Annotated in this window: 107 protein-coding genes, 1 tRNA gene and 1 pseudogene (1 of these 109 only partly in view); 48 read left to right on the top strand and 61 right to left on the bottom strand. The window is 70.9% G+C overall.

Annotated features, from left to right (window positions below; translation table 11 throughout):
* Positions 1-1,615: 1,615 nt before the first annotated feature.
* Positions 1,616-1,885, bottom strand: a complete 270-nt coding sequence (locus tag ACFYZ8_RS34575; RefSeq protein WP_389050771.1) for a hypothetical protein — start codon at positions 1,883-1,885, stop codon at positions 1,616-1,618.
* A gap of 127 nt (positions 1,886-2,012) precedes the next feature.
* Here ACFYZ8_RS34575 and ACFYZ8_RS34570 point away from each other — a divergent pair, with 127 nt between their 5' ends.
* Entirely contained in the window at positions 2,013-3,320 is a 1,308-nt protein-coding gene (locus tag ACFYZ8_RS34570) for a hypothetical protein (RefSeq protein WP_389050769.1), read from the top strand.
* 1,180 nt (positions 3,321-4,500) lie between these two features.
* On the opposite strand, the gene ACFYZ8_RS34565 is transcribed toward ACFYZ8_RS34570, so the two are convergent.
* From ACFYZ8_RS34565 to ACFYZ8_RS34555, 3 genes are all read right to left on the bottom strand, one after another.
* Positions 4,501-5,265 carry a hypothetical protein gene (locus tag ACFYZ8_RS34565; RefSeq protein WP_389050767.1) on the bottom strand — a complete coding sequence of 255 codons (765 nt, stop codon included), beginning with the start codon at positions 5,263-5,265 and terminating at the stop codon, positions 4,501-4,503.
* 154 nt (positions 5,266-5,419) lie between these two features.
* Positions 5,420-6,388, bottom strand: a complete 969-nt coding sequence (locus ACFYZ8_RS34560) for a transcriptional regulator (protein WP_389050765.1) — start codon at positions 6,386-6,388, stop codon at positions 5,420-5,422.
* 219 nt (positions 6,389-6,607) lie between these two features.
* Positions 6,608-7,954, bottom strand: a complete 1,347-nt coding sequence (locus tag ACFYZ8_RS34555; RefSeq protein ID WP_389050763.1) for a hypothetical protein — start codon at positions 7,952-7,954, stop codon at positions 6,608-6,610.
* A 546-nt stretch (positions 7,955-8,500) separates the two neighbouring features.
* On the opposite strand from ACFYZ8_RS34555, the gene ACFYZ8_RS34550 reads away from it, so the two are divergent.
* The 3 genes from ACFYZ8_RS34550 to ACFYZ8_RS34540 all read left to right on the top strand — a co-directional run bounded on the left by ACFYZ8_RS34550 (position 8,501) and on the right by ACFYZ8_RS34540 (position 12,082).
* Positions 8,501-9,379, top strand: a complete 879-nt coding sequence (locus tag ACFYZ8_RS34550; RefSeq protein ID WP_389050761.1) for a hypothetical protein — start codon at positions 8,501-8,503, stop codon at positions 9,377-9,379.
* 380 nt (positions 9,380-9,759) lie between these two features.
* Positions 9,760-11,298 (top strand): AAA family ATPase, encoded by a 1,539-nt coding sequence (locus ACFYZ8_RS34545; RefSeq protein ID WP_389050759.1) that lies wholly within the window; start codon positions 9,760-9,762, stop codon positions 11,296-11,298.
* A 70-nt stretch (positions 11,299-11,368) separates the two neighbouring features.
* Complete coding sequence (locus tag ACFYZ8_RS34540) at positions 11,369-12,082, top strand: hypothetical protein (RefSeq protein WP_389050757.1); 714 nt, start codon at positions 11,369-11,371, stop codon at positions 12,080-12,082.
* A 229-nt stretch (positions 12,083-12,311) separates the two neighbouring features.
* Here the strand turns inward: ACFYZ8_RS34540 and ACFYZ8_RS34535 are convergent, their stop codons facing one another.
* Together ACFYZ8_RS34535 and ACFYZ8_RS34530 are read right to left on the bottom strand one after the other, a co-directional pair.
* The gene (locus tag ACFYZ8_RS34535; RefSeq protein WP_389050754.1) at positions 12,312-16,097 is read right to left on the bottom strand and encodes a hypothetical protein; all 3,786 of its coding nucleotides are present in this window, start codon (positions 16,095-16,097) and stop codon (positions 12,312-12,314) included.
* A gap of 273 nt (positions 16,098-16,370) precedes the next feature.
* Positions 16,371-17,183: a competence protein CoiA family protein gene (locus tag ACFYZ8_RS34530; RefSeq protein ID WP_389050753.1), complete on the bottom strand. Its 813-nt coding sequence runs from the start codon at positions 17,181-17,183 to the stop codon at positions 16,371-16,373.
* A gap of 408 nt (positions 17,184-17,591) precedes the next feature.
* Between ACFYZ8_RS34530 and ACFYZ8_RS34525 the strand changes: the two genes are divergently transcribed.
* The 3 genes from ACFYZ8_RS34525 (at position 17,592) to ACFYZ8_RS34515 (ending at position 19,332) form a co-directional block, all read left to right on the top strand.
* Positions 17,592-17,668, top strand: a tRNA-Met gene (locus tag ACFYZ8_RS34525).
* Between the two features lie 504 nt (positions 17,669-18,172).
* Entirely contained in the window at positions 18,173-18,421 is a 249-nt protein-coding gene (locus ACFYZ8_RS34520; protein ID WP_389050750.1) for a hypothetical protein, read from the top strand.
* Positions 18,418-19,332: a hypothetical protein gene (locus ACFYZ8_RS34515; protein WP_389050749.1), complete on the top strand. Its 915-nt coding sequence runs from the start codon at positions 18,418-18,420 to the stop codon at positions 19,330-19,332. Before ACFYZ8_RS34520 ends, ACFYZ8_RS34515 begins: the two co-directional genes overlap by 4 nt.
* A gap of 191 nt (positions 19,333-19,523) precedes the next feature.
* Here ACFYZ8_RS34515 and ACFYZ8_RS34510 read toward each other — a convergent pair whose 3' ends face one another.
* From ACFYZ8_RS34510 to ACFYZ8_RS34495, 4 genes are all read right to left on the bottom strand, one after another.
* Positions 19,524-20,306, bottom strand: coding sequence for a hypothetical protein (locus ACFYZ8_RS34510; protein ID WP_389050747.1), 783 nt, complete (start codon positions 20,304-20,306; stop codon positions 19,524-19,526).
* A gap of 660 nt (positions 20,307-20,966) precedes the next feature.
* On the bottom strand, positions 20,967-21,380 hold the full coding sequence (locus ACFYZ8_RS34505; RefSeq protein ID WP_389050744.1) for a hypothetical protein: 414 nt from the start codon (positions 21,378-21,380) through the stop codon (positions 20,967-20,969).
* Positions 21,377-23,332 (bottom strand): hypothetical protein, encoded by a 1,956-nt coding sequence (locus ACFYZ8_RS34500; RefSeq protein WP_389050742.1) that lies wholly within the window; start codon positions 23,330-23,332, stop codon positions 21,377-21,379. Before ACFYZ8_RS34500 ends, ACFYZ8_RS34505 begins: the two co-directional genes overlap by 4 nt.
* Before the next feature lie 498 nt (positions 23,333-23,830).
* Positions 23,831-24,040, bottom strand: coding sequence for a helix-turn-helix domain-containing protein (locus tag ACFYZ8_RS34495; RefSeq protein WP_389050741.1), 210 nt, complete (start codon positions 24,038-24,040; stop codon positions 23,831-23,833).
* A 687-nt stretch (positions 24,041-24,727) separates the two neighbouring features.
* Between ACFYZ8_RS34495 and ACFYZ8_RS34490 the strand changes: the two genes are divergently transcribed.
* The 3 genes from ACFYZ8_RS34490 to ACFYZ8_RS34480 all read left to right on the top strand — a co-directional run bounded on the left by ACFYZ8_RS34490 (position 24,728) and on the right by ACFYZ8_RS34480 (position 28,437).
* Positions 24,728-25,099, top strand: coding sequence for a hypothetical protein (locus ACFYZ8_RS34490; protein WP_389050739.1), 372 nt, complete (start codon positions 24,728-24,730; stop codon positions 25,097-25,099).
* A gap of 620 nt (positions 25,100-25,719) precedes the next feature.
* Positions 25,720-26,334 carry a hypothetical protein gene (locus ACFYZ8_RS34485; RefSeq protein ID WP_389050737.1) on the top strand — a complete coding sequence of 205 codons (615 nt, stop codon included), beginning with the start codon at positions 25,720-25,722 and terminating at the stop codon, positions 26,332-26,334.
* Between the two features lie 306 nt (positions 26,335-26,640).
* Positions 26,641-28,437, top strand: coding sequence for a hypothetical protein (locus ACFYZ8_RS34480; RefSeq protein WP_389050735.1), 1,797 nt, complete (start codon positions 26,641-26,643; stop codon positions 28,435-28,437).
* Positions 28,438-28,561: 124 nt separating this feature from the next.
* Here ACFYZ8_RS34480 and ACFYZ8_RS34475 read toward each other — a convergent pair whose 3' ends face one another.
* Positions 28,562-29,920: a helix-turn-helix domain-containing protein gene (locus ACFYZ8_RS34475; protein ID WP_389050732.1), complete on the bottom strand. Its 1,359-nt coding sequence runs from the start codon at positions 29,918-29,920 to the stop codon at positions 28,562-28,564.
* Between the two features lie 241 nt (positions 29,921-30,161).
* Between ACFYZ8_RS34475 and ACFYZ8_RS34470 the strand changes: the two genes are divergently transcribed.
* Genes ACFYZ8_RS34470 through ACFYZ8_RS34455 form a run of 4 tightly spaced genes read left to right on the top strand, consistent with a single transcriptional unit; the run spans position 30,162 to position 34,318 of the window.
* Positions 30,162-30,881: a hypothetical protein gene (locus ACFYZ8_RS34470; RefSeq protein WP_389050730.1), complete on the top strand. Its 720-nt coding sequence runs from the start codon at positions 30,162-30,164 to the stop codon at positions 30,879-30,881.
* 5 nt (positions 30,882-30,886) lie between these two features.
* Positions 30,887-32,200 (top strand): UDP-N-acetylglucosamine 1-carboxyvinyltransferase, encoded by a 1,314-nt coding sequence (locus ACFYZ8_RS34465; protein WP_389050729.1) that lies wholly within the window; start codon positions 30,887-30,889, stop codon positions 32,198-32,200.
* Positions 32,200-33,237 (top strand): serine hydrolase domain-containing protein, encoded by a 1,038-nt coding sequence (locus ACFYZ8_RS34460; protein ID WP_389050726.1) that lies wholly within the window; start codon positions 32,200-32,202, stop codon positions 33,235-33,237. Before ACFYZ8_RS34465 ends, ACFYZ8_RS34460 begins: the two co-directional genes overlap by 1 nt.
* 16 nt (positions 33,238-33,253) lie before the next feature.
* Positions 33,254-34,318 (top strand): UDP-N-acetylmuramate dehydrogenase, encoded by a 1,065-nt coding sequence (locus ACFYZ8_RS34455; RefSeq protein WP_389050723.1) that lies wholly within the window; start codon positions 33,254-33,256, stop codon positions 34,316-34,318.
* A 113-nt stretch (positions 34,319-34,431) separates the two neighbouring features.
* Here the strand turns inward: ACFYZ8_RS34455 and ACFYZ8_RS34450 are convergent, their stop codons facing one another.
* Positions 34,432-34,971: a hypothetical protein gene (locus ACFYZ8_RS34450; RefSeq protein ID WP_389050721.1), complete on the bottom strand. Its 540-nt coding sequence runs from the start codon at positions 34,969-34,971 to the stop codon at positions 34,432-34,434.
* Between the two features lie 209 nt (positions 34,972-35,180).
* The gene (locus ACFYZ8_RS34445) at positions 35,181-35,534 is read right to left on the bottom strand and encodes an SH3 domain-containing protein (protein ID WP_389050719.1); all 354 of its coding nucleotides are present in this window, start codon (positions 35,532-35,534) and stop codon (positions 35,181-35,183) included.
* Positions 35,535-35,963: 429 nt separating this feature from the next.
* Here ACFYZ8_RS34445 and ACFYZ8_RS34440 point away from each other — a divergent pair, with 429 nt between their 5' ends.
* Entirely contained in the window at positions 35,964-36,644 is a 681-nt protein-coding gene (locus tag ACFYZ8_RS34440; RefSeq protein WP_389050717.1) for a hypothetical protein, read from the top strand.
* Between the two features lie 59 nt (positions 36,645-36,703).
* Here the strand turns inward: ACFYZ8_RS34440 and ACFYZ8_RS34435 are convergent, their stop codons facing one another.
* Positions 36,704-36,880, bottom strand: coding sequence for a hypothetical protein (locus ACFYZ8_RS34435; RefSeq protein WP_389050715.1), 177 nt, complete (start codon positions 36,878-36,880; stop codon positions 36,704-36,706).
* 68 nt (positions 36,881-36,948) lie between these two features.
* On the bottom strand, positions 36,949-37,653 hold the full coding sequence (locus ACFYZ8_RS34430; RefSeq protein WP_389050712.1) for a DNA methylase: 705 nt from the start codon (positions 37,651-37,653) through the stop codon (positions 36,949-36,951).
* Positions 37,654-38,301: 648 nt separating this feature from the next.
* On the opposite strand from ACFYZ8_RS34430, the gene ACFYZ8_RS34425 reads away from it, so the two are divergent.
* Together ACFYZ8_RS34425 and ACFYZ8_RS34420 are read left to right on the top strand one after the other, a co-directional pair.
* Positions 38,302-38,601, top strand: coding sequence for a hypothetical protein (locus ACFYZ8_RS34425; protein ID WP_389050710.1), 300 nt, complete (start codon positions 38,302-38,304; stop codon positions 38,599-38,601).
* Between the two features lie 125 nt (positions 38,602-38,726).
* On the top strand, positions 38,727-38,978 hold the full coding sequence (locus ACFYZ8_RS34420) for a hypothetical protein (RefSeq protein WP_389050708.1): 252 nt from the start codon (positions 38,727-38,729) through the stop codon (positions 38,976-38,978).
* Positions 38,979-39,126: 148 nt separating this feature from the next.
* On the opposite strand, the gene ACFYZ8_RS34415 is transcribed toward ACFYZ8_RS34420, so the two are convergent.
* The 5 genes from ACFYZ8_RS34415 to ACFYZ8_RS34395 all read right to left on the bottom strand — a co-directional run bounded on the left by ACFYZ8_RS34415 (position 39,127) and on the right by ACFYZ8_RS34395 (position 43,003).
* Positions 39,127-39,675, bottom strand: a complete 549-nt coding sequence (locus tag ACFYZ8_RS34415; protein ID WP_389050706.1) for a hypothetical protein — start codon at positions 39,673-39,675, stop codon at positions 39,127-39,129.
* Between the two features lie 389 nt (positions 39,676-40,064).
* On the bottom strand, positions 40,065-40,832 hold the full coding sequence (locus ACFYZ8_RS34410) for a hypothetical protein (protein WP_389050704.1): 768 nt from the start codon (positions 40,830-40,832) through the stop codon (positions 40,065-40,067).
* Positions 40,833-41,140: 308 nt separating this feature from the next.
* Positions 41,141-41,800: a hypothetical protein gene (locus ACFYZ8_RS34405; RefSeq protein WP_389050703.1), complete on the bottom strand. Its 660-nt coding sequence runs from the start codon at positions 41,798-41,800 to the stop codon at positions 41,141-41,143.
* A gap of 166 nt (positions 41,801-41,966) precedes the next feature.
* A complete protein-coding gene (locus tag ACFYZ8_RS34400) occupies positions 41,967-42,641 on the bottom strand; it encodes a nucleotidyl transferase AbiEii/AbiGii toxin family protein (protein WP_389050700.1) in 675 nt (224 codons plus the stop codon).
* Entirely contained in the window at positions 42,638-43,003 is a 366-nt protein-coding gene (locus tag ACFYZ8_RS34395) for a hypothetical protein (protein ID WP_389050699.1), read from the bottom strand. The genes ACFYZ8_RS34400 and ACFYZ8_RS34395 overlap by 4 nt, the downstream gene beginning before the upstream one ends.
* 385 nt (positions 43,004-43,388) lie before the next feature.
* Between ACFYZ8_RS34395 and ACFYZ8_RS34390 the strand changes: the two genes are divergently transcribed.
* Positions 43,389-44,444, top strand: a complete 1,056-nt coding sequence (locus tag ACFYZ8_RS34390; protein ID WP_389050697.1) for a Ku protein — start codon at positions 43,389-43,391, stop codon at positions 44,442-44,444.
* A gap of 28 nt (positions 44,445-44,472) precedes the next feature.
* On the opposite strand, the gene ACFYZ8_RS34385 is transcribed toward ACFYZ8_RS34390, so the two are convergent.
* From ACFYZ8_RS34385 to ACFYZ8_RS34370, 4 genes are all read right to left on the bottom strand, one after another.
* Positions 44,473-45,663: a HEPN/Toprim-associated domain-containing protein gene (locus tag ACFYZ8_RS34385; RefSeq protein WP_389050694.1), complete on the bottom strand. Its 1,191-nt coding sequence runs from the start codon at positions 45,661-45,663 to the stop codon at positions 44,473-44,475.
* A 115-nt stretch (positions 45,664-45,778) separates the two neighbouring features.
* The gene (locus tag ACFYZ8_RS34380) at positions 45,779-46,513 is read right to left on the bottom strand and encodes a hypothetical protein (protein WP_389050692.1); all 735 of its coding nucleotides are present in this window, start codon (positions 46,511-46,513) and stop codon (positions 45,779-45,781) included.
* A 124-nt stretch (positions 46,514-46,637) separates the two neighbouring features.
* Complete coding sequence (locus tag ACFYZ8_RS34375; RefSeq protein ID WP_389050690.1) at positions 46,638-47,300, bottom strand: HAD-IA family hydrolase; 663 nt, start codon at positions 47,298-47,300, stop codon at positions 46,638-46,640.
* Positions 47,297-48,457: an MFS transporter gene (locus ACFYZ8_RS34370; protein ID WP_389050687.1), complete on the bottom strand. Its 1,161-nt coding sequence runs from the start codon at positions 48,455-48,457 to the stop codon at positions 47,297-47,299. Before ACFYZ8_RS34370 ends, ACFYZ8_RS34375 begins: the two co-directional genes overlap by 4 nt.
* An 889-nt stretch (positions 48,458-49,346) precedes the next feature.
* Here ACFYZ8_RS34370 and ACFYZ8_RS34365 point away from each other — a divergent pair.
* Positions 49,347-50,189 (top strand): endonuclease/exonuclease/phosphatase family protein, encoded by an 843-nt coding sequence (locus ACFYZ8_RS34365; protein ID WP_389050686.1) that lies wholly within the window; start codon positions 49,347-49,349, stop codon positions 50,187-50,189.
* An 88-nt stretch (positions 50,190-50,277) separates the two neighbouring features.
* On the opposite strand, the gene ACFYZ8_RS34360 is transcribed toward ACFYZ8_RS34365, so the two are convergent.
* Both ACFYZ8_RS34360 and ACFYZ8_RS34355 read right to left on the bottom strand, forming a co-directional pair.
* The gene (locus ACFYZ8_RS34360) at positions 50,278-50,793 is read right to left on the bottom strand and encodes a hypothetical protein (protein WP_389050683.1); all 516 of its coding nucleotides are present in this window, start codon (positions 50,791-50,793) and stop codon (positions 50,278-50,280) included.
* Between the two features lie 322 nt (positions 50,794-51,115).
* A complete protein-coding gene (locus tag ACFYZ8_RS34355) occupies positions 51,116-51,604 on the bottom strand; it encodes a hypothetical protein (protein ID WP_389050682.1) in 489 nt (162 codons plus the stop codon).
* A gap of 591 nt (positions 51,605-52,195) precedes the next feature.
* Here ACFYZ8_RS34355 and ACFYZ8_RS34350 point away from each other — a divergent pair.
* From ACFYZ8_RS34350 to ACFYZ8_RS34285, 14 genes are all read left to right on the top strand, one after another.
* A complete protein-coding gene (locus ACFYZ8_RS34350) occupies positions 52,196-53,191 on the top strand; it encodes a DUF932 domain-containing protein (protein ID WP_389050679.1) in 996 nt (331 codons plus the stop codon).
* Between the two features lie 134 nt (positions 53,192-53,325).
* Positions 53,326-53,877 (top strand): hypothetical protein, encoded by a 552-nt coding sequence (locus ACFYZ8_RS34345; protein WP_389050678.1) that lies wholly within the window; start codon positions 53,326-53,328, stop codon positions 53,875-53,877.
* A gap of 77 nt (positions 53,878-53,954) precedes the next feature.
* Complete coding sequence (locus ACFYZ8_RS34340; RefSeq protein WP_389050675.1) at positions 53,955-54,590, top strand: bifunctional DNA primase/polymerase; 636 nt, start codon at positions 53,955-53,957, stop codon at positions 54,588-54,590.
* Positions 54,591-54,858: 268 nt separating this feature from the next.
* Positions 54,859-55,479 (top strand): hypothetical protein, encoded by a 621-nt coding sequence (locus ACFYZ8_RS34335; RefSeq protein ID WP_389050673.1) that lies wholly within the window; start codon positions 54,859-54,861, stop codon positions 55,477-55,479.
* 53 nt (positions 55,480-55,532) lie between these two features.
* Entirely contained in the window at positions 55,533-56,108 is a 576-nt protein-coding gene (locus ACFYZ8_RS34330; protein WP_389050670.1) for a hypothetical protein, read from the top strand.
* 51 nt (positions 56,109-56,159) lie between these two features.
* Positions 56,160-56,492 (top strand): hypothetical protein, encoded by a 333-nt coding sequence (locus tag ACFYZ8_RS34325; protein WP_389050668.1) that lies wholly within the window; start codon positions 56,160-56,162, stop codon positions 56,490-56,492.
* A 734-nt stretch (positions 56,493-57,226) separates the two neighbouring features.
* Positions 57,227-57,586, top strand: a complete 360-nt coding sequence (locus tag ACFYZ8_RS34320) for an SH3 domain-containing protein (protein ID WP_389050666.1) — start codon at positions 57,227-57,229, stop codon at positions 57,584-57,586.
* A 222-nt stretch (positions 57,587-57,808) separates the two neighbouring features.
* On the top strand, positions 57,809-58,837 hold the full coding sequence (locus tag ACFYZ8_RS34315) for a hypothetical protein (RefSeq protein WP_389050663.1): 1,029 nt from the start codon (positions 57,809-57,811) through the stop codon (positions 58,835-58,837).
* 173 nt (positions 58,838-59,010) lie between these two features.
* On the top strand, positions 59,011-59,325 hold the full coding sequence (locus ACFYZ8_RS34310; RefSeq protein WP_389050661.1) for a hypothetical protein: 315 nt from the start codon (positions 59,011-59,013) through the stop codon (positions 59,323-59,325).
* A gap of 554 nt (positions 59,326-59,879) precedes the next feature.
* Entirely contained in the window at positions 59,880-60,101 is a 222-nt protein-coding gene (locus ACFYZ8_RS34305) for a hypothetical protein (protein WP_389050660.1), read from the top strand.
* A gap of 60 nt (positions 60,102-60,161) precedes the next feature.
* Positions 60,162-60,719, top strand: a complete 558-nt coding sequence (locus tag ACFYZ8_RS34300) for a hypothetical protein (protein ID WP_389050657.1) — start codon at positions 60,162-60,164, stop codon at positions 60,717-60,719.
* Positions 60,720-60,895: 176 nt separating this feature from the next.
* Positions 60,896-61,204 carry a hypothetical protein gene (locus ACFYZ8_RS34295; protein WP_389050656.1) on the top strand — a complete coding sequence of 103 codons (309 nt, stop codon included), beginning with the start codon at positions 60,896-60,898 and terminating at the stop codon, positions 61,202-61,204.
* 18 nt (positions 61,205-61,222) lie between these two features.
* Positions 61,223-62,503, top strand: a complete 1,281-nt coding sequence (locus ACFYZ8_RS34290) for a hypothetical protein (protein ID WP_389050653.1) — start codon at positions 61,223-61,225, stop codon at positions 62,501-62,503.
* A gap of 58 nt (positions 62,504-62,561) precedes the next feature.
* On the top strand, positions 62,562-63,431 hold the full coding sequence (locus ACFYZ8_RS34285) for a hypothetical protein (protein ID WP_389050651.1): 870 nt from the start codon (positions 62,562-62,564) through the stop codon (positions 63,429-63,431).
* 9 nt (positions 63,432-63,440) lie between these two features.
* Here the strand turns inward: ACFYZ8_RS34285 and ACFYZ8_RS34280 are convergent, their stop codons facing one another.
* Complete coding sequence (locus tag ACFYZ8_RS34280) at positions 63,441-63,701, bottom strand: hypothetical protein (protein WP_389050649.1); 261 nt, start codon at positions 63,699-63,701, stop codon at positions 63,441-63,443.
* 246 nt (positions 63,702-63,947) lie between these two features.
* Between ACFYZ8_RS34280 and ACFYZ8_RS34275 the strand changes: the two genes are divergently transcribed.
* The 3 genes from ACFYZ8_RS34275 to ACFYZ8_RS34265 all read left to right on the top strand — a co-directional run bounded on the left by ACFYZ8_RS34275 (position 63,948) and on the right by ACFYZ8_RS34265 (position 65,839).
* A complete protein-coding gene (locus ACFYZ8_RS34275; protein ID WP_389050647.1) occupies positions 63,948-64,640 on the top strand; it encodes a hypothetical protein in 693 nt (230 codons plus the stop codon).
* 55 nt (positions 64,641-64,695) lie between these two features.
* Entirely contained in the window at positions 64,696-65,238 is a 543-nt protein-coding gene (locus ACFYZ8_RS34270; RefSeq protein ID WP_389050645.1) for a hypothetical protein, read from the top strand.
* Between the two features lie 238 nt (positions 65,239-65,476).
* The gene (locus ACFYZ8_RS34265; RefSeq protein ID WP_389050643.1) at positions 65,477-65,839 is read left to right on the top strand and encodes a hypothetical protein; all 363 of its coding nucleotides are present in this window, start codon (positions 65,477-65,479) and stop codon (positions 65,837-65,839) included.
* Positions 65,840-65,859: 20 nt separating this feature from the next.
* Here the strand turns inward: ACFYZ8_RS34265 and ACFYZ8_RS34260 are convergent, their stop codons facing one another.
* From ACFYZ8_RS34260 to ACFYZ8_RS34250, 3 genes are all read right to left on the bottom strand, one after another.
* Complete coding sequence (locus tag ACFYZ8_RS34260) at positions 65,860-66,150, bottom strand: hypothetical protein (protein ID WP_389050640.1); 291 nt, start codon at positions 66,148-66,150, stop codon at positions 65,860-65,862.
* A 111-nt stretch (positions 66,151-66,261) separates the two neighbouring features.
* The gene (locus ACFYZ8_RS34255; RefSeq protein WP_389050638.1) at positions 66,262-67,158 is read right to left on the bottom strand and encodes a hypothetical protein; all 897 of its coding nucleotides are present in this window, start codon (positions 67,156-67,158) and stop codon (positions 66,262-66,264) included.
* 187 nt (positions 67,159-67,345) lie between these two features.
* Positions 67,346-67,579: a hypothetical protein gene (locus tag ACFYZ8_RS34250; RefSeq protein WP_389050635.1), complete on the bottom strand. Its 234-nt coding sequence runs from the start codon at positions 67,577-67,579 to the stop codon at positions 67,346-67,348.
* A 165-nt stretch (positions 67,580-67,744) separates the two neighbouring features.
* On the opposite strand from ACFYZ8_RS34250, the gene ACFYZ8_RS34245 reads away from it, so the two are divergent.
* The 3 genes from ACFYZ8_RS34245 to ACFYZ8_RS34235 are packed head-to-tail and all read left to right on the top strand — an operon-like array spanning position 67,745 to position 73,095.
* A complete protein-coding gene (locus tag ACFYZ8_RS34245) occupies positions 67,745-68,428 on the top strand; it encodes a hypothetical protein (protein WP_389050633.1) in 684 nt (227 codons plus the stop codon).
* Between the two features lie 7 nt (positions 68,429-68,435).
* Positions 68,436-69,959 (top strand): DNA polymerase Y family protein, encoded by a 1,524-nt coding sequence (locus ACFYZ8_RS34240; protein WP_389050631.1) that lies wholly within the window; start codon positions 68,436-68,438, stop codon positions 69,957-69,959.
* Positions 69,952-73,095: an error-prone DNA polymerase gene (locus ACFYZ8_RS34235; protein WP_389050629.1), complete on the top strand. Its 3,144-nt coding sequence runs from the start codon at positions 69,952-69,954 to the stop codon at positions 73,093-73,095. The genes ACFYZ8_RS34240 and ACFYZ8_RS34235 overlap by 8 nt, the downstream gene beginning before the upstream one ends.
* Positions 73,096-73,630: 535 nt before the next feature.
* Here ACFYZ8_RS34235 and ACFYZ8_RS34230 read toward each other — a convergent pair.
* The 3 genes from ACFYZ8_RS34230 to ACFYZ8_RS34220 form a co-directional block, all read right to left on the bottom strand.
* Complete coding sequence (locus ACFYZ8_RS34230) at positions 73,631-73,951, bottom strand: hypothetical protein (RefSeq protein WP_389050627.1); 321 nt, start codon at positions 73,949-73,951, stop codon at positions 73,631-73,633.
* Between the two features lie 14 nt (positions 73,952-73,965).
* Positions 73,966-74,736, bottom strand: coding sequence for a nuclease-related domain-containing protein (locus tag ACFYZ8_RS34225; RefSeq protein ID WP_389050625.1), 771 nt, complete (start codon positions 74,734-74,736; stop codon positions 73,966-73,968).
* 212 nt (positions 74,737-74,948) lie between these two features.
* Positions 74,949-75,407 carry a hypothetical protein gene (locus ACFYZ8_RS34220; protein ID WP_389050623.1) on the bottom strand — a complete coding sequence of 153 codons (459 nt, stop codon included), beginning with the start codon at positions 75,405-75,407 and terminating at the stop codon, positions 74,949-74,951.
* A 478-nt stretch (positions 75,408-75,885) separates the two neighbouring features.
* Between ACFYZ8_RS34220 and ACFYZ8_RS34215 the strand changes: the two genes are divergently transcribed.
* On the top strand, positions 75,886-76,272 hold the full coding sequence (locus tag ACFYZ8_RS34215; RefSeq protein ID WP_389050622.1) for a hypothetical protein: 387 nt from the start codon (positions 75,886-75,888) through the stop codon (positions 76,270-76,272).
* A 70-nt stretch (positions 76,273-76,342) separates the two neighbouring features.
* On the opposite strand, the gene ACFYZ8_RS34210 is transcribed toward ACFYZ8_RS34215, so the two are convergent.
* Positions 76,343-76,777, bottom strand: coding sequence for a hypothetical protein (locus tag ACFYZ8_RS34210; protein WP_389050620.1), 435 nt, complete (start codon positions 76,775-76,777; stop codon positions 76,343-76,345).
* Between the two features lie 27 nt (positions 76,778-76,804).
* Positions 76,805-77,017 (bottom strand): helix-turn-helix domain-containing protein, encoded by a 213-nt coding sequence (locus ACFYZ8_RS34205; protein WP_389050617.1) that lies wholly within the window; start codon positions 77,015-77,017, stop codon positions 76,805-76,807.
* Between the two features lie 111 nt (positions 77,018-77,128).
* Here ACFYZ8_RS34205 and ACFYZ8_RS34200 point away from each other — a divergent pair, with 111 nt between their 5' ends.
* The 3 genes from ACFYZ8_RS34200 to ACFYZ8_RS34190 all read left to right on the top strand — a co-directional run bounded on the left by ACFYZ8_RS34200 (position 77,129) and on the right by ACFYZ8_RS34190 (position 78,581).
* Entirely contained in the window at positions 77,129-77,557 is a 429-nt protein-coding gene (locus ACFYZ8_RS34200; RefSeq protein ID WP_389050615.1) for a DsbA family protein, read from the top strand.
* 178 nt (positions 77,558-77,735) lie between these two features.
* Entirely contained in the window at positions 77,736-78,284 is a 549-nt protein-coding gene (locus ACFYZ8_RS34195; RefSeq protein WP_389050613.1) for a peptide deformylase, read from the top strand.
* Positions 78,285-78,302: 18 nt separating this feature from the next.
* The gene (locus tag ACFYZ8_RS34190) at positions 78,303-78,581 is read left to right on the top strand and encodes a DUF6087 family protein (protein ID WP_389050610.1); all 279 of its coding nucleotides are present in this window, start codon (positions 78,303-78,305) and stop codon (positions 78,579-78,581) included.
* A gap of 81 nt (positions 78,582-78,662) precedes the next feature.
* On the opposite strand, the gene ACFYZ8_RS34185 is transcribed toward ACFYZ8_RS34190, so the two are convergent.
* From ACFYZ8_RS34185 to ACFYZ8_RS34130, 12 genes and pseudogenes are all read right to left on the bottom strand, one after another.
* Positions 78,663-79,436: a glycosyltransferase family 2 protein gene (locus ACFYZ8_RS34185; protein WP_389050609.1), complete on the bottom strand. Its 774-nt coding sequence runs from the start codon at positions 79,434-79,436 to the stop codon at positions 78,663-78,665.
* Between the two features lie 132 nt (positions 79,437-79,568).
* Entirely contained in the window at positions 79,569-80,270 is a 702-nt protein-coding gene (locus ACFYZ8_RS34180; RefSeq protein ID WP_389050606.1) for a hypothetical protein, read from the bottom strand.
* 125 nt (positions 80,271-80,395) lie between these two features.
* Positions 80,396-82,630: a Mucin-19 gene (locus ACFYZ8_RS34175; protein ID WP_389050605.1), complete on the bottom strand. Its 2,235-nt coding sequence runs from the start codon at positions 82,628-82,630 to the stop codon at positions 80,396-80,398.
* A complete protein-coding gene (locus ACFYZ8_RS34170) occupies positions 82,630-83,181 on the bottom strand; it encodes a hypothetical protein (RefSeq protein WP_389050603.1) in 552 nt (183 codons plus the stop codon). Before ACFYZ8_RS34170 ends, ACFYZ8_RS34175 begins: the two co-directional genes overlap by 1 nt.
* A gap of 177 nt (positions 83,182-83,358) precedes the next feature.
* Positions 83,359-83,637: a WhiB family transcriptional regulator gene (locus ACFYZ8_RS34165; RefSeq protein ID WP_389050602.1), complete on the bottom strand. Its 279-nt coding sequence runs from the start codon at positions 83,635-83,637 to the stop codon at positions 83,359-83,361.
* Positions 83,637-83,873 (bottom strand): hypothetical protein, encoded by a 237-nt coding sequence (locus tag ACFYZ8_RS34160; protein ID WP_389050781.1) that lies wholly within the window; start codon positions 83,871-83,873, stop codon positions 83,637-83,639. The genes ACFYZ8_RS34165 and ACFYZ8_RS34160 overlap by 1 nt, the downstream gene beginning before the upstream one ends.
* A gap of 11 nt (positions 83,874-83,884) precedes the next feature.
* Positions 83,885-84,010 (bottom strand): hypothetical protein, encoded by a 126-nt coding sequence (locus ACFYZ8_RS34155; protein ID WP_389050779.1) that lies wholly within the window; start codon positions 84,008-84,010, stop codon positions 83,885-83,887.
* 209 nt (positions 84,011-84,219) lie between these two features.
* Positions 84,220-84,624, bottom strand: a pseudogene (locus ACFYZ8_RS34150) (DciA family protein); the annotation flags it as partial.
* Positions 84,621-86,009: an ArsR family transcriptional regulator gene (locus tag ACFYZ8_RS34145; RefSeq protein ID WP_389050599.1), complete on the bottom strand. Its 1,389-nt coding sequence runs from the start codon at positions 86,007-86,009 to the stop codon at positions 84,621-84,623. The pseudogene ACFYZ8_RS34150 and the gene ACFYZ8_RS34145, both read right to left, overlap by 4 nt.
* Positions 86,010-86,125: 116 nt before the next feature.
* Positions 86,126-86,500 carry a hypothetical protein gene (locus ACFYZ8_RS34140; protein WP_389050596.1) on the bottom strand — a complete coding sequence of 125 codons (375 nt, stop codon included), beginning with the start codon at positions 86,498-86,500 and terminating at the stop codon, positions 86,126-86,128.
* Positions 86,497-86,868 carry a hypothetical protein gene (locus tag ACFYZ8_RS34135; protein WP_389050594.1) on the bottom strand — a complete coding sequence of 124 codons (372 nt, stop codon included), beginning with the start codon at positions 86,866-86,868 and terminating at the stop codon, positions 86,497-86,499. Before ACFYZ8_RS34135 ends, ACFYZ8_RS34140 begins: the two co-directional genes overlap by 4 nt.
* Positions 86,869-86,999: 131 nt before the next feature.
* Positions 87,000-87,386 (bottom strand): hypothetical protein, encoded by a 387-nt coding sequence (locus tag ACFYZ8_RS34130; protein ID WP_389050591.1) that lies wholly within the window; start codon positions 87,384-87,386, stop codon positions 87,000-87,002.
* A 478-nt stretch (positions 87,387-87,864) separates the two neighbouring features.
* On the opposite strand from ACFYZ8_RS34130, the gene ACFYZ8_RS34125 reads away from it, so the two are divergent.
* The gene (locus ACFYZ8_RS34125; protein ID WP_389050589.1) at positions 87,865-88,638 is read left to right on the top strand and encodes a helix-turn-helix transcriptional regulator; all 774 of its coding nucleotides are present in this window, start codon (positions 87,865-87,867) and stop codon (positions 88,636-88,638) included.
* A gap of 62 nt (positions 88,639-88,700) precedes the next feature.
* Here ACFYZ8_RS34125 and ACFYZ8_RS34120 read toward each other — a convergent pair whose 3' ends face one another.
* The 4 genes from ACFYZ8_RS34120 to ACFYZ8_RS34105 all read right to left on the bottom strand — a co-directional run bounded on the left by ACFYZ8_RS34120 (position 88,701) and on the right by ACFYZ8_RS34105 (position 93,031).
* Positions 88,701-89,648, bottom strand: a complete 948-nt coding sequence (locus ACFYZ8_RS34120) for a phytoene/squalene synthase family protein (RefSeq protein WP_389050586.1) — start codon at positions 89,646-89,648, stop codon at positions 88,701-88,703.
* 38 nt (positions 89,649-89,686) lie between these two features.
* The gene (locus ACFYZ8_RS34115; RefSeq protein ID WP_389050583.1) at positions 89,687-90,961 is read right to left on the bottom strand and encodes a hypothetical protein; all 1,275 of its coding nucleotides are present in this window, start codon (positions 90,959-90,961) and stop codon (positions 89,687-89,689) included.
* A 119-nt stretch (positions 90,962-91,080) separates the two neighbouring features.
* Entirely contained in the window at positions 91,081-92,436 is a 1,356-nt protein-coding gene (locus ACFYZ8_RS34110) for an MAB_1171c family putative transporter (RefSeq protein ID WP_389050581.1), read from the bottom strand.
* Positions 92,429-93,031: an ImmA/IrrE family metallo-endopeptidase gene (locus ACFYZ8_RS34105; RefSeq protein ID WP_389050579.1), complete on the bottom strand. Its 603-nt coding sequence runs from the start codon at positions 93,029-93,031 to the stop codon at positions 92,429-92,431. The genes ACFYZ8_RS34110 and ACFYZ8_RS34105 overlap by 8 nt, the downstream gene beginning before the upstream one ends.
* 1,069 nt (positions 93,032-94,100) lie before the next feature.
* Here ACFYZ8_RS34105 and ACFYZ8_RS34100 point away from each other — a divergent pair.
* From ACFYZ8_RS34100 to ACFYZ8_RS34085, 4 genes are all read left to right on the top strand, one after another.
* Positions 94,101-94,589, top strand: coding sequence for a hypothetical protein (locus tag ACFYZ8_RS34100; RefSeq protein ID WP_389050576.1), 489 nt, complete (start codon positions 94,101-94,103; stop codon positions 94,587-94,589).
* 172 nt (positions 94,590-94,761) lie between these two features.
* On the top strand, positions 94,762-95,190 hold the full coding sequence (locus tag ACFYZ8_RS34095; protein ID WP_389050574.1) for a hypothetical protein: 429 nt from the start codon (positions 94,762-94,764) through the stop codon (positions 95,188-95,190).
* Between the two features lie 15 nt (positions 95,191-95,205).
* Positions 95,206-96,423 carry an MAB_1171c family putative transporter gene (locus ACFYZ8_RS34090; protein WP_389050572.1) on the top strand — a complete coding sequence of 406 codons (1,218 nt, stop codon included), beginning with the start codon at positions 95,206-95,208 and terminating at the stop codon, positions 96,421-96,423.
* A 149-nt stretch (positions 96,424-96,572) separates the two neighbouring features.
* A complete protein-coding gene (locus ACFYZ8_RS34085; RefSeq protein WP_389050571.1) occupies positions 96,573-97,994 on the top strand; it encodes an amidase family protein in 1,422 nt (473 codons plus the stop codon).
* Positions 97,995-98,100: 106 nt separating this feature from the next.
* On the opposite strand, the gene ACFYZ8_RS34080 is transcribed toward ACFYZ8_RS34085, so the two are convergent.
* The 10 genes from ACFYZ8_RS34080 to ACFYZ8_RS34035 form a co-directional block, all read right to left on the bottom strand.
* Complete coding sequence (locus ACFYZ8_RS34080) at positions 98,101-98,529, bottom strand: hypothetical protein (protein WP_389050569.1); 429 nt, start codon at positions 98,527-98,529, stop codon at positions 98,101-98,103.
* Positions 98,530-98,636: 107 nt separating this feature from the next.
* A complete protein-coding gene (locus ACFYZ8_RS34075) occupies positions 98,637-99,299 on the bottom strand; it encodes an AAA family ATPase (protein ID WP_389050566.1) in 663 nt (220 codons plus the stop codon).
* A gap of 221 nt (positions 99,300-99,520) precedes the next feature.
* On the bottom strand, positions 99,521-99,829 hold the full coding sequence (locus ACFYZ8_RS34070; protein ID WP_389050565.1) for a hypothetical protein: 309 nt from the start codon (positions 99,827-99,829) through the stop codon (positions 99,521-99,523).
* A 47-nt stretch (positions 99,830-99,876) separates the two neighbouring features.
* Positions 99,877-100,419, bottom strand: a complete 543-nt coding sequence (locus tag ACFYZ8_RS34065; protein ID WP_389050562.1) for a hypothetical protein — start codon at positions 100,417-100,419, stop codon at positions 99,877-99,879.
* Positions 100,416-100,964 (bottom strand): hypothetical protein, encoded by a 549-nt coding sequence (locus ACFYZ8_RS34060; protein WP_389050560.1) that lies wholly within the window; start codon positions 100,962-100,964, stop codon positions 100,416-100,418. The genes ACFYZ8_RS34065 and ACFYZ8_RS34060 overlap by 4 nt, the downstream gene beginning before the upstream one ends.
* Positions 100,961-101,431 (bottom strand): hypothetical protein, encoded by a 471-nt coding sequence (locus ACFYZ8_RS34055; protein WP_389050558.1) that lies wholly within the window; start codon positions 101,429-101,431, stop codon positions 100,961-100,963. Before ACFYZ8_RS34055 ends, ACFYZ8_RS34060 begins: the two co-directional genes overlap by 4 nt.
* Before the next feature lie 106 nt (positions 101,432-101,537).
* A complete protein-coding gene (locus ACFYZ8_RS34050; protein WP_389050556.1) occupies positions 101,538-102,452 on the bottom strand; it encodes a hypothetical protein in 915 nt (304 codons plus the stop codon).
* A 188-nt stretch (positions 102,453-102,640) separates the two neighbouring features.
* Positions 102,641-102,835 (bottom strand): hypothetical protein, encoded by a 195-nt coding sequence (locus ACFYZ8_RS34045; RefSeq protein ID WP_389050554.1) that lies wholly within the window; start codon positions 102,833-102,835, stop codon positions 102,641-102,643.
* Between the two features lie 468 nt (positions 102,836-103,303).
* Positions 103,304-103,540, bottom strand: coding sequence for a hypothetical protein (locus ACFYZ8_RS34040; RefSeq protein ID WP_389050551.1), 237 nt, complete (start codon positions 103,538-103,540; stop codon positions 103,304-103,306).
* A 268-nt stretch (positions 103,541-103,808) separates the two neighbouring features.
* Positions 103,809-104,747, bottom strand: partial view of a hypothetical protein gene (locus tag ACFYZ8_RS34035; RefSeq protein ID WP_389050549.1) — the 3' portion only. Its footprint extends 192 nt past the window's final position; 939 of the gene's 1,131 nt are visible here — the last part of the coding sequence; its start codon lies off the right edge, out of view; it ends in the stop codon at positions 103,809-103,811.

Here is a 104,747-nt window from a genome sequence, read left to right as displayed (position 1 = left end):
GGGCGGAAGCGCTAAAGCGCTTTATATTGGGCCTTTCGGCCCAATAAATGCCCCCTGGAATTCCCCGTTGGGGAATTCTTGGGTGGTTTATGTCGGCCCCCGTTGGGGGCCTTGGTTTGGGCGTGGAATTTCCCGTTGGGAAATTCTGGGTTGTTTTTGGTTTGGTTTTCTGCTCGGTTTTTGTGTGGGTTGTTTTTGGGTTTTTGGTTGGGCCCCTGTCGGGGCCCTTTGTTTTGGGTTTTGTGTTAGGTGGCAACTCCCCGCCGGTGGCGGGGAGTTGTGGGGTGTCGTCTGGTTCAGGTGGTTTGTGGGTGGGGTGGGCCCTGTCGGGCCTGGGTGGTGGTGGGGTGATGGGGGGTGAGGTGTGGGGGTGTCAGGTTGGTTGGTGGGTGGGGGTGTTGGGGCCCTGTCGGGCCTGGTGGGGTGGGGCGTGGCGGTGGGGTGTTGAGGATTGCAATATTCGGATGTTCGGCTGGGTGGGGGTGTTCCTGGCCGTTGGCCAGGGGGTGGGTGGGGGTGGGGGCCGGTGCTTGGGGTGACGGTCTGTTGCGTGGCCTTCTTCTCCTCTCCCCCGCTCTGTCGGGTCTCTGGGGGGCGCCTTACGGCGCGTCAGGGGGTGTGGTGGAGGTACTGGGTGAGGTGCTCGGCTTGTTCGCGTGGGGATGACCGCGGTGGGTGTCGTGGGGCTGGGTCGGGTTCGGTGTCTGTGGGGAGCTGGGGCAGGCCGGTGGCGAAGTAGTCGGCGCTCTTGCTGTTGCCGGCCTTGGTGCGGCTGAACAGCAGCTCGGGGGCGGCCCCGTTGCCAGGGGCTGCTGGTGTGCAGGGGGACCAGGATGCTTCTCCCGTACAGCGGGGCGGCGCCTCGGATCCTGGGGCGCTCGTCGACGGGGCGGATGAGGCCGCGTGCAGACGTGGAGGCCGTTGCCCTGGGCGTGGGCGAAGACCAGCTCTGCGCCGTCGGTGACGGGCACGACCAGGTGGTGACGTGCCGGGGGCGTCAGGGTCTCCTCGGCGGGCAGCAGGGCGGGGCGCGGCCCGGGGTTTCGGGCGCGCTGGGGTCAGCCTGTGTCGGGGCGGGCTGTGTATCCCCGCGCTGCGGGGCCCTGAAGGGGGGAGGCCGACGGTGTCTTGGTTCCGGAAGCGTGGCGAGGCCCGGCGGCCGTGCGCAGCTGGCACCGGATGCGAAGAACATGTCGCTGCGCCGGGCTGGTGCGTGCTCGGGTCCGGCGGCAGACCGGGCCGGCAGGAAATAGGCGGCGCGCGTGGTATGGGCTGTGCGGCCGGGTCTGATTCGCTGCCGGGTGGTGTCGCTGGGCCGGGGTGGTGAGGGTTTCCTGGGTGCGCCGAATAGGCGGTCTCTTTCAGTTCGTCTTTTCGGCTGGACGGGTCGCTTCTTTTCGTCTCTTCTCGGCTTGAGTGAGGGCTGGAAAGCGGGTCCGGTCGGCGGGCGAGGGAGAATTGTTTGAATGTGGTCTGTCTGCCTTTTCTAAGGGGCTTCTTTTGGTTCCTGGGGGCGGGCGCGGATGTCGGTGTTTTTCGTTCTTGGGCGGTCCCTGGGGGCGGGTGGCGGGGCTGGTTGTTTTCTGTCGGATGCGCCCGCTGGGCGCATTTCTCTTTATGGGCGGTCGGGATACCAGGGGGCGAGGCGCAGCAGGAGGGTCAGGGTGCGGCGGGCGGCGGTGCGGTGGGCCGGGCGCGGGGCGTAGGCGGCGCCGAGGGCGAGGACGGCGGTGAGGGCCAGGAGCAGCAGCAGGGCGGCGCCGGCGTAGGCCAGGGCCGTGCGGCCGGCCGCGGTGGGGGCGAGGAGGAGCACGGTGGCCGCCGCCGTGGTGGTGGTGCGGACGGGCCGGGGGTTGGGGGTGCGGGGACGTCGGCGGGCGGGCATGCGCGAGCGGCTCCTTTTCGGGGCGTGGGTGGTGTCCGGGCCCCGTTGGGGCCCTGGTGTTTGCCCAGTTCAGCGGACGTGTGGCGAGCGGTTTCCGGGTACCTCGCGGGGTTCTAAAGTCGTGCGGGTGGCACGAGGAGAGCCCAGTGGGGCGGATCAGGAGCTGATCGAGCGTCTGGCGGCGCTCGGCCTGGCGGTGTCGGCGGCGCAGCTGGAGCGGTGGCGTGGGGCGGGGCTGCTGCCGGCCCATGCACGGGCGTGGCTGGGGCGCGGGCGCGGCTCGGTGTCCGTGCTCGGCGAGGACACCGTCGCCGTCGCCGCCGTGCTCGCCCGGCACGCGCGGCCGGGGCGGGACCTGCGCTGGACGGTGATCGCCTGGTACGCCGAGGCCGGACAGCCGGCGCTGCCCGGGCAGCTGGCGGTGCCGGAGCCGCCGTGGCCGGCCGTGCACGAGGCGCTGGTGTGGGCGATGAGCCGCTCGGCGGCGCAGCGCCTGGTCAAGGCCGCCCGGGCCGCGGCCGGCGGCGGGGACGAGGCGGAGGAGGCCTTCTACGCCCAGGCCGGGCGGGTGGTGGGACGGGGCCCGGGCGGGCCGCCGGATGCGGAGGAGATGCGGCGGGTGCTCGAGGACCCCGGCGCCGAGCTGGAGCGCGGTGAGGATCGCCGCCGGCGGCGCGGGGCGGTGAGCCTGGCCGCGGCCGCCGGTATGGGCGCCGGCGAAGTCGGCGGCACCGTCCTCGTCGACGCGCTCGCCGCCCTCATGCCCCACCTGGACTGGGGACCGGTCGCCGCCGCGGCGCGGCAGGCGGAGGAAGAGGGCACGCTGCAGGGCTGGATCCCGGCCGGCTCGGTGGACCCGCTCGCCCGCCTGTCGGCGGCCGGCGAACAGGAGATGGCCGCCGCACGCCGTACGGCGCAGCTGCTCGCCGGCATCGGCGGCCTGTACCTGATGCACGGCCTCGGCATGCCCGACAACCCCGCCCTCACCCGCCTGCGGGCCCACATCGAGGCCTCCGGGTTCGCGCTGGTCATGGCTCAGATGGTGCCCATGATGATCAACCCGTCCGGCATCCCGCACGTCCTCGCTATGTGCCTGGCGCTCGAAATGGCCGCCCTCGCCGCCTGGTTCGAGACGCTGCTCGCCGACCAGGCCGCCACGGGGCGTGGGTTGCTGCGGCTGCCCGGCGACGAACAGGGCGGAGCCGAGGCGTACATGCGGGCCTGGATCGACCACATCCACCAGCTCGGCGCACGCGCGCGGTCCGGCGCCGACGCCCACCAGGAGGAGACGGTGGCGGACGGGGCCGGCGACGGTGGCGCGGCCGGCGGACGGTCCGGAGCAGCAGGGGCCGCCGCCGCTCCACAGGGCGCCGGCCGCATGCCGGAGCAGGACCAGCAGCCGGACGCGGAAGGGATCGCTGATGACCGGCGATGAGCGGGGGCCCGGCTCCGTGGTCGCGCACGCACCGCCGGCGACGCAGCCTGCCGGCAGCGGACGGCGCGGGTACGCGGACACCCAGCCGTGGGACCGGCACCCCGGCTGCTGACCGCTCCTTCGTCCCCGTCTCCCCCTGCAGGAGGACGCCGCCGGCCCGGAGTCGGCCACGCCGTACGACGGGCCCGGCGCGGAAAGCCGGCCGCCCGGCTGCTCAGCCGGGCCAGAACCTGGGAGCCGAAGGGCGCGACGCCATCACTCCTGGAAGACAGGCCGCTCCATCACCAGCGCTGAGCACACACACGCACACCAGCAGGGCATGTCCGGGTCACCCGGGTGAACCGACCGTGCCTTGCTCACTGGGCCCTCGCAGCTGATGCACTGCGTGGCGCAGCCGCACATCGTGCAGTCGGCGCACTTCATCCGACCGCACTGTCCGCACACGGTGTCCCGCGGCGGCGGCACGGGAAAACACTCACGGCACTCGTGGCTGCCGCAGACTCCACAGGTTGGCATCACCACCCCAGACTCAGTCCTCGGCCCGAGCGCACGATGCGGTGACACACGTACGTTCGCCCGGAAGGGGCTCGACGCCCCCCGGCGCTGCCTCCCCTCCCCTCCCCTCCCCGGCCCGGTCCTCGCACTCCGCCGCGCCCCACCACTGAATCCCTAAAAAAACGGGCAGGCAATCCGCTTGGGAATTCCGAAGGGATGGGCTCGAATAATCGTGATGGGGGAAATTCCCTGTGTCGTATTTCGGTGGTCGCTGCTGTGTTGGTGTCGGCTGAATGTGTGCGACCTGTGAGCGCAGGGGCGTGCGGAGCGGATCATGGCGAGATCTGAGCGCTGGAGCGCGTACGCCCGGGCGCGGCGGCTCACCGGGCACCACCCCGTCGACGGGGACCGGCGGCGGATTCGGCGGAGCGGGCGCCCGGGACGCCGGCGGCCCGTCATGTCACGGCTCACTGCTCGGCGTTGAGCATTGCAATATTCAGCAGCCCGGCTGCGGGAAGGGCGTCAGCGCGACCGTGTCCCTTGGACGGTGTCCCCGCAACTCCCCATGTCTGTTGGGGTGTTCGTTCCTGGGCGGGCTGCCGGTGGCCCGCCCGGCACCCTCGCCCGGCGGGAAGCACCAGCGGGCGGACCGCTCCACCGGTTGAGTGATCATCGAGGTCCGCCGTTACGGCTGCGTGTGCCAGTTGTGGGCCGACCGGAGGGCGGCGCGCAGCCGGCGGCCGTCGGCCGTGTCCGGGATCTTGAGGCGGCAGGGATCCATGGCCGTGAGGCGGGCCAGGGCCGTCTCCTGCCCCTGGGGGCCGTCGCGGTGCGCGGTCTGCAGCCGGTACAGGGCCTTGTAGAGGGACTGGGACAGTCCCTCGGCGTTCCCGGCCACGAAGGGCGCCATGGCCTTGGTCAACTCGGCCACCGGGTCCGGGACATGCGATGCCGGGCGGGAGGCGGAGCGGCGCCGGTAGGCCTTCTGCCGGCACGGCGGCCCGCAGTACGAGGAATCCGCACGCCCAGCCGTAACGGGCGTGCCGCACGCGCCGCACGGCCGGCCCGATCCCTTGCCGCCGTTACGGATCCGCGTGAGAGATGTCCGGCACGCCCTCGAACACGTCACCCCCGCCAGCAGCTTCTCCGCCCGCCGCACCACCAGCAGCCCGCAGGCCACGCACGGCGTCGGCGCCATCACCTCGCCCCGGCCGATCAGGTCCACCCACCGCACCCGCGCTGTCCGCCGTGCGGCATCCGGGCGCGACAGCCCGGTGACCGGGTCAGGGCCGCCCTCGCCGTAACAGCGCGCGCAGACCAGTAGCCGGCCGCCGACCCAGCGCCGGCCCCGGCGCACCGCGCCGGAGACGAGGTATGCCGGGCCGCCGGACGCACCGGGCAGATCGGCGGCGCATACGGCACAGGTGCGAGGACCCTCACGAACAGCCATAACGGGCACAACGACCCGCACGCGCAGCCGTAACGGCGCGCGGCCTCCGGGGCGCCGGTGCCCAGCTCCTGCACGGCGGACAACCGGCACGCGCAGCCGTCACAGCCCTGTGCCGCCGGGCCCGCGTACGACGGGGATGCCTTATGCAACTCCCCTACTGGCCCGGTGTGTTCGCCCCCGTGCGGCGGGCGTAGGCGGCCAGGCCCGCAAGATCCGGCCGGTGCTCGGCGATCCGGGCGGTCAGCGCGCGTACCGAGGGGCGGCGGGCCTCGGCGGGCGCGGCGAGCTCGACCAGGCGCAGCTGGGCGAACGCGCCGGCCATGTCGCCGGCGTCGATCAGGGTGCGGGCGGTGTCGGTGGCGGCGCGGGCGCGGCGCTCGGCGGTCGGCAGCTGCGTGGCCTCAAGGCGGCGGGCGTGGGCGAGGGCGGTGTCGACGTGGCCGAGGTGGCGGTGGATCCCGATCCGGTACAGGGCGCACTGGCCGGCCGACAGCTGGGGCGGCCGGCTGTCGGCGTGCGGGTGACGGGCGAGCCGCAGGGCCGTGTCCTCGGCCTCGTCCGCGAACTCCTCGGCCAGCGCGGGCCGGTGGGCCTGGGCGGCGGTGTAGGCGGCGGTGAGCGCCACCATGCCGGCCGCGTCCAGGGCGGCCGGCGTGGGCCGCCGGAAGGCCGTCAGGTGGTCGTGCGCCTCCTGCAGAAGATCCAGGGCCTGGCGGGTGCGGCCGGTGCGGCGCAGCGGGGTCGCGGCCGCGCGGGCGGCCGCGGCGAGCACCACGGCGTTCCCGCAGCGGCGGGCCGCGGCGCCGGCCAGGCCCGCGTAGGCGCCGGCGGCCGCGGTGCGGCCCTGCTTGACGGCCAGCTGGGAGGCCAGCGTCCACACCCCGGCGGCCCGGGCGGCGTCGGCCGGGCCCTGCCGGACCTCGTGCCCGGCGGCGTCCAAGAGCAGCGGCAGCAGCCGGCCGAGCCGGTCGTAGGCGCCGGCCGCGAACAGCGCGCGGGCCGCGGCGAGATCGGTGTTGGAGACCGCCGCCGGGCCCTCGGCGGCCGCCCACACGGGCGTCGGACGTACGACGACCGCGGCGCCCAGGACCGCCCCCGCGCCGAGCACGCTGCGCCGCTGCATCCCGCCCCGCCTTCCCCCTCGCGCCCGGCCGGATGCCGGGACACCGTCACGACGGTACGGCCGGCCCCACGGGCGCGACAGGGCGCACACCGCCCGCCGCGTACGCCCCCGGCGGGCAGCCGCAAGACCCGCGGCGGACGAGGGCAGGGCGAGGAGAGCGCGGGCACCAGGACGGCGCCGGGCGGCGATCGGACGGGCCCGAGACGGCGCTGAAGGCCGTCAGCTGCGGCGTTTCCTGCGACGCCCGAGCCATCCCGAAAGCCCCTTGCCCCAGCGGCTGGTTGGGGGTGGTGGCGGGGACGTCGGCAGCGGCGGGTGGGCCGGCCGGGGCGGGATGGCCGGCTGCTCGGCCGGTGAGCCGGCAGACAGCACGTCGTCGGGCGCGGGCGGCGGCGTTCGCGGCGCAGCGGTGGAGGGTGCGAGCGGCGCGCGGGGTTGCGGTCCGCGCTGCGCAACGTCGGGAGCTTCGGCCGGCAGCGCGGGCCGAGGCGGTGCGGGCGCGACCGGCGGTGCGGGCGGCACGGGGGGTGGTGGTGTGGTGCGACGCGTGGGCGCGGCGGGACGCTGGCCGGCCCTCGTGGGACGGGACGCCCGCTGGGAAGGGCCTCGCGCGTGCCGTTCGGTGGCGCGCTGGCGCGCGGTCACGGCGGGCGGGCTGACCGGCTGGGTCGCCGACCCGGTGTCCTCGTCGGTGTGCCAGTACGCGATCTGCCACGCCTCCTCGGCGAACAGGCGCAGCTGGGGCACGCGGCCGTCGGGGAAGGTGCCCCAGGCGCCGACGGCCAGGACGTGGGTGCCGACCGTGAGCGGCTCGATCAGGGTGGGGTGCATGGAGCGCAGCACCACCTCGAACTCCTGGCCGTCCAGGTCGGTGTGGTCGGCGAGGAACACGAACGGCCGGCCCTTGCGGTCCTGGTGAACGCGCTGGACCGTTCCGTAGACGGCGACGGGATGGGAAGGGGCGCGCCCGGGGCCGTCCGGGTCCAGGCGCCGTACCAGTTCCCCGTAAGCGGCGGCGGCCGGCCCGTAGCAGAACCGTCCCCACGGGATCGTGCCCTTGTGGCCGTGGGGCTGCACCTTGAACCGCTTCACGACCGTGTCGTCGAAGGCGTTCAGCTGCAGGAACTGGGCGATTTTCGCGGCGCAGTTCAGCAGCGGCGGCAGCAGCGGCGCCACCGTGTCGATGCTCTGGGCGGTCACCGCGTGCGGCGGCAGGTGCGGGTTCGCCTGCTGCGGTGGCGGCGCCAGGTCCTCCACGTCACCCGGGAGGGTCAGCTTCAGCACGCCGTCCTCGACGTGCGCCAGGTCCTTGGCTCCCCGGGCGATCGAGGCGATGAACTCGACCGGGTTGAACGGACAGGCCTCTTCGTGGCTCGTCCTGGGGTTGAGGGCGAAGTGCGCGCGGTAGCTGGCCCCGTTGCGCTTCACGTAGGTGCCCTTGCCGTGCACACCCGCGTTGCACTTCGAGCAGATCAGCGGCTGCTTGTCCGTGTACCAGGCCGGCTTGTCGCCGATCTGCGCGGCGAAGACCTCCCGCCCGCTGTCCTTGATCCGCGCTCGGAACACGCCTCCCCCTATCGCCTGCCGTGACCTACCAGAAGATCACAGACGAAAAGGGCCGGCACAGGGCCGTACTGGCCGGTCCCTCGACAAAAGGCCGGCCGTTGGCCGGCTGGGGCCCGCCCCTGTCGGGGCGTCGACGGGAGCGCAGGACGGGCCCCTGACGGGGCCCGCGGGTGTCGGGTGCGGGGCCGGGGCCGTTGGCCCCGGCGGGGTATGGCGGGGCGGGTGTCGTATGGTCCGGAACAGCCATACGGCAGCTGCGGCCGGGGGACGGCTCGCCCGAGACCAGCCGAGCCATCCGGGTCCTGATGTCCTGGTGGAGCCACCCGGACACCTGCGCTGCTCCCCCTGGGGTGTCCGAGGCCCCCGCTACGATGACGGTGCACCACAGGGCAACCGCGCCGCGCCCGGTCCACCACCACCTCGACGCCCACACCGCCGACGGGGACCGCAGACGTCTGTGACTCGCGCGAACGGTTTCGTCATGCCCTCCTCCTGGACGGCCGGCGCGTGTGGGGCAGCAGGCCGGAATGAGGACGTGAGACGCCCATGACCAACCGCCGCGACCGGGAACACGACCGCGCCGTGAAGGCGTACAAGCGGGCGCACCCCGGCATCACCCTGGACCAGGCCCGCGCCGCTGTCGCCGCCCGCTCCGGCCGGCAGCCCGGTCTCCCGGCCCGGATCCCTGCCGCTCCGCTGCCCCGCCCCGCCGAACGGCTGGAGGGCTACATCCAGCGCGTCGCCGCGGCGGTGGGTGTCCAGCGGCACCGGGCCATGGAACTCCTCGGCCTTCAGCCCGGCGCCTCCGCCACCGAGCGTCTCGACCACCTCGCCGCCGGCCCGCTGCCCGACCACACTGTCCGGGCCCTTGCCGCGGCCACCGGCATGACCGCCGACCAGGCCCGCGCCCTGACCGCCCCGCTCCCCGCGCGCCCCGACCTGGAGGCCGTACGGCGCATCACCGAGCACAACTTCGCCGCCGGACACTACCGCCGCCCCGGCATGGGCAAGACCTCGACCCGTGGACTGTCGGCGGCCGTGGCGCTCGCCCTGGCCCAGCAGGCGGGCATGATCGCCCCGGACGCGCAGCCCGCCTCGGACCGGCCCGGCCGGACCCCGGACCTGGAGGACCTCGCGCGGCGGCTCCTGGACGAGCAGCACATCCGGCCCGGAGGCACGGGCAAAACCCGCACGGACGCCGGTGACCTCGCCCGGCTCCTCGCCGCAACGAGCGGGCAACGGCCCCTCCTGTTCGACCTGCCCGGCAACGAGCCGCACCCGGCCCCCTACACACCGGTCTTCGTCGATCTGGACTGGCCGGCCAATGCCACCAGGCCACCCATCGCCCCCGAGGTCCTCGACGAGGTCACCCAGGCCCTCGGGATCGGGCAGAACACCGGCACGCACGCGCCGCCGCGCGAGTAACGGCCCGCGCGGCCCCGACGGGAGCAGCACGGGCGACCGGGCCGTATCAGGCCCGCACAACCCCGCCCAGACCGGAGCACGGCGAGGGCCGGGCCCCGGACGGCGGCAGTCCCAGGACAACCCGCCGACGACCACGCCCACCCGAAGGCCTCCACCCGCACCCGACACCGCTGGGACCGCGCCCGCAATCGGTATCCCGGCTCTGTCCGGTCCGGCGCGCTGATAGCGTGGCAGCCGGGCCGGACAAGGGTCCCGGACGATCCTCCGCCACCCGGCACGGCGGGGGGGAATCGCCAAAGCGGGCACCGGTCCGTGTGATGGGGATTTCCGCATGTCTTCACCCTTCGACACTGGCCGGGCAGTGTGCGAAAGGTGCCCTGATGGCAGCTCCCCTCGGAACCGGGCGCGCCCGGACGCGCGCTCGGCTGACCGGTGAAACCCACGCCCAGGCCAGGCTGGACCTTGCCGGCCCCGACGGCGTCCCGGATGCCGGACACCCGGAGCAGGCCGCGCTCGAGGCCGCGATCCTCACCGAACTCCATGACGCCTTCGACCGCGGCCACCACCCTCTCGACGGTGCCGTGTACGGCATGACCCGGGTCCGGCCCTCGCACGCCTCCCTGGTCCTGCACCTGACCGACGGCCTGTGGGAAGGGGTGCTCGATCTGCTGCTCCCCGAGCCCGACGCTGGCTCCGACGTCGAGGATCTGTCCGTCTCTGGGATCCCGGGACTGCGGTGCCGCAACCTGCCCAAGAACCGGGTCGTCCTCTACCGGCCGGACAGTGCCGCCAGCGTCCTGCTGCAGCTGCCCGCCGACGACGCCGCCGAGGCACGGCAGTGGGTCACCGCGCTGGACCGGGACGGCAACCCGATGCGCTCCTCGACGACGTGGACGTCCGCCGAGCGCGAGCAGCTGGCGGCGTACGAGGCGGGGCTGGGGGACGTGACGGCGCGCAGCCGGGTGCTGCGCCGCCTGCTCGCCTTCCGCGATCTGCCGGCGGTCTCCCTTATCGGCGACGACGGTGACGTTCCCTCCCTGGAAGATTTCCGGCAGTTCCTCGCCGCCAGCGGCGCCGCGGTGCGGCCGGCAGCCGCCCGTACCGGGCCGGTGCGGTCCCTGAAGCGGCCGGTGGACCGGGCGCTGGTGCTGGCCGTGGTCGGGGGCCACGCCGCGAACGGGCGGGGGCGCGGCGGAGTGGGGCGTACCCGCACGGCCGTCGGGCTCGCGCGGGCGCTCGCCGCCCGGGGCCTTCAAGTCCTGGTGGTCGACGCCGACCCTGCGGGCCCTGTGCGGCGGGCGTTCACCGGCGGCCTTCCGGACGGAGTCCGGGTGGAGAGCGCGGTGACCGGCGGGGCGCCGGACACGGAACTGGTGCGCCAACTGGCCCGTGAGCCGCTGCACGACGTCGTCCTCCTCGACTCCGGCCCCTTGGAGCAGAGGATCATCGCCGAGGCGGCCGACCACTGGATCGGCGTCGCGAGCGTGTGGCACCGCCCCGACCCGTGGCAGATCCTGGCCGACGAGATCACCGGCGCGAACGGCCAACGGCTTCCCGCAGGTTGGGACGCAAGGTGGCTGGCGGTGATGCGCGCGAACCGCTGGAAGGTGCGCTGGCGGCTGGCCCCGGGCGACTTCGAGGGCATGTTCGCGCCGTTCCCGGCCGCAGGATGCGCGGGGATCGTCGTGCTCGGCGCACGGGAGCAGCCAGGCGCCCGCGCGCAGGACTACCTCGACGGGCTGCACACCATGCTCCCGGTACTGGCCCCGGCCGTCCCGTACATCGCCGGCGAGGAGGACCTCCGGGAACAGCAGCCCGCCCGTACGGCGTTCGAGCGGATCGCCGAAACCCTCTGGGGCAGCCGTACACCCGGCACCGCTCCCGGTGGCCAGGGCGTCCGTCCCGGTGCTGCACGGTGAGGCGGCATCTGCCGGCGAGGCGTTCACCGGACCGTGCGGACACACCGCCGCCGGCCGCTGCGGCGGGGGGATGTCTCATGACCTGGGCGAGGCGATGAGCCGCCCGCCGCGTGCCCGGGACTTCGCCGGGCAACTGGTTCGCATGGGCCTGTTCCTGCTGCTGGGCACGTCGGCGTGGGCCGTGATCGTGCTGTGGCTGGTCCTGGGCGCTGTGGAGCGGACGGACGGGACGGCAGCGGTGCTGTCCGTGGTCATGGCCGTCGCCGGCGCGGTGCTGTTCCCGCTGCTGTGGCGGCTGTTCTCGCGTCAGAGGCCGCTTGCCGCCGCCTGCCAGGCGCTCCGCGACGCCGCCCGGGTGATCCCGGCGGGAAGCGGCGGTGTCTGGGAGGACGCCGTAGCGGACACCGCGGTGCTCGGTCTCGTGCGGCCGGACGGCACCGTCTCGTTCTCGCTCGCACAGAATGAGGACCTGCAGGTCATGGACCGCGCCACCGCGGGCGGGATGCTCCACCTGATCTCGACCGAGATCCAGATCCTGGGCCGGGCGCCCGTTGCCTGGCGGCTCGTGCACGCCGACCCCACCGCCGCCGGCCCGCATCCTGGCCCCACCGCCGCCGGCCCGCATCCTGGGCCGCCGGTCACGCGGTCCCTGACGGGTATGGCCAAGCTCGTGCTCATGCAGCACCGGACCGGAGTGATGACCCCGTCGCCCGACGAGCTGACGATGCTGATCCGCCGCGTCAGCGCGACCCAACCGATGATCATCCCCGGCCGCCCGGCGTAGGCGGACCACGCAGCCACGCCTGTACGGAGGTCGCCGTCAGCCCTCGGGCCCGCCCCCGTCCGGGTGTACGCGGCGAGTTCGGAACGATTCCGCCCTGCGCCGGCTGTGTCCCGTGCCCGCTGCAGACGTCACCAGACAACCACCCAAGCCACCACCACATGAACTCGGGTACGGGGCCCCAGGGCTTCCGACCGCCTGGGCTATCTGGAGTTCTGGCGCGCCGCATAGCTCAAGGGAGTCGGGTCTGTCGGGCGGCGTCGACGTCGCCGGCGTTGACCAGTGACGTCCTCAACTCCTCGCGCCCGGCCGGGCGTTCGGCCTGGGGCAGGGCGGTTGCGGCGTCCAGCAGGGTGCGGGCGTGGCGTCGCACGGCCGCCTCCCGCCATGTCCCGGGCGCCGAGGTGACCAGCAGCGCAGCCAGGAGCAGGGCGTCGGCACGGCCGGGGTGGGCGGCGGCCCGTTCGGTGACGAGATCGGCGTCGGTCAGGGCCGGGGAGTGCTCGGCGCTCGCCCGCATCAGCTCCAGCCACACCGTCTCCTGGACGGCCGCGTCCGCGAAGGCGCCCGCACCGGCGAGCGCACCCGCCGGCAGGCCGGCCGCGAGCGCGGCCCGCCACAGGTCCACCGCCGCACCCACCCGCGCCTGCCCGGCCGGCGGGAGGGGGACGTCGGCGCCGGTGTGCGGGGTGCGGGCGGCGATCGCCTCCAGCAGGCGGGAGACCGCGAGTGCGCCGTCATCGGTGCCGTCCGCCAACTCGGCCCACCACGTGGCGGGTTCGCCCAGCAGGGCGGGATCGTCCAGGAGGGCGTGCGCGAGCTGCTCGGCGGCGCCGGGCATGCCGGCGCGCAGCGCGGTGAGGAGCTCGGCACGGTCCAGGGCGGCGAGCAGCTGCCCGTCGGGGCCGCCCCAGCGCAGCCAGGAGGCGGCCGGCGACGGCCGGCCGGGCACGAGACCGTACAGGGCGGTGCGGTGGGCGGCGGCGAACGCGGGCGCGTGGCGGTGCAGGGCCGGCAGGTGCACCCCGATCGCGGTGGCCACCGCTTCCTGGCCGGGGTGCGCGGCCAGTGCGCCGACGACCGTGTCGAGGACCTCCGCGGGCATCTCGCCCGTGGTGCGGGCCCGGCGTGTGGCGTACTCCAGCAGGCAGCCCAGCGCCCGCACTTCCGGATCCGATCCCACCAGCGCCGGCGCCGTCCCCTCCCCCGCGGGCTGCGCAGCAGCGGCGCCCGGGCCGGCGGCCGGAGTCGGGGTGGCGGCAAAGGTGCCGTCCTGGGGCTCCCCGGGGCGGGCGGTGTCCCCGGCGGGGCGGGTGAGCGCGGCGGCCAGCGTCCGCAGGTACGCCGTGGCGTCCTTCTCCTGCTCCCCGTCGAGGGCACCGGCGCGCCAGGCGGCGGTGAGCAGGTCGAACAGGGCCTGGTCGGCGAAGGACACTGCGGCGGGCCGGCGCCGCACGCCATCGAAGCCGACGGCGGTAGTCGGCTCGCCGAAGCCGCGGCGCACCTCGAGCGTCGCGGCGACGGCCGCCGGCAGCGCACCGTCCGGGAAGGCTCCGGGGCGGTCGGCGTGGGCGGCGGCCGCGGCGAGGTAGAACGCGGCGAGCTCCGGCCGGCCCAGGGCGGCCAGGACGGCGGGCACGTCACTCGTCCAGGCGGCCGGGTCGGCGGCGACGAGGCGGTGCAGCACCATCGCGTACCCGTCGTCGCCAGCGTCCGGGGCCGCGGCCAGCGCGGTGGCGGCCGCCACCGGCCCCTGGCCGGCCGCGAGTTCCGTCAGGTCCTCGGCGTCCAGCATCGTGGTCGCCTTGACCGGCTCCAGCACGGGCGCGGTGCGGGGGTTGGACGGGCCGGCGGGCTCAAGGCGGTGCAGCGCCGCAAGCAGCGGTGCCCAGCCCTCAAGGACCGTGGAGGGCAGGACCGGCGACCAGTCCCGCACCCGCAGCCAGGTCGCGAGCGGCTCGGCGAGGCCGTCGGCCTGGTCGGCGCGGGCGGGCAGGACCTCCTCGATGAGGGCAGCGGGCGGCGGGGTGCCCAGAGCGGCGCGGACGTCGGCCTGAAGCTGCGCTGTGTGCTCGGGCGGGCAGGCGGCGAGGACCAGCTCGACGAGGCGGGCCGGCTCCGGATCGGGATCGGCCGTCAGGGCCTGTGGGACGAGCGCGATCGCCTCCTGCCACCACTCGGGCCCGTCCGGGGCATCGGCGGCCGGCGGGCGGTGGGCGAGGTGCGCGGCCATCAGGCGGGTGTGGAGGCGGGCATCGAGGCCGGCCAGCCGCCGGAAGCGGCGGGTGCGCTGGGCCAGGCCCACTCCGGCGTCCGCATCCGCCGCGGCCACGTCCAGCACGGCGCGCGCCAGCCGCGGCCCGCCGAACGGCGCGATGTCACCGACGTGCACCTGGTCCAGGTCGGCGTGGAAGACAACCGGCCGGGCCTGCTCGGCGGTCAACTCGACGTCGTAGGCGAGCAGTTTGGCCAGGACCGCCCGGACGGCGCCGACGTTGCGGTGCGCGGGGCCGCGGCGGCCGGTGGGATAGGCAGTGCACGCCAGCTCCCGCACCAGCATGGCGACATCGTGGTCGGGCAGGCGGGACGCGACCTGAAGCGCTGCCAGCTCACGCATCCCCTCCTCGGCCGCCACCCAGTCCGCGCCCGCCGCCGCGCCCGCGACCTCCTCGTCGCCGTCGTCGAGGAGGCCTGCGGCCCTCATCCGGGCCCTCACCCGCGCGGCGACCTCACCGAGCGCCAGGTGGCCGGTGTGCTCGTCCTCGACCGCGCCGGTCAGCAGTCCCTCCACCACACCGATCCACTGCCCCGTCCGCTCGGCGCGCGGCACCGCGCGGGCCCACCTCGCGGCCAGGCGCAGCGTCGCCCCCGCCTCGGGCCCGTCCCCGTCCCGGACACCGGGAGCGGCCAGCGCGGCCTGGAGCTGGGCGGCGTCGACGGCGTCCCAGCGGCGTACGGCAAGGCCCAGCAGCCCGTCCAGGGCCAACCGGCCTGCCGCGGCGACCTGTTGCGCACGCGTGGGCTCTGCGGCGCCATCGCCGGGCGGTGCGGCCAGCCACGCCCGGACGGCGTCCGGGTCCGCCTGAGCGACCTGGTCGAGGAACGGAGCGGCCGGCCACCGTCCGCCCGCCGCCCCGTCCGGCATCAGCAGGTGCGGCGCGTGCTCCTGCAGAACCGCGAGCCACACCGTGGCCGGGCCGGAGCGGAAAAAGTAGTCGGTGGCGCGCGGGTCCGCCCAGCCGGCGAGCTCCTTCGCCTCGGCGGCGCCGGGGTGTTCGAGGGCGACCAGCTCGAGGACGCGGGCCGCGCGGTCCGCAAGCGGCACCAGCAACTCGCGGGCGGCGGCGAGGATGTCCGCGTACAGGACGGCGGCCTCACCGGCATGGGCCGCGCGGCCGTGCAGGATCCCGGAGGCCACCCCGTAGACGGTTCCCCACACATCGAGTGCCGCATCCTGCGCCGCGCCGAGCTCCACCCCCATCTGCCGCTCGACGATCCCCCGCGCCCGCGCCTGGTGGTAGCGGCCCGGCTTCACCAGCTCGTCGCGCAGCACGTCCGCGGCCGCCGCCACCCGCGCCCACGCACTCGCCTCGACGGACGGGCCATCGGCGGTGGTGCCGGCCGAACCGGCGCCGACGGCCGGCCCGTCGGACGGGGAGGCCTCGTCAGCAGGGGGTGCGGCGTCGACCGAAACAGCCGGCCCGTCCGGCATCAAGGCCCCGGCGGTGGGGGACGTGACGGCGTCGACCGCGGCCAGCAGGCCTTGTGCTGCGGGCTTCAGGCCCACCGTGACCGGGGCGCCGGGCAGGCCCAGCAGCGCGTCCGCCGCGGAGCGCACACACGCCGCGGCGACCTCCGCCGGCCGCGCGAAGCCGCTGCCGGCCAGGACCCGGTGGGCATCCCGCAGCAGCCCCAACGCCCGTACGCCCGCCTCCCCCTGAGCTGTCAGGGCGTCCGCGAGGACGTCGTCGACCTCGGGCAGCACGCTCGCGCCGGCCGGCGCCACCTCATCGCTCACCGAAGCACCGTAGCCCCGCCGGCCACCGTCCCCGCACCGCTGTCGCGGAACCGCGATAGCCACCTGGGCGGGGCGGACGAAGAGCAGCTCGTCGACAAGAGCGGGCCGGCCGTTGGCCGACGGCGGGCGCGCCCCCTGTCGGGGGCCGCGCGGGGGGGGTGGGGCCGGTCCCTTTCGGGACGCGGGACGTCCGGCCCGGGCCGGGCAGTTTGACGCCCGGCCGCGGCGTCCGGCCGGCACGTCCTCGGTTCTGGCCGCGCGGCGGGGCCGCGTTCATGCGGGTGCGGGCGGCGTGGTCTGGGCCGATGCGGCGTACTCGGCGGCCGCCTCGACGTCCTCGGGGGCGGCCCAGCCGTCGTAGCGGGTGCCCAGGGCGGTGGTGGCCGTTCGGGGGACGAGGCGGCCGTCAAGGACGTCGGCGACGAACTCGGTCAGGCCCCGTTCCTCGCGGTGGTCCCAGCCTGCGTGGACGGGGCTGTGCCAGAACGGGCTCGGGTCGCACACCTCCGCGCAGGCCACGGCGCTGAAGCGGCTCACCAGCGGGTGCAGCCGGCTCCACGGTCCGTCCGGCGCCGCAGGCCGGTACAGGCGGGCGGCGGGCACATGATGGAGCCAGCGCGCATCCCGGTACGTGAACCAGACCACGCCGACCGTGTCGTCCTGGTAGCGGCGGGTGCGCGCGAGGACGTCATCGACGGGCGCGGAGGAGACCTGCGCCTCCAGCGCGGTGCGTGCGCCTCCCGCCGCGGTGACCAGGACGTCGGCCCGCCAGCCCCCGTGTGCGGCGCCGGCCTCCAGCTCCGCCTGGTGGCCGGCCTGGCGCGCGGCAGCGGCCAAGGCCCGCTTGAGGCTGCGGTGTTCTTCCGTCTCGCCGGCGCCGGCGCAGTTTGGGGAGCGGCGGTCGTGCGCGAAGAACCGGCCGCCGCGCCCGGACACCTTCGCGTGCATCGGCCCCCCGCACCAGGTACAGGCCAGCACCGGGCGCGGCCGCACCCGGTACACCGCCTCCCACACCAGGCCGCAGCCCAGACCCTCAACCGTCGCATCCAGCGTCCCGTGCCCGTCCCAGCGCGCGGTCAGTGGCATCGACTCGCCCCCCCCTTTGCCTGTCGGCCTGCCAGCATCCCCCAGCCTGCCCGCCCAACAGCAGCCCCGTCGACGCACGTTGGTCCCCAAGCCGGGCCGGCGTAGCGGCAGCGAGCAGCATGTCGACCAGACGGGGCCGGCCGTTGGCCGGCGCGGGGCGTGCCCCCTGTCGGGGGCCGCGTCAGGGGTGGGGGCCGGGTCCCCTTCCGGGACCCGGGTCGGTCGTGTGCGGGGCCGGGGCCGTTGGCCCCGGGCGGGCGCGGACGGTGGCCGCCGGTGGTGGATGTCTGTGGTGGGGAAGCGTCGCAGGCAGACCGAGGACCGGGGATCCGTATGGCGAAGGCCGGGCGGGCGCCTGCGGCAAATCCCCGCCCGTCCCGGGCCCATGGCGTAGGGTGGGCGCACCGACGCGGGGTGGAGCAGCTCGGTAGCTCGCTGGGCTCATAACCCAGAGGTCGCAGGTTCAAATCCTGTCCCCGCTACCACCATCCGGCCCCCTCCGATACCAGCGGAGGGGGCCGGAGCCGTTCACGAGCAGCATCACCGGTCCGTACGCCATCGCCGCCGGCCCCGAGCGCAGGGGCCCGGTGTCACCGGCCGGCGAGCAGGCCCCGCAGCACCCCGGCCCCGTACGACAGCCGCGGCACGAGCGGGCGCAGCAGCCGGACGACGCGCCCACGGCGTACGAAAGGGTGCCTGCTCAGGCCTCAGCCCCGCATGCGCTCGGCCCACCCCTCGGGCGGCACGAACACGGTGGACGGCGCCGGCCTGCTGTCCACCGCCGCTGCAGGCGAGGTGGACGGCTCTTTGTCCGCTTCTCGGCCGCGGCCTGCGACGCGCGTGCGGGAGGCGACCGACGTACCTTCCCAGGCCGCCGGCGACCGGCTCGCGTCCCGGGCACCGGCGCTGCCACCATCGTCGTCACCGCGCCGGACGGCAACTCCCCGGCCCGGCCCCAGCACCCGCACACCCGCCCTGGAGGCACCGCCATGCCCACCGTCCCGCCGGAGGAGCCCGCTCTGCCCGAGACCGCCCCGGCGCCCGCCTCGGGCACCGGGCGCCTGGGCGCGGGTGAGGCGGCCGTCGTCGTCACCGCGATCACCGCGGTGACGGTGCTCGCCGTCCTGGAGCGGCCCATCCCCGCCGTCCTGACCGCGATCGCCTCGGCCGCCGCCTGGCTGCTGCTCCCCCACCGCGCGCGCCAGCTGCTCGCCGCGCTCATCGGCGCCGGCCGATGAGCGCTTCGCCTGCCGGCACGGTCGAGCTGGCGCTCCTGCGGGGCTGGCTGCGCGGCATCAAGGGAGCGTTCACCTACGACACCCTCGTCCGCCGCGCGGGCGAGCACGGACAGCACGTCTGCGAGCGCACGCTGCGCCGGGCCGTACGCCAGACCCTGGACGGCCGGCTCCCCTCCCTTCGCGTGGTCGTGGCCTTCGCGCACGGCGCCGTCCACGCCCAGGCCCACGCCGCCAGCGCGAGCCGCGGCGCCGACCCGCTCGAGGTGCAACGGGCCGAACAGACGGGCCGGGCCCTGTGGGAAGCCGCCGCCAGCGCCGTTCGCCGGCGAACGCAGCCCCGCCCGCGTCGCGTTACCTGGGTGCCGGGCCACATCACCACCCAGGCCGGGCTGACCCGGGCCATGCAGCGGTTGCGGGAGGAAGCCGGCAACCCGTCCCTGCGCGAGCTGGCGGCGGCGCCGCAGACCGCCGGCCGCCTCTCCGCCAGTGCGCTCCACCTGGCCCTGACCGGCAAGCGGCTGCCCAGCGAGCGGCTGCTGACCGCGTTCACGGCCGCCTGCCACGCGAGCGAGGCCGCCCTGCAGGCGCTGCTCTCGGCCCGCCGGCGGATCACCAACCCGCCGCAGGAGGACGACTTCACGGGCGTCGGCTACCCCTGCGAGATCATCGACCTGGTCGAGGAGACCGAGGAGCCCGCGCGGCCCTGGCTCGCTCCCGAACCGGAACTCGACTGGTACGACCAGCAGCTGCGGGACGAGGAGCAGGCCGCCACCGACAGCATGATCGCGTGGATCGACAGCCTCACCGCCGAGGAGATCGAGGACCTGCAGCGCCAGGCCGAGGCCGGCGACGGGCGGGATCTGCGCGCCGAACTCACCGCGCTCATCAGCCGCGCCGAGGCCGCGCGGTAGAGCGGCCAGGGCTCTCGCCCGGCGCATCGGCACGGGCGCCGGCGCGGACACGCCGCCGCACGAGTAGCGCGGCGGCCCTGTAAGCCCGCCGCGGCACCAGGGCGCAGCGCCTGCACGACCGGCGGCGGGTCGGGGCGCAGCGGCCGGACCCGCCGCGCGGCGTACGGGTGCCTGGGCGGCCCGGGGGCGGTTCAGGCGGCCGCGGCGACCTGGTCCGCGGCGGGCACCGCGTGCTGGGCCGCCACCTGCTCCAACACCTCGTAGAGCGCGCGGGCCCGCCGGCTGCGCGGGGAGCCGAAATCCTCCCGCCGGGCGGTCAGCAGCAGGAGCCACTGCGCGCCGGTCATCCGCATCCGGCCGGCCGCCCGTACCGCGGACAGCAGGCGTCGGCTCTCGCGCTTGTTCAACACCCCTTGCACGGGCGTCACCAGCTGGTGCGCGGGCACCCGCAGACGCTGGCGCAGATGCAGCGGCACCTCGTTCCACGACGCATCCTCCGCGCCGGGCAACAGCCGCCCTTCAGCGGCTCCGGACTCGGCCCGCACCGGCGGCACAGGGCCGGCCGCCGCGGGGACCGGCCGCCCGGAGCGGGTCCGGCCGGCCGACGCCGCGGACTCGTGGTCCACCGGCCCGGATCCGGCCTCGGCGGGGAGCTGCTCGCCGGCCGGGGCAACGGCGGCGCAGCTACCGGCACGGGTGTGGGCGGCCAGGTTGGCCGGCGTCCCCGCGTACGCGCACCCCGCACAGCGCACCCAGCCCGCCTCGTCCACGGCCCTTTGCACCACCGAACGCTGCGGGCCGAACCCCAGCGACACCAGCCGCTGGGGCAGCTTCATCCCCTCCAGCGCGCGCAGCGCCGCGGCCGCCGTGATGTCGTGCCCCCGCACAAACCACCGCCCGATCTCCGCCTCCTCCCCGCACCCGCAGAAGCAGCCCCCCGTCGGCACCAGCCGAACGTCCCTCGTGTCCGTCACGCCCCCGGACGCTACTGACTCCCAAAGCCCCAGACAGACCGACCCACGCCCGCGACAGCAACCGACCGCACGCAACCACCCATTGGCCCTACACCACCCCCTCGCCCCCGCTGCAGGAAGCGCCCCCATGGCAGATCAGCGCGCACGAACAGCACGCTGCACCAGCACGCTGAGACAGCTTGACCAGTGGATTCGCTGTCCGGGCCTGCTACAGCCGCACGCAGCAGACCACACCAGCCACACCAAACCAGCGCCCCGGCGCCGGGCCGGTACGGCGACGATCTCCCGGGCCAGGCGCCAGTCCCGGCCACCACCGCGGGTGCGATGCAGTCCCGGCCACCACTCGACGTCGGCGGCCGAACGGCAGCAGCCAGGCCGCGGCCGGGGCTACCCGCGAGGCGGCAGTGAGCAGCAGAAGCGACACCTCAGCCCGGGGCCGGCCGTTGGCCGGTACGGGCCCGCCGGGCAGCCGCACCGCCGGTGCGGACCCGGGGCCGATGGCCCCTGGTGCAGGGCCGGCACGGCAGCCGGCGGTCAGACGACCGCCGGCTGAACCGTCAAGGATCCTTCGGCGGTGTCGATCGTGGCCCGAGTGCCGAGCGGGATGGTCGGAGGGTGCAGACCGTGCCCGGCGGGGAGGCGGCGGGGTCGGACTGGAACTCAGGCGCGCCGACGCGGGATGCGCTCTTGGTGCACGAGGGGGATGCCAAGGCGGGCGGCCACGGTTCTCTCCAGGCCGGAGACGACGTGGTCGGGGGTGGCGCTGCTCAGCGGGATCACCCAGTACTCGGCCCACTCCTCCTTCTTCGACCTGGTGCGGCTGACGTGCTGGTGGAGCCTGGTCGCGGCGGCTCCTCGGGTCAGCATCCGGGTCGGAGCGGTCCTTCCGCAGTAGCAGGCGAGACCCTCCCGGTTGACCACGACGTAAATGGCCTTGTCTTCGTACCCGGAGATCTCGCCGATGGGGACCGGCTCGGGCCGTTCATCGAGGAGCCACTGGCCGGCGAGCTGGACGAGCATGGCGTACCGGGTGTCGGTGATGGGGACGACGCCGGTCCAGACGGTGTCGGTCATCCGAGCGGCTCTTCCTCGGACATGCGGATGAGGGCCCTGTCCATGAGACGGATCTGCTTGACGGAGGCTTCGACGGTCTCCCACGAGAGCTGGTCGGTGGTGCCGTTCTTCTTGCGCAGCTTGATCAGGTCGTCGAGGCGGTTGGCGGCCACGGTGAGGGACGCCTGGAAGTCCGTGAGGGCCCTCTCCTCGCGAGCGGTGCTGGAGAGCCCGCTCGTCCCGCCCTCGGGGTTGAACCCGTGGAGGGCGGCGAGACGCAGGTGGGCGTTGAAATCGCTGCCCTTCCACTCGTCGTGCTCGACCAGACATCCGTCGGCCCACCAGCGCGGGCGCAGACCGCTCCGGATCCGCTTGATCGCGTCGGCGAGGACCTGCGGTCCTTCCTCCCTTTCGAGGACGGCCTTGACGACCGCGCCGACGCCAGCACGCATGACCGTGTGATTGACGATCTGCTCGGCGGAACCGCCGGGGGCGAGGAGATTCCCGCTGGTGACGAGGGTGACCATAGCGAGCACGCCGAGGAGCAGCTTGGCGGGGATGTCGCGGTTGTCGGCACGCTGGAGAAGGTCGTCCACGGCTTGGTCGTTGTCGACGTTCTCGACGGCCCACTCGTGGTCGACGAGGTCCTTCCACAGGCAGCCGCTCTCCAGCGCGGTGCGCACGGGCCTGATGCCCTCTCCGAGGGAGGTGGAGTACGAGCGCAGGCCCAGCTCGGTGACCAGGCCGCTGCGGCCGGCGAGCTGGAGGCTGCGCTTGTCGAGCTTGGCGGCCGCGATCCCGTTCAGCCTGGGCTCCTTGCGGGTGAGCTGCTGCGCGATGAGCGCGAACCGAAGGTCTCGGAGGGCACTGAGGCCGAGGGTTTTCATGGGGTCGGTGATGTCGACGCGGCCGAGGAGGACGTCCTTGACGGCCTGGGCGTTGTCGCCGAGCTCGCCGGCGTCGAACAGCGCGGTGACGGTCTCCTCGGCGGTGATGCCGTTCTTCGAGGCGTCCGCGAACTCCTTCACCCCGATGTTCATGCGCATCAGCAGCGAGCGGACCGCGGCGGGGAAGCGCTGCATGCCCATGCTCGGGTCGTCGTCGGTGTAGCCGATGACGACCTCCACAGGGACGGTCATGGCGTTGAGGAGCGCGGCGGCCTGGTCGCGCTTGGCGCGGGCGGCCTTGCTCGTGCCGGTGGCGGCCTTGATGTCGCGGTATGCCTTCTTGATGACCTCCCGGACGAAGTTGCGCCGGTCGGTGAGGGGGAGGCTCATGAGGTACGACGGGAGCAGCGAGGGGCGCTCCTTGTCCTTGGCCGGGCCGATCAGGCCGGTCGGGGCCGGGACGTGGGCGGTGCAGGACCCCCAGCGGCTGTTGCCGTCGACAAGGCCCAGGTCCCCGGCGGGGTGGCGCCCGGGGCTGAGGAAGACGACGGGGACGGCCGTCAGTGGGCGCTCCACGATGCGCCGGCCCACTTCCTGCCTGTTCTGGTCCCTCACCTTCTTGGACGCCCGGTCGACAGAGTCGAGGAGGGCGTCCATGGGGTCGGTGTAGATGAGGGCGGCGTCGGTCTCGTGCGCGGTGGGCATGGACAGGACCTGCTGGCGGGCCACGGTGTTCGGGTCGGCCGCGTAGTGGACCTCGTCGAGGAGCCGGTCGTTCTCGACCGCGGGGGACAGCATCAGGGTGTACGCGCGGTAGTTGATGACGGTCAGCCAGCCGGTCTCGACGCGGCGGAGCTCCGGGCGGAGATCGGTGAGAAGGTCCGGCTCAACCGCGCTGTACGCGATCCGGTGAATGGCGTCGTCGGTGAGCTGAACGCCGGGCCGGTCCTTTTCGAGGGCCTTGATCGCCTTGGCGGTCTGGCTGACCGGTACGACGCGGTGCTCGAACGGCGTGGAGCGGTCGCCGGAGCGGATGTCGATGACCTGGATGTCGGGGAGGTCGTCGGCGGTTTCGATGGTGCTCACATGGCCTCAATCGGATGGGCCGGCGCGAGGCGGGCTCGCGGCCGGTGATCGGCGTACGCGAGCAGAGCACCATCGGAGCGCAACGCACCCGTGTCCGCCCCGATGAGGACCGCGGTCCGTCGCTGGGCTGACCCGGCGTCGCTTCGGTGGCCTGGAGGCGGAATCCGGGTACCCGCCCCGTGGGGTGCGGGCGGCGTACTCGGGTCTTGCCGACGGAGACCGCGGTCTCCACCGGCTGCGCAGCAGGCCGCCATCGGCGGCGGCGATGGGCAGGAACGTACACCCGTCCAGGCTTGCAACGCAGGGGAATCGGCGAACTGCCCGACCTGCCCTGCTGCAACCTGTCTGTCCTCGCCTGACGGCCAGTCGCGGCGCTCCCACTCCGTTCGCCAAGTTCGCCGCGTTCACCGAGACGAGCGACGCACGGCTCGCGGCCGCTGCGGTGTGGGCGAGGGTGTACCCAGGGGGACGCCACCCGTCGGCGTCAGGCGCCGGGCGTCAGGGCGCTTGCCGGTCCTGGCTGTTCGGGCCGCCGCGGGTGCGCAGGGTGGTGCCGGCCTCGGTGAGCAGACGGTGAACGAAGCCGTAGGACCTGCCGCAGCCCTGCGCGAGGGTCCGGATCGATGCTCCCCTGTCGTACGCCTTCTTCAGATCGGCGCCCAGCTTGCTCCTCGCAGCTCCCTTGATATGGGCGCGGTATCCCAGCATGTCGGCTTCCTGTCTCTCTCCGGGCCCGTGGACGGCTGGTGCCCGGCGGCGTGTGCCGGGCGGCTCACGTCCAGGCCGCGCCGACGTCCCCGGCGTTGAACAACGCCCACCTCAACACCCCCAGCACAGCGGGACGTTCGCACGACGGTAGCGCGGCCGCAGCGTCCAGCAGAGCATGCCGGCGGCGCGGCGGCGCCAGCAGCAGTTGGAGCAGGCCGCCCGCACCCGGCAGGCCCGCCAGGGCGCGCTGCTAGGTGGCGCGTGCTCTCCTTCACTGCGCCACCCCACGAGACCGCCCCTGTCCCGTCCCCGACTGGCGGATCAGACAGGGCTCCCGCCCAGTACCGCGAGTGGCGCCGCGCCCACTGGACCGCAACACCCGCGTCCACCTCCTCGGCGAGCACGGCCGGCCCTCCGGCCCGGTCCACGGGCCCGATGCCATCTAGGACGTGACGTTCGCCCGCCGCCGCACCCGTGTGCGCGGGACCTGGGTCAACGAACACCTCCCCCACGCCCCGGCCAAGGACCGGTGTACGCGGTGGACGAACGGCGGACCCGCACCACACCAGGCAGCTGACCACGCACCGCATCACGAGCGCCGTTGTAGGTGTCGACCTCATCGCTGAACTGGACGACCCCCAGGCGCGGCGTATCGTCGACGCGTGTACTGGGTGCTAGGAACCGGGTATGCCCGCCACCCAGCCCCCTTCTCGAGCGCAGCTGCCTCATGCCGATCGTGATCTTCAGGAGTGGTACCTGGGTCGGCTTAGCTACCTGGCGGGGCGGTTGAATCCGTATGTCGAAGGCGAGCCTCAGTCGTCGCGGCGTCTGCGCGCCCTCATGGCAATGGAAGTCTTCTCCCTTCCAGCAGCGCTCCGGATCGGCTTGAAGGCTGCAGAGGCAGACCTCCGCGACGAGCGTGTTCCCCAGCATCTGGGTGGTCAGATGCAGGATCTGCGTGAGGCTGTCGCGGAAACCAGGCTGGTGCCGCTCTTGGTGAAGGGGTTGGGAGTCTCGTACATCTTGGGCGAAGAACACCAGCGCGCACTGCTGGGTTGAGCACCACCACGACGACGCGCAGCATCGCAGGCAGGAGGGTTTCCTCCAGCGCGGACGAGACGTGCAGGAGATCTGAGACCGGGAGATCGCCTGCCCCGACGGCCACGCCACCGCCTACCAGATCACAACCCACCAGCCCGGCCCTCCCCCACGCCGTCCGGCACCCGCATCCCACAAACACCACCCCACCCACCGCCAACGCCGCCTGACCAACACAACAACAAGCAGCCGCACACGGCTCCGGGGCACCGACACAGCAGATAGCGGGCCCTGGCGGGGCGCGGCACCCGACACCCCCGCACAGCAGGCCCGGCCGTTCGCCAGCTGGGCCCCGCCCCCCGCCAGGGCCCCGCAGGGCCGGGGCCGATGGCCCCGCAAGGGCGTGAGCGAGGCGAGTGTCGTACAGCGGCGCGGGTGGTCACATGGGGCGGCGGAGGCAGGGCCTGCGGGCAGCACCGCGACGCAGCCCGACGCCGGACGTCACCCGGCCGACCACTCACCTGATCGACGGACGCATCACGGAACGTAGGGGGCAACCGCTAGTGACATGGCCTCGTTGAACGCGGGGTGGATGGGTGTCGCACCTGCGCGTTCCCCAGCGATGGAAGGGTTGGAGCGGGATGGCTCAGCTGATGACGGAAGCCGAGCGTGCGGCCCAGCGCCGTATCGTCGGAGTCGTGCGCACCTCGGGCGTGCTGACCAGCGGCGGGCTGGCACTGTGGCGCGAGTACAACGCCGGAGAGTGGAAGGCGTCCGCCGCGGAGCTGTCACAGGACCTGGACACCTTGACCGTGCCGCACGAGATCGTGATCGCCTTCCGGCCGCCCCGGGCACGCGAGCTGCGCCGCCGCAAGGGCCAGGAGGTCCGTGTCGCGTTCGCCGAGCTGGGCAAGCTGGTGCGCTGGATGCCCTCACTTCAGCGGTCGATCGACGAGCTCCCGGCCGAGACGCCCGGCTTCACCTTCCCCTACTGCGAACCGCGACCGACCGGAATGGCGATGCTGGTGCTGGCCTCCTTCGCGGCCGAGTGGCCCGCCTGGACAGCCAAGCAGGCCGAAGCGATAGGGCTACTGTGTGCCGAATGCCGCTTCGATCTCCGCACATCAGGCGCCGAACGGCGCCTCGCCTACAACATCCCCACCCGGCCGGACCGTCAGCGCCTCGTGTGCGGAGATTGCTGCGGCAACGGGCTGCCGGAGCTGGAGCGGCTGGCTGCAGCCGGACCGAAGCCGTGACCGCTCACGAGAAGATCAACTAGAGGGCCAGGGGGCCGAGCCAGCCCGGTGTTCGTTCGGTGCGCCCGTCAGGGGCTGAAACTCCATCCATGCCGTGGACCCTCCGGCTTCGGACACCGCTGGCCGATCCTCCTGCAGCCCCGCGCCGAGAGAGTAAGCCCACCGAGCAGGGCCCCGGTCAGCGCGTCAAGTCGAGTCTGTCGACTTCGTCGATCACGCCCCGCTCAGACCGGGTGCGCCGTACGGTCATTTCCACGGATGGCGACCGACTGGTGACGCCGGGTCAAGCACAGGAGAGGTCCGAGGATGGTCAATGCCCGTACGTACCCGCTGTGGCGAGATCTTGCGAAGAGCGAGGACCTTCCCAAGGAGGCCCTCAAGACGGTGATCGAGACCCTATGCGCACCGGCGAAGACTCCGGACGGCTTCGACCCCCAGGCCGACCGGTGGCGGGAGGAAGCCCTCAAGGCCGCACTGCCCGCGCTGCTGACCCGGACGTCTGCCAAGGGCCTGCGGAACCGCCTCTTGGTGCATGCCGACGAGAAGATACTGACCACTCTGGCGGTCGAGGGCACGGTAACCACCAAGGACCTGCCCGCCATCCTGCGAACCCACCGCGTGTGGGCCGGACTGATCGCCGGCTTGGCACGGCACCCCGGACAGGTCGAAGCAGCGATCGCGCTCCTGCCTCGCCTCCCAAGTCACGAAGTGGAGCGGGTCGTGCGGGACTGGGATCCCGACCACTACGCCCGCGACGAAGATGCAGCGCCGGTCCCGCCCGTGCCGCAGGCATTGTTCGACGCCGTTCTGGAAGCCTGCCTCACCCCGCTCGCCGCGTACCTGCTCCATCCGGAACCCGACGAGGGCTGGGAGGCCGTGTCCGCGTTCTCGAAGGACTGGTCGCTTGAGCTGGGGAGCAACAGCGCCTGGGCAATGCTGGCTAGGTGTCCCGAGCGGTGGGCGGAACTCGTCGCACATCCCACGTTCGGGACGGCGGTCCAGCACCTGCTGCTGGATCAGGCCGAGGTCCGCGCTCTGGAAGACGCCCGTATCCACGCCGCCGCCTCGAACCCGCCCGGTGAAGAACTCCCCGCTGAAGACCTGGGCTGCGCCCTCAGCGAGGACCTGCTGCTGGCCTGCCTTCCGGCTCTGTGTCTTCCGGAGCTGGCCGAGTTGCCCAACCCGCGAGTGACGGCACGCAGGACCCTGCACCACATCGCCAACCGCGTCCGCAACAACCCGCGCCTGGCCGACCTCGCCGCAGAGCACGTACGCGCGGCCGCCGACTCCCTCGTGATCCGTGGCCAGCTGCTCGGCCCCCTCGAGAAGCAGGACAACGACCATGAATCCGACGGCAGCCTCCTGCGCCTCGCCGAGGACCTGGCCCTCCTCAGCGCCAACCCCGACCACCTCGCTGGCGCCTGCGCTCAGCTCGCCTCCATGGACCAGCCGGCCGTCGTCTCCCCCTCGCCGAGCCAGACCCTGATCCGCGTCATCGACGGCGTCGACCCCCACCACGACCGTCCAGCCCGGCTCCTGGAGCGCCACTCGGAGCACCGTCGGGCCCAGGCCTTGGCCGCCCTCGCCGCCAACCCGCACACCCCGCGCGCCGCCATCACCGACGCCCTACACCTGCTGCACCCCGCCGAGCTGGCCTGGATCACCGAGAAGGTCGAAGGCCCCGACTGGTTCCTTCATACCGCAACCGCGGTCTCGGCCGCCGAGGACGAAGACGACGGTGTGCTGCGGCTGCTCAGCGACGACGAACTCGCCCAGCACCCCGATCCGGCGGCCGTCCTGCAGTCCTGGCTTGATTCCCCCGCAGTCAACGAAATCTCCTCCCGCTCCGAGGTCTACCGGGCCGTCGTCAGGTCCCGCCACCACACCTTGGAGCACCTGCGCCAGATCCCAGCCGACGAGATCCTCTCCCGCCACGAACCCGAGGTCGCACTGAACATCCTGCTGGACCATTGCGGGCGCAGCACCGAGCGGTGGGCGGCGCTCGCCGCCGCCACGAACTTCGGCTACGACCAAGAAAAGATCACCTTCGGAGAGCTCCTCGACTCCCTGGACGGCGCGACCGCGCAAGCGCGGACATCCTGACGTGGCTGCTTCGCGCGTCACACAATCCGCTCCAATTGCTGGAGGACCCTGGTGGCGTGGCTGCACGCGGGCCTGCTCTCACCGTCCTGGACGCCGACTTCGTGATTCTGAAGCGAGCCGGTCGTCAGACGATGACTCCGCTGCGTGAGGCGAGGCCGCGCAGTTCCGTCGTCGTGGGGCCGGAGACCATCAGCCTGGAGATGAGGGCCTTTGTCGCCGGGCGGGCGTGTGTCTCCTGCGGAGCGCAGTGCTCGGCCGCAAGCAGGGTGCGGATGCAGTCGCTGCGTCGGCCGAGCTGGTCGTAGGTGACGGCGACATCGCTCAGGGCACGGGAGCGGCGCTCGACGCTGGGCAGCGCTTTGAGGGAAACAGAGCGGGCGGCGGCGAGCGCTGCCAGAGGGTCCCCGGCGTAGTTCTCGGCGGAGATGCGGTGAAGCTGCACCGTGAGCGGGCTGAAGCCCCCGCCGTGGTCGCGCAACAAGGTGGCGCCGCCCAGCTCCTTGGCGATGCCCGCCGCCTCGTTCGTCAGTTCCCGCATCCCGTCCCTGTCGCCCCGCCGCGCCACGGTGTAGGCGGCAGATTGGATGAGTAGTCCACGCTCGGCGGCACCGGCCTGTCCGGCATCGCGCAGGTCTGGATGGTCGGCAGCGGACAACGCGATGGACAGGGCCTGATCGTGCCATCCCGCCTTTCTCGCGAGGACGGCAAGTTGGCGGGCGGACTCGGCGACTGTGAGGACGTCGCCGCCAGCGTCGGCCAGCTGGCGGGCACGGTCGGCGGCCATCCAGCCGAGCTGCTGCTCGTCCATTTTGACGAGCATCCGAGTGGCCAGCAGATAACTCTTGGCCAGAAGCTGGTAGTTCTCGGCCGCACCGCCTTCGGCGGTCAGCGCGTGCCCGCTACGGATAATCCGTGGCAGCCGCACGGCGAGGGACGCGTAGCGGCAGGCGTCGAAGTCGGCGAGCGCCCGGCCGAAGTCCACATCGAGCGTCACGGCCGACGACGGATCGGGCGCGCTGCCGAGGCCGAGCATCGCATCCCGGATGCGGGTGACGAGCAACTCGCCGATCAGAGCCTCATCCGCCGTGGCAGTCCCGTTCCCGAGAAGCGGGGAGCCAACAACTGCGGCGGCAGTGGCCGCCAGGCCCGTTAGCAACTTCCTGCGGCGCACCGGATCTTCACCGTCCTCCCATCCGGAGCTACCCACCCTAGTGGCGGGTATCCGTGGGAAGCCTGCGATTGGTCCGATCGGCTGACCGTGCCGTACCTGGGGGCGTTGTGCGGGTGGGGCGAGTCCGAACGCCTGGTGGGGCAGCTGGAGTGCATCGGCGAAGCGCCGCAGCACGTCGACGTCCTTGAGCGGTGCAAGGCCTCGCTCGTAGCGGGAGACTTGGGCACCGGAGTACCCGGTCAACTTGCCCAATGCCTCAAGGGTGAGCCCCTTCGCCTGCCGGGTCTGGCGCACCAGTTCCCCGGGTGTCACGCCAACCCCACACGCCGGTTAATCCCTGATAACCGCATCAGAACCCCGTTCCTGCCTGTAGCCGAGGCTGCGCCGCCTCCAACGTAGTCCTAGGACTGAGTCCCGGACAGGTCGTTTGCATGGGATGCAAACGGCTTTGCGAGACAGGACAGCGCCCCTGTCGGCCGCGATCCGATCGCGGCGACCTTCGACGGCAGGCCCTGAAACCCTGGGCCACGACAATCTGTCTCGGAGGCTCCTCATGCACTCTGCTCTGTCCACGGCGTCGGCCGTCGACGCCCGCCTCGCGCCCTCCTACTACATCCAGTCCGACGACCTCGGCCTATACGTCGCAGGGTTGTTGGCCAAGTGCCGCAGCGTCTTCGAGATCAAGACCGCCATGGCTGCAGACCTTGCTGAAGGTGCTGAAGACCTGCAAGACCAGGGCACCGGGATCGTCGAGGACGGCGCTCTGCTCCAGGGCAAGGTCTTCGTTCAGGCCGGAGCGCGGATCGAGGCCGGCGCCCAGGTAGTCGGGCCGGTGCTCATCTGTAGCGGCGCTGTCGTGTCGGCCGGCGCGCTGGTCCGCGATCACAGCGTGATCGGCCCCGGCTGCCGCATCGGCTTCGGCGCGGAGGTCACACGCAGTCTGCTCGCCGGGCATGTCTTCATGAAGCACCCGTGCTTCGTCGGCGACTCGGTGATCGGGCGCCGTGTCAACATCGGCTCGTTCTGCTCCACCACCGGCCTGCGGTGCGACCGCGGGCCGGTCGCCGAGCCGGCGATCGAGCTGATCACCGTCAACCTCGATGGGCAGCGGCTTCCCACCGGGCAGACGAAGTTCGGAGCCGTCATCGGCGACGAGGTCGCCCTGCCCGCCGGAACCGTCCTTTCGCCGGGCACGCTGATCGGCCCCGGCACGGTCATCTACCCGCGCGACCACATCGGCGGCTTCCTGCCCGCCGGAGCCCGTGTGCGGTGATCGCAGTGACCACCACCTCGCTGAGCAACGCCGCCATGGACACCACCGTCGTGCACGTCACCGGCGGACGCCCGCTCGTCGGCAGGGTCCCGGTGCAGGGCAGCAAGAACATCGCGCTGCATCTTTACGCCGCCGCCTTCCTCGCTGATGCCCCGGTCGTCCTGACCGGGACGCCGGCCATCCTCGACACCCAGGTCTGCGCACAGATCCTGCGGCATGCCGGCGCGACCGTCGACGTCGGCGCTGGACGGATGTCCGTAGCCCCGCCGAATGCCGCGCGCCTCCTCATCCACCCCGGACTCGGCCGGAAGGTGCGGACGACCACAGTGCTGGCCGCCGCGGTGCTGGCCCGCACCGGGCAGGTCTCATTCCCTTACCCCGGCGGTGACGCGTTCTGCCCCCGCCTGATCGACCGGCACCTTGCCGCGATGCAGGCCGCCGGCGCCGACGTCATCGCGAGCGACACCGGCCTGCGCGCCGTGTGCGGGCCGCGCGGCGTTACGGCGTTCACCGTGGACGTGAACACCCCGTACGGGCCGAGCCTGGGAGCCACGGTGACGGCGATGCTGCTGGCCGCCCGCGCAAGGGGCACCAGTCTGATCACCCATCCGTCGATCGAGCCGGAGGTTACCGAGACCGCTCGGTTCCTCGCTGACCGCGGGGTCCTCATCCACACCGACGACGAGGGCCTGCACGTGACCGGGAGCGACTGGATCGCTGGCGGTGAATTCGCGGTGGCCGGGGACCGGATCGAGGCAGCCACCATGATCATGGCCGCCGCCGCGACCGGCGGCGACATCCACCTCGACAACATCACCCCCGCCGAACTTCCCGACGGCCTCGCCAGCGCCTTTGCTTCAGCGGGAATCAGCCTGACCGACGCCCGCAACGGAGGCGTACGCGCCCAGTGTCACGGAACGCTGACAGCAGTCGAGACCGCCACCGGGCCGCACCCGGGCCTTCCCACCGACACCGCGCCGCAGCTGGCCGCCATGCTCACCCAGGCCCACGGCACCTCGCTGATCGCCGAACGCGTCTACCCCCGCCGAGACACGCACGTCGAGGGCCTGCGCGCCTTCGGGGCCGACATCGCGGCCACCGACGCGATGACCCGCATCCGCGGGCTCGTCCGGCTTCACGGCGCCAGGGTGGAAGGGGCGGACATTCGTGCGGCGAGCGCTCTCATGATCGCCGCCCTCGCAACCGAGGGCGCCTCTACGATCCGGGGGATGTATCACCTCCGGCGCGGCTACGGACACCTGCTGGACAACCTCGCCACGCTGGGAGCCGACATCACCACGATTCCCGGAGGCTCTTGATGCCCGTACCGTTCACGGTGGAAGACGCCGCCCGCCTAAAGGAGACCTTCGAAGCCGTCGTTGCCGACGGCGCCACTCCGGGCGGTGTCCTCGCCTACGGAACCACCGGGGCCTCCCCGCAGTACATCAGCGTGGGTGTGGTCGCACCGGAGTGCGGCGACCAGCCGGCCGCCCGCTACACGTTGTACGACATCGCCTCGCTGACGAAGGTGGTCGCCACCTGGCCCCTGGTCGGTGAGGCCCTCAGTAACGGCCTGCTCGACCTGGACGCGCCCATCCGAGACTTCCTGCCAGCGATGACGGGCGAAATGCCTAGCGGGGAGGCGACCGTACGCCAGCTCCTCGCCCATACCTCGGGCCTTCGTGCCTCCACCCGCCTCGACCACTACCGCGGTGCCGATCTCCCACTTCACGAACTCCTGTGCCGTGAGCCGCTGGACGACACCCCCGGCACCCACAAGTACATCAACCGCGGCTACATCCTCCTCGGACTAGCGCTCGCCCACGTCAACGATCTCCCGCTCGACGACCTGGCCAGCATCCTGTGGGAAAGGCTCGGCATGACCGAGACGACGTATGGTCCCCTGGTCCGCTCCCACCGGGTTGCGCCGACCGAGCAGCGCATCCCAGGAGCACCGCGGATCTGGGGCGCCGCTCACGACGACAATGCCGCCCTGCTCGGCGGGGTCGCCGGACACGCCGGAGTGTTTTCCAGTCCCGTCAATCTCGCCGTGTACGCCGAACGGCTCCTGACCGCCTATACGGACGGCAGCGATGCCGCTCTGGGCGAGTGGCTGCAGGCCAGCCTCATCCCGCAAGCGGGGATCGAGCCCGGCCTCGACCGCGGGCTGTCTTGGATCCTCGCCTCAGGCGGACGCGTCGCATACCACCACGGTTTCACAGGCACCAGCCTCTACCTCGCCCCGGACACCGGCCGCTATCTCGTGATCTGCACCAACGCCGTCTACCACGGCAACGCCCGTACCCGGATCGCCCCGCTGCGGTCCCTCGCGCTCAAGACGATCTCCGCCATCTGACCAACGGAGGCCCACCATGGGTGAGTTACTGGCCGACCACACCACGCTTCGCCTCGGCGGCCCCGCCGACCAGTTCCTCACCCACACCAGCCCTGCCGACTGGCCCGACCTCGCCCAGGACGTGCGGCGGAGCGGGGTGGCGCCGTACGTCCTGGGCGGTGGCAGCAACACCTTGGCCGACGACCTAGGCTTCCCTGGTCCGGTCATCCGCATGGCAACTCGCGGCGTCGCCGTGCGCCTCCTGGGAGACGGCTTCGTTGAAGTCGTCTCCCAGGCGGGAGAGCCTCTCGCCTCACTCGTCGCGTTCACCGTCGCCGAGGGCTTGTCCGGCATCGAATACCTCGGCGGCATCCCGGGCACCGTCGGTGCTGCCTTCGTCCAGAACACAGGCGCCTACGGCCAAGAGATCTCCGGCACCGTCACCCGCCTAACCGCCTACGACTGGCGCCTCGACCAGGCCACCGCCCTCCGCCCAGCGGACTGCCACTTCGGCTATCGAACCAGCGTTTTCAAGACCCGGCCCGGGCGGTGGACGATCCTCGAGATCGCCCTACGGCTCGCCCGCAGCCACCAGGCCGCGCCGGTCACCTACCAGCACCTCGCCGACTCCATGTCCGTGCCCATGGACGCCCGGCCACCGCTCGCCGAGGCGGCCGAGGGCGTCCTCCACGACCGCCGTCGCCGCGGTCTGTTGCTGCCCGGGAGCGGCCCAGACACCCGCCAAGCGGGCTCTGTTTTCCTCAACCCGACTGTCACCCCCGCGCAGGCAACGGTCGTCCGAGCCGCCGGCGGCCCGATACACCAAGACCCGACCGGGCAGCTGCGTGCCAGTGCCGGATGGCTCGTGGAACAGGCCGGGTACCGCCCTGGCACCCAGGTTGCGCCCGGCATCTTCTGCTCCGAAGGTCGGGCCCTCACCCTTGCCGCCCGCGACGGCGCGACCTCGGCCTCCTTCACAACCGCGCTGCGGCGACTCGCGTCGCAGGTTCTCGCGACCACGAGCATCCAGCTCACCCAGGAACCAGTCCGGCCACACCTCGTCCCTGTTTCCGGACGTGTAGGCCCCACCCGCGCCTTCTGACGAAGACGGTGCCCTCTTGGGCAACGAGGTGGACATCGCCTGTGGGTTAAGGACACGGGGTCGGGATCCCACAGGCGCGGTGGGGAAGCAGCGGTGCGAGACGCGGACGGCGTCTACACAGTCGGGGACGCGGTGAAGAGGATCGGGGCTCGGTAGCCCTTTCCGTCGCCCGACCAGTCCAGCTGTATGTAGCCGTCGGCGAGGTAACTGGCCGCTGTGGCCTTGTACTTGAGCGTTCCCGTCTTGTACGAGCCGTTGCCGGCAGCGCTGCTGTTTTCGAGTGCGTGTTCCAGGCCGTTGTAGTTGGCGGCCTGGACGACCTTGTCCGGGCCGCGCTGACTCTTCTTGGTCTGGAGGTGGAAGCGAGCGTTGTTGAAGGTGAAGTGGTTGTTCGTGTTGGACGAGTAGGGGCCGTCCCAGTAGACGGTGGCTGTGGTGTAGATGTAGCCGCCGGACCGCTGGGCGCACAGCTTGACGGTGAACTGCCAGTTGTCAGAGTCAGGGCCGGAGTACGACGGGTCGTCGAATGACTTGCTGGTGCTGGTTGTGCAGTGGTAGCTGGCCGCGGAGGCTGTCCCAGCGGTGGCGAGCGTGGTGCCGGTGACAGCGGCGGCGGCGAGCAAGGTGACAGCAAAGCGCTTGAGCGCGGGCATGGTGGATTCCTCCAGGAAGTGAGGGGGTCGGCGGGCCGTTCGCGGCCGGGCCGTTGATGGGGGTGGTGAGCGGATAAGTGCCGCGCCGGGCTGTCCACCAGAGTCGCTCTGATCAGCAGGTTTTGTGGACCTCCCGCGCGGCGTCCGCTTCTCCTGCCGCGACGCCGCGCCTGATAGGGACGTGGGAGCTCTGGGAGGCGTGTTTTGAGCTAGCCGGCCAGGTTTACGAGGCCGTCATTCCGCACCCATGCCTTTGTTCCCTTGGGAATGCCCGACCTACTGGTTTGCGTGAGCTGGCTGTAGTTCCAACTGCCGCTGCTGCAGAGGACCTTCAGCTTGTCGTTGCGGTAGAGGAAGCCGCGGCTCTTGAACGTCGTGCCAGGTCCTGTGCGGAAGTTCCAGGCGTTCTTGGCGACCGTGGCCCCGTAGTTCGGCCAGTTGACCGTGCATTGGCTGTTTTCACCGACGGCGTGCGCGGCCGGGGCTACGCTCACGCTCAAGGCAGCGGCGGCCAGGACCAGGACGGCAGGGGCGGCGGATCGAGCCGCGAGATGACGGATCACGAGGGCTCCGTGATGCTCGAAGTGCCCTGGGCTGACGGCATGAGTGTGGTGCCGGAACCCGGCGCTGGGCAGCCGAGCGTGCCGGTGGCAGGGGTGGGGCGCCTGGGCATCAACATGGGTTCTCCCTATCGACAGGGCTGAGTTGTTGCGTCGCGAGAGCGACACCCCGGGACGCTAGGCCGACGCACCTGTGGATAGATTTCGCTGGCGCCATTCACCGACCGGGGGAAGTGAATTCTGCGGGCTTTGATCCGCATTTGGCGGGGGAAGAGTGGTGGCTGGCGCGATGCAGGTGTCTCATGGGGCGGGTCGGCCGGCTGATCGCCTTCGGGCGGGCGCCCGTCAATCCCCCGGCCGCTAGGCTGCGTCGAGTATTGCCATCCTCAAGACTCCGGCGGAGAGACCATGCCTCGCGGTGCCGTTCGTTCGGTGTGGATCTCGGTTGACGACGGCATCCCCCAGCAGGTCAGGGACCTTACCGAGGAGCACAAGGCGATCCGTGCCCGGCGCTCGGTCGCTCCCCAGTGGCGCACCCGTGGTCTTCCCCGCGCCCATGCGTCCGAGGTGAGAGCCGCCTGGCTCGAAGACGTCCAACGCCAGCAAAGGGCCGGCGCGCTCCTCGACACTCAGGACGCCCTCGTCGAGTTCGGCGTGCGCGAGGAACTCCGCTCACGCGGCTGGGACCACGAATGGGACGAGCCGCCCGCGATGGCCTGGACCCCCGGCCGTTGGATCGGCTCACGCGACCGGGGGCTCGACGGCTACCCCGAACGTCTCTCCGTTCGTCTGGATGCCGACCTCGTCACTCGCACCGTCGCCGCCTGCTGGTGGACCTCCGCCCCCGCCATCCGCGAACTACAGGGATGGCGCGACCGTCATCCCGGCATCATCCCGCCCCGCTACGAACTCGACGACGAGGGCCGCGCACGCCTGACTGGTCCCCTCGCCGAGTACGTCCGCCTTGCCGACAAGATCACCACTACTGGCACCATCTGGCGGGCTGGCGTCGCGATCGGACTGGCCCAGGCGCGTGTCGTCGTCGACTCCGAAAAGGCCGGCAAGGACGCCGGCGACGCCGGGCAGCTGATCCAGGGACCGGCAGAGGCGTGAACTTCCTGCACGCTTACCAGCAGTGGCCTCTGCCGTGCGGGCTCCGGGCACTGCTTGGTTCAGGACCAGCTACTGGGGTCCGCCCCGAGCACCAGCGCGGTGGGCGAGATTCCGTCCTGGTGCCCGACGAAGAGCACGTCGGTACGGCCATCGAGCAGAACATCGCAGGGGTCTCCCTCTGTGCCTGTGCGCGCCACCACGACCGTCAGGGTCACGTAGTCGTCTTCTTGTGCCACTGGTTCTCCTTTGATGCGGGCGCCCGGGCGCGGTCGCGCCCCGGCGAGGGGGATGTTGGTTGGACGGGTCAGACCAGGACCAGGCGCCCTTCCGGGCTGTGCTTCAGGTACGGGCGCATGCACTGCGGGATGGGCTCGGTGTCGGGCTCGCCACGGTGGACAGCGCCCCAGCCGCCGGGCCGCTGGAACTGGCGGCCGATGTATTCCGTGTAGGCCGGCGGGATGGCCTCGGTCAGCTCCTCATGGACGTCTGTCCAGTGGATGTCCATGGCGGCCTGCATCTCGGCGACCGTGCCCTTGCCGCCGCCGCGGCCGTACGCCGCGATGTATGGGCCGTCCCTCCAGACGCCGTGGCGCCAACCGCGCACGGGGCCACGGTGCTTGACGTGGTCGGGCTGCTCGGGCTCACCGCCCCACCAGTTGATCTCGAAGTGCCGGTGGCGGATGACGCCGAGTCCGAACATCTCTCCGCACAGCGTGAGGTCCTTGCGGATGTCCGCCCCGGGGACGTTTTCAATCACCCAGGGCACGCCGTACCACTCGCAAAGCTCCCTCATCTGTGGGATGAGATCGATGTACTGGCGGCCGGCGTTGGTGCCCTTGGTGAGCGCAGTGTGTGCCTGGCAGGGCGGCGAGGCATGGACCAAGTGGAAGTCCTGGCACATCTCGCGCATGGCGTCCAGGGCGTCGCCCAAGATGAACCGGAAGGGATAGCGGGGGCGGGGAGTGATGTCGACGCCGACAACGTCAAACCCGGCACGGTAGTAACCCATCCCGGCCCCGCCGGCGCAGCAGAACAGGTCAAGGACTTTTGGACGGCGACGGCTCAGCTCTACTCCTACTTCATGGACTGCACCTCCCACTCCTCGAACGCCACCCCGTGACGGCTGTGCGTCGAACGGAGGTCTCGGCGATCGCTCTTCGCCGAGAGCCATCGCCTCTGGGAAGCGTCTGGCGGCGCGGCAGTAGGCAGCGTCCGGTCCCGAGCCAGGCAGGAGGAATGGGTGGAGCGACACAACGGGCTCTCGGCCCGCCACAACTTGTGACGCTTAAGATATTACCTCGCGATGCCCTAGAAGGAAAACCTTAAGCGTCAATCAGAGTGACGCCTCTGCGACAGCCGCCGGACCGCCAGAGCGCTCGACGCATGCAAGCCCGAGGCTCATCAGGTCGATGTCGACGGCGAGGCCTGCACAGGTCGGAGATAGTCGCTCACGGGAAGCACCCCCAAGCATCTTTGACGCTTAAAGGTTGCATTGCGGGGAAGATCCATGTATCATCTTAAGCGTCACTTAGGAGATGGAGCAGCAGCTGCCCCGGCATCGCCCCCGGCATCACCGACAGCGCCGTCAGCCGCCCTCTCCACACGCCAAGTCCAGGAGCAGTCCGTGCCCCTCGTCACCCGTTCTGACCTTCCGACCATGACCGCCGAGGCTCTCGGCAATGTCCTCCGGGGATGGATCTCCGCCGCCAGCGAGGCGAGCGCCCAGATGCAGGATGATTTCGCGCGCCTCACTGGCGTGCAGGTCGACTTCGGCGCCCACCCTGTCCCGAGCTGCCCAGCATGCGGCTGGACGTCCGCCAAGCCCGACCAGAGCGACTTCCAGGTCGAGGGACCCGGAACGACTCACCACCTGGGCCCCCACATCCACTTCACCGGCTGCGGCCACCGCTGGGCCATCACCGACATCAAGCCCATCAGCGCCCAGTCCGACGCCTGATCCCCGCGCGCCGTCCCGGGCCGCCTCCACTGGCCCGGGGCACGGGCGGCGCGAAGCAAACTCCCAGCCCGAGAGCACCGACGGTGCATTTTCACCTACACACCCCGACCTGACAGGAACACACCGTGCCCCGCCGAAAGCAGACAGCGCGCGCCAACCACCAGGCGGCCGCCGAGGGCCTTCGGGAAATGCCCGGCGTGGCGCTGACCGTCGTCGTGTGCCCCGCTCCCTACACCGCCGAGTCCCTGGCCCGCGACATCCGACGCGGCCGCTACGCCTACACCCCCGCTGGCGCCTACAACGCCCGAACCGAGCCCGTCGACAACGGCACCGCCGTACTTGCCTGGTACGACCCCGCCCCCGCACCCGCCGAGTGAGGTTGAAGCCGTGGCCGGGCACGGCCCCGGGAGCGTGAACCCCCGACCTGCACCGCACGCGCTGCGAGGACGTCAGTCCTGGCGCCTACCGCAAGTTGCCCAGTATTGACCCGAGCTGGAGGGGATCCGGTCCCTGGCGGGCGTGACCCTACGGTTCGACGACTGCGAGTCCGCAGTCCGTCAGGATCTTCATCGCCTGCTCGCGGGTCAAACCGTTTCGGGCGGCCCAGTCGTTGGCGTCCACTACCGATCCGTCACGGAGCCGCGCGCGCAGCGTCGGCACCAGGTCGCCGGTGCCGGCGGGGAGAACCGGGCGCACCAGCAGTTGGGCACGCCACCACGCGTCCGGACGGGGTCCGACGTAGGCGTCCGGGTGGCCGACCGTCAGCGTCGCACGGTGGCGCCAGTCGTCGGCGTTGCTGATGAGCGGAAGGCCTTCCCGGGTCAGCTGTGGTCCGGGGCCGATCGAGTAGGCGAGCGGAACCCTTGGTGTCCACGGGCGATCCTCGACCTGCAGGTCGAGCAGGCGCAGGCCGGCCGGGCCGCCGACGCCCATGCCCCGCACCACGTCAAGTCCGCGGCAAATCGCGTCCTCGGCAGACTCGCCGGTGACGGTCCCCAGCATGGGTCGTTGGCGGCCGTCGCGTCCGCGGTACCTGATCTCGAAATCATGAAGAAGAGTGGCGGTCTGTGGCATGAGGATGTCTCCCGAGCTCGTGGAGGCGTTGCGCCTGTGCGATACGGCCGCCCGCCGCAACGGGGGCGGCCGGCCAGAGTGGTCGCGTTGAGATCCTCGGCCCGGAAAGGGGCCGCCACGTGTGCCGAAGCACTGCACGGCAGTCTAGTACCCGCCACCGACACCACGGCTTGTAACCCGGAAAGACGGCAGTCCCCCCACCGCCGAACTGCGGCTTGGGTCGCTCGGCCTGGGCAACCTTCCGAGGAACGCCCCGGGTTCGCCACCACTTCGTCGTATGCCAGTCCGCGATCTCGTGCGGCCGAGTCATCTGCCAGGGCCTGCGAGGCAGGCCCTGGACTGCCGTCATCCGACGGGACTCCTTGAGGCTGACTCAGTGCTGGCGGCCCTCAACGCACGGCTGGGTCGGGGAAGTTGTCGACGGGCCCGCTCATCATGGTCTCGTAGAAGCTCTGGAACTCGCGCATCTTGTGCAGGGGCGTGCGTCCCGCTGCCACGCTCCCGTACCAGGCGGCGCCGACCATGAGTTCCGCGGCCTCGTACCAATATCTGTCGTCGCCAGTTCGGACGTCGGAGGCGGCGGCCATCGCCAGAGCGGCCTTACGGGCGGCTACTGCGGTCGCTGTGCTGGGGCCGGTGAGCTCTCTGGCGATCCGGTACGCAAAGGGGCGCCGACCTGTGGTGCGGATGATGTCCGAGCACAGCAGGGGGTCGCAATCGAATACTCCGAGAGCGGCTCGCGCCAGCCGACGCCCGTCCGGGACGGCTCCGGCACGGAACAGGGCGAGGAACGCCGCGTGGAAGACTTCCGCGTCGGGTCCGAACACGGTGTCCGCAAACCCTGCCCGTCGCATGACGGCTTCCGCCCCTTCCCGGCATGCGGCGCCCATGTCCTTCACCTTCTGCGGGTCGGTCTCGTAGCACGCGTTCTCGATCGCGCCGTAGGCGTCGTACCAGGCGGTGCTCTCTGCGGAGGCGATCGTGACGCTCACCAGGGCGTTGGCCGCGTCCACGAGGCCGGCACGCCGCAGTTCGTCGGCAAGCCGCAGTTCTCTGGGGTCGGGAACAATCAGATGCAGCACGTCGGTGTACGTGATGCCGGTGGTGGCCTGGATGCGGCGAGCTGCGCTGGCAAAGCGGCTCTGGAACTTGGGCATCGGATTCTCGGCTTCCGGCGGTTCCGCCCACGCCCGACCGCCCCGTTTTCTCGATGCACGATGATCTTGGGGTTCGCGGGCCCACTGGGACCTTCACCCGAATTCGCCTGCTGCGTGGGAGCTAGCGTGGGTGGCAGTACGCGTCTAGCCACCGGGAGAGTACCAGCCGTCGCGGCTCTCGCCGGCGCGTCGGGTTTCCGCAGACCAGCCGTGCCCGGCCAGCCGCGGTGGGTCCGGCCCCGGGGCGGCGTGATGAACTCGCTCGCCCCATGGCCGGGCGTCGTTGGCTCCGGGCTGAGCAAGTGACGTCAGACCGCGCGGTCGTTGATCCATTGGACGGGAACGGCGACGAAGGCCAGGCGGGCGCGCAGGGCTCGGCGGGCGGTGTCGGCGGCGTTGAGTCGGCCGTCCCGGCGGGTAAGGGTGCGGGCGACGGGCGGGTGGGCAGGCACGAAGCCGGCCGCCGTGATGACGCCGGCGGTGATGACAGCGGTGATCATGCGGCCGAGCTTGCTGTCGCTGCGGCAGTGAACGCGCACGGTGGGTGTGCCCTTCTCGACAGAGGCGACGCCGACCTCGGGGTCGTCGCGGTACGCGGCGTTGTAGCCGAGCGTGGAGGAGACGATGTCCGCGGCGGTCGCCGGAATGTCTTCAAGCTCCAGGGGGCGGTCGGCTGTCGGATCGATCGCCAGGATGATCTTTTCGATGCTGGTGAACGCCTCATCGAGACGCCGCAGGGCGGCGCGCCTGGCGGTGAAGTCGCGGCGGTCGCGTGCGGTCTTGAGGTCGTCTGCCGCTTCACCGAGCTCGTCGTGGGCGGTGGCGAGGTCGAGGTGGGTGTCGGCCGGAGCGGTGGGGCCCATCGCCAGCAGTGCGTCGCGCAGGTCTCGCAGATCGTCTTGGGCCGGGGTGCGGCGGGCGTAGGCAAGGATCTCGTACGCGGCACGTGCAGCGGTGATGACAGCCATCGACGTTCTCCCCGAGGTTCGGCGGGACCCCTTTCCCCTCTTTGACGCTTAAGAATATACATCATCACGTCATGCCACGGCAATTCTTAAGCGTCACCGAGGTCGCGTCTGCCCTTGCTGCCTTCGTAGTGTCTCCGGCCCAGGGCTGTGCTCGGCAAGCAACCGGTCAGGCATCGGGGTCGTCGTCGAAGCCGGTGTTCAGCCGCCGCTCGAGGTCACTGACCCACCCCTGGGCCCACCGCCGCAGCTCTGCAATGTCGTCCGCAGAGAGGCCGTACGCCTCGAACTCTATGTCGTCAATCCACTGAGCAGTCCCGAGACGGTCGCGGAGGTCGTCCAGCCGGAACTCGCCGCGGCCGTGCCTCTCCCCCAGCATCTCCAGATCCGCGATCGTGTGGTCACGGGCGGCCGCGCGGACGTCGACGAAGTCGCGGGGTGCCGCCCGGTCTGCCAGCGCTCGGACCTTGGTGCCGATCACATCGTCGAGGCCGAGTGCGGGGCCGTACGGAGTGAGCGCCGGCTTGGACCACAGATTTTCCTTGAGGACATCGACCTCGCACTGCTCCCCTGTCTCGGCACTGGTCGCCATCAGGCGAGCGGCCAGCGGGTCCACACTGATGACGCTGACCTGCCAGCCACGCTCGGCCAGACCACGTACCAGATCATCGGCAATGACCGACATCGGGGCAGGGTTCTCGGTCGCGACGTCGATGTCCTGGCTGAGTCGGTCAACCAGGCCGTGCGCCTGGGCGGCGTAACCGCCAGTGATCACCAGCGGGTAGGGGGTGCCGATCGCGAGAACGTCCGCCAGGAGCCGACGATGGAGGTCGGTGATCTTCACGCGGCGGTGGACGCCTGGTGCTCAAGCTCGGGGAACGCGGCCTCCCACGCTTCACGGACGTGCCTGCTGATCATGGTCCGCATCAAGGGCCACTGCGCGAGCAGAAGACGCCGGTTCAGGAAGCGGATGATGTCGTCGCGCTGCCCTTCAGCGAGTACCGTCCGGTAGAGGCTCATGCGCTGCCGGGGCCGGTCCAGGTCGTAGGCGCGCAGGCCTGACCAGACGATATGGAGCGGCAGCTCGACCAGGCCGTGCTCCGGCCCGGCGAGGTCCTCCAGGGTGTCAGGAAGGCGCCCTGCGTACCGCTTGTGCAGCACGTCAGCGACGGAGGGCGTGGCACCAGGAGACGACTGCTGAACCATGGACCCTAGTATCCCGTGCGGACCGGTCGAATGGCAGGGCGGACTCGCGTTCCGCCCTCTTTCTCTGACCGGATGCTCCCCCGCTTCGAGGCGCTGCGTTCAGGGGTGCGTACGGCCTCCTGCCCCGGCCGAGCAGGCTGGTGTTCGCGTCAGTGGCTCCTGGGGCCGAGATCGCTTGCCGTCGAGGTGCGGTGTGCTGACCTGCGGTGTCTCATGAAATGGGACAACTACGGTTGCGGCCGGTGAGGCCAGCCGTCACGGAGACGGGTCCTGACATCATGTCCCGCCCCCGAGATGGCGATTCCAAGGCGCCCGCAGCCGCGGATCAACGGCCGTGGCGCTACACGGCCGGTCGACCGCCACACCGAGATGGGAGTCGGTGATCATGAGCCGGCCGATTTGGACGGGGGTGATCACGTTCGGGCTGGTCAGCCTGCCTGTCGGCCTCTACACCGCGACGGATGACCACACCGTCTACTTCCACCAGCTCCAGCGCGGTACCGCAGACCGGATTCGCAACCGCCGGATCAATGAGCGCACCGGCCGCGAAGTGCAGGCCGAGGACATCGTCAAGGGCTTCGAGGTGGCGGACGGCGAGTACGTCGTCGTCGAGCCCGAGGAGCTGGATGGAATCGCTCCCGGCCGCTCGCAGGCCATCGAGATTTCCGATTTCGTCGCCCTTGAGGAGATCGAGCCGGTCTATTTCGACCGCACCTATTACGTCGCTCCACGCGGGAGGCAGTACACCAAGATCTATGAGTTGCTGCGCGCCGCGCTGGCCGAGACGAACAAGGTGGGGATCGCCACCTTCGTCATGCGGGGCAAGCAGTATCTGACCGCGCTGCGCGCGGAGAGCGCGGTTCTGGTGATCCAGACACTGCACTGGTCGGACGAGGTCCGCGATCCCGGCAGGGAGCTGCCGGAGATGCCCTCGGGCCGGGCCGGCAAGGGAAAGGAACTGGGCACGGCGGTCCAGCTGATCGAGGCTCTGAGCGCTCCCTGGGATCCCTCCCGGTATCACGACACCTATCAGGAGAAGGTTCGGGATCTGGTGCGGGCCAAGGCGGAGGGTGAGCAGGTCGCTCTGGCTGAGGGCCCGCCGCAGGCCACCAACGTCGTCGATCTCATGGCGGTCCTCCAGGGCAGTCTCGACCAGGCCCGTGGCGCCGCGCACGAGGACGGGAAGCCCCGGAAGAAGGCGAGCGCGGGGCGGAGGTCGACGCGCAGGGCGGCCGCGGCGTCCAGGAAGGCGCCGCCGCGAACAGGGCGTGTCTCGTCGTCGGAGCGAAGCAGCGGCCGTGCAGAGCTGCGGCAGCTGAGCAAGGCGGAGCTGTACCGGCGGGCCAGCGAGCAAGGTGTACCGGGGCGGTCGAGGATGAGTCGCGAAGAGCTGATCGATTCCCTTGCGTCGGCCAGGCGGCGCCGGAAGAGCACTGCCTGACAGGTGCCGTGGCCCGCTGGCTCGCGGCTCAGGCGAAGGCGCCCACGAGCTGGTCGATGATGGCGCGGATGCCGCTCCAGTCCGCGTCCGGTGCCGGCGTCCCTGCGTGGTGGGCCTTCACCTTGAGCAGGAAGCGCTCCTGGGCCATGTTCTTGTCGCCATCCATCAGGGACCCGTGGTATCGGCGCAGTTTGCCGTTCCAGGACTTCCACTGCACAGGCATCAGCCCGTCCTCCGTCTGCAGAACGTCTCGGCCGAGGTACAGCTCCAGGGATCCGGCTCGGCCATTGATGTCCGCGAGCACCGGCTCGTCCGTGTACGGGCCGAGGGTCGGGTAGGCCTTCAGGAGCGACAGCGGCGGGTAGAACAGCACGCGGCAGCGGTCGGGGAGAGCCCGCTCCATCGTCTTTTGCATGCCGGCGTGGCCCTCGGTGTCGTTGTCCGCCAGCGCGATGAAGCGGTTGGCGACCCCGGCCGCGACGAACGCCGCAACATTACGGGCGAGTTGGGCCACTCCGCCCTCCGCTCCAGCGCCGGCGTAGTCGAAGAAGGTGACGTAGCCCTTGAGGTGGGGATGGGTGACGCCCATGCCCGCCGACAGGAGCCGGGCGTCGGTCGTTCCCTCGGTGAGTACGAGGAGCGGCGCGGTCTGGGAGAGGTCGGCGAGCTGTTCGGCTCGCGCATGTTCGGCGATTCTCTGGCTGGGGTCGAGTTCGACGCAGCACCCGGTGAGTTGGGTCAGGTCCAGACTCACGGTGCCCTGCGGGTCGGGTGCGCAGTCCAGGAGCAGGCGAACGAAGTCGCGGCTGTCCATCCGCCGGGAGAGCTCCTCCAAGGACTCGCCGGAGGCGTGGCTGAGGTCGTCCCTCTCGGCTGGGAAGGCTTCGGGTTCTTCGGCGAGGAACTGGCGGATGCCGTCCTCGAAGGTCGCGGGGTCCGGGGCCGAAGGCGAGTCTTCGCCGTTCATCGGGGCGAGGCCTGCGGCGAGGGCCTGGCGGGCTCGTGCCTGCGTAAACCCCTGGACCTGGAGCCGCTCCCGAAGCGCGTTCACTGTCGTCGCGTAGGCGAACTCGGCCCACGGCTGCCCGTCGTCGTGCGTGTGGTGCACCACCGGGCACCGGTCTTCTTCTGTGAACAGGGCTGCGATGTCCGGGAGATAGGAATCGGCGCAGTACAGGAAGGTGTGGTCGCCGATCGCGACGAAGGAGTGGTGTCCCATGGGCCCAGCGTCGCAGGCACCGTGCCTCCAGCGCCTCCGATATCCGGGTGTGGGCCTCCGGTGCTCGCCGCGTCCGGAGTCGCGGCGTGCGAGGGCGGATCGCTTCCGGTGGTCTTTACTCGTCGTCCCCGCCCGTGATGGGCGCGGTGGTGCTTTTCCAGTCCATGCACATCTGCAGGTACTCGGATCGAAGATGCGAGCGCTGTTCCTCCAGCACACCGGTCGCCGGGTCGAGGAGATAGACGGTGTCCCGGAAGCGGGTGAATCCGACTCTCTCCCAGCCAGTTGTGATCTTGGCGGTCACCCGGTCCCATTCCGCCTGGTCCGGCCTCCAAGACCCGTCCGGGTCGGCGATCCCGGGGATGCAGGCGACGGCGCGGCAGCCCGGTGCCAGCCGGTTGATCGCCTCGGCCGCGAGGACGGCGCCGAGGCCGAATCCTCTCCAGGGCGTGATGAGCACGACGCGGTCCATCACCAGAAGGTCGGTGCCCGCGTACAGCAGGCGCTCGCTCGCTTCCGTTGTGAAGTAACCGTCGGGGTGGAGCAGGGCCCCGGCAATTTCGCTGAGTTCCTCGGACTCCTCCTCCATCGCCGTGTAGCCGTTCATGCCCTGGTCGAGGCGGACCCGGTAGAACTCCATCCGTCCGATCTCGATCTCCTGGTCGGCGTGATCGTGTGGTGCCTTGGGTGTCGGGCGGCGGTCACTGTCGTTTGCGCCTGCGTGTCGGACGCTGACGCCCCATCGCTGGAGTGTCTCGCTGTAGGGGTCCTCGACCAGCCCGTGCGTGGTCGTGTAGTGGAGGTACAACTTCGACGGATCCGCCGGCAGCTGGTCAAGGCTCTTGCTCACCGGACGGACCCTATCCGGCGCTCGCGGTGACCTTCGGTCTGGTTTGTCGTTCGGGCCGGCGCCGGCCGGGCGGCTACCGGCCGGCCAGCGAAGCAGGCGAAGCTGGTTCGGCCTCGGTGGGCACTCAGGCGATGGTGGTCGGTGTCGCCTGGGGTAGTTGCCGCGCGAGCACGGACGGGTCCCCTGTGTAATGGAGCGTGTTCATGCCCAGCTCTCTTGCGGCGAGGCAGTTGTCGGCGCGGTCGTCGATGAAGATCGTCTTTTCGGGGCGCGGCCAGCCGGCTGCGGCCAGCCCCGCCTCGTACATCCGGCGGTGAGGCTTATTGGCCCCCAGGCGGGCGGAAAAGACGGTGCGCGTGATCAGGGTTCGGCACCAGGTGGTGTGTTCGAGGGCATCGGCGACGGGGTGAGGGGCGTTCGAGACGAGGATGATGGGCAGCCCGGTGGCGTGTGCCGCGTGCAGCACGGCAAGCACGTTCGGGTCGGTGTTCGTCCACATCGCCGTGTCGGTCTGGCGCAGTGCGGTCAGCAGCTCGCTGCCGGGGGGTGCGGAGCGGCCTCCGCGCAGCAGCCCGTGCCAGAACGCGTGCGTGGTCATGGCGCCGGCGTCGTACGCCTCCCGCCGGTTCCAGAAGGCCTGCTGGAATGCGTGGTGCTGGCCGGCAGGCCATCCGGCGAGGGTGGCGAGGTTCTCCCATTCCTTGTCCGTCGGCTGGGTGCCGGCAACGCCGTTGTAGTCGAGGAGCAGCGCCTCGAGGTCGGGGGCGGCGGTGGGGGATGTGGTCATCGAGGCTCCAGTGCTCGGCGGGCTGCGGCCGCGACGGTGGCCGCGAGGATGGCGGGCAGTGCGAGGGCGGTGGGAAGGGGGGTGAGTGCGGCGAGCGCTCCGATTGCGGCGGGGCCGGTCAGCAGGCCGAGGTAGCCGATCGTGGTGACGGTGCCGACGGTTCGGGCGCCACCTCGTCCGGCGGCGGTGATCAGGGCTGGCACGGCGGTGGACAGGCCCAGCCCGAGCCCCATCCATCCGGCCAGGGCGGCGGGCGCGGAGCCGATGGCCAGGCCTGTTCCGAGGCCGACCGCTGCCAGGACTGCGCCGGTCCGGACGAGAGTGGTGGGGCTGTAGCGGGCGGTGAGTCGGTCGCCGAAGAGGCGGCCGAGGGCCATGGCGCAGCTGTAGAGCGCGTAGGCGCCGGCCGCGACCGCTTCGGAGGAGTGCAGCGACCGCAGGTGTACGGATGCCCAGTCCGCGGCTGCGCCTTCGGCCAGGAGACACGCCGCCGCCAGGCCGCCGAGCAGCCAGGTGTGCCCGCGGGACGTCCGCGCGGGTCGGTGGTCGCTGGTTGGGGCGTCGTCGTGGGAGTGGTCGAGGTGGGTTGCGGAGCGGACCACGGGCAGGGCCGCGAGGGCGGTGAGCGCGGTGGCGGCGCCGACGGCGGCGAAGAGCACCTGGTGCGGCAGCCACGCGGTGGCCGCGGCAAGCAGGGCGCCGCCCAACGCGCCCAGGCTGTAGGCCGCGTGGAAGCTGGCCATGATCGGACGCCCGTACGCCTGTTGCACATTGACGGCGGAACTGTTGGCCGCGACGTCCAGCACGCCGTGGGCCGCGCCGAACACGACGGCGGTGATGACCAGCGAGGGCAGGGTGCGGCACTGGCCCAGCAAGGCGAGGGCGGCGGCGAACGTGACCGTGGGCGCGACGAGGAGGCGGGAGGGCCCGTGCCGGTGGGCGAGGCGTCCACCGGCCTGGAGGCCGGCGACCATTCCGGCCGCGGCGGCGAGGAGGACCACCGCGAGCCGCCCAGGGCCGAGATGCGCTGCGGCCTGGACCGCGGGCATGCGCGCTCCCCAAACGGCCATCACGATGCCCAAGATCGCGAAGGTACTGGTGAGTAGTCGGCGGTCCGCGATCGGGGGTGCTGTCGTCGTGGGCAAGGTGGCGGTCATCTCGCCCCCGTCTCATGCCCGGCAGCGCGCAGGGTGCGGCGCGTGCGCCGGCTCGCCCAGTGCGGGCGGGTCGGACGGGTGGGCGGCGATGATCCGTCCTTGTGCAGGTCGGCGGGGCGTTGGCGGATTGCGTGTGTCAAGGCGTCCTCGCAGTGCGTGGAGGGGCTGTGGGAAGGACTGCGGGGCGGCCAGGCGACGTGGGTCGTGGGCCGTCCGGCGGTGGGTAGGGCAGATCCTGGGTGGCAATGCCTGTGGATAGATCTGCGGCGCAGTCGGAGCGGGCGGCCGCGGCGGGATCCTCGGCGCTGCCCGAGCCGGTCGTCGGCTGCGCCAGGGAGGGGACTGTCGATCGCATTGGTCAGCAGGAACAGCGATGCCATGGCCGTCGAGGTGGCGGCGTCGAAACGGTCTGCCGCTCCCAGAGGGGATGCCAACGGGTCCATGACGTTGGGCAGTCGGCCTATGATCGTCCCCGCCAGGAGCTGCTTCGTGGACGGCGTCCGAAGAACGTCCGGCATCCGATCCCTGGCCGGACCTCCAGGGCGGTCACCGATGTTTCCGATCTTGCTTAGGCGCTTGGAAGGTCTCGGCTGCAAGGGGATGCGCGGGCTGAGGGATGTGCCCGCCTGCGTATCCAGTGCACAGGCGAAATCGGCCTCCACTGGTCCGCGACACGTGGGCCAGTTGGTGCACGACGCCGCCGCAGCCGTGCCGGGAGCCGTTCTCGAGGCGAGGGGCCATGGGGACAGGTTCTTGCGACCGCAACACCCAGGCGGCGGCCATCACTCGCGATCGGCCCAGGAGTTCCCGGAGAAGGCCTGCGAGGCCTGTTGATTACTCACGCCCGTCGATCGGCGGCGCGGCTCGACTCGTAGAAGGAGAAGATCGGATGCGCCGCTTGCGGGTGGTCACCTTCAATACGCTCTTCGGCGGGCACTCGGACTTCGGGTTCGGTCCGGCTGAACACTGGGCGGCACAGGCGGAGTTCCTGCGCTCACTGGAGCCCGATGTACTCGCCCTGCAGGAGTGCAACTTCTGGGAGCAACTGGGCCGGCGGCGCCTGCACCGGGCCGTCTCCGCCGTGGGGATGGCCCAGGGGTTCCTCGCGGAGGCCAATGTGACGACATCGGGTCACCGCTTTCACTCCGCCATCCTGCTCAGCAGCCGGCTTGGGGTGGATGCCGAAGACTCGGACCGCTCGCGCTACCACCACGTCATGGGCTGGGCCAACCTGGTCGTGCCGGGCCTCCGCACGTTGCTGGAAGTGCGTAATCTCCACCTTGACCCGTTTGATCCCCGCAACCGGGCGCGGGAGGTCGCTCCCCTGCAGGTTCTTGCCGCTCCCGGCCGACTCGGCCTGGTCGTCGGCGACATCAACTCCATCGGGCTCGGCTACCCCGAACCGGACTGGACGCAGCTTCCCGCACATCTACGCAACGGGCAGTTGCGGTCGCCGGGGCAGGACGAGGTTTCTGACCGTGAGGCGGTGGAACTGCTGGCTCGCGCTGGCTTCGCTGACGCCAGCGCCCGCTTCGGCCAGGAGGCGGTGGCGACTGCCGCCTTCGGCAAGGGTGACGTACCGCGGCGCCAGGACCTCATTCTGGTGACCCCGGCCTTGGCTCCAGCGCTGGTCGAATACGAAGTCGCTATGGAGCCCGTCGACTTGGGGTGGTCGGATCACGCCGCCGTTCGCGCGGACTTTGACCTGAGTCTCCTCGACCAGGTGGCATGACCGGGAGGAGCGACACGACCTGCACCTGATGCCCGGCCGCGGCGGCCATCACGGTGTTGCCGGCCCGCCCGTCCCGAGCACGCGCTGGTCAGGCGCTGGGCGCGTTGTTGAGGTGGTGGTGGGCGATCCAGTGGTTCGCCCACTCGGCCGCCGCGCGCATCATCGTCCCGCCGGGCCAGTGGTCGGCGGAGGTCAGCTCCAATCCGCCCGCGGTGTAGGCGAGCGGCGGGTGGTGCTCAGTGAGCTGGCGGAACAGTCGGGACAGCTGCGAGTCGTCGTCCAGGTCGTGGCCACGCTCTACCAGGGCGTCGCGGACTGCGTCCTCGATCTTGGTTTCCCCCTGCGGGCGGGGAGCGAGGGCAGCGACCAGTTGTTCCACTGGCGTCTCTTCCCACTCACTGTCGAAGCGGAAGGCGTAGAGCACCAATGCAACGGTGGGCAGAGCGAAGGTGAAGGGACCAGCGCTGTAGTTCTTCGGCCACGCGGGCTCAATGAGGGTGGCCGCGCGCCGCAGGGCGTTGTGCCACCGGTGGTTCACCGACTGGGTTGCCGATACCGGGAAGTCCAGCCGCCCCGCGGCCCACCACAGGTCCCTGATGTCCATGGCGGCACCCTATGGGCTACGGCGTTCTGGCGTCTCCCCGCTTTCCCGCCAACTGAGAGCCGAGAGCCGAGCCCGTCTCGTGCGCCGATCTCGTCCTCTGGCAAGCAGCGCCTGCCGCCGAATCTTCGATCCTTGCCTACCGGCAGTCCAGGCGCTCGTGACGGAACTCCCGGACGCAGTGGGACGGCAGGCAACACCGCTGGAAGTGGGGGCCCGCCGTGGGCCAGGGTGCCCCAGGTGCCGTAACGTCGCCCAACACCCGTCGGCGGGTTGAGCGTTGCCGGCCGAAGAAGATGTTCGCGCAGCGACTGGACGGGGCCTGTCAGGTGGCGGCTGGGACTCGGCGTTCACGCGAAGCACGCATCCGGATGGTGAACGCCTCGACATTGGCACGTTCTCGATCTTCTTGGATGAGGGCGTATGCGGACAAGGCGGCCTTGATCGCGCTGGAGAAGTCACCTCGGGTGTCACGGTCGGTGATGCGGTGCACGGCAGCTGCGGCTTCCCACGCGGCATATCGGGAGGGAGAGCGATCCGAAGGCTCGCACCACCAGGCAGGTAGTGCGACGGCAAGGCGCGTGGCGAAATCGACGGGCGGGAACCCGCAGGGGCCGGCGTTCTGGTGCGCTGTGATGGCCGCCCGCAAGAATTCCTCGACTTCGTCGTCGTCCTCGCACTCGGCCTCCAGGAAGCGGAAGACGATTGCCAGGAAGGGGATGCTCGAGGCAGCGCTTTCGGGCCAGTCCCCAGGGCAGTTGCCGAAGGCCTCCGAGAAGCTCTCTGTGAGGGCGGCGTCGTAGTCGCGTGGCACGACTCCAGAGGTACGCCATTACGAGCGCTGTCCGGCCGCAACGCGACCGGCTGGCAGGCAAAGTGCCCTCGGATGAGGGAGCACTCGCCGCCCGGGGACAACCCGGGCAGCTACCGCTCCGGGTGCTGCCCCCTGTGCAGCGGCCGATCAGCCGGCAGACACCGAGTCGCGGATCGCGGCGCGGCGCGCGTTGGACCGGTCGCGTCGGCGCTTCGGACCGCTGGCGTGGGCACCGCTCGCGCCCGAGCGACGGCGCTCCTGCACCGCAGCCACACGAGCTCGGCTGCCGCTCTTCATCCCAACGAACTGCCTGGGCATAACTCCACTCCTCAATACTCCGGGCGATGAGGCCGCCACACCCTCAACTGTTTGACGCTTAAGACTATACAGACTCCCCTCTCACCGCGCAAGTCTTAAGCGTCATAGACCATCGAACTCCCGACTGGCGCCCCGATTGGACGGTCGACCTCCAGTGAGCCGAAACGAAACTCCGAAGATTGACGCTTAAGACTTGCGCGACCGCCGGGCGGTCTGTATAGTCTTAAGCGTCAATCGGCGGAAGCCCGCCAGTCCCTGGAATGAGGAGTTCTGTTGCACGCTCTTGAGACCCACGCCGACGGCACCACGAGCTTCGTCTCCGCCCGCCTGGACTCCTGGCACCGGCTCGGTACCGTCACTCGCGACGCGATGACCGCCGAGGAGGCGCTGGATCTCGCCTTTCTGTCGGGGTGGAACGTGCGGAAGGTCGGCGGTCTCCACACCTACGAGATGACGAAGGACGGGGTGACCCGGCTGGAGTCCCCGGACGAGTTCTTCACCGTCCGCACTCACCCCAAGACGGGCGTCGCCGAGCGTCTGGGCACGGTGGGCGCCAAGTACGAGGTCGTCCAGAACGAGGAGCACTGCGAGCTGCTCAACCTCCTCGTCGACGAGTCCGGCGCTCACTTCGAGACGGCGGGCAGTCTCCATGGGGGCAAGCGGGTGTTCGTGACGATGAAGCTGCCGAAGACGATCCAGATCGCCGGGGTGGACGACGTCGACCTGTACCTCGCCGGTTTCAACAGCCACGACGGCAGCAGCGGCTTCCGCTTCAACGTCTCGCCGACGCGTGTGGTGTGCGGCAACACCCAGCGCATGGCCATGGCGAACGCGGTCTCCCACTACACCGTCCGCCACACAGCCGGAGCCAAGGCCAAGATCGCCGAGGCGCGCAAGGCGCTGAACATGGTGTGGGAGTACGCCGAGGAGTACGAGCGCGAGGCCGAGCGGATGCTCAACACGTCGGCCGGTCTCGGTCAGCTGGAGATGGTCATCGACGCTCTGTGGCCGCTGGAGCCGAACCCGAGCACCCGGACCCTGAACAACCACCGGCGCCGGAAGAACACCATCGTGATGCTCTTCGAGCACGCCGCCACGCAGGCCAACATCCGCGGCACGTGGTGGGCGATCGTCCAGGCGGTCTACGAGTACCTGGAGCACTTCGCCCCTGCCAAGACCGAGGAGGCCCGCGCGCACCGGGTCCTGACGTCCAGCGACGTCAAGAAGAAGATGCAGAAGGCGTACGAGATGTTCGCGCTGGCCGCCTAGGCAGCGCAGTCGGCGGGCCGGTCTCGCACGGACCGGCCCGCCCTCCCCCGCCCTCCTCCATGCCACGGCCCCAGCAGGGACTCCCTGCCCGTAGGGCACCCATCACCAGCCGCGAAGGAACCGATCCGCACACCATGACAGCGACCAGCATCAACGGAATTGACGTCGTCGAGGACCAGCCCGCCCAGTCCCCGCTGACACGCCCCGGCGTACACGTCGTCTTCGACAAGATCCGCCACTTGCTGCTCGCCGATGGATCCGAGTGGTACGGGTGCGCGCTGTGCGACTACACCTCGCAGAACAAGAACTCGATCCTGCCGCACTTGAAGGCCCACGCCCCGAAGAAGGCCCCGTCCTCGAAGGCCGGTAAGGCGATCACGGCCGTGCGGCCCAACCGTGCCCCCTCCTCCGCCCCGAGCTCGCGTCGGACGCCAAGCCGACGCGCTGACGGTGGCCTGGCTTCTTTGACCCTGGGCGAGCTGGTGACGCGTGCTCAGCAAACGGACCAGCTGCGCGAGCAGCGCGACGCCGCCCGGGCCGAGCTGAAGGAGGCTCTCAGGCAGGGCAACGGCTGGAAGTCGCAGGTCACGGAGCTCCGCGCGCAGGTGGAGCACTGGAAGCAGCGTGCGTCCGTCGCCGAGCGGCAGTTGGCCAGGGTGGGGCGCCTCGTCGGTGCCAGCGCCTAGGAAGCCCGCCCGCGTACGGGTGATGCGGCCGGTGCCCGGTAGCCGGGCACCGGCGAGCGGAAGCGGAGAAGGATCCTGTGACAACCGATTGGGATGGCCGGCTTGCCCTTAAGGCCTCGGCGCTCGAGGCGGCCGGCCGGGGCTGGCGGGTGTTCCCACTGCGGCCTGGCAGCCTCACGCCCGCAGTGCGCGAGTGGCAAGCGCGAGCGACGACAGATCCGGCACGTATCGAGCGGGCGTGGAGCGCGGGTCCGTACAACGTCGGCCTCGTGCCATGCTCTTCGGGGCTGCTGGTGCTCGATCTGGTCGCCGCCCTACCAGGGGAACAGCCTCCGGCCCGGTTCCGACTTCCGGGTGTCGTCGACGGCGCAGACGTTTTGGCCGTGCTCTCTGAGGATGCGGGCGAGCGCTTCCCGACGGAGACGTACACGGTCGTCGGTCCAGACGGCGGGCTCCAGTTGTACTTCGCTCATCCCGAGCGGCCATGCCCGCCGACGTCGTCCGGCGCCGACAGCCGGCTGGGCTGGCACGTGGCGGTGCGGTCGTCCGGCTCGTATGTGCCGGCGGCGGGAAGTGCAACTTCTCGCGGTCGCTACACGTGCAGCCACGACACGCAACCGGCGCCCTGGCCAGACTGGCTGGCGCGTCTCGCCGCGGAGGACAGCTCGCAGCCTTCCTCTCGTGGTTGCTCCGAAACCACCCCCGACGTATAATCTTAAGCGTCAAAAGAGGTCGTGTCTCGGCAGTGCTCACTGTGCCGACGGGACTGGCCCGCGAGCCGCCCAGCGCTACGCGTCTGCACTTCGTGCCGTCAGCTTCTCGTGTCAGCCGGACGACCGGAACCCGGGCCGCGCACACGAAGAGCCCATCGGAGGATGCGAGGCGCGGCGCCCGGGCCAGCCAGGAGCGCGGCACGCGCCGGTTCCGACTTACCCACGCCGACTTGAGGAAGAGGACTTGGACCAGCACTTCCGTCAGACCATGGACAGCATCGCGAGCACGAACAACGAGGCCAGCCTCGCAGACCTGATGCGCCGCGCAGCGTCGCTGTGGCCCGCTCTAGCCGACACTGAGTTGTCCGACGCCCCGGAGGCCTTCCAGACCGTCATCTACGCCGCGGCGGGCCTGACGCATCTCCCGACCCTGGCGCAGCTCGCGATCCGTGCCGGCCAGCTGTGGCAGGCCCCCGACGGGCCAGCCGACGAGCGCGGCGCGGTGGCCGGGGCCTTGCCCGAGCACGCCAGCCTCCCAGTCCTTTCTTCCGCGCTGGCCACGGCCCGGCAGGCCGAGGTGAAGGTCGCCGTGCTGGGCGGCCGTGGTTCCTTCATGTGGGCGTACGGCGAGAACGGCGCGCAGGGGGCGTTCTTCTTCCCCGAGGGCAACGGCGTCGAGATCCAGTGGTTCATCGACGGCCGGCACAACGAGAGCTGCCTGCGCGGGCGGAAGCTCCAGGCCGTGCGCACCGCCCGCAACGAGCGCCTCGCCGAGATCGGCACGGCCTTCGCCGCCGCCGGCTGGAGCACGATGGACAAGATCAGCTCCAATACACACACGCTTCGCCGGCTGTCCGTGATCGCCCATCCGCCCCAGCTCGCGCAGTAGGCACGACGTCCTGCGCGGACGGCACTGTCAGTGCCGGATGGCAGCATGCCCGAATGCCCACTACGCCCGACGTCACCTCCGTTCGGCGGGCGGGCCAGCAGGCGCACCTGGTCGTACGGGCGCCGGCCACCGGCGAGTTGCACCTCCTGGCGCCGGGCGAAGCCGCCCCGGCCCAGCTCGCCGTCGGGATCCGCCTGCTGTGCGTGGACGGCGACCCGGCCGGCCCCGCCGTACGCCCCTACACCGGTCCGTGGCAGGAGGGCCGAGCTTGCCGTACCTGCCTCGCCGTCGCGCGGGGCGAGCCGCCTCAGCCGGCGGCGAGCGCCGAGGTACTGCCCGACAGCGAGCCGATCACGCCGGACGGCCCTGCTCCCGCCCGCCTGCCCGCCCAACACCAGGGCCACGACGTGGACTGGGAGCCGTGGAGCCCCCAACCGTGGATATCCCATGTCACGCAGCCCTGCGAGCACTGCGGGGCCACCGGCCCCGGTGAGTGGACGCGGGGAACGAGCAGCCAGCCACTCCTGCGGTACTCAGCGGTCAGGTGTCCGCACTGCGGCCTGCTGGAAGCATTCGTCCTGCGCGAGGACGGCACGAGGAGTCTGATCTGGGCGCAGCGTGGCCGCTGACCATGCTTGCAGCCGACGGCGCGTCTGCACGGCTGCGGCGATGATGGTTCCATGGCCATTGACGGAGAAGTGTTCATCGGCGAGGTGACGGTGGGCAAGGCGGCGCTGCCGCCCGACGCCGACGCGCAGCTCGTCGTCCGCCAGCTGCGTCGAGCTCTGCACGAGGTCGAGGTACGCGAGCTCGGCCCGGCCGCGGCCGCCGAGCGCTTCGGCCCGTTCACCGGAAGCAGTGACTCGCCGCACATGCGGTACGTCCTGCCCCTGTCCGCAGGCCTCCTGGAGCGTCATCGCGACCATGCCGAGCTCCTCGACCTGTATCGCACGCTTCAGCTGCGAGGACCGGGCGTGAACGTCCACGTGTCCCAACTGGCCGCGCGTGACTAGTCCGCGCGCCCTGCCGCTGCACCGGCCGTGGGGCCAGCCCGCCCTGACGGATGTCGTACGGTTGACGAGCCGATGCTGCGATCTCGCGTCGCAGAGTCGAGGGGCTCCGGGTACACGCCTGGAGCCCCTCGGTCTTTTCCGCGGCGGCGTCTCCCTCCCCGCCGGCCAGACCGGTCTGGCCCCTGCTCCGGCTACCTGTTGCGCTCGGTCACCGGAAACTGGCCGGAAGCTGGCCGACTCTGGGGGCGCCGCTGGGTGAGCTGTACGGGCACCTGGGTGACCGGCCCCGACATGCACAGGCTCCCTTCCCACTCCTCAACCGTTGGGTTCTGGCACAGGCGTTGGGTGGTGTCGGGGACCCAATGGATGCGGTCGCAGCGGCCGATACGGAGGAAGGCCCCGAGGGCGTCGCGGATCGCGGTCCCGTCACCTGAGCTGGACTGCTGCATGTCGCAATCCTCAGCGACCGGGCCGGGCCGGCGCCACCCTGACGCACCATGACCGATTCGCCTGATTCAGCAAGCATGCGGAGGAACTGAAGCTCCTCGGCGTGTAGTTGGGAGCCGGGCTGGCTGCGCCGCGCGGAAATCTATCCACAGGCGGTGCCCCATACGTTCACGGTGATCGCCCCCACCACCCCGCGAAGGCAGCCGCCCCGGAATCCGGGCCGGCCTGCCGACTGCGGCGTGGCGTGGAACCGGCGATCAACCGTCATCGAGAACGGAAGGCACAGCATGCCCATATCCATCGGGCGCATGGCCGCGGTCGGTGCTCTCGGAGCCTCTCTGATCGGCTCCGCCGTGGCCATGGCACCGGCCGCCCAGGCGTATGACACCGGCACCACGAAGATCAGCTGCTCTGCGGTGAAGGTACGCACGAGTCCGTCCCAGAGCGGGACGGTGGTCGGTGTCGCCTACAGGGGCGACAAGATGACCTACAACCAGTGGGTCTACAAGAAGAGCGAGAAGCGCTGGTACACGCGTGGGGTTGTGAAGCGCAAGTCCGACGGAGCCAAGATCAGGGGTTACGTCGTGTACCGCTGTGCGAACCCCTACGAGTCGAACGGCGCCCCCACACCGCCGATTCCGAAGTGAGCCGTGGCGTAGCCCGGCCGTGAGCCCCGCCGGCGGGACGCCGATCCTCGGCGGCACCGCCGGCCGGACACGGGCCGCCCCTTCAGGCCCGTGCAGGACGCCGGCGACCGTCTCCTTCGGCCGTGCGCGAGAGCCTTCCCCACCACGGCGTTTCCGTGGGCCCTCGCCAGCACGTGCCTGTCGCCCCCACCAACTCACCATCGTTTCTGGAGAAGCGCCATCATGACGTCCCGAGAACTCGCCCACCGGCCGCGCGGACAGCGCTGGTTCATAGCGGCCGCCATCGGCGTGACCGCGACGGCCGCGTTGAGCGGCTGCGCCACCGGCGAGAGTCCAGCGCACGAGGCCAGCCCGCACGCCACGACCAGCGCGGCGCCGAAGGGGACCGTGACGGTCCAGGAGGCCGATCGCCTGCTCGACCACTACGAAGCCGTAAACAACAAGGCAAACAAGGCCCAGGACGCGAGGCTGCTCGGCACCGTGGAGGGCGGGCAGGTGTACGAGCAGAGCAAGGCGGACTTCCAGCAGTGGGACACCAAGTCCGCCAAGGAGCAGCGGCAGTACGAAAAGTCCTGGTTCTACGTCGACCGTACGTACCTGATCCCGCCGCAGGGCACCAACTGGTTCGCCGTGAGTGCCCGGATCAGCGATTCGAAGACCAAAGCCATGGCCATCATGGCCAAGACGGACGGCACGTGGAAGGTCGTCGCGTCCCTGGCCCTGGAAGACGGAGCCACCCTCCCGAAGATCGACACCAGCAACCACGGCCTCGTTACTCCGGTGAAGTCGTCGGTGCGCTCCGGAATCCTGGCCGGCAGCGGCCTGTCGGACGCCTACGAGGACCTGTTCGAGACGGGCGGCTCGAAGGCCGGGAAGGCGATCGACCAGAAGGGAGGCTTGGCCAAGGACGCGTTGGAGGTCTACCACGACCGCAACAAGGGCAAGGACGCGCGGATGGCCACGCTGGAGTACAACCGGACCCAGCCGCGCCACGACGAGGTCTTCGCCTTGAGGCTGGCCGATGGCGGTGTGCTTGCCCTCGCGCCCACCGCGCACAAGAGCACCTTTGCCCTGAAGCCGGCGTACTACTTCAACTACCAGATCACGCCGTCGAAGGAGGCCTCGGTTTACAACAGCGCCAAGCGGCCGGTCGTGGTGACGGAGTACCAGGGCATGGTGATGGCCGAGTTGCCCACGCGGGGGAAGGCTGAACTGGTGGCGCGCGAGTACAGGCTGGTGGACGCGCAGTGACCGACTCTTCCTTTCCCGTTCCGGGTTCCGATGCTGCCAGCCACGGCGTAGCAGGCCATGCAGCCGTGCCGGGATCGGATCCGAGGGCAGCGCAGGTCATGTCCTGCAGGCTCTGCAGGGCGGCGCCGGCCGAGCTCGTGACGTTCCGCGGGCACGTGGCGTTCCTGGTCTTGATGCGCTTCACAAGCCTGAGCGGACCATTCTGCCGGGTCTGCGGCACGGCAGTGTTCCGGGAGTTCACCGCGAGGACGCTGTGGCAGGGCTGGTGGTCACCCCTGTCGCTGGTGCTGTTCACGCCGGCCACCCTCGTCATCAACCGCGTTGCGCTGCGACGGATCAACAGGCTGCCGAGTCCGGGGCCGGCGGTGGGGGCGGGGCTGACACCTGGTCCCCGCGTCCTGCGCCGTAAGTCGTCCTTGGTTGCGCTGATCCCGCTGCTGTGGGGTTTGTGGGTGCTCTCGCACATCGTCACGGTCGTCGCGGCCTGACGGCCCCGTCGGGCAGATGTCCTGCGCTTCGGTGGTCGCCGCTCTATCGGCGAGGCACTGCCCTCGTCACGAGTCCTCACAGTCCACGGGCCCCAAGGCCCGGGTGGATGCCACCACATCGCGTGCCGCCCCTCGGTGTCGCGACGTACTGGCCGCTCGGCCTGCTGTTCCTGAGGCCAGTGCTCCCCCGCCGGTCCGGCTTCGTTGCCCGGGCGCCTTGCTGGCGCCCGGGCACGGGCGTTTTAGAGCGTCCCGCTCTCGCTCACCAGCCACCACATTTCGACGCTTAAGGCTTGCTATCACGCCCCGCAGTGCGTATACTCTTAAGCGTCGAAGGGTTGGTTAAGCCCTTCGCCAGTCCGCCGTCCAGGTGGCGGCGCGGCCGCCGCGCCCCCTACGCCCCCCGAGGGGGGCGCGGCACCTCCGGCCAGATTGCTGGCCGTGCCCGGTCGGCCCGCCCACGCCCGCTCTCCCCAATGGCCCGGGCGGGCCGACACCGTCTCCGCGCCGGAGCACTCCACCGCCCCGGCGCGCACCCGACCCGAAGGTCGAACGTGAAGAGCCAGTTCATCGTCACGTTGGATTACAGCCCCGACAACCTCGTCAAGACCGGCCTGCTCAGCGAGGCCGACGCCCGGTCCGCCGACCGCTCCTCGAAGGCCCACGAAGCTCTGATGGAGCTGCTGGCAGATGCCGTGGTCAATCAGCACGAGATCGCCCACGGCGACATCGGAGTCAGTCACTCCTCGCATCTCCTGGAGGAGGACACCGATTGACCTGGCCCGCGCAGCCGCTTCCCTACCCGACACCCCGCCTCCCGGAGATCACAGCACCCCATGACAGCCGAGACACAGTACGTGGCAGTCGATCCCCGCACCCTGTCCGTGGAGGGAATCGACGGCGGCGTGGACGCCTTGCCGAACGACGCGGTAATCCATCTCGCCGAGCCGGCCCTGGGCATGAAGGCCGGTTACTGGTGTACGCGTTGGCGGCAGGGCCGTCCCGGCACACCCGGCGCGGCGCGGATCCTGCAGTTTGCAGGTGAGCGAGCTTCAGGCTCCCGCGCCGGGGATGCACACGCAGCCCGCGTGTGCGCGCTGTGGGCAGAGCCCTACCCGACCGCCGTGTCCGGCTGGCGCCTGAGCGACCTCCGCGCACTGATCGAGGAGCACGCCGACCTGCCTGATGCCACGCTCGTCCTGATCGGCCCGTCGGACCACCCGGCGGACGGCCGATGGTCGCCGGTTGGATCGGCCACCACAGGCCGGTCCGCGCCGAACACGGACGGAGGCGGCAACTACGGCCAGTTCTGGAGCGATGACTGCGCCGACGATGAAGCCGATCCGATCCCTTCAGACACCCTTCCTGCGCTCGCCCTCATCCCGTCCGCCTGAACTCGCGCCCGCTCAACCGCCGACCCGGCCCCGGAGAGCCGCACGCAGGCACACCCCCACACCCAGGCACTGACGCTTAAGGCTTGCATCATCTTCGAGCTGCAAGTATTCTCTTAAGCGTCAACTGGTGAGGCCCTGCGGGCCGTCACCTGCACGGCTTCGAGATGCGGAGAGTCTTGCACGTTCCAATCTACGGCCTGATGTACGGCGGTCTTGGCCTTCAAGTAGCGGCGGAGGCGGCCCGGTTGACCGGTCGCCTGGCGATGGCTCCCGGCTACGGCCTGGCGGCGATCGGCACCTTCAGCCAGATGGCCGCGATGGTCTTCGCCCGCGCGGATGCCGGCGCCGCCCTCAGCGCCGCGTTCACCGCGTACTACCTGAACCGGTGGTGGCACGGCGGAGGCGGCACTGGAACACGGCGCCGTCTGCGCGACCTGCGCGAGCGGTTCTTCGGAACACGCCGCACCGCACCTGCGGCCGCGTGAAGCGCTCACCAGCCGCTGGTGTCCCGTCGCCTGCGGCTGGCACCGGACCCCCAAGCCCCCGCCACGGAACGCATGCACCCCCTCGACTTCCACGACACCCTCGACCTTCCCGACGTCGGCCGGATCTCCCTGCACGTCACCACGCTCGACCACGGCCACGTCCGGTACGCCGTCCGCGGATCCCATCTGCGGGGTTCCTTCGTGCTCATCCCCGAGGCCCTCACCGATGGGACCGTCCTGCCCAGCACGGTGACCGTGCAGTACGGCGCGGGTGAGGGATCACCGAGCGACCTGCAGTATGACCGCGTGCACCGGCCCGAGGAGCCGGTCGTGTTCAACGCCCGCCTGCACGGCTGGACCAACCACATCAACCCCGATGCCCCGCCCGGGAGTTACTTCCTCGGCCCCTACGCCCACATTCTGCGCAACGGCGTGCACCGCCCGGTCACCGACGGCGTCCGCCGCCGCACCGAGACGCTCCTGCGGGCCATCGCGCGGCACTGGGCCCGGCTCCCCCACCGCCAAGAGCTCATCACCAGCGCCGCACGCTGCAAGGCCGCCGAGCTGGCCGAGCACGAGGCCGGCAAGGCCGCGGCCCTCGAGGAGGAGGCCGCCGCCCTCGTGATCCGCCGCGCGCAGGCCCGGCGCAGGGTGAACGTCCTCAACGGGATCATCCGCCGTCGGCCCCTGCCCATCCGGCCAGCGGATCCGGCCCCGGTGAGGGTCCCGATCACCGATGCCAAGGGCGGATCGCTGGGCGTGATCACAGTCCGGGAGATCTCGGTCGACGCGGAGGTAGCAGGCAGCGTCGTCTATGAGGTGTCAGGCACCTCCCGGGTGCAGGGGCGCTTCACGGTCGAGCGCAACCGCATGCGGCCTCAGCCGATGCCGGAAGGCATCCACGTCGCCTACGGCCACGCCCGTTCGCGGTTCACCTACGAGCACGAGCTGCCCCCGAGCGTGAACGGCGTGACGCTGAGCGGAGGGTGGGACTGCGACGACTGCGCGGACATCACTGCCACGACGCCCGCGGAGCTTCCCGCCCAGCTGCGCGCCGGCGGTTCGGCTCCGGCCGCTACCCAGCGGCGGGCCTCGGCCGTGCTGCGGGCGCTGGCCCTGCGCTATCTGGCCCGCCCCGACGCCGAGGCCCTGCGCCTGGCCGCGGCGAAGGAGTACGCACCCGGCCTGCTGGGCGCCACCCGCCTTGAGCTGCGGGAGATGCGTGCCCGGCAGCGCGAGGCCGAGCGGCAAGCCGCACTCCACCGCGAGCGAGAGAAGCAGTACCGCGCACTGCTGTAGTACCCCGCCCCGGGCGGCTCGGCCGCCGTGCCGGACCGCCCTCACCACCTACCGGGAGATGCCCTTGGAACTGGAGAAGATCTCGGCCGAACTGCAGAAGGTGCACGACTTCGGCGATGAACTGGGCGCCGCGCTCGCCAAGACGTTCAACGGCGACGGTGTCGTCGGCGGCGGCTGGACTCACCGCTCCGGCCACGCCCACTACGTGACCGTGGACCTCGTCCACCCGTCCGGCCTGGGCGTCTGGTTGCGCCACCAGGGCGGATACCGCAAGGGCCGCAACGGCCGCATGCTGACCGTGGGCGCCACCTACCCGCGCGGATACTCCGGCCGGCGAGCCGAGGAGATCCGCGTGTGGATGGACCGCGACCGGACGGACATGGCGCGGGACATCATCAGGCGCCTCCTGCCGGACTACCTCGCCACCATCGACCGGGCCCTGAAGGAGGCACGGAAGGCAGATCTCAAGCGGCGGGCCCGCATCTTGATGAACGGCCTCCTGGAGAAGACCCTGCCCGGTGTCACGGGCACCGGCGGAACGCCGGCCTGCGAGTCACGCGACCGCCGCAGGTCCTACTGGTCGGGCGGCAGGTTCAGCCGGACTCGCAGGCCAGCGCTCGCCTCTGGCCGCTCCCCGCGCGACGGCGGCCACCACCAGGACCAGGAGCCGAAGGTCAAGCCGGCGCTGGTGTCCGGGCACGCCACACTCAGCGACGATGCGACCACCATGGACCTGGAGCTGAAGGAGGTTCCCGCCGAGCTCGCCCTGAAGATCCTCGCGATGGTCAACCCGGCGCCGGCCCTGGAGGGGACGATCGTTCCGCGCGAGGTCGCGCCCGCTGTGCCTGCCCTGCTTGCGGCGCAACGGGTGGTTCAGGGTCAGGTCGTCAGCGAGGCCGCCGAGGTCACCGGATCCACCGCGACGTGACCGCAGACGTCACCGGGTGTCGCCCTGCCAGTCCCAGCAGCGCTGGTCGCCCCCGCGTGGCGCGTACACGGAGCGCCCACCGCTTCCGTACGTGCCGAGTTCGGTGGTCAGTGCCGCGCCCTCGTCCAGCTGGGCCGGCGTCCAGCCGGTGACGTCGAGCAGCAGGCCGTCGAGCGGTCCGCCTATCAGTTCGCGGTAGTCGTGCCCGTTTCGAGGGCCGGGGTCCTCATGGTCGGCTCCGTAGACCCGGCCGCGCATCACCTCGTCCATGGCGGACAGCCTGGCACGCGCCACTGACACTGCCGGCCTGCGGCAATTGGCCCCGCCCCCCACCGACCTGCTCCGTCCCATTACGGGCATGGCTGGCGCGAGCCGGTCCGTGGTCGCTGGCCGCCGGGGGCCGAGCCCGCACGCGCCCCCAACCACCCGAAATCCATTACCACTTGACTCAATTGTACAAATCTGTCACGTTTTGTCCGCCTAGTCCGGACCGTCTCCGCGCAAGGGAGCTCACGCATGGCACGCGCCACACGCACCGAGTACGACGAGAGTCAGGCCGCCAAGAGGCTGCGGGTCCCCGTGGCCGCCTTCCGCTGGGCCCGGTCCACCGGGCTCGTCCCGCCGCCGACGGGTTCCTCCTCCGTGTGGCCGCGCGCAGTGGTGGAGGCCATGGACGCCGAGGCGATCAAGGCCTCGCTGCCCCGCTGGCCGATCTCCGGCGCGGCAGCCGCGAACCGTATCGCCGAGGCCCTGGGCACTCCCAACCAGCCGCAGGGGAAGGCGTCTGTCACGGCCTTCGTCGTACGGCAGTTCATCCGGCGCGGCCTGCTCACGGAGCTCAGTGCGAATCCGGACGGCTCGCTCGTCAACCCCGACCAGGTGGACGCCGTGTGTCAGCGTGAGGACCTGGCCGTGCTGGTCGCCGAGGACACGCCGCTCGGCCCCGAGCAGGCCGCCAGCCGCCTGAAGGTGAGGCGGGTCGAGTTCAACTACATGCTGGCCCTGGGGTGGATCCAGCCCGCGGACACCGTCGACGTGCGGTTCGGTACCTCGCGGGCCGGTGCAGTCCCGGTGGCTCTGTTCCGTACGGCAGACGTCGACGCCCTGGAGAGGGCGCATCCGGAGATCGACTGGGAGCGACTGCGCAGCATGAAGCCGGGGCAGCGCTCGCCGCTCGCGACCCTGACCAAGGCGGCCGCGCGGAACTGAGTCCGGCGGCCCGGGAGAGCCCGCCTGGCTGGAACGGACAGGGGAAGATCAGCGGGTGACCATACCGCCACCGCCGCCACCGCCACCGCCGCTTGCCGCTCTCCCGCTGCCGACGCTCCTACCCGCCCCTGCTCTCCCCTCGTTCGAGCAGACCAAGGAGGAGGCCAGGGAGATCCTGCTGGCCGGCGCGACCGCACCGCTGCCGTGGAAGGTCCGACGTCATCAGGATCGGGTCCTGGATCGCGTTCACGATGCTCTGGCTGGGGCGGGAAAGGGCCAGCGGCTGTACGTCCTGGAGATCGCCGGGCCCATTCCCCGTGTCAAGATCGGCCGCAGCAACGATCCTTGGGTACGCATCCGCCAGCACGTCGCCGAGATGAACGGCTACCAGTACGGCCTCATCGATGCGCACCTCACCACCGCGGTGGATGATCTGCTCTCCATCACCCGGGCCGAGGCCGAAGCCCACGTCGGGGTGGGCAAGCGCTACAAGCCGATCACCAGGGAAGCGTTTCGGGACGCCGACTTTATGGTCGCCTCACTGTGGGCCGACGTCGCCATACAACTGCACCAGCCGCTCGACGAGGATGCCGAGTGATCGTGACATCGGCAGTCACTCACTCGAAGTTCCTTGCATGCACGGCGACTTGGTACTCCGTCCCGCCTGGCGCCAGCCCAGTATGTCCCTCTCACCAGTAGAGCGACCTTGTTGGCGCAGCAGCACGAACGTCCTGGGTCTCCTGCCGTCGAGCAGTCGGGAGTTCAGCGCCGTCATCGTGGCGTGGGACGGCCATGATGATGTGGATGATCGGTTCTGGCTTGCAGGAGGGGAACTCGTGGCAGAGGTCTGGGTGTTGCACCGCACGCCGGAGGAGACGCTCAAGCGTCAGCGGCACGTCAGTTCGCAGGCCAGGAAGGCGCGGTCCCGGCTCGTGCGCGCGGACACGATTCCGTATCTGCGCGCCGACGAGGACGCAGTGGTGGCGCAGTGGCACCCCGGCTCCGAGGACGTTGTGACCCTGGCCGACCGCAAGAACGGCGACGAGGAGCTGCCCTTCGACTTCCACCTCGAACTACTGGCCGCGATCGCGGCGGCCCGGAAGGCGGCCCAGGAAGCGGACGAGGACCAGGTCCTGGTTGCCGAATTCGACGATGGCGAATGGTCCTGGAAGTCCTATCGCCTGTCGGAACTGACCTGACCACCGGTGCGGATACGGCTCTAGGCGGCTGCGAGTGCGTCGATCAGCTGTCGCAGCGCACGCAGTGCCTGCTGCGCGGTCGTGGTGTCGGTCAGCTCGAGGAAAGGCGTCGCCGGATCGAGGACGTCGACGAGGCGGCCGGCTCGGGCGGATTCGGGGATGTCTCGCAGCTCGGCCCGGAAGGCGGATCCGTTCCAGTGCGTCCGGGCCAAGGAGCTGGCGAGCTCGAACTCTCCGTCGGTGGGGTTCCAGCTGCCGTCGTCGTACGCCGCCAGGAGGGCGCGGGCGTCGCGCTCAAGCGCGTCGGTCATTGCGGTGGTCGTCACGCACAGCCCAACGAGCCGCTCGATGTCCGGTGACCGACGGGGCTTGCCACGCTGCCGGACCGGGCGCGGTGGGCTGAGTGCTTCATGTGGCGGGCGTCAGTCTGTCGCCCAGTGCCGATGCGGCTCGAACCAGCCTCGATCCGGGTACCAGGCGAGGCATCGGTCGGATGCCTGGGCGCCGATCAGCCAGAGGTGTGTGAACTCTTCGGGGAGCTTCGGTGGGAGCGGTGGCAGGGTGTCGGCGTCGAAGTGGAGGGCGTGGAAGGCCGCCCAGGGGCTGGTCATCGTCACTCCGACGACGGCGTGGCGCTCGTCGCCGCCGGCCTTGGCGAGCTTTTCCTTGTTGCCGTGCATGTGTGCGGAGTCGGCGTTGAGGTGGTCGTCGAGCCAGTCGTGGAACGGCTCCCACGTCACGTCGGCTGGGCCGCCGATCTCCCACAGCGTGAACTCGACTCTGCCCGTCTCGCCGTCGTCGGCCGGGCGGGATGATAGGCCGCGGATGCCCAGGTCGCGCGCCTCGTCCGCCAGGGGGCCTGGGTGGACCGAGAGGTTGTCGGGGCGTGGGACGTACTCGTAGAGCTGGCTGGCCGCCTCGAAGCGCGCAAGGAGATCAGGTAGCCACTCGGTGTACCTGTTGCCCTCCTGCTTCAGGCGGAAGCTGCCGGTGACGTTGACGGACCAGTTCCGGGTGAGGTGCGGCGCGGCCAGGACGGGCTGGCGGCTGAGGACCCCGGCGACCTCGGCGTGGTGGCGATCCAGGGCCATCCAGATCTCGGCGTACCCAGTGCGGCCGTCGTCGTAGTCGATCCGGATGTCGGGCGTCTTCTGTTTCCTGTTGTCGTCTTGGAGGTACACGCGAGCGCCGGTGAAGCGCGCGAGGACTCGGCCCACCGACTGTTCGAAGTCGCGTGAGACGTGGTCTTGGAAGGCCTTCTCCTGTTGCTGCGGGGTCCGCAGGTCGATGGGGTATCCACGCTGCCAGTCGTCGGTCATGCGGTCAGTGTGTCCAGCCCCGCGGCGGTCGCGCTGCGCATTTCCGGGGCAGTGCCTCGGCCAGCCGGGAGATCAGCGTGGAGACCGGGATCGCCGCCACCTCGCGGTCGTTCATCGCGCCTCGGGGTCGATGTCTGCGTTCGTCCCGAGCTGGTAGGCCGGGCTCAGCCAAACCGCGCCGAGCTCTCTACTGCGTGCCGCGCGCGCCCTGCTGCCGGGACTGCTCCCGCTTCTTCATCTCGCCGAGTCGGTCGAACAGCTCCTTCCATGCCCGGCCGACGGCGGCCTTCTGCTGCCCGCGGTCCGGCTGCGTGACGCGCGACCGCCTGCCCTTCCTGTCCTTCGGGCCGCCATGGTCGCCGCTGGTCAGCTGGACCCTCTTGGAGGAGCCGTCACGTCGTTGCCGGTTTCCGCTGGTCATGGCTGCGACGGTACTGCGATTGCAGAGCTCCTTGGTAGGGGGAGTGCGGGCCCGGCCGACGGCAGGACCTTCCCCGGCTGCGCTAGATCAGCTCTGCGCGCCCCTTATGGGTGATGTCCAGGACACCGGCTTGTATTAATCGCACTCTTATTCGAATATCGGGGTATGGGTGCACCGGTGATGGACGACGGACGTGAGAGCGGCACCGGTGAGACCACGAGGTCGCCGCTGAGCGCCGTGTTGCCGCAGGGCCGTCTGCGGGCCGGGACCGCGGCCAGTGCAGGCGGAGACATGCCGCTCCTCCTGGCACTTGCCGCCCAGACGGCTCAGGGGACCGCCGGGTGGGCGGCTGTGGGGTTGCCTCAGCTGGGCACGCTCGCCGCCGAGTCCGCCGGTTTGGAGCTGGCACGCGGCATGCGCATCGACGAGCCGGGACACCGGTGGGGTCAGGTTCTGGCCATCGCACTCGAAGCCGTTCCGGTCGTCCTGGTCGGAGCGCTGGGCCCGGTGAGCGACCAGGTCGCCCGCAGGCTGGCCGCCGTGCTGCGGCGGAGCGGGTCGATTCTCATCGCGGCGGATCAGTGGGAGGGGGCGGAGGTCCGTCTGCGGGTGGTGTCCGCTTCCTGGGAAGGCGTCGGCCAGGGCCACGGTCTGCTGCGCGGTCGGAGGGTGACGGTCGCGGCCGCCGGACGCGGCGCGGCAGCCGCTGCCCGGCATGCCGAGATGTGGCTGCCTGGGCCGGACGGCTGGGTCGCTCCCCTGCATGACCTGCACGACCAGCGGCCGGACACCGCGGCCGAGGACCTCCCGGTCCGCCGACGGCGCACGGTCATGCACCTGGTGGGATGACCCGCCCATGGCAGACAGATCCGTCGTGGCCTGGTTGCCCGACTTCCCCATCCTCGCGTGCGGCGGCACCGACACCGAACCGGTCGCCGTCGTCGACCGCGACATGGTGGTGGCCTGCTCGGCCGCCGCGCGGGCCGACGGGGTTCGGCGGCGGATGCGGCTGCGCAGCGCGCAGGCCTGCTCGCCTCAGCTGCGGGTCGTCGAGCGTGACCTCGTGGCCGAGATGAGGACCTTCGAGCGGGTGGCCGGCCATCTGGAGGCCACCGTGATGCCGCGCCTGGAGGTGATCCGCCCCGGGCTGCTCGCCGCACCCGCCCGGGGGCCGGCCCGCTACTGGGGCGGCGAACAGCACCTGGTCGAGCGCCTGGTCGCCGCTGTCGCGGAGGTGGGTCTGCCGGCCCGGGCGGGCATCGCGGACGCGGTGTTCACCGCCGCGCTCGCGGCCCGCCGGGGAGAGATCGTCCCGGCCGGCGGTGACGCGGCGTGGCTGGCGCCGCATCCGGTCGGCGTGCTGGGTGTCCGGCAGTTGGCGGAGCTGTTGGAGCGGCTCGGGGTCCGCACGGTCGGCGACTTCGCGCGGCTGCCGGCGGACAAGGTGTCGGCCCGCTTCGGCGCCGAGGGCCTTGTCGCACACCGCACGGCCCGCGGCGAGGAACCGCGTCCGCTCATTGTCCGGACCGGCAGCGACGAGTGCACAGTGACGCACCGGTTCGAGCCGGCCGAGGAGCGGCTGGAGGCGGCGGCCTTTGCGACCAAGGCGCTCGCGGACCGGTTCCACGACCGCCTTGCGGCGGCCGGTCTGGTGGCGGCCCGGCTGGAGGCGGTCGTCGACCTCGCCGACGGCCGCCGGCTGTCGCGTATCTTCCGCCATGAGGGACGGCTGTCCTCCCTTGCGGTCACCGAGCGGGTCCGCGGTGTCCTGCAGGCCTGGACCGAGGCCGGCGTCCTGGGCGCCGGGCCGGAGCGGGGCCTCACCGCGCTGACCCTGCGGCCGGAGCAGCTCAGCCAGGATGCCGGCCGCCAGACCGCGTTGTTCGGGGACCGCCATACTCCTGAGGAGATCGAGCGGGCCGCGGCCCGGGTGCAGGCACTCCTGGGCCACCGGGCGGTGGTGAGCATGGCGACCGGCGGCGGGCGCGCGCCGGCGGAACGGGTCCGCCTCGTGCCGTTCGGCGACGTCGCCGACGCACGCCGGGATGCCGACGGGCCGTGGCCGGGGCAGATCCCGGCTCCGTACCCGGCGGCGACATTTCCCGAGCAGCTGCCCGCCGAGCTCAGCGACGCCGACGGTCGGCCGGTGGCCGTCTCCGGGCGCCTCGCGCTGTCGTCCGCGCCCGCCCTGATCACGGTGGACGGGTACGGCCAGGCGGCGGTTACGGGGTGGGCCGGGCCGTGGCCCGTGCTGGAGCGGTGGTGGGACAAGGACGGCGGCCGGCGGATCGCACGCATGCAGGTCGCGGCGGCCGACGGTCACGCGTGGCTGCTGGTGATCGAGCAGGGCCGCTGGTGGGCGGAGGCCCACTATGGGTGAGGTCCTCCGCTTCCCGGCCTCGGGGGCGGAGCGGGTCGTCGCGGAGCCGGGATGGGTCGAGCTCCATGTCCACTCGGCCTTCAGTTTTCTGCAGGGCTGCGCGCAGCCGCACGAACTCGTCGACGAGGCCGTCCGGTTGGGGATCTCGGTACTCGCCCTCACCGACCGGGACGGGCTGTATGCCGCGCGGCGCCTGACGGAAGCAGCGAAAGAGGCCGGGATCGGCACCGTGTTCGGCGCCGAGCTCACCCTGAACGATCCTGAGCTGGGTTCTCCGGTGGTCCTCGCCCGCAGCCTGGAGGGCTTTCGCCGGCTGTCGGCGGTGATCAGCGATGCGCAGCTGGCCGGCCGGAAGGGCGTGCCTCGCTATGACCTCGCCGCGCTCGCCGAGGCGGCCGCCGGCGGGCAGTGGGCCGTACTGCCGGGCTGCCCCGTCCCGGGCAGTGACCGTCGGGACGTTACGGCGGTGGCCCGCCGACTGGAGCGCCTCGTCGAGGTGTTCGGTCCCGGCGTGTACGCCGAGTTGGTCAACCACCACCTTCCTGAGGACTCGGTGGCCGCCGACGCCATGGTCGTGGCCGCGCACCGGATCGGCATCCCCGTGATCGCGACGGGCGCGGTCCACTACGCCGCGCCGCGCCAGGCCCGCCTCGCCCAGGCCGTCGCCGCCCTGCGGCGACGCGAGACCCTCGACCACGCCGCCGGCCACCTGATGCCGGCACCGGCCTCGCATCTGCGCAGCTACACGGAGATGGCCGGATGGCTCACCCGCTACCCGGGCGTGCTGGAGACGACCCTCGAGCTGGGCCGCTCCTTGGTGGTCGACCTCGACGAGCTGCGACCCGAACTGCCCGGCTTCCCCACACCGGGCGGGTACGACGAGGACGGGTGGCTGCGCTACCTCGCCGAGCGGGCCTGCGCCGCCCGCTACGGCGAGCGCGACGACCCGGCCGCCGCCCGCGCGTGGCAGCAGCTCGATCACGAGCTGTCCGTCATCTCCCAGCTGGGCATGGCCGGCTACTTCTTGATCGTCCACGACATCTGCCAGTTCGCGATCGGCCGCGGCATCTGGTGCCAGGGGCGTGGCTCAGCTGCCAGCTCACTCGTCTGTTACGTGCTGCGGATCACCTCCGTCGACGTCCTGAACCACGGAGGACTGCTGTTCGAACGGTTCCTTTCGATGGAGCGCGGCAGCCCGCCCGACATCGACATCGACTTCGAAGCTGGCCGGCGGGAGGAGGTGATTCAGTATGTTTTCGAGCGCTACGGGCGGCATCACAGTGCGCAGGTGGCCAACGTGATCAGCTACAAGCCCAAGCTGGCCGTGACCGACGCCGCGCGGTGTTTGGGGTACCCGGCGGCCCGGATCCGGGAGATGACCCGGCACCTACACCACGAACCGCCCGGGCCCGACGCCGGCGTGCCCGACGATGTTCGCGAGCTCGCTGCCCAGCTGCACACGCTGCCCCGCCATTTGGGGGTGCACTCCGGCGGCATGGTCCTCACTCGCGAACCGATCGGGGAGTTCATGCCGGTCGAGTGGGCGACGGCGGAGGGCCGTTCAGTGCTCGGCGGGGACAAGGATGATGTGGCCGCGGCCGGCATGATCAAGATCGACCTGCTGGGGTTGGGGATCTTGTCCGCCCTGCACACGGCGGCGGATCTCATCCGTGAACACTATGGCGTGCAGCTGGACTTGGCGTCGATCCCGCAGGACGACCCGGACGTCTACCGCATGATCGCCCGCGGACAGACGCTTGCTGTCTTCCAGGCCGAGAGTCGCGCCCAGGTCTCGACCCTCCCTGTGCTTCAGCCGCGTACCTTCGACGACCTCGCGATCGCCGCGAGCATCATCCGGCCGGGCCCGATCGCTGCGGGAAGCAAGAACCCTCTGCTGCGCCGGCGCCGCGGCGAAGAGCCGGTCACCTACCCGCATCCCCTCGCCCGGCGCGCCCTGGAGGCCACGCTCGGCGTCTGCCTGTGGCAGGAGCAGGCCATGATGCTGGCCGTCGACTGCGCCGGCTTCAGCCCCGGGGAGGCGGACAAGCTGCGCAAGGCCATGGCCGCCAAGCACGCCGTGGAGAAGGTCGCGCGGCTTCGCGACCGCCTCATGGAGGGCATGGCCAGCAAGGGCATCCCCCGTCCGGCCGCGGAACAGATCGTCGGCATGATCGAGGCCTTCAGCGACTACGGTTTCCCGCAGTCGCACGCCCAGAGCATGGCGCACCTCATCTACGCGAGCGCCTGGATCAAGTTGAGGTTTCCGGCGGCGCTGCTCGCGGCCACGATGGCTCATCAGCCAATGGGCTTTTACGACTCGCAGTCGCTCATCCAGGAGGCCAAGCGGCTCGGCATTGCCGTGCGCGGCGTCGACATTCAGCTCTCCGACGTGCACTCCACCCTGGAACCCGACCCGGCTTCCGCCGGCACACGGGCGATCCGGCGTGGGTTGACCAGTGTGACCGGGCTGAGCGCTGAGACGGCCCGCACGATCGTGTCCGCGCGGTCCGAGCGGCCCTTCGACAGCCTCGAAGACGTCGCCCGCCGCACCCAGTTGCCCGCCCGGCTGATGGAACGACTCGCCGCGGCCGGCGCCTTCGACTCCTTTGGCGAGCACCGCCGCAGCGCCTTGTGGACGGCCGGGGCCTTCCCCCGCGGCGTCCAGCCCTACCTTCCCGGTCTCGGGGCGCTCGCGCCGGCACCCGATCTGCCGGTGATGACGCCAGCCGAGCAGACGGCCGCGGACCTGGCCACCACCGGGGCCAGCGCGGAGGTCCATCCCGTTCAGCATGTACGCGCCCGCCTCGCCGGCTTTGGGGCCGTCCCCGCGGCCGCGGTCCGGGACATGGCCGATCAGGAGCGGGTGCGTCTCGGTGGACTGGCGAAGTACCTGCAACGGCCGCCGACCGCCCGGGGCGTGGCCTTCGGAGTCCTGGAGGACGAGACCGGCATGGCCAACCTGGTCTTCTCCCCGCCCGTGTGGGAGCGCAGCCGGCGCACCCTGATCGACGCCACAGCGGTCGTCCTGGAGGGGCACGTCGAGCGGGCGTATGACGTGGTCAACGTCGTAGTTCACGATGTGCGGCCGCTGGTCGTACCCGCACCTGCCGCACGGCGGCGGCGTCGCGGGCGATGAGCTGCTTCCCGGGCGAACGCCCGGGCGGCTCGCCGCACCACTTCATGGCCGCTGGTGGAGCCGAAGGCGCCCAGCAACCCAGACCGCCTGCACGCCGTCGTCGCTCGCCGTGCCCACCTCGTGGGGCATCAGGTCCGCCAGGGACGCGCCTGCGCACGGCCGGGGCTCCCAGACCACGTCTGTGGCTCGGTCCCAACGGCTTCGACTGCGCTTTGTCAGTCTGACGTTGTCCCCGGGGTTGATCACGATCGGGCGCCGCATCAGCCGCAGGATCCTGCGGGCGGCGGACCACCCTCCTGTGATGCTGTTGCTCTTGAACGTCACCGTGAGACTTCTCCCTACGCTCCGCTGGAGGCAGCGGGTCCTGGATTGCGAAACTACCTGACTACCTGGTGCGAAGTAACGGCGGGACGAGCACGGTGAGGGCCACCGAGATGTGAACACCAGTCCGCGCCATGGGGTACCTCTCGGCAGGAGCGGCTCTATCCGCCGGTCCATGCCCCGCATGACCTCGCCCATGTGATGAGCCGGCCCATCAACTCGCCGGATCAACTGGCGGATGGGGGCGCGCTGCCGATGCTGTGCGCAGTCGCCACAAGGTCCTCACCCAGATGACGTCCATGCAGCCTACGAGAGCGGCGATGGCCCAGCTGGTCCAGGCGGGCAGTGCCTGATGGTCTGCGCCGGGCACGAGGGCCCGTCCGAGAAGGCCCAGGACCACAAAGAGGTTCCCGCAGATCAGGTTGGAGAGGGTCTGTTCCAGCGGGCGCAGCAGCGCGAGGAATGAGCCGCCGGCCACCAGCAGCCCTCCGACCACCACGGTCAGGTCGCCGAGAATGAAGCCAAGCCAGTGCACGGGATCACCTCCTGTCACGCCTTGCGCGCACGGCGCCGAGGATAGCTACTCGGCCGCCGTCGCCGCCGTGAGGCCCGCGGCGGCCTGCCGGTGGCCGCCGCCGGCTGCAGGCGCTGGTCGGCCACGTTCACGGTCTCGCGCACCATCGCGCGGTTCCAGCCGGGGGCCTTGGGCAGCCGCCGCAGGTATCGGCGCAGGACAGCGGCCTGGACCACGGTGACGCCGTCGAGCTGCACGACGCCGCCGGGAACGGTCGCACCGTGCACCGCGATCACGGCGTGCGCGGGCCAGCCCAGCGCGGCAGCGACCTGGCTGGCCTCCCACCGCACCGTGTCCACGTCGTCCTGCTTGCAGTAGTTGCCGCACCAGAGCCTGCCGCGGCTGTCGACGCGGATGCGGGCGTTCTCTGACATCCAGTTCTTGGTGTCGATGTAGACCAGCCCTCGCCTGCCGATCAGCACATGATCCAGATTTGCCCGGCTTCGGGGTACGGCCCGGTCGTGCAGGACCGCGTAGAACCCGAACCAGGTCAGCGGTGCGAGAATCCGGGCGGTTCGGCGCTCCCCGGCGGCGCCCTTGGCCCAGGAGCTGCCCCTGCTGCGGTAGACCCGTCGGAGTGCGGCGAGCATGAACGTGCAGGCGAGGGCAACGGCGAACGGGTACGAGCGCGTGACCTCCGCCGCGAAGTAGCCGGCAGCTCCGGCGCCCACACCGGCGGTGGGCAGGATCCACCGGGCCCGGCGATGCTGCTGAGCGCGTTCAACTGCCCGCTCGCGTGCGGCCATCGCCTGTGCACTGGCGCCAGCGGCGTTCCGGCGGCGCCGGTTCTTCCTGATCAAGGCGTCGTTCTTCTCTTCCACTACAGGGGTGTTGGAGGTCGCAGGACCGTAGGCCGTGATGGCTGTGGATGGATTCGGCGCCCCGCGCCGTCCGCCGGGATGGCTGCCGTGAACGCCGTTTCGCGCGGTGACGCGGCCGCTGGGAGGGGCGTCTGTCGTCAGCAGCCGGACGCGAGGGCCTCGAAAGCGATGCGGTCGCCCTCGGTCACCCCCTGGGCCCTGGTGTAGGTGGCCCGGTCGACCTCGAACCAGATGTCGTCGCGGGTGGGTTCCCCGTTGACGTTGTCGAGCTCGACGCAGAAGCGCTCGGGGCGGACGACGCGGGTGTAGGGCTCGGTCCCTCGTCGTACCCATGTGCAGGTGCGGGTGCGCGACTTGCGCTTGCCGAGCGTCGGCTTCGTGCAGGTGCGTACGAGGCGGGGGCGGGTTCCGTGCTGCACCTTGCGGGTCACATGCCGAAGGTCGTCACGGAGCCCGGCGACCTTGTCCGTGCTCTGCGGGGAGGCAGAAGAGGCGGGGCTGGTGGTCGCACCGGCCGAGCGGTCGCTGCATCCGCTGCCGGTCAGCAGGAGGACGGCGGCGAGGCCGGCCGCGAGGGCACGCTTGGTCTTGGTCATCGTCTCTCAGTGCTCGAAGTGGGTGGGCGATGGCCCTGCCCGAGATCTCCTCGTATCTGCGGAGACCCGGAACATTTTGACGCTTAAGATAATACAAAGAGAGGGTTCGGGAAGCAACCTTTAAGCGTCATTCAGGCTGTGAGGCGGCGGAACGACAGGAGCAGCCGCCAGCCTGAGGGCCCTGGCCCGCAGCCACGTCGGTCGGCCAGGACCTGGACGCTGCCCCTAGGCGAACCGCCGGGCAAGCCGCCGCGGACATGGAGGGCCGATCGCGGAGGAGGAACGGTCGGCGGTGCAGCCAGTGCGCCATCCGGTTGCTCGAGGGCAGCAGGAAGTCGCGCCGGTGCCGCTCGGCGGCCTGCCGAACGCGGGCCTGGCGGGTGATGCGGGCTCGCCGCGCCGCGATCGACGCCGACGGGGAGGCTCACCCACACCGGCAGCGCCTCCACCTTCGAGCAGCCGGACGTACGGTGACACCATGGCCGGGCAGGTGCGCCGGTGCGCGCACATCCTCTGCTCGAAGCCGCTGCCGGCGGACGCCCGCAGCGACAAGCGGTTCTGCGACCGCGCCTGCAAAGCGGCGCATCGCAGGTGGCTCCGCCACCAGCGGGAAGCCCTCGCGATCGGACTTGCGTACCTGTGGGGCGAGAACCCGGAACAGGTCGTGCGCTGCCCTGTGTGCGGGCGCCGCTTCGCGCTCGGGCACCCACACCGCAAGGACAAGATCTACGACCGGGACTCCTGCCGTCAGGCTGCGCTCCGGGCCCGTCACCGGGCCGAGAGGGTACGCGAAGCCGTTACGCCGGACCGCGCCCCAGAACCCGTCTCAACGCCGCTGACCAGTACGAACTCACCATCCTCATGACGGAGGACACGAGGGCGTCGACCCGGCGCCAGCAGGCCGGTGAACTCCGTCAGGCTCCTGACCTGGGCGTTTAGCCCCCGGCGGTGGGGGACGACCCGGCGCCGGTAGGGACACGCGCGGGCGGACCGCCGTCCGGCCCGGGCTGGTCCGGCTCCAGGCGGCGGACCCGGTCGTGGATGCGCTCCAGGCCGCCCGCCCCGAGGCCCTGGCCATGCAGGTAGTACAAGCCCAGGTCGCCGTCGAGGGCGGCGAGCAGGTGCGCCACGCTGAGGATCTGGTGCGACCACAGGGCCCGGAAGGCTTGGTGCCCCTGCCTGTCGTGGCCCAGGAGATCGGCCAGCTGAAGGGCCGCGGCACCGAGGTAGGCACAGCTCTCGCAAGGCTCGGCCGGCAGGTCGGCCACCGCCTCGACAAGGAAGCGCTGGTAATCCTCGGGGTGTGCCGAAATCAGGCGGCGGACCGCGATGTCCTCCGCCTGGAAGTAGCCCGGCTCCCACCTCGCCATACCCCCACCGTACGCCCGCCCCGGAGGTCAGGACTGGTTGTGGCGCGGGGCTCCGCCCCGGGAGCGGAACGTGGCCCCGGCGTCTTGGAGCAGACGGTGCACACCGCCGTAGGAGCGGCCCGTCTCCTCTGCCAGGGCCCGGATACTCGCGCCCGCGTCGTACTTCTTCTTCAGGTCGGCGGCGAGCTTGTCGCGGTCCGGGCCGGACGTGAGCCGACGGGCCGGAGTCGTGTTCGACATGAGCTGATTCCTCCCTCGAAGACGGCGGACGCTGCCATGATCGCGTGAGGCGGTGGCGACGGCCACCGATGCGACGGAGGCGAAGGCTCGGACGAGAAGAGAGGACGGCGAGTGATCCCCGGACCGCACAGGATGAAGGGCGGCGCGGCCCAGCTCGGCGCGTTGCCCGGCCATGTCGGCCCCTTCGGTCCGTACGGCGACGAGGAGCGCGATCGTGGAGACATGGACATCGAGGTCCTGGTCGTACCGGACTGCCCCCACCGGCAGCTCGCCGAGGAGCGGCTGCTGCATGCCCTGGACGCCGCCGGGCTAAGCGCCATTGGCTTCACTACGCGGGTGGTCGGCGACCAGGCCGAGGCCGAGCGGTCCGGCTTCACCGGCTCCCCGACGATCCTCATCGACGGCCGCGACCCGTTCGCCGAGCCCGGTGCCAGCCCGTCGTTGGCCTGCCGGATGTACCGCAGTGCCACGGGTCCCGCCGGAGCCCCCAGCGCCGACCAACTCCGCCAGGCCCTCACCGAGGTCGGAGAGGGAGCGTAACCAGGACGTACCTTTCGCGTGCGCCCGGGATCGCGCGGATCCGCGCCGAGGCCCCGGCCCGGCGGCTCGCGCGTCCGGACGGCTGAAATCGTCCGGAGCTCATTCAAGGGTGCGGGAGAATCTCGGCTGACCAGGCCGAGCGTGGAGGGGGCGTAGGCAGGTGCGACCCAGTCAGCAGATGCGTGACCTTGGCATCGTCCAGTACGGCGCGCCGATCCTGGTTGAGCCCGCCCGTCCCTTCCAACTTCCGGTCGAGCGGGAAGAGGCCGCGACCATCGTGGAGAAGCTCTTCGCCACCGTGGAACGGCTTGCCTCCGCCCACGATTTCTCCGGCAAGGGCCTGGGCCTCGCGGCTCCGCAGATCGGCGTGAGCCGTGCGGCAGCCGTCGTTCGGCCCCCGGGCGCGGAGCCGCTCATGCTGCTCAACCCCCGGATCACCCATGCATCCGAGGCGGTCGATGAGCGGTTCGAGGGGTGCTTGTCGTTCTTCGACGTGAGGGCCCTCGTGCCCAGGCCCCTGCAGATCACGGTCGAGACCCAGATGCCGGACGGCACCACTGCCACCGCGATCTACGAGCACGGCACGGCTCGGCTGATCGCCCACGAGGTCGATCACCTCGAAGGGTTCCTCCTGCTTCACCGGATGCGTCCCGGCGTCGACCCGATCCCCGTTGAGGAGTATCGGAGGACCGGCGAGGCCACCGGCCGGGCCTGGACGTACGAGTAAGGGAGCAGCAACGAGATCATGGGCAGGCACAGCCGTCCCGGACCGCCGGATCAGCCGTCCCGCGCGGTGCCGCGCGTTGACCCGGACGATCCGCTCGCCCCCTACGAGCGACGGCGTCGCGCGCCGATGGACGTCTATCGCCGCCACCGTCCCGCCGGTGGCGGTGCCAGCCACGTGCGGCCCGAAGAACTCAGAATCCTGGAGTCGTGGGATGGCTTCGCCTATGTCCCTGAAGGCACCGCCCCGAACCTCGCAGCCGCGCAACTGTGGGTGGCCGGCGGCCCAACGCCGCAGTAGACGGACACGGCCGCGGGGGTGGGGCGCGGTCGGGTATCACCCAGAAGGGACATTCCGATTGCCCCGAGCTCGTGAACGGTGCTAGATCCGCGACTTCCGCATCGAGTGCCATGCCGCCCCAGCCAGAGCCCGAGCCGACCGCAACACCGAGAGCTTTTCGTGCTGGCGGTAGAGGTTCCAGTTGTACGGGATGAGGCTCAGCTTGTTCGACGAGAGCGACCCGGCCCGCTGCGCCCGGTACACCGCCAACGGTTCCCTCAGCGCCCACGCGGGTGCCCCATCCCGCATGATCGACAACCAGAGCGCGTAGTCCTGCCTCTTGGGCATGTCCGGCATCAGCCTCGTCCCGACCACCCTGCGGTCGTACATGGCGGTCAGGGCGCCGATGTGGTCCTGGACCAGCATCGCGCTGTAGTCCACGCGCTCCGGCGCCCACACGACGCGCCCGTTCGGGACGAAGTTGGCGGCCTCGCCCGCGTACAGGGCGTCGACCTTGTAGTACGAGGTGAACGTGAGGGGCGTCCCGGCCGTCGCAGCGAAGGCGAGTTGCTTCTCCAGCTTCGTCGGGAGCCACATGTCGTCGCTGTCGAGAAACGCGATGAAGTCACCTTTGGCCCGCGCGATGGCCAGGTTCCGGGCCCGGGCCGCGCCCCCCTGCCGGGCCGCTGCCTCCGGCAGGACCCGTTCGTCCTGCCGTGCCAGCTCTCTCAGCAGATCCATTGAGTCGTCCGTGGACGCATCGTCGGTGATCAGCAATTCGAGATCGGTGTGGGTCTGCGCCAGCACTGACCGAACTGAGGGCCCGAGCGTGGCCGCCGAATTGTGTACCGGCATCACCACAGAAACCAGGGGCACAGCGGTGCTCCTTACCCAGTTGGAGTCGTCATGAATGTTGCTGCGCGAGCCGGGGCTGCTACCTCGTCGGGGCGCGATGGGTGTTCATGGTTGCCCTTCTGCTGGCCCTGTTCGGGGTGGCGGTGGGGGTGCTCAGGTGGTGGGGGGCTTCCAGGCGCGCAGTTCGAGGTGGGTGATCTGCGCGCCCTCGGCGAGGCGTCCGGTCTCGACCATCCAGTCGGTGATGGCGGCGGTGACGTCGCCGTTGTGCTCGGTGACGCGCTGGTGCCATTCACGGGCACCGAAGCCGACCCGGCGGGCGCCGGGTGGGCCGCTGGCGTTGCCGTAGCTGCGCTCCTCGGTGCCGTCGCGCCGCTGGACCACGTGGCGTGCGACCCCGGGGCTGTCGCCCTCGTCGCCGGAGTCGATCAGAAAGCGCCCCTTGGAGGCGCGGACGGTGAAGGCGACGACTCCGTCAGCCTCGGCTGCTTTCTCGATGACCGGCAGGATGCGGGAGCCGCCGGAGGCGAGGTGCTGTCGGCCGGCGCGGGCCAGGCCGGAGGTCCACTCTTCGTCGTGCTCGACCTGGACCCTGTCCGGGGTGCGGACGCGGGCCAGCTTGCCGTCTTTGGTGCGGCGCCGCTTGATGTACTGGCCGGCGAGTTGCTTGAGGGAGTCGACGTCCCGTGGACCGCCGGCCTGGACTTCCTGGACGACCGCGCGCAGCCCCTCGACGTACGCCTCACCAGAGCGGGGGCCTCGGGTGTAGAAGTGGCTGACGATGGCGGAGTTGCGGCTCAAGATCTGGGCGATCTGCCGCTTGGTGAAGCCTTCGGCGATCAGCTGGTCGGTCAACCGGGCCGCCTCGCTGGGCGGTTGAGACGCTGTGGGTACGTCGCTTCCTCTGCGTCGCGGAGGCATCCTGCTCCGACTCCTTCAGGTCGTGGCCCGCACGCCCCGGCGTGGGACGTGCGGCGTTGCTACTGGGGGGCGTCCTTGTTGAGCCAGGCGCGTCCGTTGGCCTGGAGGCCATAGAACTCCTGCTCGTTGGTCGGCGCGGCGACGGGGTAGGGCAGGTGGCCCTTGAGGAGGTAGTCGCCGGGGTCGCCGTTGTAGGGCCAGTTGGGCAGTTCGGAGGTGTAGATGGCGTCGGTGCGGAAGGCGACGATGCTCCCGGGCGGCAGGTGCAGCGCGCCGATGTGGGTCTTCGTCCCGTCCTGGTTCTTGACGCCGGTGGACAGTAGGGCAGCGCGGGCGGCGGACCACACGCCGGCCGACCACTCGGGGTGGGCCCAGGGGTTGCGGCTCACCGAGGTGCGCTCCCACACGATGGTGTCGCCCTCCATGCTGACGACGTGCGCGCCCTTGGGGATCTCCCGCTCGTGTCCGCGCTGGACGGTTCCGGTGGTGACGCGGGGGCGCTGGGCGAACGAGCCGATGCCGTAGAGCAGGATGCTGCGAACAGCGCGGGACGCGAGCTTGTAGGCCTGGCGCAGCTCGTCGGTGCCGGCCGCTCGGGCCCAACTGGCCAGCTCGGCCCAGGCGTCCTTGAGCTTGTCGGACCATTCGCGAAGGGGGGCGCCCGCTTCCCACAGCAGTCCGTCGAGGATCTCGATCTTCCACGGCTGGATCGGGTTGCGCAGCGCGGCGTTGATCTCGGCGCCGCCCGCCCAGGTGACGAACGTACGGCCGCCCTCGTGCGGGTAGATCCAGGAGCGGTCGCCTTCGACGGCGGCGGGCAGCAGGCCGACGTGGTTCCAGTCGTCGGGGATGGTCACCCTGACCTGCCAGTGGCTCGGCGCGAACAAGGCGTTCGTCTTGTCCTTCTCGCTCATGGAGTCGAAGGCGTGGGCGGTGATACGGCGCGGAGCGCCGACGCCGCTGGTCCAGGTGTGCTTGCCGTAGGCGAGGGTGCGGTCGAGCTCGGTCCACTGCGGCAGCTCTTCGGAGATGCGGGGCGGCGTGATCAGCTCGGTGCGTCCCTGGCCGGAGGTGGCGTGCAGCAGCTGACGGATCTCGGCGGACATGACGGGGTAGCCGTCGGCCCAGCGGGACCCCTTCTTGGTCGAGATGGTCCGCGACCACAGGTCGCGGCCGGTCTGGCTGGGTGAACCCATGAGGACGGCGTCGGGGAACCGCTTGGTCGGCTTCTCCTTCTGCAGGGCCTGCAGGGTGAGGACGAAGGCCTGCCGGATGACGGTGACGTCGGCGCCCTCAGAGTCGAACCATTCGGTCACGGAGCGGATCTCCGTGCGGAGATTGCCGCGCTGCCAGCGGCCGACCGGTTTGCGCTCGTGGACGTAGTGGCCTGCCAGGTCGTCCTTGCCGCGGCCGGTGTCGACCTGCCAGCCCTCGGGCAGCGGGGCATCGAGCCAGGCGGCGACCGCGTCCTTGAGGTAGCGGTGCCGGTCGGCGTCGCGGTGCCAGGGGTCGCCGGCGGTGATGTAGATGCGCCCCACGCTCTCGGGAACGGTGGCATACACCGCGGTGAGGATCTCGGCGGCCGAGCGCGAGCCGAGGTCGAGCTGGACGCGCCGATCCCGGAAGGCGAGCGCACCCGTGGTGGCGTCGAGGAAGACGGCGGGGCGGACCTTCTGGGTGAAGTTCGGGTGCTCGGAGACGAGGTTGGGAGCGACCGCGAACCAGCGGTCACCCTCGGGGCCTTCGGGGACCGAGGGCAGGGTCCGCATCACGGGCTCTGAAGCCGGCGCCTCATCGCGCGGCTCGTCCGCGACCGCAGGCGCGTCCGCCTCGCTGGAGTCGCCGCTCGGCGGCTGCTCCGCGGCGGGCTCTTGTGGCGCGGTCCTGGCCGTGCTGTCCTCGTCCGGGGCCTCCCGGCTCGCCTGGTGAGCCTGGACCTGCGGCAGCGCAGGGGGCGTTGCCCCGGTGCGCTCGGTCACGGCTGGGGGCTCCTCCGGGGGGTTCTTCTCGGCGGCCGGGGCACTGTCGGGCGCGGCCGGTGCGGCGGCTGCCGACTGCGGGCCAAGCGCGGGCACCAGGTCGACGACGTCCTTGACGGAAATGCCGGCCGCCGGCGCGATCCTCTCGGCCTTGGCCTGCTCATGCACGCCGAGCTGTTTGACCTTGTTGTCCCGCGCGGCGATCGCCTTATCGAGGGCCTTTTGCGCGCGATCGCGGACCTTCTCCGCCTTCATGACCTCGTCGCGGAGGCCGCGGAGTTCCTTGAGGCCGTCGCCGTAGGTCTGGGCTGCCATCAGTTGCTCCTGTCCGCGGGGTCCGTGCGGGTGTGAACGGTGACGCTGTAGCCGGGCGGGACGGACACGGTGAGCCGCCGGCCCCCGTCGCTGCGTACGACGGCCTCACCGAGGACGACGTGGCGTGCGGAGTTGTCGGGCGGCGCGGTGCCTTCCAGTAGGACGTCCAGGTCGAGGAGTTTCACCGGAGTGCCCTCCCCCCGCTTCCAGGTCGGCGCCGGCGCGGAGCGGGTCGCGTCGTAACGGCTGGAGGGTTGCCCGTAGAAGACGATGCGGCGGCGGGGTCCGTTGCCGACCCAGTCCCAGCGGCGGCCTTCGTCGTTGGGTACGACGTCGTAGACAGCCATGGCCTGTCCGCGGCGGCAGGCGACCACGACGGCGATCTCGTCCGGGTCGAAGAGCATCTTCGAGGTCGAGCCGCCCCTCCATGGTGACCAGTCGCCGAGGACGACGTCCGCCTCGGAGCTGGTGCCCTTCTCGACTTCGCTCCACCGCTGGGAGACGTTGACCGCGAGCACTCTGGACGGCGTGGTGTCGCTGTTGGCCGGCACGGTCGCCTCCTGCTGCTCGGGGTGGAGGCCCCCACCCTAGAGTGCTTACAAGTGCTTACGCAACAAGTACCCGTAAGCACTTCGGGTCGTGGGATGGCTGGGGAGCGGAGGGCAGTGGTCGGCACTCTAGGGGCGGCCTGTGACAACGAGCGGCAGTACGGGGCGGCAACGGGGCGGTCAGCTGGCCGGCAGCACCGATCGGCGCTGCCAGTAGTCCTTCGTCGAACCGCGCGGCAGGTAGCCGGCGGCCGCACGCTCTTCGTTCGTCTCGCCGCCCCAGGTGCCCCACTCGCGGTGAGTGCGGGCGTACCGGCGGCAGGCGCGCTTGAGGTCGCAGCCCGCGCACAGGGACTTAGCCAGTCGCTGATGCTCTCGGTCCTGGAAGACCTCCGGATCCGTGGTCTGGCACGGCATGACGCCGACGTCCCGGGCAGCGTCCGTACGCAGTACCTGCATCAGGCCCGCACCTCCCCCGCCGCCCGGCGCCCGGCCGTGCGTTGCCCGCGCCGTGACCGTGCGAGAGCTTCATAGAGGCGGTCGACGGCGTAGTCGGTGATCGTCGACGCTGTGTGGCGCAGCGCCCGGCAGGCTCCGTCGGCGGGCAGTGCGCCGGCCGCGGTCGGTCGGCTCGCGGCATCGATGCCGTCGAGGTCGGGCCACTGGGCAGGGTTGCCGGTGTGGGGGCTGATCACGGTGAACTCCGTTAGCTGTCGTGCTGGTTGCGCTTGTCGGCGGCGGATTTGCGCTTGGCGCGCTGCCGGCGGGCGTAGGCCAGCGCCAGGGCGTGGCTGCGGTCCTTGCGGCGCCGCTCGGCGGTCTCGGGATCCATCTCCTCGGGGGCGTCTGGAAGGAGCCAGCTGGGTGGCTGGCCGGCGGCCGCGGGGCCCGGGGCGGCCGTGTTCGGCGGCTGGGCCTGCTGGTCCCGGACGGCCGGCGGGATCGCTGGGTCCGGCGGGCGCCCCCGGGGGTCGTGGGCTCCGTGCGGCAGGGCGGACCTGCGTCGGCGGGGGCGCCGGGCGCGAGGTCGCGGATGCGGCGTACGGCGTCGGTGCCGATGTGTTCACGGATGCGGTCCAGCAGCCGGGGGACGAGCAGGCGGATCTGTGTGCGGTAGGCCGGGGAGTCGGGTCGAAGGTCCAAAGTCCGGGTGTCCGGGTCGAAGTGGACTGCCCTGACGTGTGCGGCGAGGTCGTCACCGGCGATGGACGGCCACTGCTCGAGGACGGAGCCGCCCTGGACGGGGACGTCCCAGGCCCGGTCCTCAATCAGGCGCCCCAGGGCAGTGGCGAGGCCGACCGGATCGCGGCCGCCGGCGCGGTCGCGGCTGCCGTGGCGCGGTGCGGGAGCTTTCTGGGCCGACGGACTGCTCCAGCGGGCGTTCTGGCGAGCAGCTCGCAAGACAACTCGGGCCAGGTCGACGCCCGTTGGCTGAGGTTCGGTCATCCCAGGGCCCTCACCTTCAGGTGGCTGCTGGCACGGGTCAGGCGCAGGGCCCGGGCGACCAGGTCGGCGCCGTAGAGGCCTTCGGCGGCCTCGCGGCCGAGGAAGTCGACGGCGGAGGTGACCAGGGCGGTGTCTCCGGCGAGGAACGCCTGGAGGGCGGCTTGCCGTTGGGCGAGCAGCTCCTCGCGGGTCAGCTCGGCGGAGCCGGCCTGCACCTGGCCCGGGGGCTCGTGGAGCTGGCCCTGGCGCACCGCGTCGATCGCGCCGCGGACCAGGCGGGTGACCGCGCGACTGCGCGGAGCCTGCCAGGTGCCCTGCCACTCGGTGTGCCGGTCTGCTTCGGCCTCGCGCGAGTCACGCCACCAGTTCACGAGCTCCTCGCGCCGGGCGGGGGTGTCGAACCGCTGGTGGGCGTTGTGCAGCCGCTGGGCGAGGAATCCGGAGGGACGGCGGACGATGCGGGACGGCGACTGGAGCGCCAGGAGCGCGATGACCTCGGTCGAGCTCCAGCCAGCGTCCGACACGTGGCGCACGATCCACGCGATGCGGGGCACCGCGGCACGGTGGAGCCAGGGAACCTGCCGGACCAGTTCGGCGGCGAGGCGGTAGCGGCGGCCAACGGCGTTGAGCCGTCGTGGCGCTCGGGTCTTCTTCGAAGGGGAGGTACAGCTGTTTCCCGAACCGAGCTTGCTCTCAGAGGGAAAGGTAGATGTACCCGCAGAGGAAAGAGCAGAGGAACTACCCCCCATTGGGGTGCAACGCCGCCGCGGTGAGGAAGGGCGCGGGGCCGGCTTCGCGGAGCGGGCACGGCGGGGCTTGGCCATCAGCCGCTGGGCCATCTTGGCGAGACGCTTCATGAGCTTGCGCCCGGCGTCCTCGATGCCGCGCACGATGCGCAGGTACTGCTCGGAGGCGGACGTGCGCAGGTGCAAGGCGGTGTCGAAGGCGGGCGGGATGGTCCAGACGTACTCGCTGGCCATGCCTCCCTGTCCGGACACACGGGTGCCCTTGGCGCGGTAGGTCAGCAAGCCGGCCTCGCGCAGGATCGCCAGGTGGTACTGGACGGTCCGCTTCGAGAGCTTCAGCAGGCGCATCAGGTAGGCGACGCCGGGGCGGCAGGGGTTGAGGCGGGCCAGGACCACCGCCACGCGAAGGGTGGTGTCGCCCAGGCGCTTGGGGCCGTGATCGCGGTCGGCGGTGTAGGAGCCGTCGAGACGGAACCAGCACACGGCCTGCATCCAGCTGAAGCCGTCGGTGGCGATGCGGCCGTCGGTGCCGGACAGCCACTGCCGGGTGTGCGCCGGGTCGAAGGAGGCGTCGACGTCGGTCGTGGAGGTGTCGTTCGAGCCGGACGCCTCAAGGGGGGAGAGTTGGTCGCGGGGCACGAAGGTCCGTTTCCGGGTAGCACGAAGTAGACCCGCGGCGCGTAGCGCTCACAGCGGGCCGAAGGGACGAGAAGAAGGCATGGCCGACCGCGCCCGGCTCGGCGCGAGCGGCGAGGTCACAGGAGCGTGAGCTGTTCCGGCTCCTCGGTCGGCGCGGGCTTGGGGGCGGCTCCGCGCACCGTGATGCGGCCCGGGGTGCGGGGGCGCGGCTCCTGCAGGACGTTGCGGGGGCGGGGCGGGGTCTTGGCCTCCTCGGCGAGGAGGACTGCCAGGCGGCGCACGCGGTACATGGACAGGCCGGTGCGCCGGTGGACCCGGACGGCCGGGATTCCGCGGTGGAGAAGTTCCATGGCGGCGATCTCGCGGCGGGCGATGTCGTCGTCGAACTGCGGCCAGGGCGCGGCCGGCTGGACTGTGACCTTCTCCGGGGCGTCCTGGGCTTCCGCGTCGGTGTCCGGGGTGTCGGGGGTGATCGCGTCGTCGGCACTCACCGGAGACCACCTGCCGCGGTGGTCAGGCCCGGGTCGACGACCACGACCTCGACGGACTCGGAGCCGGTGCGAACGCACCGCGCCGTGGTTGCGGCGGCGGGCGTTCCGGTCGCGGTGGCCTGGGCGGCGGTCCCGGCGTGGCAGGTCACGTGGCTGGCTACGGCGCACGTGCTGGCACCGAGGGCTTGGGAAGCGGGGGCGGCCTGGACGGTGGTGGCCGGCCACGCGGCGGCGAACAGGCCGATGCCGACCGCGGCCGCGAGGGCCGGGCCGCATCGGGTGCGGTGCCGCTGCGGGTGCGGGGCACGTGGTGGGGCGCTGCCGGCGCCGGCGTACGGCGAGGCAGCGGGGAACGAGGTGGGAAGCATGGTGCGTCCATCCAGCGGGTGCGGTCGGCTGGGGGTGTCGGCAAACCTGGCGACCGGCCGCGCAGTCCAGGCAGTTGGTGGGCCTGTTCCGGTGCGGGGTCGCCCTCGGTGAGGGGACGGCAGGGCGCTGCTCAGGCGGCGAGCCGGGGCGGCTCGGAGCACGGGTGCCCAAGGGCCGTACCCGGGGCGGGCGCCACGTCGAAGCGCGGAGCAGCCGAGGCGGCGACGGGGCGTCCAGCGGCGTACCAGGGTCCGTTGAGGGGTCGCCGGCTGCGGGAGGTGTGGCGTGCGCCGTGCAGTTCCACGGCAGGGGAGCCCTCCGCCCCGGAGGTCAGGCCCGCGGAAGAGGGCTGGGCGATCGACGCGGCCCACCGGTGCTGCTGCGACCGCACGCCGATGATCCTCGGGCGGCCAGCGGTCGTCGCGCCGGCCGGCTCCTCACCAGGGACACGGTCGTGGAGCTCGTCCGCGACGGCCGCCGGCTGTACGCCGGTGCCCCCGACGATCTCCGCGGTCACGCGGGCTGCCGGCGTTTGCGCACCTGCCGGCTGGGCAGTGGGTTCGGGGCGGTCCCCCGACGTCAGGTGGCCTTGCCCTTCACGGTCCGCCGTCGGCGCATGTAGCGTGTCCATGCCCAACGCAGACGTCGCGCCGCGTACGATCTGATCCCGAAACTGGCGATCCGTGAGCGGCGAAGGCCGTGATGATGTAACACTCATTCACGTCTCCTGTAGAGGCAGTGGCGCCAGACCCGGTCAGCAGGTTTCCTAGGCCATGAGTGACCGGGTCAGGCGCCTCTCACGTCGCGTGACGCGAGATAGCTGTGGGTAACATGAATCGGCCCACCGAGCGGCGGTCGATCTCCGTCACCGGACAGCGATCATGCTGCAACAGACCCACGGGTGTCAATTGTCACCGGACTACCGCTCGGGGCCCTGGGTAGGCTACAAATGTCACCGCCCTGGTTTTGCACGTGTCCGAGGGCGTTACCCTTCTGTGCGCCGTGCACGCGGGTTCATCGACGAAGAAGCAGGAGACCGCCCGTTTATGGACAACACCACTGTGGTGGAGGGGGTCGCGGCGGCCCTGGCCGGGGTCAAGGCGGAGCTTGAGAAGCTGGGCCACACCATCGAAGTGATCAACTTCGACCGGCTCACCCACGAGACGGGCATCGCCGAGGCAACAGTCCGCAAGCTCTTCGCGGGGGAATCCGTCAGCCCGGAGGAGGTGGACCCGCCCTTCAAGGAGCGCTTGCGGTTCCTCATCGAGACCAGGCTCCATCCGGACGGCCGGCAGTACACCCGTGCCGAACTCGCCGCGGCCGCGGGCTGCAACAAGTCGACGATCACTCATCTCCTGAACGGCAGCCGCAACCCCGGCTTCGAGACCAGCAACAGGCTGGCCAACCATTTCGAGGCACCCGGGTTCTTCTCGATCGGTCCCGAGAAGGCGCTCCTCGCTGCGCTGGAGCCCGTGTTGGTGCAGGCCCGTTTCATTGCGAAGCTCAAGGGCGAGCAGGTGGAACACGTAGCCCTGCGCGGAAGCCTGGCCGATCGCAGCCCCCAGCTCGCGGAGCAGCTGCAGGCGGCGATCCAGCAGGTGGTCGATTCGGCCCGTGCCTCGAATGCGCCGGCGGGGCCGGCAGGCGAGGACGACGACCCGGAACTCAGCGAGCTCACCGCCGAGTTGCGCTCGTTGCCGCCTACACGCCGCAGGGGCGTGATGAGCATCATCAAGAGCGCCGTGGGCCTGGCCAGCCGGGACGAGTGACAGCCTCTTCGGCAAGCGATCCAGACGGTCCGCGACACCGGCCCGGCCTTACGACCGCACGGTCACCGCACTCGCCGTTGCTCGCTCCTGGCGGCGAGGTACTGCCGCCCCAGGAGGCGGAGGGTGGCTGCGATCGGCGGCCGCACCCCACCGTGCAGGAGGGAACCTCCCTTGCGGCGCACGGCCTGAAGCTGCAAATCCTGTACGGAGATCAGGGCTCGCACAAACGGCCGGTACGGTGCCTCGACCAGGCCGGGCAGTTCCCGGCACCTGCTGAGCGCTTCCTCAGCCAGATCGGCCTGCGCATCGACCAGCCGCCCCAGTGCGGGCACGCACGCCTGCGACTTGGTGCGGAGGTCCTCGAAGGTCAGACCGTGCGCGGCGAGTTCTTCACGGGCGATGCCGATGCGGGACTGCTCGGCGTCCTCGGCAAGGTCGGACAGGAAGTCGGCCCGCTGCCACGCCTCGATCAGTGCTCGGCACCCCTGACGGAATGAATCGCCGACGCCAGCCTCCGGTGCCGGCGCGATCAGCGACGCGGTGAGCATCAGGGCGGGAAGCGAGTAGCTGTCGATGTAGGCCTGGAAGTCGGCCTCGGTGTCGAAGCCGGTCCAGTCGGCCTCGACAGGTGCGCCGTCCAGGAAGTCGTGCACGTGCGCGGTCAGGTGCGGGTGCCGGCGGGCGGTGTCGGCGAGGGCCTGGAGCAGGGCAGCATCAGGAGTCTCAGGACGGGGGCCGGCGTCGAGGGACGTCCTCACCGCTCGGTCCCACGAGCTCAGTTCTTCCTTGCGGGCGACGGGATCCCCGGCGTCGATCCGCTCGTCGGTCTCGTGCATGAAGGCGACCACGGCGACCACGGAGGGGTGGAGCCTGGCCGGCAGCAGCAGCCGGGCGGCCAGGTACTGCTGGAGGGCGAACTTGCGCACCACTTCTCGCTGGGCGTCGTAGGCGCGCCGCAGGTTCGGGTCAGTGATGCCGGCCTCGGTCAGGGCGGCGGTCCAACGGGGCACTGCTCTCCTTCGGTGTGGTTCCGGAACGGACATGGTGGTCAACGGCCGACGAGGACACGGGCCGTACGCAGCAGGACGTGGGGGCGGGCAAGGGCTCGCGGATGCTGTCGCATGTGAACGACGTCCATGTAGGTGCGGTTGATCTCGGCATCCCGCATGGAGGCTTGTGTGATCTTGTCGCCTACCCAGCGCATCAGGGGATAGCCGCGGGGGTAGGGGCCGATGACGTGGGGCTGGGCAAGATCCGCGGTCGTCGACAGCTTCCATCCGGCGTTGACGAAGACGTCCGCGCGCCGGAAGTACCCAAGGGCCGGCTCGTGCGGTGCGGCTCCGGAGCGCAGGTAGGCCGCGAGAGCGGAGGCTTGCAAGGCCGCGAGCGTCAGGCCCTGCCCGTAGACCGGGTTCACCGAGGCCACGGAATCGCCGACCGCGGCCAGCCCGCCCGGGAACCGGCTTACTGCGCGGAACCGGCGGCGCCGGCTCTCGCGGAAGTGGAAGGGTTCGACATCTGACTCCAGCGCGCAGTGCTCGGCCACCACACGCAGCGGCTGCACGCACCGTCCCATTCTGCTGAGGAACTCCTGCGGGTCACGGCTGGGCCGGTGGCCGGCGTAGCCGGCCAGGACGACCGTCCACCGGCTGTCCTCGACTGCCGCGAGTGCGCCGGGTTCGCACAATGCCGGCTGGTAGGCGCTGTCCGGGCCGGGAGCGGAGTGAGCGATCACCGTCCCGGGCAGTTCGCTGCCCCGGCGAAATGTGGCTGTGGCGTAGCCGAGGTCGATTCTCATCCGGTCCAGCGGCGGGACCGGCCACCCCTCCTGCTCAAGCCAGGCACTCAGACGGCTCGATCGGCCCATGGCGTCGACCACGAGGTCGGCGGTGAGCGTCGTCGTCTCGAGCTGGTGCCCGTTCGGGGCGTAGCGGACGCCGCGCACACGGTCGCCTTGTATGAGAAGTCCTTGGCCACGGCCGGCGATGAATCGCACGTTGGGCAGGCCTCGCGTACGCCGTCGTACGGCCCGCTCGACGAACAGGCGGGTGGCGCCGAGCATCTCCACGTCGTCGAGCGGGAGACGACGGTGTCCGTCGACGTAGAACTGGACGGCCTGCCCGCTGGCGACCAGGGCGCCGTGCGCGGTCATCTCCTTGGTGATGCCGGGGAACCAGCGCTCCACTTGGGTGTGCCCCATGGCAAGGAGGGCGTGCAGCTGGCGGCGGTGCGGTGCGCCCGGGCCGCTCGCTTCGTGGTCGAGAAGGTCGGGTTCCACGATGACGACGTCCTCGGCGAAGTCGCTCAGCACGCGGGCTGTCATCAGCCCTGCAAAGCTCCCTCCCAGCACCACTGCCCGCTGCACGGGGCTCCCCTCCGAGCCCGTGACGGCTCTGCTCCGTTCCGAGATGCGCGCCGTCAGCAGCGGCGTCGGGCGCGACACTACCTTGCCGTCGCAGGAGCCTGGGGTGCCCCTTCGCCCTCGTGAACGGAACGGACCACCCGCAACGAGGCCTCCGTCAGGGGCTGATGCAGCGCGCGGGCGACCCGTACCAGGCGCTCCCGTTCCTTGGCGGCAGGAGTGCCCTTGCCTGGCGCGAAGATCGGCACCGCTCCCGGGGGCGAAGCCGGCGCAGGGCCGTCCGGGCCCGCAGCCTGGAGGCGCTCGACCGCATCGCGAAGAACTGCGGCCGTCGCGGCGGCTTCGAGGTCAGGCGGTGTCAGCCCCTTCTTGCCCAGGCCCAGCTGGCTTCGAAGGGCGGGGGTCTTCAGAGCTTCTGCGTGCAGTGACGTGACAGCTTGCACCGGCAGCTCACGCACCATGGAACTCCGCTCAAGCCTGCGGATCCCGTCGAGGATCTCGATGACGCGGCGATGGAGCGTCCATCGCACGTTCAACAGGCGGTTCGGCCTGGAGGGCCCCGCGGCGGCTGGTGCCGGCTGAGCGAAGCCGTCCGGCTGTTGTCCCCTGACACCAAGGACAAGTTCCTCGTCGACGCCGGAGACGACGAGATCCCACAAAGGCTGCAGCACCGCGATGTCGCGGCGCTCGCGAAGCCAGGTGCTGACCACCGCTCCGCTGACTCCGTAGCAGGTCAGGACGGAGCCCACGCATCCGAAGGCGGCGCCCAGCACTCCTATGCCGTCGAGTTGGTGATGGCCAGTGGCCGCTGCCGCGACCGCGGGCGCCGAGCAGAGCACGTACCCGAACGTCACGAGATGGCTGAGCCCGTACCAGCGAACGGAGTGTTTGAGGGTCTCGTCGTCGAACCGGGCCCGTCGTGAGCGCAGGCCGGCGGTCAGCGTTCCACAAGCGAGCATCACCAGGAACACGGCGAGGAAGACACAGACGTGCGGCTCGTCCACCTGCTCGGTGTTGAACCGGAGCGGATCGGCGGGGCCGTCAAGGTCGGCCTCCACGAACTCGACGATCATGATCGTCATGGATATGGCGTAGGCGACCGCCCAGGCCTTGAGTTGGCGGTGCAGCCTTCCTGGCTGGTCCGTTTGGGGCGCGGTCCACACCATGGTCAGAAGGTGCTGTGTCGCAAAGCACAGCAGGATGCACAGGTAAATCGGCAGCGTGGGAAACCATGGGTGGCCGGTTGCCGCGCCGAGGGTCCGGTAACCCCACGGAGAGGCCACTACGTAGACGGCGCCGCCCAGGCTGTGGCTGGCGGCCTGCAGGCCCAGGGCGAGGTTGGGAGACCGCAGAAGGGCTGTGCCCTTCCAGCAGGCGATCGTCCAGTGGAGGAACGCGATGATCAGGTATGCGACGGTCGCGCTGTTCTCAGACACCGGTCCCCCGGTGTGTGAAGAGCGACGTGGCGCCATGTGCGTCGGGGCGGCGGAGCACAATCTTGCGTTCCAGTGCCACGGTGGCGAAGGCTTCCACTTTCCGTTCGACGGGCGAGTCGTAGTGGGACCGCTGGAAGAACGCGGTGACTTCGCTCGGGTTGAGCGCGGGCGTGAGCTGGACCGCCAGGTCCATCGACAGCGGGCTGCCACGGCCTGTCTGGAGGGGCACTTCGACTTCTTCAGGTTTGTCGAAGAGGAAGTGGCCCAGTTCATGCGCGACGGAGCTCACCTTGGTGAGTTCACTGGCGTCCTGGTCGACCGCGATGTAGTCCCGCTCCGGAGTGGCGAGGGAGAAGGCGCTCACCGACAACGGCATGTCGATGTCGAGCACCGAGATGGGCTTCCCCCGCCGGAGCGCCACGACTTCCACCAGGTCGTCGATGCTCTGCACGCTCGAGAGGCCGAAGTCCCTGCGGATCTGCCTGGCGACCATGTGGGTCTCGCGACGTATGGCGAGCTGTTCACGGGCCGTGCCGATCCAGCGCGGCACCTGCACGCGCGGCCGCTCCAATGTCTTGGCCGGCTGCATCCTCATTCCCCTCTTCCCCCGCTTCCCCCTGTGCTCGATTCCGTCGCCACTGCCCGATGGGCGGGTCCGCGCTGCCAGCCAGCTGCAGGCTGCTGGAGCGACGCGGACAGATGGACAGACAAGTGGCATCCGGTTGCATTTGCCATGTCACATGCGGTGCGCCAGGCCCGGCTTCTTCGGTCATGAGGCCCGCACCAGCGGCGGATCGCCCGGTCCACCCCCGTCATCCGTGCTCCTTACCCCGTGTCTCGACCACGCCCCGGAGGGCGCTTTCAAGCCACCTAACTCAAACACGCGTTCTATTTAAGTGTCGAGTCGGTTACTCATCGCACACGCGAACCGGCCGTGTCACCAATGCCTCCACCCGGCGCTCGACAGGTCGACCCGGCCCGTGGCGGCGGGTCGCATAGGTTGGGTTACGGGGGGTAACAGCCCCTCGTCACGTCCGTCCGAATCACCCGAAGGTCGGGCGGATTGCGCCTTCCCAACCGGAAGGCACCCTGCCTGCGACTCACCGGCTTCGCAGAATTCCGGCCTCCGCTAGGGTCTGGCCGGCGGCTGGTCCCGTCACCCCGAGGAGGGGGCCGTCGAGCCGGTCATCGCAGGTCATAAGGTGTGAGCCCGACGCCTCACCCTGTCCGGGCTCCCGACGGCCACTGAATTGCGAGGAGTGAATCTGTGCCCGGTAATTTCAGGGAGCAAGTAGTTCGGCCTGCAGAATGCGGGGCGCGCGGATCGCGAATTCCCAGCGCCGTTGCGGCAACCCGCTTGGTGTGCGGCGCCGTTGGGAGTGCCGTGCGGCAGCGATACCGTCGGCCAAGCCCCCGCCGCGCCATTGACAGGAAAGCCACACGGATCACAGTGAGTGATCACTTCACGACGGGAGGGTCCATTCCGCGGCGACCTTCGGGACGCTCGACCCCTCACCGGCGTCGTCGTGATCCCCATGAGTGCACCTTCGGTGGTCGTCCGGACCGGGCGTGGCCCAGGTCAACTTGCTTGCGAAGGCGAACCTAACTTCCGACCGCCGCATCGTCAACTATAGTTTAGCCAAGTCGAGAGGGAGCAACGCATCGTGGTCCGTGAAGCCGAGACGCCGGAGGAAGGGACGCCGGAGCCGACCGAAGAGGTTCCCGTCCCCGGTCCGGGGGCGCCGTTCCATGAGCGCCTCAACTACCTGTTCGACCGGGTTCGCCCGCCGGGCGGAGAGGAGTTCAGCAACGCCCACGTCGCCCGGACGATCTCCTCCTACGGCGACGTCAGCATCACCGGGGCCTACATCGGCCAGCTCCGCAAGGGCCAGAAGACCCCGACGATCAAGCTGCCTCCGCTCTTTGCACGGTTCTTCGGAGTGAAGCCTCGCTTCTTCGTCGAGGACGAGGAGCGCCAGAAGGTCACCGACCAGTTCGAGTTCTTGAGGAAGCTGAACCAGGCGGGTGTGAAACAGATCGCACTTCGTGCTATCGGTCTGTCGCCCAAAAGCCTTGGAGAGGTGATGAAGAAGCTCGATGCCGTGCGTGAAGAGGAGGGGCTGCCGCCCGCCTCGGATGAGGATCTCTTGTGAACTGCTATTAGGCTCTGCTAACCGCGGCACTTGGAGAGGACCCCGCATGTGGCACAGCCGTCGTGCGCGCCGCCCCATCGACGAAGCTGAGGAAGTCGAGCGGCGCAGCCGAGCATTTGTTGAAGAATTGGATCTTCCTCCGGTCGACAGCGTCCTGGATCTTCTGCCGTTCATGGAACAGAAGTTGGGCCGCGAGATCCGGCTGATGCCGTTCATCCCGGATCTCAGCGACCCGGACTCTCTGGACGCGAGCGCCCCGTGCGGCATGTGGATGGCCACCGAGACGACGGACTACCTCTTCTACGACGAGGGTGTCAGTCCCACGTACACCCAGATCATCGCCGGTCATGAGTTCGCTCACATGCTCAAGCACCGCGACAAGAAGGAGTCCCTCGAGGTCGACGGCCTCGGCGGTCTGATCACCGACATCGACCCGGCCACCGTGCGGCTCGTCCTGGGCCGGACCCGCTTCGATGAGCCGGACGAGTTCGAAGCGGAGATGATCGGCTCCCTGCTGCGCGAGCACGCCATGACCTCCCGCGCCACGGCAGCCCGCAGTGCCCGCGCGCGAGATCCCATAGCCCGCACCCTGCTGCGCTGACCCGAATAGAAGATCGTGAAAGACCTCCTGCACCCCCTGTGCCTGTCGATCGCCGGCACCGGTTTCCTCTTCCTGCTGCGTGACCTCGGCAAGAGCCGCCGCGATCCGGCGCTGGTCGCCCTCGCCTTCACCTACGGCTTCTCCGCCCTCAGCTACGCCACCTCCCTCACCTGGGTGTGGGTGCGCATCGACCGCACCCTGGGCGTCACCAACATCTCCGTTCCGCTCGCCCAGAGCTGCGTGGTCCTGGTCCTCGCGCTCCAGGCCACCGTCCTGGCCCACTGGTCCAAACCCCTTGAAGAGGCCAGGCGCAGGGGCCGGTACTTCCTCACCGCGGCCGGCGTCGTCATCGCCGCCATGGCAGTGCTGTTCACACTCCTCACCCCGGTCGCCCCGAGGCCTACCGACTTCTCCCTGTACTACGCACACGATCCGTACTTCCAGGCGTACCTGACGCTCTACATCGCCACCTACACAGTGGCCCAGGTCTACCTGGCGCGCTCGTGCTGGAAATACGCCCGCGCCGCGACGAGCTCGTCGATCGCTGTCGGCCTGCGTCTGGTCTGCGTCGGCGCGATCATCACGCTCGGCTACAGCGCCATCCGAATCGGCGCTGTCCTCGGCGCGATCTTCGGCTTCGGCGTGAAGGGACTCGAACCGTACGCCTGGCTGTGCGGCGACATCGGGGCCACCCTCACTCAGGTCGGGTACTTCCTACCCACCCTGGTCAGCCGCACCGAGGACGCCCGAGCGTGGGTGATGGCACACATCCGCTACCGGCGTCTGCATCCCCTGTGGGCTGCGCTGGACCAGGCCGATCCCGGCATCACCCTGCGCCGGCCAGCCCCGCAGCGCGGTGCCATCCTGCGTGGACGCAGCGCCCACTTCCCGCTGCTGCGCCGGCAGGTCGAGATTCGCCAGGGGCAGAAGATGCTGCGCCGCCACCTCGACCCCGCCGTACGGGCCGAGTCGGAGAAGCGCCGCACGGCCGAAGGGCTCAGTGGCCCCGAGTTCGTCGCGGCCGTCACCGCCGACCAGATCCATCACGCCCTCATCCGGTACCACGCCCACGACGCCCTTGACGCCCCTGCCGAGTACGCCGACGCGGCGCTGCCTCTCGAAGCGGACGAGGAACTCGCCCACCTTCAGCGCGTCGCGTCGTACTTCACGCCGCCCAAGCCGACGGCCGCTCCCGCTGAGCGTCCCGGCACCGCCTCTGGAGTCCGCCCGTGATCTTGCGCCGCACCTTGCTCGTCGCCTCCACCGCTCTTGCTGCTGCAACTGCCATGGCCACGCCTTCCTCCGCTCGCCCTCGCGCCGGCACTCGGCGGAGAGCGGGGGCAGAGCTCCATCTCGCACCCGCCCGGGAGCAGATCGCTGCCTTGAGGGACGGAACGATCAAGAGCCGTGCTCTGCTCGAGCAGTACCTGGAGCACATCGCCAAGACGAACCCGGCGCTGAATGCCGTCGTCACACTCGACACCGCGCGGGCTCGCGCGGCCGCCGACGAGGCGGACCGTCACCTCGCCCGGACCGGCAAGGTCCTCGGACCCCTGCACGGCCTGCCGATGACCGTGAAGGACGCCCTGGAGACGGAAGGGCTGCGCACCACCTGCGGCTCACCGGACCTCAAAGACCACATCCCCGTCCAGGACGCCGACGCGGTCGCGCTCTTGCGTGAGGCCGGTGCCGTCATCATCGGCAAGACCAACGTCCCGGTGATGTGCCAGGACATCCAGACCGACAACCCCGTCTTCGGGAAGACGACCAACCCGTTCGACAGCACCAAGACAGCAGGCGGCTCCTCCGGCGGCCCCGCCGCAGCCGTCGCCGCGGGCCTGACCGGTCTCGAAGTCGGCTCCGACCTCGCCGGATCCCTGCGCCTGCCCGCCGCGTACTGCGGGGTCTACGCGCTGCGTACCTCCCGCGGCGCGAGCCCCATCGTTCCCACCCGCGGCCACATCCCCCGCCCGCCCACCTGGGCCACCAGCAGCGACATGATCACCCTCGGGCCCATCGCCCGTACAGCAGACGACCTCGATCTCCTCCTGGACGTCCTGGCCGCGCCCGCCCCTGCCGACCGCGCCGGCTGGAAGATCGACCTGGCCTCCCCGGCCAAGAGCAGCCTCGGCGAGTACCGCGTCGGCATCTGGGCCGACGACGCCTACTGCCGGGTCGACGCGGACACCCGGGCGCTCCTCGACCAGGTCGCCGCTCTCGTCCGCAAGGCCGGGGCGGACATCGACGACTCCACCCGGCCGGTCGACTTCGCCGAGAGCGACACGCTCTTCCAGCGCCTGATGTTCGCCACGGCCTCCGCCACTGCCACCGATGCCGCCTTCGCCGCCGACGTCGAAGCAGCCCAGAAGATCCCCAACGGCGACCCGAGCGGCCTGTATCTGCACTCCCGGACCATGCGGCACCGGGACTGGTGCCTGGCCGACGAGGCCCGGCAGAAGCTCCGCACCGCGTGGGCCCGCTACTTCGCCGACCACGACATCCTCATCACCCCCGCCACACCGACCGCGGCGGTCGCCGACCAGAGCAGCACGCCGCCCCCGCAGCGCTACATCACCGTCGACGGCCAGAAGCGCTCCTACTACGACCAGACCAGCTGGCTGAACCTGGCCAGTCCGGTCGGCCTGCCCGCCGTGGTGCTCCCCGCCGGCAAGACCGACGCCGGACTGCCGCTCGCCATCCAGATCATTGGCCCGTACCTGGCCGACCGGACCGTCATTGCGGCGGCCAAGGAACTCGCGCGGCGGCTGCCCGCCCCCATTCGGCCGCCCGCGTTCACGGCATAACGCAGCCCGGTCGGGGACGGCGGACCCGGCACAGCAGGCCGGGTCGTGCACGGCCAAGCCCCCGCGTTCAGGCAACGGTCCCAGCGGACCAGCCGAGCAAGGGGGCTCAGTCATGCTCTGACCCGCTCGGGCCTGGGCGGGCCTGCGATCCCCACCGCCCGGGCACAGGCACCGCTGACCGTCCCCAGGACACGGCAGGCAGAGCCGTGCCCTGGGACCATCCGCTCAATTCCCCCTGCTCGTAGCGGCCGTAGACATAGCGCACGCTGCCTGCGCGGCTCTCCACCGCGGCAGCACATGTGACCAGAAGCTCAGCGATCAGATCGGCGCCCCGGCCCGGGCAGGACACCGTGGCGATCTCGCGCCACGGCTCGGCCGCGGTGTCCAGACGGGCAACGATCCGGGCCGGCTGCCCAGCCACGGCCAGAGGGGCCTCGGCCCCTGAGAAGGGCCGACCCCACAGGTCGACCTCGATGATCCGGTCGACGCGGACCAGTCGCGCGCTGGAGGTCTGCAGCCAGGCGGTGCCGGTCATGGGTGAGGGCTCCTTCCGATTGCGGTGGAGCGCGACCGTACGACGGCGGCCCTGTGGATGGGCCCGGGCCAAGCCGCCATGGAGCGACCGAGCAGGGCGGGTTCGGATCAGGCGATCCGGAGTCGGACGGTGTGGATGTCGGTGAAGCCCTCGTCGGCCAGCTGCTGGGGCGTCGGCGTCTGACCGTGCTGCGAGACCAGCTTGGAGACGGGGACTTGGCGGCTGCCGGACCGCTGTGCATTCAGCTCGGCGCAGGTGTCCAAGTCAGTCTGGAAGAGGACGGCGGCGAGGTCGCGCTGGTGCTTGCGGGCGAGGGCCACCAGGCTGGCACGCTTGTCCGCCTCGACGTTGGTGGCGTCCACCACGGCGGTCTGGCCGTACTCCATCCGGGAGGCGACGAGGATGTTCTGGAGGTGCACGGCCTGGGGGGTCACCTCCTGATTTCCGCCATCTCCGCACAGGCGTTCGCGCATCTCGTCGAGCGACACCACCCAGTGGTACGGGAAGGCGCCGGCGAAGTGGGACTTGCCCGAACCGCCCGGCCCGATGCAGACAACGAGCGAGCCCGGCGCGAACGTGGCGGTCGCCTTGTGGGCCTCGTGTTGTCCTGCGTAGGCGAGGGCTTCCGGCTTGTCGCGGTGGCCCGCCAAGCCGGCGTCGCAGTCCGCGGCCGAGCAGGTCCATCCGTAGCTCATCTTCCGGTCGTTGACCGGGATCTCCACGAGATTCGCGAGGTGGAGCGAGGGGGCGACAACCAACGGGCGGGGCATGAGGGCCTCCTTGGCAAAGGGCGTACTGGCAGCGGCCGCCCATCGGCCGGGCGGCGAAGTGGAGATGATGAGGGTGCAGTCGGAGCGCACCCGGTCTGCTCGGCAGCCGACCGGCTCAGGCGAGGCCGGGCATCAACGCGCCAGCGCCGTATGCGCCGAGGGCGGACACGTCTGGCCCGGTCGGGATGGGCTACCGGGGAATGCTGTACCCGAGCCCGGGGTCAGGAGGTCTTGCGCGGGCCCTGTCCGAGCCAGCGGTGCTCGATGAAGACGGCGCAGGCCACCTGGAGGGGCCAGATGACCAGGAACAGCGTCCACAGCACGACCAACACGAAGCGCATGAAGCGGGGAGCGCTGCCCACCTTGCGCGCGATGCGGGGGTCGCGCTCGGCAAGATCTTCGTAGTGGCGGTGCAGACCCCGCAGGGTCCAGTCCCACCGCAGGATTCGCCCGGCCGCGGCGAATGCGACGAGGCCGAGGACGATCCAGGCCGTTACCGCGGCAGCTGCGAGCAGCTGGTTTTCTTCCATCGGGCTCTTTCTGCGGTTGGGGCGGGTACGTTGCGCCGGATCGGCGCTCAGGGACGTGGCGTTGAGGACGACCAGCTGCTGCCGGCAGAGCAGTCAGCCGGCAGCGGGGTCCCGCTGACAAGGTGGTGGACCAGGCCCAGGCTCAGGCGCACGCAGGTACGGGCGGCGCCCTCGTCGGTGTCGTCCTTGTAGAACGAGGCGTTCACGAAGGCGGTCTCGATCCCCTTGGCCTGCTGGAGGAGCTGCCGGCGGCTGCGCCACTGTCCCTGCGGGCCGCGCGGGGCCCCGCACAGTGCGGCGATGGTGAGCAAGTGCAGCAGCCGGGTCTCGATGCGAAAGTAACGGACATAGTCGGCGCGGTACCGGTCCCGGGCTCTCCAGCCTTTGCCTTGGATCACGTGGTGCAGCTCACCGCCGGCCGCGACGGCCTGCACCGCGTGCCGGACAAGGAGGCCGCGCCACGACAGGCTCCTCGCCATGGAGCGGACCGCGTCCCAGTCGGCCTGGGTCATCTCCAGGCGATCGACTGCCTGCTGAGCCCGCTCCATGGCAGTGCGGCCGGTCAGCCGGCGGGGGCGGGACGGGCTCACGAGGCGCTCTCCCTTGCGGCGGTGAGGACTTCGAGCTGCTGACGTGCCTCCCGGGCGGCGGCGATCGAGGCGTCCCGGCCGTCGCTGTCGGCCAGCAGCTCGAACGCACGATGCCGCTCGGTGAGGTACTCAAGCATCTCGTCGAACGGGATGCTCTCACCCTTGCGCACGCGATACTCCAGCCCTTGGCCCCAGATGCGCACCGCGGCGGCTCGGCGTCGGCGCGCCTCATGGACCGGACCGAGGCGATCGGTAGTCGGCTGCCCGTCACCGGCCGCCTCGGCCTGTGCCGTCCGAAGGCGCGAGTGGACGACGCTGTAGGTGTCCTCGGCTTGCGGATGCGTGCCGTGGTCGACGGCGCCGGCCACGAACACGGCCGTCTCGTAGTGGTAGTCGGCCCAGTCGGCCACCGCGATCGTGGCGCCCACGCGGCGGGCGCGGGTGAGGATGCGCTGTCGGCGGGTGATGGAGGCGAAGGCATGCAGCCTCGCGGCGAGCTGGACCATGTCGGCGGCGGGGTCGTGGCCGGTGGGCGCGAGCGTCACGAGGTCATGCCTTTCTCGGTGTCGGCCAGGGAGAGGTAGACGCGGTTGCCTTCGCCGCGTGGCGCGGGCCGCTTGATCAGCCGGCCCTCCCCGGCGAGGTCGAAGACCGCGCTGCGGATGCTGGTCAGGGTCAGGCCGGTCGCCGTGCTGATCTGCGGGGCGGTGGCTTCGCCGTTCGCCCGGAGATAGGTGAGCACGCCGTCCTTGGCCGTGCCGGAGGAGCGGCGCCGGCGCGCGGACTGGGCCGGGGAGGTGCGGGGAAGCACACGGACCGGGCAGGTGGCGGCCATGGGGCAGCGGCTGCACACGGCGGCCGCTGCGTTGACGTAGCGGCTGGCTGGTGTGCCGGCGCGTGCGTAGAGCTCGTCGAAGGGATCTCGGTCGCTCACGCAGGCCGCGAGTCCCGCCTCGGCCGGCAGGGCGGGCGGCTCCTGCAGCTGCGGGTAGGCGCAGACGGGCGGTGTCACGGGGGCTCCTTTCGCGGACGTTGACCGTGCTCGTCGGTGGACGCTCCGGCGGGGCTCGGCCCCGGCGGCGTCCGGGCGCGGGCCGTGCGGCCCGTCGCGGCGGTGTTCAGCCTGTGGGCGCCGGATCCGGGCTCGCGGCCGGAAGAGCGATGGCGGCGGCCTCCTTGGCGCTCTTGAGCGCCGTCGTATAGGCCGTGACGACGGCGGCGACCTCGCCCGTCAGCGATTCGGCCTCCTCCGCGCCCAGTTCGTGGCGTGCCGTTCGGGCGAGCAGGTCCAGTAGCTCGTCATCGCCTTCACTGATCTGCTTCAGCTGCTGCGTCTCGGCGTACAGGCGCTCGGCCCTGGCGACCTGCTCGGCGTACGTCTCCAGAGCGGTGACCTGCTGCTCGATACCTTCGCGGCTCAGCTTGAGCAGACGGCGCCGCTCAGCGAGTACCGCCTGGGCGGCCTCACCCTTCGGGTCCTTCGGGGTCTTGCGCACCAGCCGGCTGTAGTCGCGCAGGGAGACAGCGATGTCCCACTCCTGGGCGGGGAGCAGCTGGGCGCTGCGCTGGCCGTCGATCAGGCCTTCACGGTGCAGGACGGACCGGGTGACCGTGCGGATGGCCGCCTGGGTCCGGGCCATCAGCTCGGCCGCGTCCGTCTCCAGGTCCTCGGGAAGGACGTAGCGCTCGCGATGGTCGCGGATCGTCCGGCGCCGGTCGCGTTCACCCTTGCGGTTCAGTACGGACCAGCCGGCCCAGATCACCAGAACAGAGACGCCGGGGCCGACGAGGCCGGAGAGCTGAGGCCTCAGCGCCTCCCATGCCTGCGGGAGCACCATGGAGAGGACTACGGCTGCCCCGCAGATCTTGGCGCCGCACTTCACCGGCTCCCATACTCCCCACCACACGCTGTGGTCCTTGGTGGGCAGGTTGGTCAGTTCATCCGGCGTCATGGTGCGGATGCTGCCGGCGACAGCGTCGGGCAGTTCCGGGTCGATGACCGTCTTCGGCCTCGTGTCCGTGGCAGGGCTCATGGTTTCCCTTGGGTCGTGTGTCCGGTGCCGGCGAAGGGGGCGGATCCGCCGGCCGTGCTCGAAGACCGCGGCCGCCAGGGGCAGAGCCGCAGCGCCGCCACCCAACCAGAATGACGCTTAAGACAATACATATCACGCCACCCAGACGCAACCCTTAAGCGTCAAATGTGAGGGCGGGTGCTCGCCGATCAGTCAGCGTGGCGCCGACGGGCGACAGCGCACACAGCCAGTCCCGCACCGAGGACCCCGACAGCGCTCAAAACGAGATCCCCCGGTTCGAGGGCGTCGAAGACGTCGCCGACCAGGCGGGCCGCGGCCACCAGGGGCGCTGCCGCCACGGTCAACAAGATGAAGAGGAAGAACAGGCGGACCGCGCCGAGCACGATCCTGAATATGACGAAGCAGGCCGCGATGCGGCAGAAGAAGCAGCAACACATGACGGTTCCAAGTGCCTGATACGCCGCGGCGTCCAGGCGAGTAGTGAACAGGAAAGGTTGAACAAGGCTCGGCCCCAGCCGTGCGCGAGGGCCAGCGGAGGGCCGGCCGCTGGGGATTGGCAGCAGGCCGCACACGGGCGGGAGTCCGGCCCGGCAGTCGGTGCCGCCCGGGACGCGCAACGGCTCCGCGCGCTGAACCGGTGAAACGGCGGGCCACGGGTCTACGACCGAGGCCTATGGAGGTCGCGTCGGCAAGGAAGAAGGCGTCGTCGAAAACCAGGTGGGCATTCGGCGGCGCTTTTCAGGCCTCCCGTACCGCAAGCAGTAACTTCAGGCCTGCTTTGGGAGTCGGATTCGACGCCGAGACGGGAGTCATAGCCGCGCGGCCTGACCATAGGTCAGAGCAGCGACGGCTTAGAGGAATTGAGAGAGGACCATGAGGGCGACGAATAGGCAGAGAGCGATGACCGGGACGCGCCACTGATCGAAGCCTGCCGCGCGGGTGATGCATTCGCCGTCGGGTTTTGCCAGCGGGCTGCCGTGGATCTGCTCGCGGTGGCCGTCACGGGTGCGGCGGGCCTGGCTCCAGGTGAGGTCCGGGACGGTGATCCGGCAGACGGGGCACCGGTAGGTGTAGGGCCCAGGGAACACGCGAACTCTCCTCCGGCGCACGGCGGTTGGCGAACCATAGTGCCTCAGAAGGGCCCGCGTTGGGTGGTAGGGCGGGGTAGAACCCCCGGTAGGAGCGGTAGGGCTGAGGTAGAACCCGCAGGTCAGGACGCAGGTAGGGCGAGTAGGTAGGGCATTCGGTAGAGGCCTGGCAGAGACGGGGAGCGGTGCAACGGCGGCGCCTGCAGCGACGACTGGAGGGGCCCGCGCGCGGGGCCGGCCGCGACCGGTTACATGCGGGCAGGACCCCTCACTCAGTGGCGTACACACGCGTGCGGTCCTCCACCAGAGACGGGGGGAGGTGGGGGCGCCGGCCAAGGTACTGGGCGAGCTCCTCATAGCGGACGCCGGCACGTACGCGCTGCTTTCCGTCGATGATGAGTTTGAATCCCTTGCTGTGAATGGGAATTCCAAGGGAGCTGAGGGCCGCGTTAAGGCTTGGAACGTCCCACTCTTCACCGTGCGGGGCTATTGGATCGAGGATCGCAGCGCGCAGGCCTTCGGTTCGGTTGATTCCGTCGAGCAGCGTTTCTGTGTGCACTCCCTTGTGCTTATGTAGGTGCTTGGCCGCTGCTACAGCGTGCTCCACATAGCGAATCAGGCCGGCGGCGGCCTGGTCCCGGGTGGGTACTTCCTCCGACTCCCCCGTCTCCCCCAAAATTTCATGATCATTTTCGGAGGTGGTCTGCTCCGCCGGCTTCTCGGACGGCACTCCTGCGGGTCGGGAGGACGCGGCCCGACCGGAGCGCGAGGCGACAATGGCCGCCGCGGACCACACACTGGCCGCTACGACCGCGACGGTCACCGGGTCGTCCTTACCCTGATGCACGAGACCAGCAGCGACCAGGAGGAGAAGGCCACCCCGCCTCACCGGCCTGGGCCAGTCACTGCTGTCGTCCGCGGTGGACTTGGCGTCGTCCCGCGACTCTCCCTTCTTGTCGGTCTTCGCGGGCTCCGCCTTCGTCTCCTCGGCGGTGACCCACTCCGCGATGGATGCACCGAGAATCACGGAGCCGTCCTTGATACGGACGAGGACCGTGACTGTGGCCCGCCACGTGGCGCGGACGATCCGGCTGGGGAGTCCCGCGAAGCGGACAGCAACGTCGCGCATCAGGGCGCCGGTCTCGTGGGCGAACTCGATCCAGGCCTCGCGGCCGACGAGGGCGGTGATCTCGGCGAGGATTCCCCC

The sequence above is a fragment of the Streptomyces sp. NPDC001668 genome (assembly GCF_042893155.1).
GTDB lineage: Bacteria > Actinomycetota > Actinomycetes > Streptomycetales > Streptomycetaceae > Streptomyces.
Note: the sequence above shows the minus strand (reverse complement) of the source record. Positions and strands in the feature narration are given on the sequence as shown.

Coding starts and splice junctions, on each gene's coding strand:
- ACFYZ8_RS34575 (WP_389050771.1), bottom strand. CDS start 1,885: ATGCCCGCCCGCCGACGTCCCCGCACCCCCAACCCCCGGCCCGTCCGC.
- ACFYZ8_RS34565 (WP_389050767.1), bottom strand. CDS start 5,265: ATGGCTGTTCGTGAGGGTCCTCGCACCTGTGCCGTATGCGCCGCCGAT.
- ACFYZ8_RS34560 (WP_389050765.1), bottom strand. CDS start 6,388: ATGCAGCGGCGCAGCGTGCTCGGCGCGGGGGCGGTCCTGGGCGCCGCG.
- ACFYZ8_RS34550 (WP_389050761.1), top strand. CDS start 8,501: ATGACCAACCGCCGCGACCGGGAACACGACCGCGCCGTGAAGGCGTAC.
- ACFYZ8_RS34545 (WP_389050759.1), top strand. CDS start 9,760: ATGGCAGCTCCCCTCGGAACCGGGCGCGCCCGGACGCGCGCTCGGCTG.
- ACFYZ8_RS34540 (WP_389050757.1), top strand. CDS start 11,369: ATGTCTCATGACCTGGGCGAGGCGATGAGCCGCCCGCCGCGTGCCCGG.
- ACFYZ8_RS34530 (WP_389050753.1), bottom strand. CDS start 17,183: ATGCCACTGACCGCGCGCTGGGACGGGCACGGGACGCTGGATGCGACG.
- ACFYZ8_RS34520 (WP_389050750.1), top strand. CDS start 18,173: ATGCCCACCGTCCCGCCGGAGGAGCCCGCTCTGCCCGAGACCGCCCCG.
- ACFYZ8_RS34515 (WP_389050749.1), top strand. CDS start 18,418: ATGAGCGCTTCGCCTGCCGGCACGGTCGAGCTGGCGCTCCTGCGGGGC.
- ACFYZ8_RS34505 (WP_389050744.1), bottom strand. CDS start 21,380: ATGACCGACACCGTCTGGACCGGCGTCGTCCCCATCACCGACACCCGG.
- ACFYZ8_RS34495 (WP_389050741.1), bottom strand. CDS start 24,040: ATGCTGGGATACCGCGCCCATATCAAGGGAGCTGCGAGGAGCAAGCTG.
- ACFYZ8_RS34490 (WP_389050739.1), top strand. CDS start 24,728: ATGCCCGCCACCCAGCCCCCTTCTCGAGCGCAGCTGCCTCATGCCGAT.
- ACFYZ8_RS34485 (WP_389050737.1), top strand. CDS start 25,720: ATGGCTCAGCTGATGACGGAAGCCGAGCGTGCGGCCCAGCGCCGTATC.
- ACFYZ8_RS34480 (WP_389050735.1), top strand. CDS start 26,641: ATGGTCAATGCCCGTACGTACCCGCTGTGGCGAGATCTTGCGAAGAGC.
- ACFYZ8_RS34470 (WP_389050730.1), top strand. CDS start 30,162: ATGCACTCTGCTCTGTCCACGGCGTCGGCCGTCGACGCCCGCCTCGCG.
- ACFYZ8_RS34460 (WP_389050726.1), top strand. CDS start 32,200: ATGCCCGTACCGTTCACGGTGGAAGACGCCGCCCGCCTAAAGGAGACC.
- ACFYZ8_RS34455 (WP_389050723.1), top strand. CDS start 33,254: ATGGGTGAGTTACTGGCCGACCACACCACGCTTCGCCTCGGCGGCCCC.
- ACFYZ8_RS34450 (WP_389050721.1), bottom strand. CDS start 34,971: ATGCCCGCGCTCAAGCGCTTTGCTGTCACCTTGCTCGCCGCCGCCGCT.
- ACFYZ8_RS34430 (WP_389050712.1), bottom strand. CDS start 37,653: ATGGGTTACTACCGTGCCGGGTTTGACGTTGTCGGCGTCGACATCACT.
- ACFYZ8_RS34425 (WP_389050710.1), top strand. CDS start 38,302: ATGACCGCCGAGGCTCTCGGCAATGTCCTCCGGGGATGGATCTCCGCC.
- ACFYZ8_RS34415 (WP_389050706.1), bottom strand. CDS start 39,675: ATGCCACAGACCGCCACTCTTCTTCATGATTTCGAGATCAGGTACCGC.
- ACFYZ8_RS34410 (WP_389050704.1), bottom strand. CDS start 40,832: ATGCCCAAGTTCCAGAGCCGCTTTGCCAGCGCAGCTCGCCGCATCCAG.
- ACFYZ8_RS34405 (WP_389050703.1), bottom strand. CDS start 41,800: ATGGCTGTCATCACCGCTGCACGTGCCGCGTACGAGATCCTTGCCTAC.
- ACFYZ8_RS34395 (WP_389050699.1), bottom strand. CDS start 43,003: ATGGTTCAGCAGTCGTCTCCTGGTGCCACGCCCTCCGTCGCTGACGTG.
- ACFYZ8_RS34390 (WP_389050697.1), top strand. CDS start 43,389: ATGAGCCGGCCGATTTGGACGGGGGTGATCACGTTCGGGCTGGTCAGC.
- ACFYZ8_RS34385 (WP_389050694.1), bottom strand. CDS start 45,663: ATGGGACACCACTCCTTCGTCGCGATCGGCGACCACACCTTCCTGTAC.
- ACFYZ8_RS34375 (WP_389050690.1), bottom strand. CDS start 47,300: ATGACCACATCCCCCACCGCCGCCCCCGACCTCGAGGCGCTGCTCCTC.
- ACFYZ8_RS34370 (WP_389050687.1), bottom strand. CDS start 48,457: ATGACCGCCACCTTGCCCACGACGACAGCACCCCCGATCGCGGACCGC.
- ACFYZ8_RS34365 (WP_389050686.1), top strand. CDS start 49,347: ATGCGCCGCTTGCGGGTGGTCACCTTCAATACGCTCTTCGGCGGGCAC.
- ACFYZ8_RS34360 (WP_389050683.1), bottom strand. CDS start 50,793: ATGGACATCAGGGACCTGTGGTGGGCCGCGGGGCGGCTGGACTTCCCG.
- ACFYZ8_RS34345 (WP_389050678.1), top strand. CDS start 53,326: ATGACAGCGACCAGCATCAACGGAATTGACGTCGTCGAGGACCAGCCC.
- ACFYZ8_RS34335 (WP_389050673.1), top strand. CDS start 54,859: ATGGACAGCATCGCGAGCACGAACAACGAGGCCAGCCTCGCAGACCTG.
- ACFYZ8_RS34330 (WP_389050670.1), top strand. CDS start 55,533: ATGCCCACTACGCCCGACGTCACCTCCGTTCGGCGGGCGGGCCAGCAG.
- ACFYZ8_RS34325 (WP_389050668.1), top strand. CDS start 56,160: ATGGCCATTGACGGAGAAGTGTTCATCGGCGAGGTGACGGTGGGCAAG.
- ACFYZ8_RS34320 (WP_389050666.1), top strand. CDS start 57,227: ATGCCCATATCCATCGGGCGCATGGCCGCGGTCGGTGCTCTCGGAGCC.
- ACFYZ8_RS34315 (WP_389050663.1), top strand. CDS start 57,809: ATGACGTCCCGAGAACTCGCCCACCGGCCGCGCGGACAGCGCTGGTTC.
- ACFYZ8_RS34310 (WP_389050661.1), top strand. CDS start 59,011: ATGCGCTTCACAAGCCTGAGCGGACCATTCTGCCGGGTCTGCGGCACG.
- ACFYZ8_RS34300 (WP_389050657.1), top strand. CDS start 60,162: ATGACAGCCGAGACACAGTACGTGGCAGTCGATCCCCGCACCCTGTCC.
- ACFYZ8_RS34285 (WP_389050651.1), top strand. CDS start 62,562: ATGCCCTTGGAACTGGAGAAGATCTCGGCCGAACTGCAGAAGGTGCAC.
- ACFYZ8_RS34280 (WP_389050649.1), bottom strand. CDS start 63,701: ATGGACGAGGTGATGCGCGGCCGGGTCTACGGAGCCGACCATGAGGAC.
- ACFYZ8_RS34275 (WP_389050647.1), top strand. CDS start 63,948: ATGGCACGCGCCACACGCACCGAGTACGACGAGAGTCAGGCCGCCAAG.
- ACFYZ8_RS34260 (WP_389050640.1), bottom strand. CDS start 66,150: ATGACCGACGCGCTTGAGCGCGACGCCCGCGCCCTCCTGGCGGCGTAC.
- ACFYZ8_RS34255 (WP_389050638.1), bottom strand. CDS start 67,158: ATGACCGACGACTGGCAGCGTGGATACCCCATCGACCTGCGGACCCCG.
- ACFYZ8_RS34250 (WP_389050635.1), bottom strand. CDS start 67,579: ATGACCAGCGGAAACCGGCAACGACGTGACGGCTCCTCCAAGAGGGTC.
- ACFYZ8_RS34245 (WP_389050633.1), top strand. CDS start 67,745: ATGGGTGCACCGGTGATGGACGACGGACGTGAGAGCGGCACCGGTGAG.
- ACFYZ8_RS34240 (WP_389050631.1), top strand. CDS start 68,436: ATGGCAGACAGATCCGTCGTGGCCTGGTTGCCCGACTTCCCCATCCTC.
- ACFYZ8_RS34235 (WP_389050629.1), top strand. CDS start 69,952: ATGGGTGAGGTCCTCCGCTTCCCGGCCTCGGGGGCGGAGCGGGTCGTC.
- ACFYZ8_RS34225 (WP_389050625.1), bottom strand. CDS start 74,736: ATGGCCGCACGCGAGCGGGCAGTTGAACGCGCTCAGCAGCATCGCCGG.
- ACFYZ8_RS34220 (WP_389050623.1), bottom strand. CDS start 75,407: ATGACCAAGACCAAGCGTGCCCTCGCGGCCGGCCTCGCCGCCGTCCTC.
- ACFYZ8_RS34215 (WP_389050622.1), top strand. CDS start 75,886: ATGGCCGGGCAGGTGCGCCGGTGCGCGCACATCCTCTGCTCGAAGCCG.
- ACFYZ8_RS34210 (WP_389050620.1), bottom strand. CDS start 76,777: ATGGCGAGGTGGGAGCCGGGCTACTTCCAGGCGGAGGACATCGCGGTC.
- ACFYZ8_RS34205 (WP_389050617.1), bottom strand. CDS start 77,017: ATGTCGAACACGACTCCGGCCCGTCGGCTCACGTCCGGCCCGGACCGC.
- ACFYZ8_RS34195 (WP_389050613.1), top strand. CDS start 77,736: ATGCGTGACCTTGGCATCGTCCAGTACGGCGCGCCGATCCTGGTTGAG.
- ACFYZ8_RS34190 (WP_389050610.1), top strand. CDS start 78,303: ATGGGCAGGCACAGCCGTCCCGGACCGCCGGATCAGCCGTCCCGCGCG.
- ACFYZ8_RS34175 (WP_389050605.1), bottom strand. CDS start 82,630: ATGGCAGCCCAGACCTACGGCGACGGCCTCAAGGAACTCCGCGGCCTC.
- ACFYZ8_RS34165 (WP_389050602.1), bottom strand. CDS start 83,637: ATGCAGGTACTGCGTACGGACGCTGCCCGGGACGTCGGCGTCATGCCG.
- ACFYZ8_RS34155 (WP_389050779.1), bottom strand. CDS start 84,010: ATGGATCCCGAGACCGCCGAGCGGCGCCGCAAGGACCGCAGCCACGCC.
- ACFYZ8_RS34135 (WP_389050594.1), bottom strand. CDS start 86,868: ATGCTTCCCACCTCGTTCCCCGCTGCCTCGCCGTACGCCGGCGCCGGC.
- ACFYZ8_RS34115 (WP_389050583.1), bottom strand. CDS start 90,961: ATGACAGCCCGCGTGCTGAGCGACTTCGCCGAGGACGTCGTCATCGTG.
- ACFYZ8_RS34105 (WP_389050579.1), bottom strand. CDS start 93,031: ATGAGGATGCAGCCGGCCAAGACATTGGAGCGGCCGCGCGTGCAGGTG.
- ACFYZ8_RS34095 (WP_389050574.1), top strand. CDS start 94,762: ATGGAACAGAAGTTGGGCCGCGAGATCCGGCTGATGCCGTTCATCCCG.
- ACFYZ8_RS34080 (WP_389050569.1), bottom strand. CDS start 98,529: ATGACCGGCACCGCCTGGCTGCAGACCTCCAGCGCGCGACTGGTCCGC.
- ACFYZ8_RS34075 (WP_389050566.1), bottom strand. CDS start 99,299: ATGCCCCGCCCGTTGGTTGTCGCCCCCTCGCTCCACCTCGCGAATCTC.
- ACFYZ8_RS34070 (WP_389050565.1), bottom strand. CDS start 99,829: ATGGAAGAAAACCAGCTGCTCGCAGCTGCCGCGGTAACGGCCTGGATC.
- ACFYZ8_RS34050 (WP_389050556.1), bottom strand. CDS start 102,452: ATGAGCCCTGCCACGGACACGAGGCCGAAGACGGTCATCGACCCGGAA.